The 115,343-nt window shown below is 45.6% G+C and carries 99 protein-coding genes and 20 tRNA genes (2 of these 119 cut by a window edge); 68 read left to right on the forward strand and 51 right to left on the reverse strand.

The window, feature by feature from the left end:
- The 6 genes in view from kdsA to hemA are tightly spaced (at most 51 nt apart) and all read right to left on the reverse strand, a layout consistent with a single transcriptional unit that may run on beyond the window.
- On the reverse strand, window positions 1–349 hold the start of the coding sequence (gene kdsA, locus ITG12_RS07410; protein WP_038872813.1) for a 3-deoxy-8-phosphooctulonate synthase. It extends 503 nt beyond the left edge of the window; 349 of the gene's 852 nt are visible here — the first part of the coding sequence; the start codon lies at window positions 347–349; the stop codon falls past the left edge of the window.
- A gap of 51 nt (window positions 350–400) precedes the next feature.
- Window positions 401–1,210, reverse strand: coding sequence for a SirB1 family protein (locus ITG12_RS07415; protein WP_038872810.1), 810 nt, complete (start codon window positions 1,208–1,210; stop codon window positions 401–403).
- 5 nt (window positions 1,211–1,215) lie between these two features.
- A complete protein-coding gene (locus ITG12_RS07420) occupies window positions 1,216–1,599 on the reverse strand; it encodes a SirB2 family protein (protein WP_038872806.1) in 384 nt (127 codons plus the stop codon).
- A gap of 41 nt (window positions 1,600–1,640) precedes the next feature.
- Window positions 1,641–2,498: a peptide chain release factor N(5)-glutamine methyltransferase gene (gene prmC / locus ITG12_RS07425; protein ID WP_038872804.1), complete on the reverse strand. Its 858-nt coding sequence runs from the start codon at window positions 2,496–2,498 to the stop codon at window positions 1,641–1,643.
- A 3-nt stretch (window positions 2,499–2,501) separates the two neighbouring features.
- The gene (gene prfA, locus ITG12_RS07430; protein ID WP_038872803.1) at window positions 2,502–3,590 is read right to left on the reverse strand and encodes a peptide chain release factor 1; all 1,089 of its coding nucleotides are present in this window, start codon (window positions 3,588–3,590) and stop codon (window positions 2,502–2,504) included.
- Between the two features lie 29 nt (window positions 3,591–3,619).
- A complete protein-coding gene (gene hemA / locus ITG12_RS07435) occupies window positions 3,620–4,876 on the reverse strand; it encodes a glutamyl-tRNA reductase (RefSeq protein WP_248873914.1) in 1,257 nt (418 codons plus the stop codon).
- A 134-nt stretch (window positions 4,877–5,010) separates the two neighbouring features.
- Between hemA and lolB the strand changes: the two genes are divergently transcribed.
- From lolB to ITG12_RS07560, 25 genes are all read left to right on the forward strand, one after another.
- Complete coding sequence (lolB, locus tag ITG12_RS07440; protein WP_080774326.1) at window positions 5,011–5,649, forward strand: lipoprotein insertase outer membrane protein LolB; 639 nt, start codon at window positions 5,011–5,013, stop codon at window positions 5,647–5,649.
- Window positions 5,646–6,518 carry a 4-(cytidine 5'-diphospho)-2-C-methyl-D-erythritol kinase gene (gene ispE / locus ITG12_RS07445; RefSeq protein ID WP_042601478.1) on the forward strand — a complete coding sequence of 291 codons (873 nt, stop codon included), beginning with the start codon at window positions 5,646–5,648 and terminating at the stop codon, window positions 6,516–6,518. Before lolB ends, ispE begins: the two co-directional genes overlap by 4 nt.
- A 28-nt stretch (window positions 6,519–6,546) precedes the next feature.
- On the forward strand, window positions 6,547–7,491 hold the full coding sequence (locus ITG12_RS07450; protein ID WP_010446481.1) for a ribose-phosphate pyrophosphokinase: 945 nt from the start codon (window positions 6,547–6,549) through the stop codon (window positions 7,489–7,491).
- Between the two features lie 151 nt (window positions 7,492–7,642).
- Window positions 7,643–8,233 carry an aminoacyl-tRNA hydrolase gene (gene pth, locus ITG12_RS07455; protein WP_038872796.1) on the forward strand — a complete coding sequence of 197 codons (591 nt, stop codon included), beginning with the start codon at window positions 7,643–7,645 and terminating at the stop codon, window positions 8,231–8,233.
- A 10-nt stretch (window positions 8,234–8,243) separates the two neighbouring features.
- Window positions 8,244–9,335, forward strand: coding sequence for a redox-regulated ATPase YchF (ychF, locus tag ITG12_RS07460; RefSeq protein ID WP_248873915.1), 1,092 nt, complete (start codon window positions 8,244–8,246; stop codon window positions 9,333–9,335).
- A 284-nt stretch (window positions 9,336–9,619) separates the two neighbouring features.
- Window positions 9,620–9,696: transfer RNA gene (locus ITG12_RS07465), tRNA-Met, on the forward strand.
- A 39-nt stretch (window positions 9,697–9,735) separates the two neighbouring features.
- Window positions 9,736–9,820 (forward strand) — tRNA-Leu (locus ITG12_RS07470).
- Between the two features lie 31 nt (window positions 9,821–9,851).
- Window positions 9,852–9,926, forward strand: a tRNA-Gln gene (locus ITG12_RS07475).
- Between the two features lie 80 nt (window positions 9,927–10,006).
- Window positions 10,007–10,083, forward strand: a tRNA-Met gene (locus ITG12_RS07480).
- 73 nt (window positions 10,084–10,156) lie between these two features.
- Window positions 10,157–10,241 (forward strand) — tRNA-Leu (locus ITG12_RS07485).
- 26 nt (window positions 10,242–10,267) lie between these two features.
- Window positions 10,268–10,352 (forward strand) — tRNA-Leu (locus ITG12_RS07490).
- Window positions 10,353–10,368: 16 nt separating this feature from the next.
- Window positions 10,369–10,443, forward strand: a tRNA-Gln gene (locus ITG12_RS07495).
- Window positions 10,444–10,476: 33 nt separating this feature from the next.
- Window positions 10,477–10,561, forward strand: a tRNA-Leu gene (locus ITG12_RS07500).
- A gap of 30 nt (window positions 10,562–10,591) precedes the next feature.
- Window positions 10,592–10,666, forward strand: a tRNA-Gln gene (locus ITG12_RS07505).
- A 64-nt stretch (window positions 10,667–10,730) separates the two neighbouring features.
- Window positions 10,731–10,815: transfer RNA gene (locus tag ITG12_RS07510), tRNA-Leu, on the forward strand.
- 41 nt (window positions 10,816–10,856) lie between these two features.
- Window positions 10,857–10,933, forward strand: a tRNA-Met gene (locus ITG12_RS07515).
- A 51-nt stretch (window positions 10,934–10,984) separates the two neighbouring features.
- Window positions 10,985–11,069: transfer RNA gene (locus tag ITG12_RS07520), tRNA-Leu, on the forward strand.
- Window positions 11,070–11,108: 39 nt separating this feature from the next.
- Window positions 11,109–11,183: transfer RNA gene (locus ITG12_RS07525), tRNA-Gln, on the forward strand.
- Window positions 11,184–11,248: 65 nt separating this feature from the next.
- Window positions 11,249–11,333 (forward strand) — tRNA-Leu (locus ITG12_RS07530).
- Between the two features lie 41 nt (window positions 11,334–11,374).
- Window positions 11,375–11,451: transfer RNA gene (locus ITG12_RS07535), tRNA-Met, on the forward strand.
- 53 nt (window positions 11,452–11,504) lie between these two features.
- Window positions 11,505–11,589 (forward strand) — tRNA-Leu (locus ITG12_RS07540).
- 46 nt (window positions 11,590–11,635) lie between these two features.
- Window positions 11,636–11,710, forward strand: a tRNA-Gln gene (locus tag ITG12_RS07545).
- Between the two features lie 55 nt (window positions 11,711–11,765).
- Window positions 11,766–11,850: transfer RNA gene (locus ITG12_RS07550), tRNA-Leu, on the forward strand.
- Between the two features lie 46 nt (window positions 11,851–11,896).
- A tRNA-Gln gene (locus tag ITG12_RS07555) sits at window positions 11,897–11,971 on the forward strand.
- A 54-nt stretch (window positions 11,972–12,025) separates the two neighbouring features.
- A tRNA-Leu gene (locus ITG12_RS07560) sits at window positions 12,026–12,110 on the forward strand.
- A 153-nt stretch (window positions 12,111–12,263) separates the two neighbouring features.
- On the opposite strand, the gene ITG12_RS07565 is transcribed toward ITG12_RS07560, so the two are convergent.
- The gene (locus tag ITG12_RS07565; protein ID WP_248873916.1) at window positions 12,264–13,439 is read right to left on the reverse strand and encodes a 2-octaprenyl-3-methyl-6-methoxy-1,4-benzoquinol hydroxylase; all 1,176 of its coding nucleotides are present in this window, start codon (window positions 13,437–13,439) and stop codon (window positions 12,264–12,266) included.
- A 258-nt stretch (window positions 13,440–13,697) separates the two neighbouring features.
- Between ITG12_RS07565 and miaB the strand changes: the two genes are divergently transcribed.
- The 5 genes from miaB to lnt all read left to right on the forward strand — a co-directional run bounded on the left by miaB (window position 13,698) and on the right by lnt (window position 19,320).
- Window positions 13,698–15,122, forward strand: coding sequence for a tRNA (N6-isopentenyl adenosine(37)-C2)-methylthiotransferase MiaB (gene miaB, locus ITG12_RS07570; RefSeq protein ID WP_038873822.1), 1,425 nt, complete (start codon window positions 13,698–13,700; stop codon window positions 15,120–15,122).
- A gap of 73 nt (window positions 15,123–15,195) precedes the next feature.
- Window positions 15,196–16,293, forward strand: coding sequence for a PhoH family protein (locus ITG12_RS07575; RefSeq protein WP_248873917.1), 1,098 nt, complete (start codon window positions 15,196–15,198; stop codon window positions 16,291–16,293).
- 2 nt (window positions 16,294–16,295) lie between these two features.
- A complete protein-coding gene (ybeY, locus tag ITG12_RS07580; protein ID WP_038875833.1) occupies window positions 16,296–16,760 on the forward strand; it encodes an rRNA maturation RNase YbeY in 465 nt (154 codons plus the stop codon).
- 105 nt (window positions 16,761–16,865) lie between these two features.
- On the forward strand, window positions 16,866–17,765 hold the full coding sequence (corC, locus tag ITG12_RS07585) for a CNNM family magnesium/cobalt transport protein CorC (RefSeq protein ID WP_038873816.1): 900 nt from the start codon (window positions 16,866–16,868) through the stop codon (window positions 17,763–17,765).
- A 37-nt stretch (window positions 17,766–17,802) separates the two neighbouring features.
- Complete coding sequence (gene lnt, locus ITG12_RS07590; RefSeq protein WP_038873814.1) at window positions 17,803–19,320, forward strand: apolipoprotein N-acyltransferase; 1,518 nt, start codon at window positions 17,803–17,805, stop codon at window positions 19,318–19,320.
- A gap of 68 nt (window positions 19,321–19,388) precedes the next feature.
- Here lnt and ITG12_RS07595 read toward each other — a convergent pair whose 3' ends face one another.
- On the reverse strand, window positions 19,389–19,859 hold the full coding sequence (locus ITG12_RS07595) for a zinc ribbon-containing protein (RefSeq protein WP_038873812.1): 471 nt from the start codon (window positions 19,857–19,859) through the stop codon (window positions 19,389–19,391).
- Between the two features lie 155 nt (window positions 19,860–20,014).
- Between ITG12_RS07595 and leuS the strand changes: the two genes are divergently transcribed.
- The 12 genes from leuS (at window position 20,015) to lipA (ending at window position 32,618) form a co-directional block, all read left to right on the forward strand.
- The gene (leuS, locus tag ITG12_RS07600; RefSeq protein ID WP_038875830.1) at window positions 20,015–22,588 is read left to right on the forward strand and encodes a leucine--tRNA ligase; all 2,574 of its coding nucleotides are present in this window, start codon (window positions 20,015–20,017) and stop codon (window positions 22,586–22,588) included.
- A 171-nt stretch (window positions 22,589–22,759) separates the two neighbouring features.
- The gene (gene lptE / locus ITG12_RS07605) at window positions 22,760–23,317 is read left to right on the forward strand and encodes an LPS assembly lipoprotein LptE (protein WP_038873808.1); all 558 of its coding nucleotides are present in this window, start codon (window positions 22,760–22,762) and stop codon (window positions 23,315–23,317) included.
- Window positions 23,318–23,322: 5 nt separating this feature from the next.
- Window positions 23,323–24,342, forward strand: a complete 1,020-nt coding sequence (gene holA / locus ITG12_RS07610; protein WP_038873805.1) for a DNA polymerase III subunit delta — start codon at window positions 23,323–23,325, stop codon at window positions 24,340–24,342.
- A gap of 88 nt (window positions 24,343–24,430) precedes the next feature.
- Window positions 24,431–24,748, forward strand: coding sequence for a ribosome silencing factor (gene rsfS / locus ITG12_RS07615; RefSeq protein ID WP_038875827.1), 318 nt, complete (start codon window positions 24,431–24,433; stop codon window positions 24,746–24,748).
- A 4-nt stretch (window positions 24,749–24,752) separates the two neighbouring features.
- Window positions 24,753–25,223, forward strand: coding sequence for a 23S rRNA (pseudouridine(1915)-N(3))-methyltransferase RlmH (rlmH, locus tag ITG12_RS07620; RefSeq protein ID WP_038873801.1), 471 nt, complete (start codon window positions 24,753–24,755; stop codon window positions 25,221–25,223).
- Window positions 25,224–25,252: 29 nt separating this feature from the next.
- Window positions 25,253–27,178 (forward strand): penicillin-binding protein 2, encoded by a 1,926-nt coding sequence (gene mrdA, locus ITG12_RS07625; RefSeq protein WP_102388286.1) that lies wholly within the window; start codon window positions 25,253–25,255, stop codon window positions 27,176–27,178.
- Window positions 27,178–28,299: a rod shape-determining protein RodA gene (gene rodA / locus ITG12_RS07630; RefSeq protein ID WP_038875610.1), complete on the forward strand. Its 1,122-nt coding sequence runs from the start codon at window positions 27,178–27,180 to the stop codon at window positions 28,297–28,299. The genes mrdA and rodA overlap by 1 nt, the downstream gene beginning before the upstream one ends.
- Window positions 28,300–28,302: 3 nt before the next feature.
- Complete coding sequence (locus ITG12_RS07635) at window positions 28,303–29,106, forward strand: septal ring lytic transglycosylase RlpA family protein (protein ID WP_038875609.1); 804 nt, start codon at window positions 28,303–28,305, stop codon at window positions 29,104–29,106.
- 92 nt (window positions 29,107–29,198) lie between these two features.
- Window positions 29,199–30,377, forward strand: a complete 1,179-nt coding sequence (locus ITG12_RS07640) for a serine hydrolase (protein WP_038865383.1) — start codon at window positions 29,199–29,201, stop codon at window positions 30,375–30,377.
- A 161-nt stretch (window positions 30,378–30,538) separates the two neighbouring features.
- Complete coding sequence (gene ybeD, locus ITG12_RS07645) at window positions 30,539–30,817, forward strand: DUF493 family protein YbeD (RefSeq protein ID WP_038865384.1); 279 nt, start codon at window positions 30,539–30,541, stop codon at window positions 30,815–30,817.
- A gap of 176 nt (window positions 30,818–30,993) precedes the next feature.
- Entirely contained in the window at window positions 30,994–31,656 is a 663-nt protein-coding gene (gene lipB / locus ITG12_RS07650; RefSeq protein ID WP_038865385.1) for a lipoyl(octanoyl) transferase LipB, read from the forward strand.
- A complete protein-coding gene (gene lipA, locus ITG12_RS07655) occupies window positions 31,653–32,618 on the forward strand; it encodes a lipoyl synthase (RefSeq protein WP_038875607.1) in 966 nt (321 codons plus the stop codon). The genes lipB and lipA overlap by 4 nt, the downstream gene beginning before the upstream one ends.
- A 305-nt stretch (window positions 32,619–32,923) precedes the next feature.
- On the opposite strand, the gene glyA is transcribed toward lipA, so the two are convergent.
- Window positions 32,924–34,174, reverse strand: a complete 1,251-nt coding sequence (gene glyA / locus ITG12_RS07660; protein ID WP_005440106.1) for a serine hydroxymethyltransferase — start codon at window positions 34,172–34,174, stop codon at window positions 32,924–32,926.
- A 347-nt stretch (window positions 34,175–34,521) separates the two neighbouring features.
- Between glyA and ITG12_RS07665 the strand changes: the two genes are divergently transcribed.
- From ITG12_RS07665 to ITG12_RS07675, 3 genes are all read left to right on the forward strand, one after another.
- On the forward strand, window positions 34,522–35,124 hold the full coding sequence (locus ITG12_RS07665) for a YitT family protein (protein WP_038875605.1): 603 nt from the start codon (window positions 34,522–34,524) through the stop codon (window positions 35,122–35,124).
- Between the two features lie 90 nt (window positions 35,125–35,214).
- Window positions 35,215–36,741 (forward strand): winged helix-turn-helix domain-containing protein, encoded by a 1,527-nt coding sequence (locus ITG12_RS07670; protein WP_038875603.1) that lies wholly within the window; start codon window positions 35,215–35,217, stop codon window positions 36,739–36,741.
- A gap of 131 nt (window positions 36,742–36,872) precedes the next feature.
- Window positions 36,873–37,772 carry a hypothetical protein gene (locus tag ITG12_RS07675; RefSeq protein WP_038875600.1) on the forward strand — a complete coding sequence of 300 codons (900 nt, stop codon included), beginning with the start codon at window positions 36,873–36,875 and terminating at the stop codon, window positions 37,770–37,772.
- A gap of 94 nt (window positions 37,773–37,866) precedes the next feature.
- Here the strand turns inward: ITG12_RS07675 and treC are convergent, their stop codons facing one another.
- The 4 genes from treC to gmhB all read right to left on the reverse strand — a co-directional run bounded on the left by treC (window position 37,867) and on the right by gmhB (window position 42,818).
- Window positions 37,867–39,552, reverse strand: a complete 1,686-nt coding sequence (gene treC / locus ITG12_RS07680; protein ID WP_038875598.1) for an alpha,alpha-phosphotrehalase — start codon at window positions 39,550–39,552, stop codon at window positions 37,867–37,869.
- Window positions 39,553–39,644: 92 nt separating this feature from the next.
- Window positions 39,645–41,069, reverse strand: coding sequence for a PTS trehalose transporter subunit IIBC (treB, locus tag ITG12_RS07685; RefSeq protein WP_248873918.1), 1,425 nt, complete (start codon window positions 41,067–41,069; stop codon window positions 39,645–39,647).
- Window positions 41,070–41,247: 178 nt separating this feature from the next.
- Window positions 41,248–42,192: a trehalose operon repressor TreR gene (gene treR, locus ITG12_RS07690; protein WP_045419253.1), complete on the reverse strand. Its 945-nt coding sequence runs from the start codon at window positions 42,190–42,192 to the stop codon at window positions 41,248–41,250.
- Window positions 42,193–42,266: 74 nt separating this feature from the next.
- A complete protein-coding gene (gene gmhB, locus ITG12_RS07695) occupies window positions 42,267–42,818 on the reverse strand; it encodes a D-glycero-beta-D-manno-heptose 1,7-bisphosphate 7-phosphatase (RefSeq protein ID WP_038865397.1) in 552 nt (183 codons plus the stop codon).
- Window positions 42,819–43,161: 343 nt separating this feature from the next.
- On the opposite strand from gmhB, the gene metN reads away from it, so the two are divergent.
- From metN to ITG12_RS07710, 3 genes are read left to right on the forward strand one after another with little or no spacing between them, the layout of a single operon-like run.
- Window positions 43,162–44,196: a methionine ABC transporter ATP-binding protein MetN gene (metN, locus tag ITG12_RS07700; RefSeq protein WP_104026510.1), complete on the forward strand. Its 1,035-nt coding sequence runs from the start codon at window positions 43,162–43,164 to the stop codon at window positions 44,194–44,196.
- A complete protein-coding gene (locus ITG12_RS07705) occupies window positions 44,186–44,863 on the forward strand; it encodes a methionine ABC transporter permease (RefSeq protein ID WP_038865400.1) in 678 nt (225 codons plus the stop codon). Before metN ends, ITG12_RS07705 begins: the two co-directional genes overlap by 11 nt.
- Window positions 44,864–44,895: 32 nt before the next feature.
- Window positions 44,896–45,705, forward strand: coding sequence for a MetQ/NlpA family lipoprotein (locus tag ITG12_RS07710; RefSeq protein ID WP_042603908.1), 810 nt, complete (start codon window positions 44,896–44,898; stop codon window positions 45,703–45,705).
- An 87-nt stretch (window positions 45,706–45,792) separates the two neighbouring features.
- Here the strand turns inward: ITG12_RS07710 and ITG12_RS07715 are convergent, their stop codons facing one another.
- From ITG12_RS07715 to syd, 4 genes are all read right to left on the reverse strand, one after another.
- Window positions 45,793–46,983: a YibE/F family protein gene (locus tag ITG12_RS07715; RefSeq protein ID WP_061036068.1), complete on the reverse strand. Its 1,191-nt coding sequence runs from the start codon at window positions 46,981–46,983 to the stop codon at window positions 45,793–45,795.
- Window positions 46,984–47,073: 90 nt separating this feature from the next.
- Window positions 47,074–49,269, reverse strand: a complete 2,196-nt coding sequence (locus ITG12_RS07720; protein ID WP_061036067.1) for a 5'-nucleotidase C-terminal domain-containing protein — start codon at window positions 49,267–49,269, stop codon at window positions 47,074–47,076.
- Between the two features lie 317 nt (window positions 49,270–49,586).
- The gene (locus tag ITG12_RS07725; protein WP_038865405.1) at window positions 49,587–50,363 is read right to left on the reverse strand and encodes a Zn-ribbon-containing protein; all 777 of its coding nucleotides are present in this window, start codon (window positions 50,361–50,363) and stop codon (window positions 49,587–49,589) included.
- Between the two features lie 2 nt (window positions 50,364–50,365).
- On the reverse strand, window positions 50,366–50,911 hold the full coding sequence (gene syd, locus ITG12_RS07730; RefSeq protein WP_061036066.1) for a SecY-interacting protein: 546 nt from the start codon (window positions 50,909–50,911) through the stop codon (window positions 50,366–50,368).
- A gap of 107 nt (window positions 50,912–51,018) precedes the next feature.
- Here syd and queF point away from each other — a divergent pair, with 107 nt between their 5' ends.
- From queF to xni, 5 genes are all read left to right on the forward strand, one after another.
- Window positions 51,019–51,864, forward strand: coding sequence for an NADPH-dependent 7-cyano-7-deazaguanine reductase QueF (gene queF / locus ITG12_RS07735; RefSeq protein WP_061036065.1), 846 nt, complete (start codon window positions 51,019–51,021; stop codon window positions 51,862–51,864).
- A gap of 160 nt (window positions 51,865–52,024) precedes the next feature.
- Complete coding sequence (locus ITG12_RS07740; protein WP_248873919.1) at window positions 52,025–54,307, forward strand: tetratricopeptide repeat protein; 2,283 nt, start codon at window positions 52,025–52,027, stop codon at window positions 54,305–54,307.
- A 98-nt stretch (window positions 54,308–54,405) separates the two neighbouring features.
- On the forward strand, window positions 54,406–55,971 hold the full coding sequence (locus tag ITG12_RS07745; RefSeq protein ID WP_038875579.1) for a GGDEF domain-containing protein: 1,566 nt from the start codon (window positions 54,406–54,408) through the stop codon (window positions 55,969–55,971).
- A gap of 218 nt (window positions 55,972–56,189) precedes the next feature.
- Complete coding sequence (gene ppnN / locus ITG12_RS07750; protein ID WP_038865411.1) at window positions 56,190–57,566, forward strand: nucleotide 5'-monophosphate nucleosidase PpnN; 1,377 nt, start codon at window positions 56,190–56,192, stop codon at window positions 57,564–57,566.
- Window positions 57,567–57,624: 58 nt separating this feature from the next.
- Window positions 57,625–58,407: a flap endonuclease Xni gene (gene xni, locus ITG12_RS07755; protein WP_038865412.1), complete on the forward strand. Its 783-nt coding sequence runs from the start codon at window positions 57,625–57,627 to the stop codon at window positions 58,405–58,407.
- A gap of 78 nt (window positions 58,408–58,485) precedes the next feature.
- Here xni and rlmM read toward each other — a convergent pair whose 3' ends face one another.
- The 7 genes from rlmM to pomA all read right to left on the reverse strand — a co-directional run bounded on the left by rlmM (window position 58,486) and on the right by pomA (window position 65,375).
- A complete protein-coding gene (gene rlmM / locus ITG12_RS07760; RefSeq protein WP_038865414.1) occupies window positions 58,486–59,577 on the reverse strand; it encodes a 23S rRNA (cytidine(2498)-2'-O)-methyltransferase RlmM in 1,092 nt (363 codons plus the stop codon).
- Window positions 59,574–59,972, reverse strand: coding sequence for a DUF423 domain-containing protein (locus ITG12_RS07765; RefSeq protein WP_038865415.1), 399 nt, complete (start codon window positions 59,970–59,972; stop codon window positions 59,574–59,576). The genes rlmM and ITG12_RS07765 overlap by 4 nt, the downstream gene beginning before the upstream one ends.
- On the reverse strand, window positions 59,962–60,585 hold the full coding sequence (locus ITG12_RS07770) for an alpha/beta family hydrolase (protein ID WP_038875574.1): 624 nt from the start codon (window positions 60,583–60,585) through the stop codon (window positions 59,962–59,964). Before ITG12_RS07770 ends, ITG12_RS07765 begins: the two co-directional genes overlap by 11 nt.
- Window positions 60,566–61,486, reverse strand: a complete 921-nt coding sequence (locus ITG12_RS07775; RefSeq protein ID WP_005447583.1) for a transcriptional regulator GcvA — start codon at window positions 61,484–61,486, stop codon at window positions 60,566–60,568. Before ITG12_RS07775 ends, ITG12_RS07770 begins: the two co-directional genes overlap by 20 nt.
- Window positions 61,487–62,007: 521 nt before the next feature.
- Window positions 62,008–63,456: a tRNA uracil 4-sulfurtransferase ThiI gene (gene thiI / locus ITG12_RS07780; RefSeq protein WP_038865418.1), complete on the reverse strand. Its 1,449-nt coding sequence runs from the start codon at window positions 63,454–63,456 to the stop codon at window positions 62,008–62,010.
- Between the two features lie 197 nt (window positions 63,457–63,653).
- Complete coding sequence (locus tag ITG12_RS07785) at window positions 63,654–64,598, reverse strand: flagellar motor protein MotB (RefSeq protein WP_005440148.1); 945 nt, start codon at window positions 64,596–64,598, stop codon at window positions 63,654–63,656.
- Between the two features lie 15 nt (window positions 64,599–64,613).
- Entirely contained in the window at window positions 64,614–65,375 is a 762-nt protein-coding gene (gene pomA, locus ITG12_RS07790; RefSeq protein WP_038865419.1) for a flagellar motor protein PomA, read from the reverse strand.
- Between the two features lie 265 nt (window positions 65,376–65,640).
- Here pomA and xseB point away from each other — a divergent pair, with 265 nt between their 5' ends.
- Genes xseB through dxs form a run of 3 tightly spaced genes read left to right on the forward strand, consistent with a single transcriptional unit; the run spans window position 65,641 to window position 68,676 of the window.
- A complete protein-coding gene (xseB, locus tag ITG12_RS07795; RefSeq protein WP_038865420.1) occupies window positions 65,641–65,883 on the forward strand; it encodes an exodeoxyribonuclease VII small subunit in 243 nt (80 codons plus the stop codon).
- 22 nt (window positions 65,884–65,905) lie between these two features.
- On the forward strand, window positions 65,906–66,790 hold the full coding sequence (gene ispA, locus ITG12_RS07800; RefSeq protein ID WP_248873920.1) for a (2E,6E)-farnesyl diphosphate synthase: 885 nt from the start codon (window positions 65,906–65,908) through the stop codon (window positions 66,788–66,790).
- A 20-nt stretch (window positions 66,791–66,810) separates the two neighbouring features.
- On the forward strand, window positions 66,811–68,676 hold the full coding sequence (dxs, locus tag ITG12_RS07805; RefSeq protein WP_248873921.1) for a 1-deoxy-D-xylulose-5-phosphate synthase: 1,866 nt from the start codon (window positions 66,811–66,813) through the stop codon (window positions 68,674–68,676).
- A 92-nt stretch (window positions 68,677–68,768) separates the two neighbouring features.
- On the opposite strand, the gene pgpA is transcribed toward dxs, so the two are convergent.
- The 14 genes from pgpA to ITG12_RS07875 form a co-directional block, all read right to left on the reverse strand.
- On the reverse strand, window positions 68,769–69,272 hold the full coding sequence (pgpA, locus tag ITG12_RS07810; RefSeq protein WP_045404913.1) for a phosphatidylglycerophosphatase A: 504 nt from the start codon (window positions 69,270–69,272) through the stop codon (window positions 68,769–68,771).
- 56 nt (window positions 69,273–69,328) lie between these two features.
- A complete protein-coding gene (thiL, locus tag ITG12_RS07815) occupies window positions 69,329–70,294 on the reverse strand; it encodes a thiamine-phosphate kinase (RefSeq protein ID WP_038875571.1) in 966 nt (321 codons plus the stop codon).
- 78 nt (window positions 70,295–70,372) lie between these two features.
- Window positions 70,373–70,840 (reverse strand): transcription antitermination factor NusB, encoded by a 468-nt coding sequence (gene nusB / locus ITG12_RS07820; protein ID WP_038865428.1) that lies wholly within the window; start codon window positions 70,838–70,840, stop codon window positions 70,373–70,375.
- Window positions 70,840–71,310, reverse strand: a complete 471-nt coding sequence (gene ribE / locus ITG12_RS07825) for a 6,7-dimethyl-8-ribityllumazine synthase (protein WP_005440184.1) — start codon at window positions 71,308–71,310, stop codon at window positions 70,840–70,842. The genes nusB and ribE overlap by 1 nt, the downstream gene beginning before the upstream one ends.
- 169 nt (window positions 71,311–71,479) lie before the next feature.
- Window positions 71,480–72,589 carry a bifunctional 3,4-dihydroxy-2-butanone-4-phosphate synthase/GTP cyclohydrolase II gene (ribBA, locus tag ITG12_RS07830; RefSeq protein ID WP_248873922.1) on the reverse strand — a complete coding sequence of 370 codons (1,110 nt, stop codon included), beginning with the start codon at window positions 72,587–72,589 and terminating at the stop codon, window positions 71,480–71,482.
- 159 nt (window positions 72,590–72,748) lie between these two features.
- Complete coding sequence (locus tag ITG12_RS07835; RefSeq protein WP_248873923.1) at window positions 72,749–73,402, reverse strand: riboflavin synthase; 654 nt, start codon at window positions 73,400–73,402, stop codon at window positions 72,749–72,751.
- An 11-nt stretch (window positions 73,403–73,413) separates the two neighbouring features.
- Window positions 73,414–74,538, reverse strand: a complete 1,125-nt coding sequence (gene ribD / locus ITG12_RS07840; protein ID WP_042602618.1) for a bifunctional diaminohydroxyphosphoribosylaminopyrimidine deaminase/5-amino-6-(5-phosphoribosylamino)uracil reductase RibD — start codon at window positions 74,536–74,538, stop codon at window positions 73,414–73,416.
- A 7-nt stretch (window positions 74,539–74,545) separates the two neighbouring features.
- A complete protein-coding gene (gene nrdR / locus ITG12_RS07845; protein ID WP_038865435.1) occupies window positions 74,546–74,995 on the reverse strand; it encodes a transcriptional regulator NrdR in 450 nt (149 codons plus the stop codon).
- 127 nt (window positions 74,996–75,122) lie between these two features.
- On the reverse strand, window positions 75,123–76,373 hold the full coding sequence (locus tag ITG12_RS07850; protein WP_248873924.1) for a glutamate-5-semialdehyde dehydrogenase: 1,251 nt from the start codon (window positions 76,371–76,373) through the stop codon (window positions 75,123–75,125).
- Window positions 76,374–76,390: 17 nt separating this feature from the next.
- Window positions 76,391–77,530, reverse strand: a complete 1,140-nt coding sequence (gene proB, locus ITG12_RS07855) for a glutamate 5-kinase (RefSeq protein ID WP_061036064.1) — start codon at window positions 77,528–77,530, stop codon at window positions 76,391–76,393.
- 122 nt (window positions 77,531–77,652) lie between these two features.
- Window positions 77,653–78,042, reverse strand: coding sequence for a sigma factor-binding protein Crl (crl, locus tag ITG12_RS07860; protein WP_038865441.1), 390 nt, complete (start codon window positions 78,040–78,042; stop codon window positions 77,653–77,655).
- Between the two features lie 118 nt (window positions 78,043–78,160).
- Window positions 78,161–79,408 (reverse strand): esterase FrsA, encoded by a 1,248-nt coding sequence (gene frsA / locus ITG12_RS07865; protein WP_042602617.1) that lies wholly within the window; start codon window positions 79,406–79,408, stop codon window positions 78,161–78,163.
- Between the two features lie 91 nt (window positions 79,409–79,499).
- Window positions 79,500–79,964 (reverse strand): oxytetracycline resistance phosphoribosyltransferase domain-containing protein Tet(34), encoded by a 465-nt coding sequence (gene tet(34) / locus ITG12_RS07870; protein ID WP_005440202.1) that lies wholly within the window; start codon window positions 79,962–79,964, stop codon window positions 79,500–79,502.
- Between the two features lie 304 nt (window positions 79,965–80,268).
- Entirely contained in the window at window positions 80,269–81,558 is a 1,290-nt protein-coding gene (locus tag ITG12_RS07875; protein ID WP_038865443.1) for an NCS2 family permease, read from the reverse strand.
- 1,035 nt (window positions 81,559–82,593) lie between these two features.
- On the opposite strand from ITG12_RS07875, the gene ITG12_RS07880 reads away from it, so the two are divergent.
- Window positions 82,594–84,066 carry an aminoacyl-histidine dipeptidase gene (locus tag ITG12_RS07880; protein ID WP_248873925.1) on the forward strand — a complete coding sequence of 491 codons (1,473 nt, stop codon included), beginning with the start codon at window positions 82,594–82,596 and terminating at the stop codon, window positions 84,064–84,066.
- An 85-nt stretch (window positions 84,067–84,151) separates the two neighbouring features.
- On the opposite strand, the gene ITG12_RS07885 is transcribed toward ITG12_RS07880, so the two are convergent.
- Entirely contained in the window at window positions 84,152–84,691 is a 540-nt protein-coding gene (locus ITG12_RS07885) for a DUF3332 domain-containing protein (protein WP_038865446.1), read from the reverse strand.
- A 330-nt stretch (window positions 84,692–85,021) separates the two neighbouring features.
- On the opposite strand from ITG12_RS07885, the gene ITG12_RS07890 reads away from it, so the two are divergent.
- From ITG12_RS07890 to ITG12_RS07900, 3 genes are all read left to right on the forward strand, one after another.
- Window positions 85,022–86,092, forward strand: a complete 1,071-nt coding sequence (locus tag ITG12_RS07890; RefSeq protein WP_038865448.1) for a succinylglutamate desuccinylase/aspartoacylase family protein — start codon at window positions 85,022–85,024, stop codon at window positions 86,090–86,092.
- Between the two features lie 252 nt (window positions 86,093–86,344).
- On the forward strand, window positions 86,345–88,531 hold the full coding sequence (locus tag ITG12_RS07895) for a TonB-dependent receptor (protein WP_349292934.1): 2,187 nt from the start codon (window positions 86,345–86,347) through the stop codon (window positions 88,529–88,531).
- Window positions 88,532–88,629: 98 nt separating this feature from the next.
- Window positions 88,630–89,052, forward strand: a complete 423-nt coding sequence (locus tag ITG12_RS07900) for a hypothetical protein (protein ID WP_061036062.1) — start codon at window positions 88,630–88,632, stop codon at window positions 89,050–89,052.
- Between the two features lie 88 nt (window positions 89,053–89,140).
- Here the strand turns inward: ITG12_RS07900 and ITG12_RS07905 are convergent, their stop codons facing one another.
- On the reverse strand, window positions 89,141–89,449 hold the full coding sequence (locus ITG12_RS07905; protein WP_038865460.1) for a DUF3622 domain-containing protein: 309 nt from the start codon (window positions 89,447–89,449) through the stop codon (window positions 89,141–89,143).
- Window positions 89,450–89,829: 380 nt separating this feature from the next.
- Window positions 89,830–93,741 carry a phosphoribosylformylglycinamidine synthase gene (gene purL / locus ITG12_RS07910; protein WP_248873927.1) on the reverse strand — a complete coding sequence of 1,304 codons (3,912 nt, stop codon included), beginning with the start codon at window positions 93,739–93,741 and terminating at the stop codon, window positions 89,830–89,832.
- 586 nt (window positions 93,742–94,327) lie between these two features.
- Between purL and mltF the strand changes: the two genes are divergently transcribed.
- Entirely contained in the window at window positions 94,328–95,929 is a 1,602-nt protein-coding gene (gene mltF / locus ITG12_RS07915; RefSeq protein WP_038865454.1) for a membrane-bound lytic murein transglycosylase MltF, read from the forward strand.
- A 483-nt stretch (window positions 95,930–96,412) separates the two neighbouring features.
- On the opposite strand, the gene tadA is transcribed toward mltF, so the two are convergent.
- The 6 genes from tadA to ITG12_RS07945 form a co-directional block, all read right to left on the reverse strand.
- Entirely contained in the window at window positions 96,413–96,946 is a 534-nt protein-coding gene (gene tadA / locus ITG12_RS07920) for a tRNA adenosine(34) deaminase TadA (RefSeq protein WP_038865456.1), read from the reverse strand.
- 452 nt (window positions 96,947–97,398) lie between these two features.
- Window positions 97,399–98,958, reverse strand: coding sequence for an AbgT family transporter (locus ITG12_RS07925; RefSeq protein ID WP_005440222.1), 1,560 nt, complete (start codon window positions 98,956–98,958; stop codon window positions 97,399–97,401).
- A gap of 288 nt (window positions 98,959–99,246) precedes the next feature.
- On the reverse strand, window positions 99,247–99,657 hold the full coding sequence (locus ITG12_RS07930; protein WP_248873928.1) for a prepilin-type N-terminal cleavage/methylation domain-containing protein: 411 nt from the start codon (window positions 99,655–99,657) through the stop codon (window positions 99,247–99,249).
- On the reverse strand, window positions 99,647–100,942 hold the full coding sequence (locus tag ITG12_RS07935) for a hypothetical protein (RefSeq protein WP_248873929.1): 1,296 nt from the start codon (window positions 100,940–100,942) through the stop codon (window positions 99,647–99,649). The genes ITG12_RS07930 and ITG12_RS07935 overlap by 11 nt, the downstream gene beginning before the upstream one ends.
- Entirely contained in the window at window positions 100,942–101,568 is a 627-nt protein-coding gene (locus ITG12_RS07940) for a hypothetical protein (RefSeq protein ID WP_039975391.1), read from the reverse strand. The genes ITG12_RS07935 and ITG12_RS07940 overlap by 1 nt, the downstream gene beginning before the upstream one ends.
- A gap of 11 nt (window positions 101,569–101,579) precedes the next feature.
- Window positions 101,580–102,095 (reverse strand): GspH/FimT family pseudopilin, encoded by a 516-nt coding sequence (locus ITG12_RS07945; protein ID WP_042603050.1) that lies wholly within the window; start codon window positions 102,093–102,095, stop codon window positions 101,580–101,582.
- Between the two features lie 103 nt (window positions 102,096–102,198).
- Between ITG12_RS07945 and ITG12_RS07950 the strand changes: the two genes are divergently transcribed.
- Entirely contained in the window at window positions 102,199–102,636 is a 438-nt protein-coding gene (locus ITG12_RS07950) for a type IV pilin protein (RefSeq protein ID WP_038868765.1), read from the forward strand.
- A gap of 89 nt (window positions 102,637–102,725) precedes the next feature.
- Here the strand turns inward: ITG12_RS07950 and dnaJ are convergent, their stop codons facing one another.
- The 4 genes from dnaJ to grpE form a co-directional block, all read right to left on the reverse strand.
- Entirely contained in the window at window positions 102,726–103,874 is a 1,149-nt protein-coding gene (gene dnaJ, locus ITG12_RS07955; protein ID WP_038868766.1) for a molecular chaperone DnaJ, read from the reverse strand.
- A 201-nt stretch (window positions 103,875–104,075) separates the two neighbouring features.
- Window positions 104,076–105,992: a molecular chaperone DnaK gene (gene dnaK, locus ITG12_RS07960; protein ID WP_038868767.1), complete on the reverse strand. Its 1,917-nt coding sequence runs from the start codon at window positions 105,990–105,992 to the stop codon at window positions 104,076–104,078.
- 320 nt (window positions 105,993–106,312) lie between these two features.
- Window positions 106,313–107,587, reverse strand: a complete 1,275-nt coding sequence (locus ITG12_RS07965) for a dicarboxylate/amino acid:cation symporter (protein ID WP_038868768.1) — start codon at window positions 107,585–107,587, stop codon at window positions 106,313–106,315.
- A 421-nt stretch (window positions 107,588–108,008) separates the two neighbouring features.
- Window positions 108,009–108,605: a nucleotide exchange factor GrpE gene (gene grpE, locus ITG12_RS07970; RefSeq protein WP_038868770.1), complete on the reverse strand. Its 597-nt coding sequence runs from the start codon at window positions 108,603–108,605 to the stop codon at window positions 108,009–108,011.
- A gap of 145 nt (window positions 108,606–108,750) precedes the next feature.
- On the opposite strand from grpE, the gene nadK reads away from it, so the two are divergent.
- The 6 genes from nadK to ITG12_RS08000 form a co-directional block, all read left to right on the forward strand.
- The gene (gene nadK / locus ITG12_RS07975; protein WP_038868771.1) at window positions 108,751–109,635 is read left to right on the forward strand and encodes an NAD(+) kinase; all 885 of its coding nucleotides are present in this window, start codon (window positions 108,751–108,753) and stop codon (window positions 109,633–109,635) included.
- Window positions 109,636–109,876: 241 nt separating this feature from the next.
- Entirely contained in the window at window positions 109,877–111,064 is a 1,188-nt protein-coding gene (locus ITG12_RS07980) for a DUF3103 domain-containing protein (protein ID WP_248873930.1), read from the forward strand.
- A gap of 168 nt (window positions 111,065–111,232) precedes the next feature.
- Window positions 111,233–112,897: a DNA repair protein RecN gene (gene recN / locus ITG12_RS07985; RefSeq protein WP_248873931.1), complete on the forward strand. Its 1,665-nt coding sequence runs from the start codon at window positions 111,233–111,235 to the stop codon at window positions 112,895–112,897.
- Between the two features lie 21 nt (window positions 112,898–112,918).
- Window positions 112,919–113,401, forward strand: coding sequence for a GNAT family N-acetyltransferase (locus ITG12_RS07990; protein ID WP_042603056.1), 483 nt, complete (start codon window positions 112,919–112,921; stop codon window positions 113,399–113,401).
- A 251-nt stretch (window positions 113,402–113,652) separates the two neighbouring features.
- On the forward strand, window positions 113,653–114,012 hold the full coding sequence (bamE, locus tag ITG12_RS07995) for an outer membrane protein assembly factor BamE (RefSeq protein ID WP_038868775.1): 360 nt from the start codon (window positions 113,653–113,655) through the stop codon (window positions 114,010–114,012).
- A 214-nt stretch (window positions 114,013–114,226) separates the two neighbouring features.
- Window positions 114,227–115,343, forward strand: partial view of an erythromycin esterase family protein gene (locus ITG12_RS08000; protein WP_038875533.1) — the 5' portion only. It continues 149 nt past the right edge of the window; only the first 1,117 of its 1,266 coding nucleotides appear in the window; its start codon is at window positions 114,227–114,229; its stop codon lies beyond the right edge, outside the window.

Below are 115,343 nucleotides of genomic sequence, written 5' to 3' on the forward strand. Positions count from 1 at the left end.
ATGCAGGAAGCTGAATAACGTCAACCACGTCTGCCACTGGTTGAGCTTGTGCTTCAGTATGAACATCAGTAATGATCTTTACGCCAAACGTGTCTTTCAGTTCTTGGAAGATCTTCATACCTTCTTCTAGACCAGGGCCACGGTATGAATGGACAGAGCTTCGGTTTGCTTTGTCGAACGATGCCTTAAATACGTAAGGAATGCCAAGCTTGTCGGTTACTTTTACATAGTGCTCACAGATCTGCATAGCGAGATCACGAGACTCAAGAACGTTCATACCAGCAAACAGTGTGAATGGCTTGTCGTTAGCAACCTGAATGTCGCCAATATTAACGATTTTCTGTTCCATTTTGATTCTCTTTTGTCTGTCCTCAATATGCCTTTCGGCCTATTGATAAAATTAGTGAAGCGTGACGTGCTTTTCGTTCATCGCATTAACTTGTGATTTTAGTAGCTCTGATGCCGGATCGTCTGGGCATTGGTCAATAAAGTACTCAAAATCGGAAGCGGCAACCTGAAGACACTCTAACTGCTGGAAGATAAAGCCACGGTCACGAATTTCATACGGGTCATCAGGTACAAACGTCAACGCAAGATTGGTACAACGCAGTGCCAGTGTGTAGCGCTCTTCACGCAGCATCGCACTTTTAATCAAAGCTAACCAACGGCCAATTACAGTCGGGTTATCGGCTTCTTCAAAATGTTCAGGTTTAAGCGTCGCAAGTGGACCTTCTTGACCAATCAACCATGCTTGAAGAATTTTCTCGCCAACGTATTCACCGTTAAACGGATTAATGTAATCTGGTGTTTTGTGCATCCAATCCAGCTTAATCAAGAACTGAGTTGGGAATGTCACCCCTTTCATCGGGAAACCAAGACGATTGCCAAGATAAAGCAGAATAGCACCAAGGCTAACTGGAATGCCTTTCTTACGCTCTAGCACCTTATCAATAAAGCTGTTGTCAGAGATAAAATACTCTTGCTCATCCCCTTTAAATCCCCATTCATGGAAGAATAGGCGCAAGAATGAGTCAAAGCGTTGCTCTTCATCGGTTTCATGAACAAGTGTCGCTTCTGCTTCTTTGTACAGACGCTCTAATTCTTGTTTTGCCCAATGAACATTGGTTTCTGGGTTAATGGAATGGTTCAGCTCTAAGGCGCCTTCCACCAACGGGATGTTGTCAAAATCTTCGTCAAAAAGTTCAAGCATGAAGATTACCCAAATAGGTTTGGATTTTTAGAAACGGCAATATTCGCGGCCATAACCAACCAGCCTAAAGCACCGAAGAAAGCAAAGATTCTCAGCAACTTGTTCTTCGCCATCTTCATCGCAAAGAAACCAAGAGCAATGTACGCCAACACACAAGTGATCTTGTTGGTTAACCAAGGCGCGGCATCCGTAAATGGAATAAAGCCGGTCACCATGATCAGACCGATACCAGATAGCAGTAGCGCGGTATCAACAATATGCGGGAAAATTTTCAGAAAGCGATTGTTGAGTTTCGGAGAATTCATCATCAACAACGCAAATCGGATAGACAATAGTGTTGCACTCAGCGCGATCGTCACCAAGTGAATGTGTTTTAGAGCTACGTACATTTCTCTTCTCTTTTATAAGTTTACTGCTGACTTGCTCGTTATTATTTTGGCTTAAAGCAACCAAGCGTCACTCGGTCGTTACCGCCGTAATCTTTTTCTGTCATCACTTGCTCGAAACCAAAGTTCGTCAGGATTTCGCGTACTGCATCACCTTGATCGTAACCATGCTCGAAAGCAAGCCATCCACCCTCTTGCAAATATTGACGAGCAAGATCGGAGATATATCGAATGTCCGCTAAGCCATTCTCGTCTGCAACAAGCGCAGATTTTGGCTCAAAACGCACATCACCTTGAGATAGGTGTGGGTCTTTTTCGTCGATATATGGTGGATTGGAGACAATTAAAGCAAACTTTGTTCCGCTGGCAATAGGTTCAAACCAGCTACCTTGGTCAAACGTCACATTTTTAATGTTTAGTTGCGCCGCGTTGTACTCTGCGAGCTCTTTTGCTTCTTGTTTTAAATCCACGCCCATCACTTGACGCGCTGGCATTTCAGACGCTAAAGCTAAGGCAATCGCTCCTGTGCCTGTACCAAGGTCAAGAATCGGCCCGGTCTGATCAAAGGTTTTATCTAGTGCGACTTCAACCAAACGTTCGGTATCTGGTCTTGGAATTAAGGTAGAAGGGGAGACTTTTAACGGCAAAGACCAGAACTCACGTTCACCAATGATGTAAGCCACTGGTTCACCTGCGATGCGTCTTTCTAACAACATCTCAAACTGAGCTTGTTGTTCCGCTTCTAATGCTCTTTCTGGCCAAGTGAGCAGGTAGCTTCTTGGTTTGCCTAGGACGTGACAAAGGAGGACAGCCGCATCGAGAGAAGGCGACTCTTTGCCGCCTTCTGTCAGAATTGCCGTTGCACTTTTCAGTGCTTGCTCAATCGATTGAACTTGGCTCATCGATTAGTTGTTCTCAGCTAGCGCCGCAAGTTGGTCTGCTTGGTGCTCTTGAACCACTGGTTCAATCAAGCTTTGCAGGTCACCTTCCATCACTTCGTTCAAACGGTAGATAGTTAGGTTAATGCGGTGGTCAGATACACGACCTTGCGGGTAGTTGTAAGTACGGATACGGTCACTACGATCACCAGAACCTAGTAGGTTACGACGTGTATCAGAGACTTCTGCAGCACGACGCTCTTCTTCTGCTTGAACGATACGAGCAGCAAGTACTGCCATCGCTTTCGCTTTGTTCTTATGCTGTGAACGCTCGTCTTGACACTCTACTACTGTACCTGTTGGTAAGTGGGTAATACGGATTGCAGAATCCGTGGTGTTGACGTGCTGACCACCCGCGCCAGATGCACGGAATGTATCAATCTTCAGATCGGCTGCTTTGATTTCTGGTAAGTCCGCTTCTGGGATCTCAGGCATCACTGCCACGGTACACGCTGAAGTGTGAACACGACCTTGAGATTCAGTCTCTGGTACACGTTGTACACGGTGACCACCTGATTCAAACTTAAGCACACCGTAAACGCCATCGCCGCTCACTTTCGCGATCATCTCTTTGTAGCCGCCTTGTTCTGAGTCATTGCTGCTCATCACTTCAACGCGCCATCCTTTCTTCTCAGCGAACTTAGAATACATGCGGAACAAGTTACCTGCGAAGATACCCGCTTCGTCACCACCTGCGCCCGCACGGATTTCTAAGAAACAGTTACGCTCGTCGTTTGGATCTTTTGGTAGCAATAAGATTTGAAGCTCGTCGGTAAGACGCTCAATCGCCTCTTTTGCTTCTTTGATCTCTTCTTGCGCCATTTCACGCATTTCTTCGTCGTCTTCGTTCGCCATCTCTTCAGCGGCTTCTAGATCTTCTTTTGCCTGCTGATACGCTTGGAAGCACTGAGTTACTTCTTCTAGCTGCGAGTACTCTTTTGATAGAGCACGGAATTTGTCCTGATCACCAATTACATCAGGATCACCAAGAAGATGTTGTACTTCTTCGTAACGTTCTACTAGCGTTTCTAGCTTAGTCAGAATAGAGGCTTTCATAGTGTCGTTTTCTTAATAAAAAGCGTGAGTTACAGATCATCCAAACCAAGGGTCTGGCGGATAACCGTTAATTTTGCTGGTTCGCCCTGCTCGGCCGCACTTTGCAATGCACGAGTAGGAGCGTGAATCAGTTTGTTGGTGAGTTTATTACTAAGCTCACGCAGGACCTTTTCAGGATCTGCGCCCGTTGCCAATGATTGTAGGCTCTTACTCAATAATTCTTCACGAATTTCGTTCGCCGATTTACGATAATCACGAATACTGTCGACCGCTTGCAGCGAGCGCATCCACGTCATGAATGCTGCACTTTCTTCGCTAACAATCGCTTCCGCTTGAATCGCTTCGACTTTACGTTGCTCAATGTTGTTATCGATGATCGACTGTAAGTCATCCACCGAATACAAGTAAGCATCGCTCAATTCACCGACTTGCGCTTCCACATCTCGTGGCACGGCGATATCTACAAGCAAGATTGGCTGGTGACGACGTTTTTTCAATGCCGTTTCCACCATGCCTTTACCGATGATAGGTAACGGACTCGCTGTTGAGCTAATTACGATATCCGCTCTTGGTAGATGGTCAGGAATTTCATTCAGGCTGATCACCTCAGCACCAAATTGCTCTGCCAATAACAATGCACGCTCTTTGGTTCGGTTAGCCACAATCATTTTCTTGCAGCCATTGGAGGCTAAGTGCTTCGCCACCAGTTCGATGGTTTCGCCTGCGCCCACCAACAACACCGTAGAATCAGAAAGTGATTCGAAGATGTGTTTTGCCAGTGTACAAGCAGCGTAAGCCACTGACACCGCATTACCACCAATATCAGTTTCAGTTCGAACACGTTTTGCGACAGAAAAAGTTTTTTGGAACAACTTATCAATCGACGTATCCACCGCCTGATGATCTCGGGAATCGGAAAACGCTTGTTTTACCTGACCCAAAATCTGAGGCTCACCAAGTACCAGTGAATCAAGGCCGCAAGAAACACGCATCAAGTGCTTAATCGCCGCTTGCTCTTCATGGACATAAAGGCTCGGCATCAAGTCTTCTTGATTAACTTGATGGAACTGGGCTAACCAGTCGATAAGCTTATTTCGCGCTCCTTGCTTTACGTCGCAGTACACTTCGGTACGGTTACAGGTTGAAACAATCACACAGCCATTAACGGCTTCATGGTCTCTGAGTTGCTCAAGTGCTGGGCCCAGTTTATCGGGCCCGAACGCCACTTTCTCTCGCAAGTCAACAGACGCTGTATTGTGATTGATTCCAATAGCAAGCAAGGACATCTAACGTGGTATCTCTGAGATCGGTTATAAAATAGGTTCAGAATTTTACTGTAAGCACGCATTTATTGAAAGGGTAAGCAGGATTTGTTTTCCTTCGTCTCTGTTTTCAGTGCTATAGTTGTGAGCGATTACCGATGAAACTGATTAATAAGCCATCAAACATGACCTTACGCTCCTTTCTCATCTTGCTCTTATCGAGCATAGTACTTGCAGGTTGTAGTTCTGTTCCTGAGAGTGTCACCAGTGTTGAGTGGCAAGCACATGAACAGCGACTAGAAACCATTGATAACTTTCAAGCCACGGGCAAGCTTGGCTACATTGGCCCCGACCAAAGGCAAAGTCTGAATTTTTTCTGGAAACACTCTTCCACCTTAAGCCAATTGCGCTTAACTACTCTACTTGGTCAAACCGCATTAAAACTCACGATTACACCACAAGGTGCGACTGTAGAAACCTATGACGACCAAGTACTTTCTGCGCGTAATGCCAATCAATTGATTTACCGATTAACGGGCTTAATGATGCCTGTTGATCACATGCCGGATTGGCTACTTGGCCTTCCAACGGATGCAGACTCCTTCCAACTCTCAGCGACCAATACCTTGCAAGCGCTGGACAAGCAGATTGGTATGAACGATTGGAACATTGCCTACCAACGGTATGGGGATGTGGCCTGGCACGAACAAGCGTTGCCATTACCGAACAAACTCAAGCTAAGTACTGCAGACGTAAAAATTAATTTAGTGATCACAAAATGGAACATCACCCAATGATCGAATTTTCAACCCGTTGGCCTTCACCAGCGAAATTGAATCTCTTTCTTTATATCAATGGCCGAACTGAAAACGGCTACCACGAATTACAAACCTTATTCCAATTCGTCGATCACGGCGATGAACTTAGCATCCAAGCGAATGGCTCTGGCGAGATCACAATTTCACCTGAAATTGAAGGTGTTCCTCTAAAAGACAACTTGATCTGGAAAGCCGCCACAGCATTGCAACGCTACGCTAATTGCTCATACGGTGCACATATCGATCTTCATAAGATCTTACCTATGGGCGGTGGTATTGGCGGAGGTTCATCTAATGCGGCAACGGCCTTAGTTGCGCTTAATTACCTATGGCAAACCCACTTAAGTGATGATGAATTAGCCGAAATCGGCCTTGCGCTTGGTGCTGATGTACCCGTTTTTGTGCGTGGCTTTGCAGCGTTTGCGGAAGGTGTTGGCGAGAAACTTTCGCCAGCTCATCCAGATGAGAAATGGTATTTGGTCGTTCGTCCAAATGTTTCCATTGCAACCGTCGACATATTCAGTCATCCGGATTTGACTCGAAACACGCCAAAACGCGATTTAGAAACGCTTTTAAACACGCCAAGCGTAAACGATTGCGAAAAAATTGTACGAATGCTCTACCCAGAGGTTGATAAGCAACTTTCATGGCTGCTACAATACGCGCCGTCAAGATTGACGGGGACAGGGTCTTGCGTTTTTGCTGAATTTTCAAGCAAAGCGGAAGCAAAAGCTATCCTTGCACAACTCTCTGATAATGTCTCGGCATTTGTCGCTCAAGGGCGCAATATCTCGCCACTAAAAGAGACTTTGGCTGAATACCAATCAGCCCAACACCGACCTATTTAAAACTGGACGCAAACCCGAGGTTTCCACCGTGCCTGATATGAAGCTATTTGCTGGTAACGCAACACCTGAACTAGCCCAACGTATTGCTGATCGTCTTTACATCTCTCTAGGTGATGCATCTGTTTCTCGCTTTTCTGATGGCGAAGTTGCAGTTCAAATCAACGAGAATGTTCGTGGTAGCGATGTTTTTATCATTCAATCCACTTGTGCACCGACTAACGACAACCTAATGGAATTGGTTGTTATGATTGATGCAATGCGCCGTGCTTCAGCAGGCCGTATCACTGCAGTTATTCCTTACTTCGGCTACGCTCGCCAAGATCGTCGTGTACGTTCTTCTCGTGTGCCAATTACTGCAAAAGTTGTTGCTGATTTCCTATCTAACGTTGGTGTTGACCGCGTTCTGACTATCGACCTACACGCTGAGCAAATCCAAGGCTTCTTCGATGTACCTGTTGATAACATCTTCGGTACGCCTGTACTGCTAGAAGATATGCAATCTCGTGGTCTAGAAAACCCAGTAGTGGTTTCTCCTGACCTAGGTGGCGTAGTTCGTGCTCGTGCAACAGCGAAAGCACTAGGCGACATCGACATCGCTATCGTTGACAAGCGTCGTCCACGTGCAAACGTTTCTGAAGTAATGAACCTAATCGGTGACGTTGAAGGTCGTGACTGTGTGATCGTTGATGACATGATCGATACAGGTGGCACACTATGTAAAGCAGCTGAAGCGCTAAAAGAGCGCGGTGCTAAGCGTGTATTCGCTTACGCAACTCACGCTGTTTTCTCTGGTAACGCTGCAGACAACATCAAGAACTCTGTTCTTGACCAAGTTATCGTAACTGACTCTATCTCTCTATCTAAAGAGATGGCTGCAACTGGCAAAGTGACCACACTAAGCCTATCTCGCATGCTAGCTGAAGCGATTCGTCGTATCAGCAACGAAGAGTCAATCTCTGCAATGTTCAACTAATACGAACATTTCAGTTAGACTGATTTTAAAAGCACCCCTCTTTGGGGTGTTTTTTTATTTGTATCGATAGGCAGAAAATCCCTTGGTCGCCCACTGTGAGAATTCTGTGCTATCATACTGCGCTTTTTGAGATTCCAGAGAGATCCTAACCTTGACTCAACCAATCAAACTTCTTGTTGGTCTTGCTAATCCGGGACCAGAATACGCCAAAACTCGCCACAATGCGGGCGCTTGGGTTGTAGAAGAATTAGCTCGCGTTCACAACGTTACCCTGAAGAACGAACCAAAGTTCTTTGGCCTAACCGGACGCATTATGGTCAATGGCCAGGATCTCCGTTTGCTCATCCCCACCACGTTTATGAATCTTTCTGGTAAAGCGATCGCGGCATTAGCGAAGTTTTATCAAATTAAACCAGAAGAGATCATGGTTGCTCATGACGAGCTAGACTTACCTCCAGGTGTCGCTAAGTTTAAGAAAGGTGGTGGTCACGGAGGTCACAATGGCCTACGTGATACGATTAGCAAAATGGGCAATAACAAAGATTTTTATCGTCTTCGTATCGGCATCGGCCATCCAGGACACAAAGATAAAGTGGCAGGTTTTGTACTAGGCAAAGCTCCAGCGAAAGAGCAAGAGCTACTAGACGCCGCAGCCGACGAGTCGGTTCGTTGTCTAGACATCCTAATAAAGGATGGCCTATCAAAAGCGCAAAATCGCCTCCACACGTTCAAAGCTGAATAAGGTTACTATCATGGGTTTTAAATGTGGCATCGTTGGTCTACCTAACGTTGGTAAATCAACTCTGTTTAACGCACTAACTAAAGCGGGTATTGAAGCAGCAAACTTCCCGTTCTGTACCATTGAACCAAACACTGGTGTGGTTCCTGTGCCAGATCTACGTCTAGACGCACTAGCGAAGATCGTTAACCCACAGAAAGTTCTGCCTACTACAATGGAATTCGTAGACATCGCTGGTCTCGTTGCTGGTGCATCACGCGGTGAAGGTCTAGGTAACAAATTCCTAGCGAACATCCGTGAAACTGACGCGATTGGTCACGTTGTACGTTGTTTTGAAAACGACAACATCGTTCACGTTGCTGGTAAAGTATCTCCAATCGAAGATATTGAAGTTATCAACCTTGAGCTAGCAATGGCTGACCTTGATGCTTGTGAGCGCGCGATTCAGCGTAACGCTAAAAAAGCAAAAGGCGGCGATAAAGACGCGAAATTCGAACTGACTGTGCTAGAGAAGCTACTTCCAGTTCTGACAGAAGGCGGCATGGCACGTACCGTTGAGCTTTCTAAAGAAGAGCTAGCAGCAGTAGGTTACCTAAACTTCCTGACGCTAAAACCGACTATGTACATCGCTAACGTGAACGAAGACGGTTTTGAAGATAACGCATACCTAAACGCTGTACGTGAGTACGCAGAAAAAGAAAACAACGTAGTTGTTCCAGTATGTGCGGCTATCGAATCAGAAATGGCTGAGCTAGAAGACGACGAGCGTGAAGAGTTCCTTGCAGATCTCGGTATCGAAGAACCTGGTCTAAACCGTGTAATTCGTGCGGGTTACGAACTGCTTAACCTACACACTTACTTCACCGCCGGCGTGAAAGAAGTTCGTGCTTGGACAATCCCTGTTGGTGCAAGCGCACCTAAAGCAGCTGGTAAAATCCACACTGACTTTGAAAAAGGCTTCATCCGTGCAGAAGTTGTCGGCTACGATGATTTCATCCAATTCAACGGTGAAAGCGGTGCGAAAGACGCGGGTAAATGGCGTCTAGAAGGTAAAGAATACATCGTTAAAGATGGTGATGTTGTACACTTCCGCTTCAATGTATAACTAAGTGAATGAATTTTAAACACTTCATTTACACAAAAAGCCAGCTAGCATGCTGGCTTTTTTTATACCTTTCATAAACAACACGAAATAAACTCCCTCGCTCCAAGCCAATTTATTTCCAGTTTTAGATCATAAACACGCCTCTTTGTTTAAAAAGGAAGCGAACGATGGATTTTGCGGGATTTATTGAAAAAAACTGTTGACGGATCTCACTCAACTTCGCATAATGCGCGCCGTTCCCGACAACAAGGCAACTTAGCGACGAGAACGGAAAACATGGTATTGGCTACGTAGCTCAGCTGGTTAGAGCACATCACTCATAATGATGGGGTCACAGGTTCGAATCCCGTCGTAGCCACCATTCCTAAACGTTCTTTTATTAGAATTGTTAGGAATAGATGCGGTCGTGGCGGAATTGGTAGACGCACCAGATTTAGGTTCTGGCGCCGCAAGGTGTGAGAGTTCAAGTCTCTCCGACCGCACCATGTATTAAGTGGTAGAAATACTACTGCCTGCAGGTCTATCGCCAAGCGGTAAGGCAGCGGCTTTTGATGCCGCCATTCCTTGGTTCGAATCCAGGTAGACCTGCCATTATTCCAAAGTGGGATTCCTTTAAGAAAAAGGGTTGTCACTTAGAGCGTGAAGGTTTATATTGTCTCGCTCAAAAAGATGGCTACGTAGCTCAGCTGGTTAGAGCACATCACTCATAATGATGGGGTCACAGGTTCGAATCCCGTCGTAGCCACCATTCTTTCTTAATGAAAGAAAAGTTATAACGATTAGTTTTTACCAATTAACTAATGGTTAATAGATTTCAAGATGCGGTCGTGGCGGAATTGGTAGACGCACCAGATTTAGGTTCTGGCGCCGCAAGGTGTGAGAGTTCAAGTCTCTCCGACCGCACCATCTTGAAACAACTTAAATAAATATATGCGGTCGTGGCGGAATTGGTAGACGCACCAGATTTAGGTTCTGGCGCCGCAAGGTGTGAGAGTTCAAGTCTCTCCGACCGCACCATATATTTATTGCCTGCAGGTCTATCGCCAAGCGGTAAGGCAGCGGCTTTTGATGCCGCCATTCCCTGGTTCGAATCCAGGTAGACCTGCCACTATTTTAATTATTGAGTTTACTCAGTAGTTATGCGGTCGTGGCGGAATTGGTAGACGCACCAGATTTAGGTTCTGGCGCCGCAAGGTGTGAGAGTTCAAGTCTCTCCGACCGCACCATTATTAAAGTCTCTTTTATTAGAGCACTGTAGGGCTATCGCCAAGCGGTAAGGCAGCGGCTTTTGATGCCGCCATTCCCTGGTTCGAATCCAGGTAGCCCTGCCATATTATTCCTTTAAAGGGACGTTATTGAGGTTTTACCAATTCTCTCGATAACAACAATTAAGATGCGGTCGTGGCGGAATTGGTAGACGCACCAGATTTAGGTTCTGGCGCCGCAAGGTGTGAGAGTTCAAGTCTCTCCGACCGCACCATCTTAATTAAAAGAATACATATGTTGCTAAAACATATTGTTGGCTACGTAGCTCAGCTGGTTAGAGCACATCACTCATAATGATGGGGTCACAGGTTCGAATCCCGTCGTAGCCACCATTTATTTTATTGTCTAGGTTTTACCAATTTCCTAGATGATTTAGAAAAGTCGCGGTCGTGGCGGAATTGGTAGACGCACCAGATTTAGGTTCTGGCGCCGCAAGGTGTGAGAGTTCAAGTCTCTCCGACCGCACCATACTTTTCTAATTTGATATGTCTTTTGACTATCACCCGTAGGTCTATCGCCAAGCGGTAAGGCAGCGGCTTTTGATGCCGCCATTCCCTGGTTCGAATCCAGGTAGACCTGCCATTATTCTCCCTTTAAAGGGACGTTATTGAGGTTTTACCAATTCTCTCGATAACAACAATTAAGATGCGGTCGTGGCGGAATTGGTAGACGCACCAGATTTAGGTTCTGGCGCCGCAAGGTGTGAGAGTTCAAGTCTCTCCGACCGCACCATCTTAATTAAAAGAATACATATGTTGTTAAAACATATTGTTGGCTACGTAGCTCAGCTGGTTAGAGCACATCACTCATAATGATGGGGTCACAGGTTCGAATCCCGTCGTAGCCACCATTTATTCAGATAAATAGTTTATACTTACGACTATTGATCAGAAGTATTAAAGCGCGGTCGTGGCGGAATTGGTAGACGCACCAGATTTAGGTTCTGGCGCCGCAAGGTGTGAGAGTTCAAGTCTCTCCGACCGCACCATACTTTCCTTGATTGGGAAGCACTTAGCTGAAAGACTAAGACCTGTAGGGCTATCGCCAAGCGGTAAGGCAGCGGCTTTTGATGCCGCCATTCCCTGGTTCGAATCCAGGTAGCCCTGCCATTACAAAACGTTGTTAAGGTTATACCAATTACCTTAGTAACTAAAAAAACACGATGCGGTCGTGGCGGAATTGGTAGACGCACCAGATTTAGGTTCTGGCGCCGCAAGGTGTGAGAGTTCAAGTCTCTCCGACCGCACCATACTTTCCTTAATTGGGAAGCACTTAGCTGAAAGACTAAGACCTGTAGGGCTATCGCCAAGCGGTAAGGCAGCGGCTTTTGATGCCGCCATTCCCTGGTTCGAATCCAGGTAGCCCTGCCATTACAAAACGTTGTTAAGGTTATGCCAATTACCTTAGTGACTAAAAAACACGATGCGGTCGTGGCGGAATTGGTAGACGCACCAGATTTAGGTTCTGGCGCCGCAAGGTGTGAGAGTTCAAGTCTCTCCGACCGCACCATGATTGAAAAACCCAGCATTAATTTGCTGGGTTTTTTCTTTTTTCCGATTCTGGACTCGGTAGATCTCTGATTTATCGAATTAAAAAAGCGAGCTCATGGCTCGCTTTTTTTCTATGTATTGCTTTTCTACCTGACGCATTGGGTATCCAGACTTACATACCCAATGCGTACTTCAATACTTGAGCTTTAATCGGCCCTGAGTTTTCCGCTAACTTTAATGCCGCATTACGAGCGAACTTCAGTGGCCCTAAATCATTACTAAAGCCTTTGTAGAACACATCCATGCCAGTTTGCATTAGTAAGTTATCTGGTCGACGAGCGCGCTCATACTTGGCGAGTAATGAATCATTAAGTTGCTCTTGCTGATCCGTCACTGAAAGCAGGACATCAACATCCTTGAAGCCAAGATTCACGCCTTGCCCAGCAAGTGGGTTAATTGTATGGGCAGAGTCGCCCACTAACACGCAATTCTTGCTTGAATAACTTTGAGCATGACGACGAGTCAGTGGGAATGAACCAAACTGTAAAACGTTGATATCACCCAATTCAGCTGGGAAGTGACGTAAGATCTCTTCTTTTAGCTGGGGTTTCGTCATCGCACACAATTGCTTAATACGTTTTGGTGAGTCATACCAAACCAGCGAACCCTGCCCCACTTCTTTACCATCTTCAGTTAATGAGCATAGCGGCAAGAACGAACGTGGACCTGACGGAGTAAATTGCTGCCAAGTGATGTCTTGTTGAGGAAGTTCGGTTTTCACGTTGATCAGCATGCAGTGTTGACGGTAATCCCATGCGGTTACGCCAATACCCGCCAATTGACGAACTTTTGAGTTCGCGCCATCGGCACCAATCACCCAGCTAGCTTCAAACTGCTCGCCACTTTCTAGTGTTACACGGTTAACCTCGGCAAATTCAATGTCTTTTAGTCGCTCTGGACACATTACCGTTAAGTTGTCGTATTGTGCGAAAGCTTGCCAAAGACCAAGTTGGATTAGTCGGTTTTCAACGATATAGCCTAGCTGCTCCAATGACAGTTCATCAGAGTGAAAACGAGTACGGCACTCTGGGTGTTCCCACGTTTCCAAACGACGATAAGGACACACTCGCATGCTCTCAATTGCTGACCACGCATCTAATGAATCAAGTAACTTTACTGATTGGTGTGAGATTGCTGAAACACGAATATCCAAGGCTTGAGAAGCTTCAAAAGCCTTAGGTTCAGCACCTTCCACAACCACAACACTTCTGCCCTGCTTAGCAAACCCGACAGCCATTGCTGCACCGACCATGCCGCCACCGATTACGGCGATATCATACTTGTTCATTTTTTGCTCTTCATCGTATTGATTATTTGGCGTTTTTTAATTGTACGTTCCACGGCTATTTTTACAAAATTCTTTAATACAAAACCTTGCTTCGTATGGGGTAAAAATCTAGATTTCATCAGGGTTTGCAGAGAATTCGTCAGATCACTAGTCAGGTGCTTTTTAAAGCAGTACAATACGCCGCTTACCGCCGAGATGGCGGCTATAATTTGAGCAATAGCTCTCCGATTTAAGTACAACTGAACGAGCGAAAGTGAGATGAGTAAGAAACTGCTAATTAAAACCTGGGGCTGCCAGATGAACGAATACGATTCATCAAAAATGGCCGACCTGCTTAATGCTGCAAACGGCTATGAGCTGACCGAAGAGCCAGAGGAAGCAGACGTACTTCTACTTAACACCTGTTCGATCCGTGAAAAGGCGCAAGAGAAAGTTTTCCACCAGCTTGGTCGTTGGAAAACACTAAAAGATAAAAAACCTGGCGTGGTTATCGGCGTTGGTGGTTGTGTAGCAACTCAAGAAGGCGATCACATTCGTCAACGTGCTCCATACGTTGACGTAATTTTTGGTCCACAAACCCTTCACCGTCTTCCTGAGATGATTAAGCAATCTCAATCGGATGAAGCACCAGTCATGGACATTTCATTCCCAGAGATCGAAAAATTCGACCGTCTACCAGAGCCTCGTGCTGAAGGTGCGACAGCGTTCGTTTCTATCATGGAAGGTTGTTCTAAGTACTGTACTTACTGTGTAGTACCGTACACTCGCGGTGAAGAAGTAAGCCGCCCAATGGATGACGTACTGTTCGAAATCGCACAACTAGCAGAACAAGGCGTCCGCGAAGTGAACCTACTGGGCCAAAACGTAAACGCGTACCGTGGTCCTATGCACGACGGTGAGATCTGTTCATTCGCAGAACTGCTTCGTTTGGTTGCGTCTATCGATGGTATTGATCGTATCCGCTTTACAACAAGCCATCCATTAGAGTTTACTGATGACATCATCGCAGTATACGAAGACACACCTGAGCTAGTAAGCTTCCTTCACCTACCAGTACAAAGTGGTAGTGACCGAGTGCTGACTATGATGAAACGTCCTCACACTGGCATCGAATACAAGTCGATCATCCGTAAGCTACGTAAAGCACGTCCTGATATCCAAATCAGTTCAGACTTTATCGTTGGTTTCCCTGGTGAAACAGACAAAGATTTCCAAGACACAATGAAGCTAATCAAAGACGTAGACTTTGACATGAGCTTCAGCTTTATCTTCTCTCCACGCCCAGGGACACCAGCGGCAGATTACCCTTGTGATCTATCAGAGCAAGTGAAGAAAGAGCGTCTATACGAGCTGCAACAAACCGTAAACACACAAGCAATGCGCTACTCTCGTCTAATGCTAGACACTGAGCAACGCGTTCTGGTTGAAGGTCCTTCTAAAAAGAACCTAATGGAGCTACGTGCTCGTACAGAAAACAACCGTGTAGTAAACTTTGAAGGTAGCGCAGACCTAATCGGTCAGTTCGTTGACGTGAAGATTACGGACGTATTTGCTAACTCGCTACGTGGTGAACTAGTACGTACAGAAAAAGACATGGACCTTCGTAGTGTGATTTCACCAATGCAAATGATGGCGAAAACACGTCGCGAAGATGAGCTAGGTGTAGCTACTTTTACGCCATAAGCTCGTACAAATAGCCATTGAGAGCCTGGTCGTTGTCAGGCTCTCGTTAAGTGGCATAAAATGAGAGGCAACATTGAGCAATAAAATCGTAACGCTAGAAATCAATCTAGAACCTTCAGACAACCGCCGACTTACAAGCCTGTGCGGTCCATTCGATGATAACATCAAGCATTTAGAACGTCGTTTAGGCGTTGAAATCAACCACCGTAGCGATCTTTTCACCATCGTGGGTAAACCTCATACCGCGGCAGCTGCGCTGGATATTCTCAAAACCCTATACGTAGAAACAGCACCCGTTCGTGGTGAAACACCTGACATTGAGCCAGAACAGATCCACCTGGCAATCAAAGAATCAGGTGTACTGGAACAGACGACAGAATCAACGTTCGAGCACGGCAAAGAAGTCTTCGTAAAAACCAAAAAAGGCGTGATCAAGCCGCGTACACCGAATCAAGGTCAATACTTGATGAACATGGTGACGCACGATATCACTTTCGGCATCGGTCCTGCGGGTACAGGTAAAACCTACCTCGCGGTTGCAGCAGCCGTTGACGCACTAGAGCGTCAAGAGATCCGTCGTATTCTATTAACTCGCCCTGCGGTTGAAGCAGGTGAGAAACTGGGCTTCCTACCTGGTGATTTGAGCCAGAAAGTCGACCCATACCTACGTCCTCTCTACGATGCCCTATTTGAAATGCTGGGTTTTGAGCGCGTAGAAAAGCTGATTGAACGTAACGTGATAGAGGTTGCGCCTCTTGCTTACATGCGTGGTCGTACTTTGAACGACGCTTTCATCATTCTTGATGAGAGTCAAAACACCACGGTTGAGCAAATGAAGATGTTCCTGACCCGTATCGGCTTCAACTCTCGTGCCGTTGTGACTGGTGACGTTACCCAGATTGACTTACCACGCGGTGCAAAATCAGGTCTTCGCCACGCAATTGAAGTACTGAGTGAAGTTGATGACATCAGCTTTAACTTCTTCCAAGCAGACGATGTCGTGCGCCACCCAGTGGTTGCTCGTATTGTTAATGCTTATGAGAAGTGGGAAGCGCAAGACCAAAAAGAGCGCAAAGAGTTTGAAAAACGCCGACGCGAAGAACGTGATGCTAAATTGCTAGAAGCAGCAAAAGCAGAGCTGAGTTCACAAGTCGCGGCGAGTAAGGAATAAACATGGCAATTGAACTTGATTTGCAACTGGCAGTCGAAAATGAAGAAGGTTTACCTTCTGAGCAAGATTTCCAATTGTGGCTAGATAAGACTATTCCTCTATTTCAGCCTCAAGCGGAACTGACGATTCGTATTGTCGACGAGCAAGAAAGTCACGAGCTAAACCACGAATACCGTGGTAAAGATAAGCCGACTAATGTGCTGTCTTTCCCATTCGAAGTACCACCTGGTATGGAAATGGATCTCCTAGGCGATTTGATAATCTGTCGCCAAGTAGTTGAAAAAGAGGCAATTGAGCAGAACAAGCCTCTACTAGCACATTGGGCGCATATGGTTGTACATGGCAGCTTGCATCTGCTAGGTTATGATCATATCGAGGATGATGAAGCTGAAGAGATGGAATCCCTCGAGACAGAAATCATGCAAGGCATGGGTTACGAAGACCCGTACATTGCTGAAAAAGAGTAACTTTGGTTGCTCGACAGGGAAAAGCGAACCATCTAGGTGCGACCTCGTGATCGCTTTTCTATGTGAGCTATCACACATCTGATAGCGTTACTTAATTGAGAAACAATGAACGAAGATAATTCTCCCTCTTCTAATGAAGGCAAGAAAGAAAAGGCAGAAGGTCCGAGTAGAAAGTCCTTCTTTGAACGTCTAGGTCAACTATTTCAAGGCGAACCAAAAGACCGCCAAGAGCTTGTGGATGTTATCCGCGACTCAGAAATCAACGACCTGATTGACCACGACACCCGCGACATGCTTGAAGGTGTTATGGAAATCTCTGAAATGCGCGTGCGTGACATCATGATCCCGCGTTCGCAAATGGTTACGGTTGAGCGCACAGACGATCTTGATACTTTGATCGCTCTAATTACTGATGCTCAACACTCTCGCTACCCTGTGATCAGCGAAGATAAAGACCATGTAGAAGGCATTCTATTAGCGAAGGACTTACTCAAATACTTGGGCTCAGGCAGTAACCCATTTGATATCGAAGAAGTAATTCGACAAGCAGTGGTTGTACCGGAAAGTAAACGTGTCGACCGCCTGCTAAAAGAATTCCGTGAAGAACGTTATCACATGGCGATTGTTGTCGACGAATTCGGTGGCGTTTCTGGTCTAGTAACAATCGAAGATATCCTTGAAGAAATCGTAGGGGATATTGAAGATGAGTTCGATGACGAAGAAGAAACCGATATCCGTAAGCTAAGCAAGCATACCTTTGCTGTCAGAGCTCTGACAACCATTGAAGAGTTTAATGAGACATTCGGTACCGACTTCAGCGATGAAGAAGTGGATACTGTAGGTGGTATGGTAATGACTGCCTTTGGTCACTTACCATCTCGTGGTGAGTTGGTCGAAATTGAAGGCTATAACTTCAAAGTCACCGCTGCCGATAACCGTCGTGTCATTCAACTCCAAGTGACGATTCCAGACGAAGAAACGCTGGTTGAAGCCACTCAAGAGTAACGCGATACCCTAACAACGGGAATATCAGAAAAATATAATGATGAATGTACTCTTTCATCGCCTAAAGCGGCCCTTAGTGGCCGCTTTTGTTGGCGCTTCCACTACCCTAGCATTTGCCCCTTACCAGTTATGGCCTATTGCCATACTCAGCCCTGCTATCCTTCTTATTCTTCTTGCAAACCAATCACCTAAGCGTGCACTTTGGATCGGTTATGCGTGGGGACTCGGCCAATTCTCCACCGGCGTTAGTTGGGTTTATGTCAGCATCGCTGGCTTTGGCGGGATGCCGCTCATTGCAAATCTATTTCTGATGGGTTTGCTGATTGCTTACTTATCGATTTACACCGGCCTATTCGCTTGGCTCAGCAATAAGTTCTTCCCACAACTTACTCTCACTAAAGCATTATTAGCCGCTCCTGCTCTGTGGTTAGTCACTGATTGGCTACGCGGTTGGGTGATGACCGGCTTTCCATGGTTGTGGCTGGGTTACAGCCAAATTGATGGCCCATTGGCCAGCTTCGCACCTATTGGTGGTGTTGAGCTCCTGACCTTATTCATACTAATGAGTGCTGGTTCTCTGGCTTACGCTTGGGTGCATAAGCAGTGGCTGATGGTCATTATCCCTGTGGTTTTGCTCAGCGCAGGTTTTGGCATCAGCCAATACGACTGGGTGACACCTCGTCCGGAAGACACAACCAAAGTCGCCTTAATCCAAGGTAATGTTGATCAGAACCTAAAATGGCTACCAAGCCAGCGCTGGCCAACCATCATGAAGTATGCCGACTTAACGCGTGAAAACTGGGATGCCGACATCATCGTTTGGCCTGAGGCTGCGATTCCGGCATTTGAAATCGAAGTCCCGTCGTTCTTGAGAAACATCGATGCTGCGGCGAAAATGAATAACAGCGCGATCATCACCGGCGTGGTTAACCAAGGAGAAGACGGCCAGTTCTACAACAGCATTCTCTCACTGGGTGTGAATCCATACGGCGATTACAGCTTTGATTTAGACAAACGCTATCACAAGCATCACTTACTTCCGTTTGGTGAATTTGTTCCATTTGAAGAGGTGTTACGTCCATTAGCGCCCTTCTTCAATTTACCGATGTCATCGTTCAGCCGTGGCGATTTCGTACAACCAAACATTGTGGCGAATGGTAAACATATGGACCCGGCTTTGTGTTACGAGATCATCTTTAGCGAACAAGTTCGTCAGAACGTCACAGACGATACTGACTTCATACTAACGCTATCAAATGATGCTTGGTTCGGTCACTCCATTGGTCCACTACAACATATGGAAATCGCACGCATGCGTGCATTGGAGCTTGGAAAACCGCTGATTCGTTCAACCAATAACGGTTTGACAGCTGTTACTGATCATAAAGGTAAGATCATCGAGCAAATCCCTCAGTTTGAGACAGCGGTATTGCGCGCAGAGTTGGTTCCGACAGACGGACAAACACCTTATCGCACCTTTGGTACTTGGCCATTATATATCTGGGCAGCACTGAGCCTTATATTGGCTTGGTGGTTACCAAGAAAACGCAAATAACATCAAAAAAAGAGGCTCTGGTAGCCTCTTTTTTATTGCTTTATTGCGTTGTATTTTTTGACTGCATGTTATGGCTTGAGAGATTGGCGACTAAAACCAGTATGATTACACTTGATGCATGGAATTATGACCGTTGGATGGTTGTAAGTGGTTTTATGACCACATTCATCACAGACCAATGTCCCGAGCCCGATGACTTCGCCCGCTTCATACAAGCCTTGATGCTCTAAATCATCGAACAACTCAACCCACTCAACTTTAGTTTTATCGGTAATATCCAGTAAACCTTGCCAGATTGAATCGGCAATGGTGAGATAAAAAGGCCCGCTTTTTCCTTCCTCATAGCTGTCGGAGAACTCTTTTAAATCGGCTTTTACGTAAGCTGAAATTAGTGAGAGCTCATCTTTGGTCATGTCGTTAGCGGCATCCACGACTTTGCCCGACGTTTCGAATACTTTGTTAACTTCATCCGGACTGTGCTTCAAGGTTTCCATCACATCCTCGAGCATTTCCTCATAACCTGCTTTACGTTTAGGCATAACTGACCTCCATCTTTCCACTACCAAGCGTCACTTCGAGGCGCATGGGTACTGATTGGCTATTGTTGTGATCCCTAGCTTTAGGTATTCTATGACGATCTATTTAAGTCTGTTCTAACCGAACTCACAAATTCCAAGATAACCGGATACCATCGATGCAAGAACAATACAATCCACAAGACCTTGAACAAAAAGTTCAAAAGCACTGGGATGACAACAAGACCTTTGTTGTAAGTGAAGACCCAAACAAAGAAAAATTCTACTGTCTATCCATGTTCCCATACCCAAGTGGTCGACTGCACATGGGTCACGTGCGCAACTACACCATCGGTGACGTAGTATCTCGTTTCCAACGCCTACAAGGCAAAAACGTAATGCAACCAATCGGTTGGGATGCATTTGGTCTACCTGCGGAAAACGCGGCAGTAAAAAACAACACTGCACCGGCGCCTTGGACTTACGAAAACATTGAATACATGAAGAACCAACTTAAGCTTCTTGGCTTTGGTTACGACTGGAATCGTGAATTCGCAACCTGTACGCCAGAGTACTACCGTTGGGAACAAGAGTTCTTCACTAAGCTTTACGAGAAAGGTCTGGTTTACAAGAAGACCTCTTCTGTTAACTGGTGTCCAAACGATCAAACTGTTCTTGCAAACGAACAGGTTGAAGACGGCTGTTGCTGGCGTTGTGATACTCCGGTAGAACAAAAAGAAATTCCACAGTGGTTTATTAAGATCACTGAATACGCTCAAGAGCTACTAGACGACCTAGACAAACTTGAAGGTTGGCCAGAAATGGTTAAGACCATGCAGCGTAACTGGATCGGTCGTTCTGAAGGCGTGGAACTCAAGTTTGAAGTTAACGGTCAACAAGATTTAGAAGTTTACACCACACGTCCAGACACGCTAATGGGTGTGACTTACGTTGGTATCGCAGCAGGTCACCCTCTTGCGGCTATCGCAGCTCAGAACAACCCAGAGCTAGCGTCATTCATCGAAGAATGTAAAAACACCAAAGTAGCAGAAGCTGAGCTTGCGACAATGGAGAAAAAAGGTATGGCTACTGGCCTTACTGCTATTCACCCATTGAACGGTCGTGAAGTGCCAGTTTACGTAGCAAACTTCGTACTGATGGACTACGGCACAGGCGCAGTCATGGCGGTTCCTGCACACGACCAACGTGACTACGAATTTGCAACGAAATACGGCCTAGACATCGTTCCTGTCATCAAACCGGTTGATGGCAGCGAACTAGACGTATCTGAAGCGGCATACACAGAGAAAGGTGTACTGTTCGATTCAGGTGAATTCGACGGCCTTGAATTCCAAGCGGCGTTCGATGCAATCGCAGCGAAGCTAGAAGCAGAAGGCAAAGGCACTAAGACAGTTAACTTCCGTCTACGTGACTGGGGGGTATCTCGTCAACGTTACTGGGGTGCACCAATCCCTATGGTAACCACTGAAGACGGCGAAGTTCACCCAGTACCCGCTGACCAACTACCCGTTATTCTTCCAGAAGACGTGGTAATGGACGGCGTAACAAGCCCAATCAAAGCTGACAAAGAATGGGCGAAGACAACATTCAACGGCGAACCTGCTCTACGTGAGACAGATACGTTCGATACGTTCATGGAGTCTTCTTGGTACTACGCACGTTACTGTTCACCACAAGCTGACGACATCCTAGATCCAGAAAAAGCAAACTACTGGCTACCGGTAGACCAGTACATCGGTGGTATCGAGCACGCTTGTATGCACCTACTGTACTCTCGCTTCTTCCACAAACTGCTACGTGACGCAGGCTACGTAACGTCTGACGAACCGTTCAAGCAACTGCTGTGTCAAGGCATGGTACTGGCTGACGCGTTCTACTTCGAGAACGAAAAAGGCGGTAAAGAGTGGGTTGCCCCAACAGATGTTGCTGTTGAACGTGACGGTAAAGGTCGTATCACTTCGGCGAAAGACAATGAAGGCCGTGATGTAACGCACTCAGGCATGATCAAAATGTCTAAGTCGAAAAACAACGGTATCGACCCTCAAGAAATGGTAGACAAGTACGGTGCTGACACGGTACGTCTATTCATGATGTTTGCTTCACCAGCAGACATGACCCTTGAATGGCAAGAGTCTGGCGTAGAAGGCGCTAACCGCTTCCTGAAACGTGTTTGGAAACTGGTTCACGCTCACGCTTCAAAAGGTGCAGCTGAGTCAGTTGATGCAACTGCACTTTCTGGTGACCAAAAAGCTCTGCGTCGCGATGTTCATAAGACTATCGCAAAAGTGACTGACGATATCGCTCGTCGTCAAACATTCAACACAGCAATTGCAGCGATCATGGAACTGATGAACAAGCTTGCGAAAGCGCCTCAAGAATCTGTACAAGACCGTGCAATCCTTGATGAAGCACTTAAAGCTGTGGTTGCAATGCTTTACCCAATCACTCCGCACATCTCATACGAACTATGGGCAGCGCTAGGTGAGGCAGACATCGACAACGCGGCATGGCCAACGTTTGATGAGAAAGCTCTGGTTGAAGACGAGAAAACTATCGTTGTGATGATCAACGGTAAACTACGTGCGAAGCTAACCGTTGCTGCTGACGCTTCAGAAGAGCAAGTTCGTGAGCTTGGTCTAAACGACGAGAACGCGAAGAAGTTCCTAGATGGTCTAACTATCCGTAAAGTGATTTACGTACCAGGTAAACTATTGAACATCGTTGCAAACTAGCCGCTCGTTACCAACGAAATGCAGCTTGCAAGAACTCAACGTCGAGCGAACTGATTCGTTCGGCATGAGTTTTCTAACAGGGTGAGTCCTCACCCTGTTTATTTACCTCAAACCATTCACGATGAGTGGTTTCAGGTAAATAACCCCTTAAATTTAGGATGAATACAATCAATGCGCTTTTTCTCTTTGATTAAACTACCAGTGGTATTGGTATTAGCGGGGCTTCTTTCTGCCTGTGGTTTTCACCTTCGTGGCGAGTATTCCGTTCCGGAAGAACTGCACACCATGTCATTCACTAGCTATGATGAATACAGTCCTTTGACTCGATATGTACGAGCTCAACTTGAACTGAATAAAGTGGACTTGGTACAGCCTTCTGCTAACACACCAAACCTACACCTAATTGAAGCGACCATTGACGAACGTACGCTGTCGCTGTATCAAAACAGTCGTGCTGCAGAAAAAGAGCTGACCTATGTAGTGCAATACCGCGTTACAATTCCTGAGTTCGGTTCCAAAGCCTTCACGACAACAGTAAACCGTAACTATCTTGATAACCCACTCACTGCCCTAGCTAAGTCAGTAGAGCGCGACGTTATCGAAGATGAAATGCGTCAGCAAGCCGCAAGCCAAATGATGCGTCAGCTAGGTCGAGTTCGTGCAGAGTACGAACAAGGCCATATTACCCCTGATGCGACAAACACTAACGACAACAAAACTGACTCTTAATCAAAATGCGAATTTATGCCGATAAGCTGGCCGACCATTTAGCAAAACACGTAAAGCAGGTTTATCTAATTTTCGGTAATGAACCCTTATTGATTCAAGAAAGCCGACAAGCGATTCAGCACACCGCGCGCCAGCACGGTTTTGAAGAAAGACATCGCTTTGCTGTGGATGCGAGTCTAGATTGGAACCAAGTTTACGACTGTTTCCAAGCATTGAGTTTGTTTTCAAGCCGTCAGTTAATTGAATTAGAGTTACCAGAAGCCGGCGCAAACGCAGCGATCAGTAAAGAGCTAGTCAGCCTATGCGAAATGCTGCATGACGATATCATGTTAGTCGTCATTGGCAGCAAACTTACCAAAGCACAAGAAAACGCAAAATGGTTTAAAGCCCTGAGTGCAAAGGGTGATTGGGTGAGTTGCTTAACGCCCGATTTACAACGCTTACCCATGTTTGTGCAAACTCGCTGCCGTGCCCTTGGTCTAAAGGCGGACCAACAATCACTGCAAGTATTGGCACAATGGCATGAAGGTAATTTGTTTGCGCTCTCACAAAGCTTAGAGAAACTTGCTCTAATCTACCCAGATGGTGAGTTAACTGTGGTGCGATTGGAAGCAGCCTTAAGTCGCCATAACCACTTTACGACCTTCCACTGGATCGACGCTCTGTTAGCGGGTAAAGCCAATCGTGCACAACGTATACTGCGTCAATTAGAAGCGGAAGGCGTCGAAACCATCATTCTGATCCGCAGTGTACAGAAAGAGTTTAATCAACTGCTGAACATGCACCGCGACTTAACCCAAATGGGTATGATCCAGGTATTTGAAAAGCATCGTGTGTGGCAAAACAAACGCCCATTTTACAACGCAGCTTTGACACGTCTGTCAACAAGCCGCATTTGTGCGCTTTTATCTCTTTTGGCTCACGCCGAGATAAAAGCGAAAACCCAATATGAAGAATCTGTGTGGCCAACGATTCACCAATTGAGCTTAGAAACCTGTTCACCTGATATTAAGCTGGCAATTTAGAATTCAAAGCGTGATATAGTGCGCGGCCAGTTTTGATTAATATGATTCAAAACACCCACAGATTGAAAAGAAAACCGAGGAAAACCGAGTGCTTCGCGAAGAACTTAAAGACTTTTTAGCTGATAAAGCTGACGACATGAAAGCAGAAGAGATTGTAATTCTGAATGTAGAAGACAAATCTAGCGTGACAGATTACATGATCATTTGTACTGGCACCTCTAAACGTCACGTTTCATCTATTGCTGATCACGTCGCATCTGAAGTGAAGAAAGCTGGTCTAGAACCACTAGGTATGGAAGGCGAGAAAGAAGGTGAATGGGTTGTTCTCGATATGGGCGATGCCATGCTTCATGTCATGCAAGATGAACACCGTAACCTGTACCAGCTAGAAAAGCTTTGGGGTTAATCTTTTGAAAATTCAACTGATTGCTGTAGGCACTAAAATGCCCAAATGGGTCGAAGAGGGATTCCAAGAATACCGTCGTCGCTTCCCTCATGATATGCCACTTGAGTTGGTTGAGATCCCAGCAGGGAAACGTGGAAAAAATGCCGACATCGCACGTATTCTTCAAAAAGAAGGCGAAGCTATGTTGGCAGCGGTCCCAAAAGGCAACCGCATCGTGACATTGGATATCCCGGGCAAAAAGTGGGATACCCCACAACTGGCAGAACAGCTAGAAGCTTGGAAATTAGATGCTCGCGACGTTTCTATTTTAATTGGTGGCCCAGAAGGGCTTTCTCCTGCATGTAAAGCCGCCGCTGATCAAAGTTGGTCTTTGTCTGCATTGACCTTACCGCACCCACTTGTGCGTATTGTCATGGCGGAGAGTTTATACCGAGCGTGGAGCATTACTGCTAACCACCCTTATCACCGCGAATAATCGCTGCTTAGCCGTAGAGACAAGCGTTAATGATTCGTAAACGCCGCAGTCAAATCCGAGACTACCAAGCTGAAGCGCGCCTGTTTTCCAGTCGCGCTATTTTTGCTTTTTTGGGTATCGTCATTTTGATGGGGTTGCTGGTTGCTAACATGTACAACATACAGGTTAACCAGTTCCAAGATTACCAAACTCGCTCTAACGACAACCGCATCAAAGTCGTTCCAATCGCACCAAACCGTGGTCTTATTTACGACCGCAACGGTATTCTGCTAGCTGAAAACCGCCCTGTCTTCAACTTGGAGCTTACTCCAGAAAAAATCAAAGACATTGATGGCACCATCGAAGAGCTACAAACCATTCTTGAAATCACGCCAGAGCAAATTGAACGTTTCCAGCGTGAACGTAAACGTACACGTCGCTTTAAATCCGTACCACTACTGACTCAGTTAGATGAAAACCAAGTTGCTGTTTTCTCGGTAAACCAATACCGCTTTCCGGGTGTTGAAATCAGCGCAACATTGAAGCGTTACTACCCATTTAGTGAAGTACTGACCCACGTTATTGGCTACGTATCACGCATCAACGATCGTGACATGCAACGCCTAGTTCGTGAAGAAAAAGACGCGAACTACCAAGCCACTCGTGATATCGGCAAACTAGGTATTGAAAAATACTACGAAGATTTATTGCACGGTACCGCGGGTTACCAAGAAGTCGAAGTCAATAGCCGTGGCCGAGTAATTCGTACCTTAAAGTACGTCCCGCCGATTCCGGGTCAAGACATCGTGTTAAACCTCGACATTAACTTACAACTATACGTTCACCAATTATTAGATGGGCGTCGTGGTAGTGCGGTGGTTTTGGATCCTAAAGACAATGGTGTGCTCGCGATGGTTTCAAGCCCGAGCTACGATCCAAACTCCTTTGTCCACGGTATCTCAGGCAAAGCTTACCGAGCCCTCTTGAACGACAAAAACCGTCCACTTGTAAACCGAACTACGCTAGGTATTTACCCCCCAGCTTCCACCATTAAGCCATTTATGGCCGTTGCAGCTTTGGAAGAGGGTGTGGTAACACCAAAAACCACGCGTAATGACCCTGGCTACTGGCGCATTCCAAACTCCGATACTCGCCCATTCCGTGACTGGCTGCGTTGGGGCCATGGCCGCGTAGATATCATCAAGTCGATAGAAGAATCCGTTGATACTTTCTTCTATCAAGTCGCTTATGACATGGGTATCGACCGTATCTCGAATTGGATGATGATGTTTGGTTTTGGTGACTATACCGGTATCGATATTTACGAAGAAAGCAAAGCAAACATGCCAACGCGTGAATGGAAAATGGCTCGCCATAAAACCCCTTGGTACAAAGGCGATACGATTCCTGTTGGTATCGGGCAAGGTTACTGGACAGCAACACCAATGCAAATTGCCAAAGCAACATCGGTATTGGTCAACGAAGGCGCCGTAGCCGCGCCACATTTGCTCAAAGCGACAATTGATAATGGCGGTGATTTTGAAGAGCAAAAGACCTCTGAATACGTCACCTACCCGCCAATTCAAAATGTGCCGGATAAATACTGGAACATGGCCAAAGAAGGCATGCGCTTGGTAAACCATGGTGCGAAAGGGACGGCTCGTCGCTCTTTCTACAATATGGATTACCAAACGGGTGGTAAATCAGGTACTGCTCAGGTCTTCGGTCTAGGTGAAGACGAAGAATACAACGCAGACGAAGTCGCAGAACATCTGCGCGACCACGCCCTGTTTACCGGTTTTGCGCCATTTGACGATCCTAAAGTTGTCGTTTCAATCGTGCTTGAAAACGCCGGTGGTGGTTCAAGTAATGGCGCACCAGTAGCAAGAAAGATCTTCGACCGAGTGATCGTTGGGCCAGAAAAAATCGAACCAGACGATGAGCAAGCCAAAGAGAAACAAGAGGTAACGCAGTGATGAAAATGGATCCCTCTACAGGTAAGAACCGAGCCCTGTTTGAACGCTTCCATATCGACTTGCCGCTTTTACTCGGCATCTTTGCACTAATGGCCTTTGGCTTGGTCATCATGTACAGCGCCAGTGGCCAGAGCTTGGCGATGATGGACCGCCAAGCCATGCGTATGGCCCTATCATTAGTCGTGATGATCGTCTTAGCACAGATCTCGCCCAGAACTTACGAAAGCCTCGCGCCTCTCATGTTTGTCGGTGGTGTCATACTGCTCTTTGGCGTGCTCTTCTTTGGTGAAGCTTCCAAAGGCGCACAGCGCTGGCTAAATCTTGGCTTTGTTCGATTCCAACCTTCTGAGCTTCTCAAGCTCGCCGTACCCTTGATGGTCGCGCGCTATATCGGTCGTCAACCACTTCCCCCGACGTTCAAAACCCTCATCGTTGCGTTGATCATGGTTTGCTTGCCAACCATTCTCATCGCAAAGCAACCTGACTTAGGGACCTCGATTCTGATCGCTGCATCAGGCATCTTTGTTATCTTCCTTGCGGGTATCAGTTGGAAAATCATTGCTGGTGCCTCACTGGCGCTTGGTGGTTTCATTCCCGTTTTGTGGTTCTTCTTGATGCGTGAGTATCAAAAAGTGCGCGTTCGTACTCTGTTCAACCCTGAATCAGACCCTCTCGGTGCCGGTTATCACATCATCCAAAGTAAAATTGCGATTGGTTCTGGTGGTATTTCCGGCAAAGGTTGGTTGCAAGGCACTCAATCACAGTTAGAATTTCTTCCTGAACGTCACACTGACTTTATCTTTGCAGTAATTGCTGAAGAATGGGGTATGATTGGCTTCCTTTGCCTGTTGACCATCTATCTCTTTATTATTGGACGAGGTCTCTACCTCGCAAGCCAAGCACAAACTGCGTTTGGCCGAATGATGGCAGGCAGTATTGTACTCAGCTTCTTCGTGTATATTTTTGTAAATATCGGCATGGTAAGTGGCATCCTACCCGTAGTAGGCGTACCTTTACCGTTGATCAGTTATGGTGGCACTTCCATGGTGACACTGATGGCTGGTTTTGGCATTTTGATGTCGATCCACACGCACCGAAAAGCATTCTCTAAGGCGACCTAGACCATGCAAAAACGCGCTTTATATTCCTTAGTTTTTTCTGCTGTTATTTTGGCGGGCTGTTCTTCTACCGACCAAAAAACACAAGAAGGCCGTTATGAACTTGAATCCGATGTAGCACCAGATAAACCTCTATCGGTCGAGCACATTGAGGATGCGCATCCTAAATATGAACCATACAGCTTAGGTGGTAACAGCGATTACAATCTACGAGGTTCCGACTACAAAATCGTTCGTGACGCAAAAGGTTTTACGGAAAAAGGCCGTGCCTCTTGGTACGGAAAAAAATTCCAAGGTCACCTTACGTCCAACGGTGAAATTTACGATATGTACTCAATGACAGCCGCACACAAAACGCTGCCATTACCGAGCTACGTTAAAGTCACCAATACCGACAATGGTAAATCAACCGTTGTACGTGTTAACGACCGTGGCCCATTTCATGACGGCCGTATTATTGATTTAAGCTACGCCGCCGCTCATAAGCTCGACGTCGTGAAAACTGGCACAGCGAACGTACAAATTGAAGTCATCACCATTGATAAGCCAACCGATGAAAAGTCTTTAGCTGCGCACCCAAAATACGTGATTCAAGTTGCTTCTTCAAAATATGAAGATCGAGCGCGAACTTTAGGCCAAGAGCTTGGTCAAAAGCTGGATACAGAAACTTTCTTGGAGAGCACGAAAGAAACTCACCGCTTGTTGCTAGGGCCATTTACTGACTATTCCCTGACGCAAGCAACACTGGATAAAGTAAAGTTGCTCGGCTATTCGTCCGCATTTATTAAAAAACACAAAACTGACAAATGACCTTGGTGTCATGAATTTCTATGCAGAGCCCTTCTTACATAAGCAGGGATTCTGTTAAGATGTCGACAGTTAACCAAAAAATTTGAATTACCATGAATAAAAATAAGTTTGTGAAATCTATTCTCGTTTCTTCGGTTGCGCTAACTGCAACCATCGCTCAATCTGCTTTTGCTTCACCAGTTGTTGTCCCAGACGCACCTCAAATCGCAGCGAAAGGCTACGTTTTGATGGATTACAACTCAGGTAAAGTTCTGGCTGAGAAAGAGATGAACACAAAGTTGTCTCCTGCTAGTCTGACAAAAATGATGACCAGCTACGTAATTGGCCAAGAGCTAGCGCGTGGTAATATTTCAGAAGACGATGATGTAACCATCAGTAAGAACGCATGGGCGAAAAACTTCCCTGATTCTTCAAAAATGTTCATTGAAGTTGGCACCACAGTTAAGGTGAAAGACCTAAACCGCGGTATCATCATTCAATCAGGTAACGACGCTTGTGTCGCAATGGCTGAACACATTGCAGGCTCTGAAGATGCATTCGTAGACCTAATGAACGCATGGGCAAACACAATTGGCATGAGCAACACGCATTTTGCTAACGTGCACGGCCTAGATAACCCAAATCTATACTCAACACCTTATGACATGGCACTGCTTGGTAAAGCATTGATCCGTGACGTTCCTGATGAGTACCGTATCTACTCAGATAAAAAATTCACTTACAACGGCATCACACAGTACAACCGTAACGGCCTATTGTGGGATAAGAGCATGAACGTTGATGGCATCAAGACTGGCCATACTAGCAACGCGGGCTACAGCCTAGTAAGTTCGGCAACTGAAGGTCAAATGCGCCTAGTTGCAGTGGTAATGGGTACCAAAGATGCAAACGCTCGTAAATCAGAAAGCAAAAAGCTACTGAGCTACGGCTTCCGCTTCTTCGAAACCGTTGCGCCACATAAAGCGGGTGAAACGTTTGTAGAAGAAAAAGTATGGATGGGTAACAAAGATACGGTTGCTCTGGGTCTTGACCAAGATACTTACGTAACGCTACCTCGTGGTGAAGCAAAGAATCTAAAGGCAAGCTTCGTACTTGAAAAAGAGCTAGAAGCCCCAATTAATAAAGGTGATGTAGTTGGTAAGCTATACTATCAAATTGATGGTGAAGATATTGCTGAGTACCCACTAATGGCATTAGAAACTGTAGACCAAGGCAGCCTATTTAGCCGTATGTGGGACTACATCGTATTGTTGTTTAAGAGCTTCTTCTAACAGTCGCTTCTGAACAACAAACAAGTCCGCAAAGCCGCCAACTAGGGCGGCTTTGTTATCTATACTCAAGCGACGTTAAGATGCTTGGGGATGATCTTGAGTTCACCCTAATTTGACTGTACTATTTCGCACCGCAACGAATACCAACTGGAGTTACCGATATGCTAACCATCAACTCTGATGCAAAATTGAAAGACCTGCTTGAGTTCCCTTGTTCATTTACTTACAAGGTAATGGGGCATGCAAAACCTGAACTTCCAGAACTCGTTCTTGAAGTAATCCAGCGTCATGCTCCAGGTGACTACAGCCCAGCAGTAAAACCAAGTGCTAAGGGCAACTACCACTCGGTGTCTATCAATATTACTGCTACCTCTATCGAGCAGGTTGAAACCCTTTACAAAGAACTGGGTGAAATCGACATCGTACGCATGGTTCTATAATTTTTTGATAAATTAAATTTTTTTTGAAAGCAGCTTCGGCTGCTTTCTTTTTATTTATCATGTAGATAATGAAAACCACTGACTCTTTCAGTTAAAAATCTGTTACTCAACTGTAGAGCATCAAACTCATCCGGTTTATAATCCAAAAACTTTATATATTAGTGACAGGAATCCCCATGCAACACCAACTTGTTGTAAGACGACTTGGACGCCAAGATTATGAGCCTGTATGGAAGGCGATGCATGAGTTCACTGATCAACGCACAGACGACACGCCTGATGAAGTTTGGTTGGTAGAACACAACCCAGTATTTACACAAGGTCAAGCGGGTAAAGCCGAACACCTCATTAACACTGGTAATATTCCTGTTGTACAAAGCGATCGCGGGGGTCAAGTGACCTACCATGGTCCTGGTCAGCTTGTCGCTTACTTTCTGATCAACCTGCGTCGTAAAAAATTAGGGGTGCGAGATCTCGTTACGCACATAGAGAACCTCGTGATCAACACCCTAAAGGCATACAATATCGAATCTGCTGCGCGACCAGATGCCCCAGGTGTTTATGTCGACAGTAAAAAAATATGTTCTCTCGGCCTTCGCATTCGCAAAGGATGCTCATTCCACGGCCTAGCGTTGAACGTCAATATGGACTTAGGTCCGTTTTTACGTATAAACCCTTGTGGCTATGAAGGAATGGAGATGGTTCAGGTTAGCCAAGTTGGCGGCCCTGAAGATATCGAAGTCGTGGAAAAACAACTAATACAAGAACTCGTTACTTTGCTTGATTACGAGCAAGTAGAATTCAGCACAGAAGCACCTTCTCAAGGTAACAAAGCATGAGCAAACCAATCCAGATGGAAAAAGGCGTCAAATACCGCGACGCTGACAAAATGGCATTGATTCCCGTAAAGAACATGCCTACAGAGCAGAAAGAAGTGCTACGTAAGCCTGATTGGATGAAGATCAAGCTACCAGCCGACAGCCAACGTATTCAAGACATCAAATCAGCGATGCGCAAGAACAACCTTCACTCAGTATGTGAAGAAGCCTCTTGCCCTAACCTAGCGGAATGTTTTAACCACGGTACGGCTACTTTCATGATCCTTGGCGCTATCTGTACTCGCCGTTGTCCATTCTGTGACGTTGCCCATGGCCGTCCGCTTGCAGTAGAAGCTGAAGAGCCGAAGAAACTGGCTAAAACCATCGCAGACATGAAGCTGAAATACGTCGTTATCACTTCAGTAGACCGCGATGATTTGCGTGATGGCGGTGCAGAGCACTTTGCAAACTGTAACCGTGAAATCCGCGAACTGAACCCACACATCAAGATTGAAACGCTTGTACCTGATTTCCGTGGCCGTATGGATGTAGCACTTGATCTGATGAAAGACAACCCACCAGATGTCTTCAACCACAACCTAGAAACGGCACCTCGTTTGTACCGTAAAGCTCGCCCAGGCGCGAACTACAAATGGTCACTACAATTGCTGCAAAAGTTCAAAGAGCAGCACCCAAATGTACCGACCAAATCAGGTGTTATGATGGGTCTTGGCGAAACGAAAGAAGAGATCGTCCAAGTACTAAAAGACCTACGTGCACACGGTGTAACAATGCTGACACTTGGTCAGTACCTAGCACCAAGCCGTCACCACCTGCCAGTAGAGCGTTACGTTCCACCATCAGAGTTTGACGAGCTAAAAGAGATCGCACTAGAACTTGGCTTCACGCACGCGGCGTGTGGTCCATTCGTTCGTTCTTCTTACCATGCCGATATGCAGGCTCAAGGTATCGAGATTAAATAAGCGCTCGCTTGTTTTGAAGAGAAAGGTTGGCTCAGTGCCAGCCTTTTTTGTATCTGTCGAACATAAAACACCATCATTTGGACAATAAGCTTATTTCTCAGAACCAAAAGCAGCGTCATTCCGAAGATCCTAGGCGATATCAGAAATCTGATTTCAGCGCACTCTAAGCTGATATTTCCATACGCTAGAAAAACAAAAAGGCCCTCAAATGAGGACCTTTCATCAATCAAATAATCAAACCGAATCGCAGAAATAGAACGAGTTCGCCTGAGTTATTTTCAAAGAAAGCGAATTTACACAGAGAACTATGCGTAAACTGGTAGACGCTTACAGATCTCTAGAACTTTCTGTTTCGTTGCTTCGATAACTTCCTCGTTGCCGATGTTATCTAGAACGTCACACATCCAGTTTGCTAGCTCTTTCGCGTCATCTTCAGTGAAGCCGCGACGAGTAATTGCTGGTGTACCTACACGGATACCAGACGTTACGAATGGGCTGCGTGGATCGTTTGGAACAGAGTTCTTGTTTACTGTGATGTTTGCTGCACCAAGTGCTGCATCTGCATCTTTACCAGTGATGTCTTTGTCGATTAGATCAACTAGGAATAGGTGGTTCTCAGTACCGTTAGAAACGATCTTGTAGCCACGCTCTTGGAATTGACCAACCATTGCTTTCGCGTTTTTCACAACGTTAGCTTGGTAAGCTTTGAATTCAGGCTCCATCGCTTCTTTGAACGCTACCGCTTTACCAGCGATAACGTGCATTAGAGGACCACCTTGACCGCCAGGGAATACTGCTGAGTTGAGCTTCTTGTACAGCTCTTCACCTTCGTTAGAAAGGATAAGACCGCCACGAGGACCTGCTAGCGTTTTGTGCGTAGTCGTTGTTACTACGTGAGCATGTGGAACTGGTGTTGGGTACTCGCCTGCTGCGATTAGACCAGCAACGTGTGCCATGTCTACGAATAGGTAAGCGTCAACTTTGTCCGCGATTTCACGCATGCGTTTCCAATCAACGATTTGTGAGTAAGCAGAGAAACCACCGATGATCATCTTAGGCTTGTGCTCAAGCGCTAGCTGTTCCATCTCGTCGTAGTTGATTTGACCTGCTTCGTCGATACCGTAAGGAATCACGTTGTAGTGCTTACCAGAAAAGTTTACTGGAGAACCGTGAGTTAGGTGGCCACCGTGCGCTAGGCTCATACCTAGAACTGTGTCGCCTGGGTTTAGAAGCGCCATGTAAACTGCGCTGTTTGCTTGAGAACCTGAGTGAGGCTGTACGTTCGCGTACTCACAACCGAACAGTTGGCATGCACGATCGATTGCCAGTGCTTCAGCTTTATCTACGTACTCACAACCGCCGTAGTAACGCTTGCCTGGGTAGCCTTCAGCGTATTTGTTCGTTAGCTGAGAACCTTGAGCTTCCATTACACGTGGACTTGTGTAGTTTTCAGAAGCGATTAGTTCAATGTGTTCTTCCTGGCGAAGTGTTTCTTCCTGGATAGCTGCGAACAGTTCCGCATCGTAATCTGCGATGTTCATATCACGCTTAAGCATCTGTATCTCCTGACTCAGATTGGTACTGAAAGTTGCAAAAAAACTGGATAACGACCTAACGCAAACGTTTTCGTCGACCTAATGGCGCGCATTCTACATAATTTGATCTAGGTCATAAAGAGAAATTTACAATTTTTCTCATGCAGTTTTTTCATGGTGACAAGCAAGAAATATCATGACGATGTTGCAATCGTTTAACCATGATCCGTTGACTGTCAATTTTGTGCTTTACACCCTGTAAAACGACAATTACATAGGTTTACCGCAAATTTTACCCTCTAGCTACCGAAAAGATCATCTTTTTACTACTATGCACGCCCGATTTATCACTAACGACTGCATAATAGATGGAAAAACACTCAAGAAAAGAAGACTGGATGGCAATTCTTACGGGGACCTTTTTGGTCGCTCAAGGCGTTTTCTTTCTCCAATCCGCGAGCCTCTTAACCGGAGGCACCACAGGATTAGCTCTGCTTATTAGCCAATTTACACCTTTTACGTTTGGTGTGCTGTACTTTTTAGCCAACTGTCCTTTTTACTTGCTAGCATGGAAACGCTTCGGCCGTCATTTTGCGATTAATAGTGCAATTTCTGGCGCTTTGGTTTCTATCTTTGCGGACAACCTGTATTTGCTGATTTCACTTGAATCGATTAACGAGGTTTATTGTGCGGTAGCCGGTGGCTTACTGATGGGTTTAGGTATGCTGATCTTATTCCGTCATCGTTCAAGCTTGGGTGGCTTCAACGTACTGTGCTTATTCATTCAAGACAAGTTTGGCATTTCTGTTGGCAAATCGCAGATGGCGATTGACGCTTGCATCTTATTTGCGTCTTTCTTCTTCGTCACGCCTTGGGTTATCGGCCTCTCGATTCTTGGTGCATTCGCACTGAACCTAGTGCTTGCGATGAACCACAAACCACATCGCTATTCTGTGAGCTACGGTTCATAACCTTTCTGTGATAATTGGAGCGCAATTTATAAGATTTTGCGCTCCAATGACTATATAATACTTCGCCATTTCCTAATCACTCATGATGGTATGCGCGACTTCCTACAACGAGCCAAACAAACCAACAGTCAGATTGTTATTGGCGAGCTGATCTACAACCCAGAGACTCAAACCCTTCACAAACAAGCGGTCGTTATCGATCTTGAGCCGCGTAGCATCGAGTTATTAGAACTGCTGCTCACCAGTGTTGGCCACCCGCTGTCTGCAGAAACCATCATAGAGACCATTTGGCAAAGTAAGTTCATTTCAAAGAACGTACTTACCAATCGAATCAGTACACTTCGGGCCTTGCTACAAGAGCACTTACCAGAGCATGATGCCGCCAAACTATTGGTGACCTACCCGCGTAAAGGTTACTTTTTCAACCCAGCCAACATTCAGTTAATACCACCAGCGAGAGCCGACAAACGTAAAGCGAAGGTGGCAAACCCACAAAAAACGACTTCGTCATTGAAATGGCCTATCGCCTACTGCCTTTGTGCTCTGCTAGCTGCCTCTTGCGTGATACTTTCCGTTATTGTCTGGCAACAGCAAGGAGTCTCCACTCAGCAAACTCGTAACCAACTGCTGATTCCAAAAGTGGAGCTACTGCTTAATCGTGTTGATGCCTTAGGTGCAGAGGCAAGGGAATACCGCACCATGGTGAAAGCGATATTATTGCAACAACAAGTTGAGTACCCATATACGGACATCGCTAACCAAGATGCACCGAGCTATTTCCTCGATCCAATCAACAAGACGCCTTATTTCCCTGGCGCTCGCAACATGCAAACCAGCGATTATCAACTTAATATTGAACTCAAAGATGGTCCGACCGAAGGTGTTTTAAAGGCAAAAATGAACTTGATTTACCCTGCTACGGGTAAACTGGCCTTTCGTAACCAATACATGCTTCGCACCGCACACTTACAGTCGGATTTGTTTAAGCTCCACACGGACATTGCCCAATACTTCAACTTACCAGAACCGTCCAAAAGCACTTGGCATCTGAGTGACGCCCACAAGAAAATGCTGCTTGGAAAAGCATTTTCAACGACTGATATCAAAAACATGGATGAGTTTGCCGCCATCACGATTGCTCGGCATTTAGCTTTATACGAACAAAATAAAGCCGAACTCGAAGGTTTTCTTTATCAAGTACAATCCGGGTTTGACGCCTTACCTGATGAGTTAAATTTATGGATGGGGATCCTCCACTACAAACTTGGTAATCTCGATAAGGCGAAAACTTTCTTGACGACACCGGCAGGAGATTCATTGATTCAAAATGCCCTGATTTACACTTTTGTCTCTCATATCGCCTACAAGCAGAATAAGCTTGACCAATTCCGCCTCAATTATATGGAGTCTTTGGTGGCTCTGCTGCGCGTAATGCCTTCTGAAGAATTGTTTAGTCGCTTGTCACAACCAGAATCCAAAGAAACCTGCTTACAGCCTTGGAAGAAGTTGCGTGTCAGTATTAAGGAAAAGGAAATAGTGATGCGTTGGAAGGCATTAATTGAAGAATACTGCACCAATATCGAGGCAGATATTAATCCAGATAAAACAAAGACCTAAATATAAAATTAAGCTTTCATTTAACTCTATTAGCTTTTATTTTTTGCCCTTTTTCTCACTCAAAACTTAGCATGGCGACATTCAAATAACGGCTCGATTTATCAGCCTTTACCAACTAGGAATGTAAACTCATGCTTAAAAAAATGACGCTTATCGCAGCAGCTACGATCGCACTTTACGGCTGTGGCGGCGGCTCTTCTTCCGGCTCATCAAGCGGCAATAAAGGCCCACAAAATAGCATCGATTACCCGATCCAAAACTCATCTTTTTCCCCAGTAGTAACAACAAAACTGAACTACGCCATTTCTGCAGACGGGCAACAAGTGGGCTCGGTGCTGATGAATTTTGATCCAATGAGCAGCCAAGAACTTCTTGACGCTTTAACTCTGATCCCACAATCAGCTCCAGTGCAACAAGTTATCCATGACTTAGTCAACAACGGTATCACTCAGTTTTACCTATCACAGCAAGTGGAAGAGAGCGGCGAAGAAGAGAAGTCGATTTACTTTGCCGGTACGGATGGCGCACTGCATGAAATCACGGACACCTATCTCGTTGATCATCGCTTTATCGTACCCATCATGAACAGCAGCCCAGTATTTCGCTTGGAAGGTTCGACAGTTAAGGAGAAAGATCCGAACATTGATATCAGCGTAAACACGGTCTCAGTCATTTTAGATCTAAATGGTGAACAAGTGGCAAACCTACTGAATGATTTTGATGATCACCAATGGGTAAAAACTTTGCCAAATGAGGCAAACTGTAAAGCGGGCTGGAGCCAACAAATCACCGAAACAGGCGCACGCAAAACTTTCAAAGTGTCTGGCAAATCAATTGAAGCCGCCTACCTAACCGAAACGAATACTTATAACCTAAGATGTGACGAGATGGACTCAATGGAGTTTGAAACATCCGCAGAGCGCTGGTTCAACCCTGCACTAGGGTTGATTGAACAAGTTGAACTGTTGAAAGCAGAACAGGCTCAAATCAGTGAAGAGAAAGCGACACTGAGCAAGATCGAGAAAGCATAAGCCGCTGTCTTATCTCATAGAAAAAAGGCTTTGGGGAGCACTCCAAAGCCTTTTGTTTAGGATCGAAATCCTTAGGGGTATTTTTTATTTGCCTCTAAGACTCAATCAGCAAGATGCGTGTTTCGTAAGGACGCAGAACTTGATGATTGGAAGTAATCGCGCTGGTCGCATTCTGATAGTTGGAAAGCAGATTCTTGGCTTTGCTCATATCAAAGCGCTCTGGTAACACACACTCCACTTCTTCGCCGTAGTAATTGTTAATACACAACAACGTTTGCTTGTCGTTCTGGCGAGCGTAAGCAAAAATACGTTTGTGCTCTGGCAGCAAGTCCTCGTAACGACCATCAGTGATTACTTGAACCTGTTTACGTAGTTCAATCAAGCGCTTGTAGAAGTAGAACACCGAGTTCAAATCGGCAATTGCGGCTTCCGCGTTGATCTCAGAATAGTTCTGAGCCACCTCTAGCCACGGCGTGCCTTCAGTAAAACCCGCATGTTTCGCGCTGTTCCATTGCATTGGGGTACGTGAATTATCACGCGACTTCTGCGCCAAAATCGCCATCATATCGTCGTGAGATACACCATCGCGATTAACCATGATGTCGTACATGTTCGTGCTTTCAACATCGCGATATTGGCTGATTTCGGTGTAGCCCGGGTTGGTCATGCCGATCTCTTCACCTTGATAAACATAAGGCGTGCCTTGCATCATGTGTACCGATGCCGCAAGCATTTTGGCAGATTCAACACGGTATTGTTCGTCGTTACCTAATCGGCTCACAACGCGTGGTTGGTCGTGGTTACACCAAAATAGCGCGCCCCACCCTTTGCCATTTAAGCCGGTTTGCCAGTGGTTGAAGATCTGTTTCAGTTGGATGAAATCAAACGGCGCTTTCGTCCATTTATCACCATTCGGGTAATCGACTTTCAGGTGGTGGAAATTGAACACCATCGACAACTCTTTGCCATCTTGCGCTGAATACTGCTGGCAATGCTCTAGCGTGGTGGAAGACATTTCACCTACCGTCACACTACCATATTTCTGGAATACGGCTTCACTGATCTCTTGAAGGTATTCGTGCACACGTGGACCATCCGTGTAGAAACGGCGACCATCACCAATATCGTCACTTGGGAAATCTTGCTGCTTGGAAATCAGGTTGATAACGTCAAGACGGAAACCATCGACACCTTTCTCTGCCCAGAAGCTGATGACTTCTTTCACTTCTTCACGCACTACCGGGTTTTCCCAGTTTAAGTCCGCTTGCTCTTTAGCAAAAAGGTGCAAATAGTACTGACCCGTTTTTTCATCCAGCGCCCAAGCGTTGCCACCAAACTTAGATTGCCAGTTGTTTGGCTCTGCGCCATCAACAGGATCTTTCCAGATGTAGTAATCACGGTAAGGGCTGTTTTTGTCACCCAGTGCCGATTGAAACCACTTGTGTTCTGTCGAAGTATGGTTGACCACGATATCCATGATGATTCGAATACCCAGTTGGTGAGCCTCAGCCAACAGGGTATCGAAATCTTGCATGGTGCCGAAATCTGGGTTGATCGCGTAGTAATCGGAAATGTCATAACCGTTGTCGATCATTGGTGATTGATAAACCGGCGTCAGCCAAATCGCATCCACACCAAGGTGTTTTAGATAATCCAGTTTAGAAATGATCCCTTTGATATCGCCCGTGCCTTTACTTCCACTGTCACAAAAGCTTTTTGGGTAAATTTGGTAGATGGTTGCGGTTTTCCACCAGCTCTCATCATGCTTGGTCATTGCCATTTCTAACGCTCACTCACCATTAAACGGAAACTTAAAAATCTTAAAAAATAGAGAAGATAAACGAGGCAACCAAATCGCTACCTCAGTTCGAATTACGCGCTAGCGGTTTCTAACTCGCCTTTCATTTGCGCACGCTTATACAACACAAGGGTCAGTGCCACTGGTACAACAATCGCCACCAACATCGCCAGAGCAAATACACCCCAGAATTGTGGTTGGATAGACAAGATGCCCGGCAAACCGCCCACACCGATACCGTTCGCCATCACACCTGCGCTACCACAGATAGCAGCGGCAATCGCACTACCGATCATCGCGCTCAGCATTGGGAATTTGTATTTCAAGTTGATGCCGTACATTGCAGGTTCTGTTACACCAAGATAAGCAGAGATAGCCGCAGGCACTGAGATATCGCGCTCGCCGTGTTTTTTGCTGATGATAATGATGCCGACTACCGCTGAAGCTTGAGCAATGTTTGATAGTGCAATCAATGGCCAGATTGGCGTACCGCCTAGCTCTTGCATCAGTTGAAGGTCAACCGCATTGGTAGTGTGATGAATACCCGTAATCACCAAAGGTGCGTATAGGAAGCCAAAGATGGTTGAACCAATCATCGCGAAGTCACCCGTCATGGCTGCTTTTGCTGCGAAAGCAACGCCGTCACCCAACATACGACCAAATGGACCAATAATAGAATGCGCAAGAATCACAGATACGATGATAGAGACAAACGGCACCACAACGAGGTAAAGATATGAAGGAATGATTCGCTTTAAATTAGTTTCTATGAATGCCAAGGCGACACCCGCTAACATGGCCGGAATCACTTGCGCTTGATACCCCACTTTCTCGATGGCGAATAAGCCAAAGTCCCACACTTCTGGCACTTGCTTACCAATCAGATAGGCGTTCATTAACTGTGGCGAAACCAGTGTCACACCTAATGTAATCCCCAAAATCGGAGTACCACCGAGTTTTTTGACTGTTGACCAACACACGCCAACCGGTAAGAAGAAGAAAATCGCCTCACCAATTAGCCATAAGAAAGAGTGTACCGTTGCCCAAAACTGGCTGATTTCCGTTAGCGTTTGACCATCAAACATCTTGATGTCGCCAATCACGTTACGGAAGCCAAGAATCAGACCACCAGTGATGATCGCCGGTAACAATGGCACAAAGATTTCTGCAAGGTGAGAAATACCACGCTCAACAATGTTCATGTTTTGACGAGCTGCGTTTTTTGATTCGTCTTTGCTCGCTTCACTTTTACCCGTCAGCTCGATCAGTACTTTGTAAACCTCATCAACTTCAGTACCAATCACCACTTGGAACTGACCTGCGTTAGTAAAGCAGCCTTTTACCATAGGTAATGCGTCTAATTGTTCAATATCGGCTTTGTCAGTGTCATTCAACACGAAACGCAAGCGAGTTAAACAGTGGCTTACACTGGCAATATTGTCCGATCCCCCGACCAGTTCAATAAGACGCTGTACATCTTGACGCGCAATCTTACTCATAACTTTGTCCACCCTGTATTGGATACATTCAATTCATCATTTTATTTTTATAATGGGAACATTCCCATTCGATGATTTTTATATTGCCACTCCGCATTCAAAAACAAAATGGGAACAATCCCATTAATTGAGAACGATCACAGTATAATTTTAGAGCAAACCATCGAAAGGAGGATTATTAACGAACTGGTTGCTGGGTAAAGTGCACCACAGACTCATCACCATTTAATTGATTAATCAGCATGTTAGCGGCCTTTTCACCTGCGAGAGAGTAACCGGGGTCCACACTGAAAACATTTGGAAAAAGGAAGGAAAGTAGCTCATTGCCACCCACACCAGTAACCACGACATCTTCACGCCCTCTTTCTTGCAGGCGCTTAATCACCCCAAGAGCAATGGTATCACTGGCACAAACGATGGCTTGCGTGTCGGATTGAACGACTTGATCCACCAGATGATAAGCACTTTCATGGCTAAGCTTGCCGGTTTGAAAACAAGGTTCGATGCGCTTTTTCTCACACCAAGATTGGTAAGTCTTCAGGCGAGCAAGCCCCGTCGTACGGTCTTCTGGATCAACGCCGATATAAGCAATGCGAGAAATAGATTGTTGCTCTAGGTGTGACAACGCCATCTCAATAACGCCTTGGTTATCGTAATTAATAGAAGAGACTAGCTTGGTATCCATCGCGATCACGACAATGCGATTGCCCCACTCCGCTAACGCTTGCTCATCACACCCAGTAAAACCAAACACGATAACACCATCGACATTACGGCGTTTAAGTACGTTTAAATGTTCGTTGGTCTTTTCACGATCGAACTGACTTTCCATGATCACCACGTCATACCCTGCTGAATACAAAGCATTGAGCATAGTGCCGACGGCACGGTTTTCTGAAGGGGAATCCAAACGAGATATAATCACCCCGATCACTTTCTGGCTGCCCCCACGCATCGACTGTGCAGACTTAGAAGGTACATAACCAGATTCACGAATGATTCTTTCTACCTTCTCTCGCGTTTGCGGTTTCACCTTAGGATCATTGGTTAACACACGGCTTATTGTCGATTTACCAACACCTGCCAATTTCGCGATATCAAGAATAGTGAGTTTTTTGCTCATAAGTGATCAAACTAAAAGTTGGATTTAAATAAAAGGGAAGCAGCGGCTTCCCTTATCTCAATCAGTAATGAAGATTACTTGTTTAGGTATGCAGGAACGTCTGCAATGCTGTCGAGAACAACCGTAGCAATCGCTTCGCCTTGTTCGGTAACTGGTTTACCAGTGCGAACCAAAATCTTAGTACCAACACCAGCCGCTTCAGCCGCCATCAAGTCTTCGGCTTTATCACCAATCATCACTGACTTAGCCATGTCGATTTTCAAAAAATCACGAGCAGAGATGAACATGCCTGGTTTTGGCTTACGACAATCACAATCTTGTTTGTATTCGCCGATACCGTGTTCCGGATGGTGAGGACAGTAATAGATGCCATCAAACTCAACACCGTTGTCGGAAAAGTTCCAGTCCATCCATTGAGTCAAAGAAATGAAACGATCTTCGCTGAATTTACCACGTGCAATGCCTGATTGATTGGTCACAAGCACCAACAGGTAGCCTTTATCTTTCAGCGCTTTCGTCGCTTCAAAGACACCGTCAATGTACTCAAAATCATGTTCGTCATGAACGTAGCCATGGTCAACGTTGATCACGCCGTCACGATCGATAAAAACAGCAGGTTTTGCCAAAACGTATTTCTCTATTTACTCGGTTTCATCAGATTATTACATACCTTATAAGCACTCACACTATCTAATTGGTATGAGGAAGTGACAAAACAGTTGATTTGTCACCCGAGAATCGGTAAATCTTGAATATCCCTCTTTTATATCCCGTTCCGCCGAACATCTTCTTGCTTTATTTCCTAACAAAACATCCATACTTTTAGACGTCTAGACGTAAAAATATCTATTGACTTACTACTGCTTAACCCATAGCATCAACTGAGAATTGAGATAGAGTTCAAAATTTACTCCTGTTAAAAGCCGTTTTTAACAGCGAAGTTCCCAGTATCTCTGTGCAGGTTGAAACATGATAGAAATTAAAAACGTCAATAAAGTGTTCTACCAAGGCAGTAAGGAAATTCTTGCCCTTAAGGACATTAACTTAAATATCGCGAAGGGCACCATCTTTGGTGTTATCGGCTCATCGGGCGCGGGTAAAAGTACTCTGATCCGTTGCGTGAATATGCTGGAAGCCCCAACATCAGGCTCCATCATTGTTGATGGCGTAGACCTGACTAAACTCAACAAGAAACAACTGGGAGAAACCCGCCGCAACATCGGGATGATCTTCCAACACTTTAACCTGCTATCGTCTCGCACCGTTTTTGATAATGTCGCACTCCCTCTTGAGCTAGCAGGCAAAGACAAATCGCAAATCACAACAAAAGTGACTGAGTTGCTTAAACTGGTTGGCCTTTCTGACAAGCACGAAAGCTACCCAGCAAACCTAAGTGGCGGTCAAAAGCAGCGTGTGGCGATTGCACGTGCTCTGTCTTCTGATCCAAGTGTTTTGTTGTGTGACGAAGCGACCAGCGCACTCGACCCTGCAACGACGCAGTCAATCCTAGAACTTCTAAAAGAAATCAACCGCAAGCTGGATATCACGATTCTGCTTATCACTCACGAAATGGAAGTGGTTAAGAGCATCTGTCACGAAGTGGCGATCATTGGTGATGGTGAACTTGTGGAAAAAGGCACCGTGGGTGAAATCTTCGCTCATCCGAAGACAGCACTGGCACACGAGTTCATTCGCTCTACTTTGGATCTTTCTATTCCAGAAGATTACCAAGCTCGCTTACAAACTACGCGCATAGAAAACAGCTACCCGTTGGTTCGCCTAGAATTTACTGGTGCAACCGTGGATGCCCCTCTGATGACGCAAATCGCTCGTAAGTACAACATCGACGTGAGCATCCTAAGTTCCGATCTGGACTACGCTGGCGGCGTGAAGTTCGGCATGATGGTCGCAGAACTGTTTGGTAGCGAAGAAGATGATAACGCAGCAATTGAATTCCTGCGTGAGCACAACGTGAAAGTAGAGGTACTTGGCTATGTCCTTTAATACGATTTCTGAATGGCTGAGCTTAAACAGCAACCTACTTTTGGGCGCAACGTGGGAAACCTTTTACATGGTGGCAGTTGCTGGCATCGTTGGTTTCGCGGTTGGCATCCCTCTTGGTGTGATTCTGCATACCACTAAAAAAGGTGGCTTGCTTGAAAACACCAAGCTAAATGGCGTTCTTGGTGCGATAGTCAACATTGGCCGTTCAGTGCCTTTCCTAGTATTGATGGTTGCGATTATTCCAGTAACCAAGCTGCTTGTCGGTACGTTTATTGGTACAACGGCAGCGATTGTTCCACTCACGATTGGTGCAATCCCATTTGTGGCACGTCTGATCGAGGGTGCTTTACTGGAAGTGCCGACAGGCCTAGTGGAAGCAGCTCAGTCTATGGGCGCAACCCCAACTCAAATCATCACAAAAGTTCTGCTTCCTGAAGCAATGCCGACTATTGTTAACTCAGTGACCATTACCCTAGTAACACTAGTAAGCTATTCAGCAATGGCGGGGACGGTAGGCGGCGGCGGTCTTGGTGACGTAGCCATCCGTTATGGCTTCCACCGTTATGATGTCGTTATCATGGCCGTGACAGTCGTGATGCTAATTGTGTTAGTACAAATTATTCAGTCTATCGGTGATGCAATCGTACGCCGTGTAGACCACAGATAAGAATTGAAAATACCAATTATAAGGAGATAAAGATGAAATTTAGCCTTAAGAGTCTTTTGACTGTAGCCACTGCCGCTTCTGCACTTGTTCTAGCAGGTTGTGGTGATAAAGAAGTCGACGCAAACAAAGTAAAAGTTGGCGTAATGGCGGGCGCAGAGGCTCAAGTTGCTGAAGTAGCAGCAAAAGTTGCGAAAGAGAAATACAACTTGGATGTTGAGTTGGTGACGTTCACTGATTACGTTACACCAAACGCTGCGCTAGATGATGGCTCAATCGACGCAAACGCGTTCCAACACAAGCCATACCTAGACCAGCAAGTAACTGACCGTGGCTACAAGCTAGTAACGGCTGGTAACTCTTTCGTATACCCAATTGCGGGTTACTCTAAGCAAGTTAAATCGGTTGATGAGATCGAAGATGGCGCTCGTATCGCAGTACCAAACGATCCAACAAACCTTGGTCGTTCTCTTCTACTTCTTGAACAACAAGGTCTGATAGAACTGCGTGATGGCGTTGGTCTACAAGCAACAGTACGTGACATCGTTGGTAACCCGAAAAACATCACTATCGTGGAGCTAGATGCAGCACAACTTCCACGTTCTCTTGATGACGTAGCGGTTTCTATCATCAACACGACTTACGCAAGCTCAATCGACCTAACACCTGAGCGTGATGGTATCTTCGTAGAAGACAAAGAGTCTCCATACGTAAACCTAATCGTTGCTCGTGAAGACAATGTTCAAGCCGCTAACGTACAAAACTTCGTGAAAGCATACCAAACTGATGAAGTTTACGAAGCAGCGAAAGACATCTTCAAAGGTGGCGTAGTTAAAGGTTGGTAATCCCCTCTTTCTACAACACTTGAAACTTAAAAAGGGCGCTCATCGGAGCGCCCTTTTTGCATTTGTTTTCATTGCGGTTTTATATCGTTAAAACAGCTGAATTTCGTCTTGCTCAACCTTCTTTTTCTCCTGTTCTGGCTGCGTATCCACTTGCGGATGTTTAAACACATAAGGCGCTAAAAATGCAGTAAAAGGGATAGTAAGCACAATGCCTACACTGCCCGCTAACGCATTCACCACCGCAAGTCCCACCAGCGGCATGTTCATAAACTGGCTCGCTGGCATGTTAAGCCCCCACACCATCATGATGGTCGTCAATGAGCCGCCAGCAAACGCCAAGATCAAGGTGTTAGTCATGGTTCCCATGATGTCTCGACCAATGTTCATCGATGCTCTAACCAACTGCTTTGGCTTGAGTTTCGGATCAGTTTGTTGCAGCTCCGCGTACGCCGATGCAATCGAAATCGCAACGTCCATAACAGCGCCAAGCGCAGCAACGACAATCGTCACGAACATCAACCAGCGAATGCCCATCTTCACCGACGTTAGATAAATAACGTCTTCGCCTTTGTCGAGGTAAATGCCCGACAAGTGCGCCATTTCACCAAACCACTGCGCCATTACACCTGCGGCGATCACGCCCAATAACGTGCCGCCCATGGCACATAAACTCTTACGGTTATAGCCAGAAACGAGAATAAAGCTGACCACGATGATCACCACCATCAATAAGATGCTGACCAACATCGGATTCCAACCCGCAAAAATACTCGGCACCAACACGCCAACGATCAAGGCAGCAGTGAAATAAAGAGCAACCATTGAGTTGATGCCCTCTTTCTTGCCAAAGCTCAGCAGCAGCGCGCAAAACAGCGCAAGCATCAGGTAAATCGCGTCTGATCGTTTGTGGTTATACGCCCAATAGACGGTGCCATTGGTGGTTTCACGAATCATCATGATGAAGGTATCGCCTTCACTGACATACACGTTGTGCTGGCGACTAAGAGGATTGGTGACTTCCACCTCTAAACCTTCACTCTCTCCCTCAAGGATTTTTGCCATGAAGACTTGCTTACCTGTCATCACATCCGGCACGAGCGGATCTGGCGCAACATGGTTTGAGATCGAACGCGTGACGGTCGCTTCAACAAACTCTTGTTGCTGACGAGATTTAGGACGGAAATCTTCACTCCACGAAGAAGAAAACTGGAAGATAAGCGTGGAGATAAGGGTAATCAGTAGGGTGAAACCCCATCGGTTATAGATTCTTTTGATCATGAAGCACTCTTCTACATCACTCACTAAACGGGCTTTGCCTCTAGTGAGTAAAATTAGGCGCAGTAAAGATTACCGCGCCCACATGCAGGATTAATGAGTTGGGTTACAACCTGCGACTTTCTCATCAAGGGTCGCCGCGTCTTTGTTAGGATTATCAAAGTAGCTCGACGAATCATTGATGTTCACAGACTTAACAATCGCTGGGTACTTTGGGTTTTCCAAGTCAATCGAGACACAGATTTCCATGTTCTTCAATTGATCCCACAGCGCTTTGCCTTCGCCCCCACGCAGTGTCGTGATATCACCACTTGGTAGATATTGAGTGAATGACCAGTTACCCACGCTGCCACTGAAATCTGCCACGTTGATACCTTTGTTCTCTTCAACATACTCCGTCAGCATGTCGCGAATTGCGTACACTTGTTCATTCACTGAGTCATAGAACACATCGTCTTTGCTCGCCCAACCAAACTTCTGGATTTGCGAACCAAAGCGGTAGCTGTTCATCGCCACTTTGTAAGTCGCATTTGGATCGAACTGCTCGCCACCAATGCTGGTGATATTCACGCGGCTACCTTCATTCGTTACGGCGTTGTTTTCATCCAACTCTAACGACGGTTTGCTTAGATCCACAGTGAACTCGATGTCACCATCAAATTGGTCGTATAGGTAAGCTGGCGCGCCTTTCTTAAACGACACCGTGATGTCACCCGGTTGATACTGGTTGAAGTAAGAGTATGACCACTCAATGAAGCGTTTTAGGTTCGCACCTGTCATCTCAACGCCAAGTAAGGTGTTGTCGTACTTGTACAAGTTGGTCGATTTACCTTTGGTGTACACTTCACCATCGATCAGGTTAGATTGATCAGAGAACAACGACGCAGCAGACACAACCGCACCATTACCTTCACCGACAGCATCTTCGATTTTCTGCATTTGGATTTGGTTAATCACGTCCATCAACGGTGTATCAACGACTTTCGCAAGGTGAATCGTCGAGTACAGACGCTCCGCGGTGTAGTTGTAATCCGTCGCTGTCGCTTCATCTGGGAAGCCAGTTGCGCTTGGTGTGAAGTCACCCGTTACACGACCAAGCTCACGAGTTGCGTCTTCAACCGAGATATCATGCACGTATTGGAATTTCGCTTGCAGCGCTTGCTCTTGTTCCACTTTCTTCGTACCGATGTTGGTCAATGTGGTGTCTTCCATTGTCCACTTATCATCAACTTTCTTCAGTTGAATCTCAGCTTTCGCAAGGTAAGCCCCCCACTTGCCCGGCTCAATGATTTTGACGCTTTGCACGCGGTTGTCTTGGTTGTATTCACCAGACTTGGTTTTGTCTTCAATCAACGTATTTTCACCGCCGATTTCTGATGTTGATTTGCTGATTGGGGTAACCGTGCCATCAGCATTCACTTGCTCGATGTAGTTCGCGTGTTCGTGACCCGCTAAGATGACATCGAATTTATCCGCCATTGCTGACGCGATTTCGTAAACACCCACACCACCATCTTCTTGGCGACCAAGGTGAAGTGCACCAACAATCACGTCTGGATTGTATTTAGACACCAGTTGGTCAACCGCTTCTTTAGTGGCATCCAATTCGTTCTCAAACTTCAAACCCTTGAAGTGATCCGGCGCAGACGCTTCCCAGTTCGGGACGTTCGATGGCGTTAGACCAACGATCGCCACTTTCACGCCTTCCACTTCAAACATTTGGAACGCACGAATGTAGTTCACATCGTTGCTTTCCCATTTGATGTTTGAAGACAGTACCGCACCATTAAAATGATCGAGGTTGCGATCGACAAACGAACGCTCAAAGTTGAATTCATGGTTGCCAGGTACCCAAACATCAAAACCAAGAGAGTTCATACTCTCGACTACTGGATGAGTTGGATCATCGTTGAATAGCTGCGCGGAGTTGCCCTGAACCGTATCACCGATATCAATCAGGATCATATTTGGGTGCGCCGCTTTTTGGTCAGCAAGCAGAGTCGCAATTCGCGTAATACCAGCGTCGTCATCTTCCGCATTCAATGCATAGTCAAAACCGAATAAACGACCATGTAGGTCAGATGTCGCCGCAATAGCGATGGTGACTTCATCCGCTTGTGTCGCTTCACCTTTCACAACCACATCAGGCGTGTTAGTCAGTGTTTTGCCTTCTGCGACTACAGGGCTGTAGTCCGATGGAACTTCTACGTATTTCGTATCGTCGTCATTACAGCCAGCCATCAGGCCGACAACAGCAATACAGACGAGGCTTCGTTTAAATAATGTCATCACAATTCCTTCCAGATTATTTTTTTATATATATTTTCGGAAGGGGCCCTCTTCCCAAAACCTTAAAAAGGATATGGATGTTATTTTAATTTTTTGAGAAGCAAACGTTTCAATGCTTATAAAGCATGCAACTAAGTTACATTTTTCTTTGAATATGAACAAAGATCACAATCAAGGGGGTGAGAGGAATGGTCAGTGAAAATGCTTTTTGAATCAATATATTGATAAAATCAATAATAGATAATTTTACTGATCAGGTTTGATTCATTTATATCGATAGAAAAAAGCTGGCATAGACGCCAGCTTTAAAGAATAGACTACTTGATGTGGTCCCAAGAGATGTTGGAGACAATTCGGCAATCGTCACACTTAAAGTAGAAAATGTCGTGCAGCGGTTCGTCGAGTAACCAGTCACCACCACATTTTGGACACTTGCGCGCTTTTTCCGCTTCAAGTGACTCACCACCGACGCGGTATTGGTAGTAGTACGTTGGAATCTTGGTGATGTATTCAATACGGCCACGCAAATCCCAACCACGGCGGAACAACACACTGTCTGAGTCGCAAATTTCATGCAGCGCAGCGTGTTCAGCGCGGCAACCACCCGCCATTTGGATTTCATCACACGCTTGCCATTCGGTTTGCCATTTCACCACCGCTTTATGGTCACCATTCAGTGTTGCCCCATTACGGTAAAGTGGAATTGGCAACAGCGTCTCACCACTGCGCAGTGGAGAGCAGGTATGCACGTAAGTGGTGTAAAGTACTTGCCAACTTGGAGTCTCTTCTTCAGCCGCTTCTTCTGAATTCAAATCACGACCCAACATGCGCATTTTCGGCGCAAGCAACGACGCTTCCGACAAACGATTCATGCACACTTTGACGAAATCAGAATGGTAGCGAGGATGCAAACTGTCTTGCTCTGGGCAAACGACGCGAACATAAAACTCGCCATCACCCATTACGATAGGAAATTCACGACCCAGAACTTGTCCGTTGTAACGCAGTGCGTCCATCAGACCATTAATCGCTTTATCTACGGCGCTTACGGTAGTGTTATCAAAACACTCAAACTGCAACTCAACAACGTACATGCTTACACCGCTGCCTCAAGTTTGCTTAGAAACTCGGTCAGTGTTTCAGCCAATACGTCACGTTTATCAGAACCCAAGCGCTCAAGAATCACATTACCCGTTAAGTTACAGATTGAAATCACATCCAGCTCGGCATCAGTCGCTGCAATAAATACCGTCGGCTTTAGTTTTAAACGACGCTGAGTCACCAGGTGACCAAGAATGTTCTCTTGCAGACGAGTAAAGTCATCGTCACTCCAAACTTGCAGCAGTGTCAGTTCATTGCCTTGCCAAGTCGCGTCCATATCAGCACTGTATTGCGAACCATAGAAAAGCTTAATGTCTTCATGCAACGTCAATTCAATTGCATTCTCAACGTTGGTGAAGTCTGCCATCTCATCACGTGGAACCGATTTCCACAAAACGACCTCATCGCGTTTCTCTTCTACACATGGAGAAACAAGATCAGCAAGCTCTTCACTGCGTGGCAGTTCGTTGTGTTTGTCTTGCCAAGCTTGTTGGTAGCGCAGGCTAAAATCCTGTAGAGCCTGAGGAACGGTTTGGGTCATGAAGGTCTCCTGGTTTGTTTTTATCAGGTTGCGGTATCTGCCGGATGGCAATTAATCAGCGGATTCAGTAAAATTCTCGCCATTCTAATCGAAAACGACCACAAAGTATGAGCAAATATTCTGACGCTAAAGAGCTTGCTGGCCTGACTCTGGGTAAAAAGACCGAGTACGCAAACCAATACGACGCGAGCTTGCTGCAACCTGTTCCTCGCAGCTTAAACCGTGACGACCTTGAACTTGGCGACAGCCTCCCGTTTATGGGCCACGACATTTGGACGCTGTACGAGCTATCTTGGCTAAACAGCAAAGGCTTGCCTCAAGTTGCGGTTGGCGAAGTGTACATTCCAGCAACCAGCGCAAACTTGATTGAGTCAAAGTCGTTCAAACTATACTTAAACAGCTACAACCAAACGCGTTTCGCTACTTGGGAAGAAGTGACTGAGCGTTTGACGCAAGACCTATCGGCATGCGCAGGTGAGCAAGTACTTGTGGAAGTAAACCCAGTAACTTATTACACCAACCAACCTATCGTGACGATGGAAGGCGAGTGTATTGACGCTCAAGACATCGAAATCACCAGCTACGATTTTGATGCTGCACTGCTTGAAGGAGCTGCTGGTGATGAGCAAGTAGAAGAAATTCTTCACAGCCATCTACTAAAATCGAACTGTTTGATCACCAACCAACCAGACTGGGGCAGCGTAGAAATTCGCTACCAAGGCGCCAAGCTTGATCGTGAGAAGTTGCTTCGTTACCTCGTTTCATTCCGTGAGCACAACGAGTTCCACGAGCAATGTGTTGAGCGCATTTTCACTGACTTGATGAAGTACTGCCAGCCAACAAAACTGACGGTATTTGCACGTTACACACGTCGTGGTGGTTTGGATATCAACCCTTACCGTTCAACGGAACAAGACAAGCCCGCGCACAATAACCGCATGGCGCGTCAGTAATCTGAGTAGAGAATCAAAAGTGCTTGAGTTCCACACTCAAAAACTAATTGTTTAAATACTCAAAAACGCTCAGCTATCTGTTGGATTGCTGGGCGTTTTTCTCTACTATTGTTTATTCAAAAATACGTAATTTACGACACAGTTCGAGGGAACGAAAAGGATGTTTTGGGACAGTTCGCGTCTATTTAGGCTGATTGGCTTTCTTTGCTTATTACTAGCACAGCCACTTCACGCGACCATTTTATCTTCCGCTTTACTTAATGAAGCTCAACAACTTGCTGAGATTGAGCCTTCACAAGCCAAACAAGCGGCCAAAAACTACCTATTGCAACGCGAGCTGACAGAGCGTCAAGAGAACGGAAGCCCGTCTGCTATGTCTCGTGAAGAGACCGATCGCAGTATCCGCACGCCAAGCAGTACCATCGAAGCACACAAGATCATCGCCCAAGCCGATTACACCATGGGGAACATTCGTTCTGCGATCAATAACCTTGATGAAGCCGAACGTCTTGCCAAAGAATACCAATTGCCATACATGAATCTGGACGTGCAGCTCATGCGCAACCAAATGATTTGGATGTATGACAAAAACTACGCAGCCGCAGAAGAAAAACTCGATCAAATCGAAAAACAGATTGAAGACGCCAACCCTGTATTGCAACGCACCGACAGCGTGCATTATCGCTTGGTGATGCAGCGTGCGCTACTGGCAGCAAACAGTGGTGATAGCGTTAACGCCGACCGTTTATACGCACAAGCTAAAACCATGCTGAAAGATAACCGCTCGGACCTGATTTTAATTGATTACCACACCGCCGTAGGCGAATTTTATCTCAATGATAAAAAGTACAACCTCGCCCTTTCTGAACTGCTGTACGGCTATTGGCAGTCAATCGAGAGCGACAGCGGTGCACGCTTAGCAAAAGTAAATCGTTTATTGGCGCGCCTGTTTCAAGAACGCCGCGTGTATGACAAAGCGATCGAGTACCTCTCTCAGGCCGCAGACTTTTACGATAGCTACCCAAGCTCACCGATTTTGGCCGACGTGCTAGAGCAAATGGGTGACATCTATTTCTACCAAGGCAAATTTAATCTAGCTTTAGTGCACTACTTCAACGTACTGGATCATGACAGCACAAGTAAGAATATCAACCGCATTATCAAGATCCGTTTGAGCTTAGCGGCAACCTATCTCCAGCTTTATAACTACGCATTAGCAGAGCAGTACCTTGACCGCTCTATGGATTTGCTTGCATACGCAGACCTACCACAACTAGAAGCGAAAGCGGCATTACTGCAATCGGGATTGGCTTACCACCAAAATGAAAGTAAAAATGTCATAAATAATGCGAAAAAAGCACTCGACCTGATCGAGAAGGCACCGGACGATACAGGCTTTATCAAACAGCAGTCTTACCGCCTACTGGGCTTGGGGTATGAGCAAGCAGGCGAATACCAACTGTCGTTACAAACCTACAAAAAGTACACCAGTCTTGTGCGATTAGAGCAAAAGCAACTTAACCAAATCAGTGAGGATGCCTTTCGCCAGCAAAAAGAGTTTGCCGAACAAAGCATTCATTATGTCGGCCAAGCGGACAAGCTTGCACAAGTTGAGATGGAACATCGCAAGTTCCAAAAGATTTCATTCGCCCTGTTCATTACTGTCCTGGTGATGTTCTTATTCATCATGCGTCGTGGTGTGATCATGCAGCGTCAAACATCACAAATCGACAAGCTACGTAATGATCTCTTCACCCACTCGCGTTCGCGTCTACGTAACTTACGTATGTTGAACGTGAAACTGTCGCGTTCGTTGAAGAAATCGAGCGATACGTTTGAACAATGGCAAATGGGCGAACTGATCCACGAACCCCTCAACGACCGCCTACGCTTTGTGATGATCGACTTACCATTCTTACGAAGTATGTACGTACAACACGGCTACAAAGCTGGTTTGGAACTAGAGCGGGCTTTTGGTGAGTTCTTGGCAGAACGTATCCAGAAACCAACACGTTTGTACCACTTCTCAGATGCAAACTTACTGTACATCGAACCCAATGCTGATCGCGATGCTTCTGCGGAAGCCACATTCAACAAATTCCAAAGTTGGGTGGATGAGTTTGCGGCCAAACACCATGTGAATCGCACGATTCGTATGGGTATCAGTGATTACCCATTCTTGCCACGTGCCTACACCGCCATTAATGATGAAGAACTGCTCGACTTATTATTGCTCGCTACGCACATTGCCCGTGAGGTCAGCTTAAAAGATAAACACAGCCATTGGGTGTTCTTGAAGGCGATTGATAACGCGCCCGCCGCAAGCTTTGCAACCGGTAACATAAGAACCGCTTGCCAACATGCCATCAACCAAGGGCTAATAAAGATTCATTCTTCGTACAAGAATGAGGACGACATCAAAAAAATATTAAAAAACGGATAATTAACCAACGGTTGAGCATAATCAGTGATGACGCTATAAAGTTTTTTGTTATTATCAAATAATCGTCAGTAGTACATGGACTTAACCGTAGTCACTTCATGGGAATCTTGGAATCCGATATTCAGTCGCAGCTTCATCAGCTGAGTTGTCAACTTGACCAACTCAGGCTGACTCATCGTGATACTTCGCTCAAATTTAAACGTGAGCAGCAAGTTCTGAAGCGAGTTGTGGCATCATTGTCTTCTGCTTGTCAGGGTTCAAACTCTCAAGTAACCAACTACCTGCTCGAAATTCAGCAAGAACTCGAACATCAAAAAGATGTCAGCGCGCTGATCCCTCGTTTAGCAGTGCTAGAAAGAATGCTCAAACAGCAGTCTAAGGCGATGGAAAAACAAAACGGCTATCTCGACGAACAAATCAAACACAGTGGTGAGACGCTTCAGCGCATCACAGGTTTGCCTGCGCAGCTAAAACGCGAACTGCGAAATCTCATGAGCTTTTCTGAAGTTCATGCGGGTAAAAAAGTTGACCAAGCAACCAAGCTACTGAGCATTTATGAGCGTGCGCTCAAGATCATCACATCCAACTCACGCCTTAACCTTGGCGAGCTAGAAAACGGGCCAGATAAATCACAACTGGAATGTTTAGCCAGCGACCTCCAGCACACGATTACCGAGCTCGACTTTGAAGGCGAATCGGGTGATCAATTGTTGGATATCCGTGCCAAACTGCTTTTGGGTGTGAACGCTGAGTCACTGATTGAGCTGACGTTAAATACGCTTAAACTGGTCGTCGAAGCCACTAAGTACGAGCGTAAATCATCAGAACAGTTCCTAGAGCAACTCAATACTTCGCTTTCAAGCAATCTGAAAACCGTTCATCAGAACGTCGATCAGCATCAAACCTACTTCGAACATCGCCAAGAATTGAATTCAGAGATGACTACCTTGGTGGAACGCAGCCAAGAATCTCTGGAACATGCACAAGATCTCGAAGAGTTGAAAGGTGAAGTATCACCATTGCTGGCCAAGATGGCCTCTTTGACTGAGCGCTTAAGAATGACCGAAGAGCGCGAACAAGCCCTTCAAGAACGCTTAAGCTACAGCAAAAACCAGCTTGAAGCCGTCTTTGAATCAACGCAAGATTATCGTCGTCGCTTGGAAGATCAAGCACAGCGCATGCTGCTAGACCCATTGACCAAGGTATATAACCGCGCGGCTTTTAATGATCGTTTAGAGTTAGAATATCGTCGTTGGATTCGCTCACAACAAAACCTTCGTGTTGTACTGTTTGATGTCGATAACTTCAAAGCCGTTAACGACAGCTATGGCTACACTGCTGGCGACAAAGCATTGAAGATTATTGCTCGCACCATGAGCAAGCGCATCGCCGATACCGAAACCGTCGCTCGATTTGGCGGTGAAGAGTTCATCATGCTTATCCCTGAGCAATCGGAAGAATACACGCTTGAATTGATGAAGCACATTCAGCGTGATATCAGTAAGTTGCCATTCAAGTTCCGCGAACAAAACATCATGATTACGCTGACGGCGGTTTCCACTTCCTTCAAAGAAGCAGACAACCCTGAGTACGTCTTAGATCGTCTTGGTAACATGCTAAGAGATGCCAAGCAGCGTGGTAACAGTCAGGTGAACTGGAACTAAAAAGCGTTCAAAAAACAACCAAACAAACGCTTTTTACGTGCTGTTTTGTCATATTGCCTCAAATTTTCAACGAGTTATCACGTTTCTCCCTGATCAGTCTGCTAAGCTGTTTAAACGCTATAAAACAAAGTCTGCCAACCACTGAGTAAAACGATACGTATAAACTGACAGGTGAGTTGGTTTCTTCCCTCAAAAGAATGCATTAGCAAGGAGGCCTTATGATTACCCATATAAGCCCCGCAGGTAGCATGGATTTGCTATCCCAACTGGAAGTTGAACGTCTTAAGAAAACCGCATCGAGTGAGTTATACCAACTCTATCGTAACTGCACGCTCGCGGTCCTCAACTCCGGCAGCCACACCGATAACTCAAAAGAGCTATTAGACAAATACCTTTCATTCGATGTGAACGTGGTTAGACGTGAGCGCGGCATCAAGCTTGAATTGGCAAATCCGCCTGAGCATGCATTTGTCGATGGCGAAATCATTAAAGGTATTCAAGAGCATCTATTCTCTGTTCTACGTGACATCGTGTACGTGAACATGCACTTGGCGGACAACCAACGCCTTAATCTCACCAATGCTACGCACATTACCAACCTTGTATTTGGCATTCTGCGCAATGCGGGCGCCCTAACTCCGGGCATCGAGCCAAATCTTGTCGTGTGTTGGGGTGGCCACTCAATCAATGCAACCGAATACCAATACACTCGCGAAGTAGGTAACGAGCTTGGACTTCGTGAGCTGAACATCTGTACAGGCTGTGGCCCTGGTGCAATGGAAGGACCAATGAAAGGGGCAGCGATTGGTCACGCCAAACAGCGTTACACTGAGCAGCGCTACCTTGGTTTGACAGAGCCTTCAATCATTGCTGCAGAGCCACCAAACCCTATCGTGAATGAACTGGTGATCATGCCAGACATCGAGAAGCGTCTCGAAGCCTTTGTACGTATGGCGCACGGCATAGTGATCTTCCCTGGTGGTCCGGGTACGGCAGAAGAGTTGCTGTACATCTTGGGCATCATGATGCACCCAGATAACGCCGACCAACCAATGCCAATCGTGCTAACGGGTCCAAAAGAAAGCGAAGCTTACTTCCGCTCAATCGATGCTTTCATTGCAGATACGCTGGGTGAAGAAGGCCAGAAACACTATCAAATCGTTATTGATGATCCGGCCGAAGTCGCTCGTATCATGAAGCGTTCGATGGAAGATGTTCGTCAACACCGCAAAGAAAAAGGCGATGCCTACAGCTTTAACTGGTCAATGAAGATCGAACCAGAATTCCAATTGCCTTTTGAGCCAACTCACGATGCGATGGCAAGCCTAGATTTGCACTTGAACCAACAACCACAGGTACTGGCTGCGAGCTTACGTCAGGCTTTCTCTGGCATTGTTGCGGGTAACGTAAAAGCAGAAGGCATTCAAGAAATCGAACGTCATGGTCCATTTACCATCAACGGCGATCCCGTGCTAATGAAGAAGCTGGATAAGTTACTGAAAGACTTTGTTGAACAACACCGCATGAAACTACCAGGCGGAACGGCCTATGAGCCATGTTACCGAATTGCCCATCAGGAAAATGGTGGTCGATAGATAACTCAGCTTTGGTTACACTAGGGGCATTACGCCCCTTTTTTATTGCTAAGTCATTATGTCTATTCATCTTGTTATTATTGATGCCCTAAACCTGATTCGTCGCGTGCACTCTGCACAACCCGATCCGACCGACATAGCAAGAACTATCACGACGACAGGACGAACGCTAACTCGCATCCTTTCTGAAGCTCAACCTACGCACATCATCGCGGTGTTTGATCATCATGAACAAGATAGAGGCTGGCGCGCTGAAATTCTTCCGAACTACAAGCAAAATCGTAAGCCTATGCCAGAGCCGCTAATGCAGGGATTGGATGCCATCCAACAAGCTTGGTGGGAAGAAGGCATTGATTCACTATTGTCTGAAGGCGATGAGGCCGATGATTTAGTCGCAACACTGGCAACTAAAGTGGCGAGCCACGGCGAAAAGGTCACGATTGTCTCGACCGATAAAGGCTACTGCCAACTGCTCTCCCCGACTCTTCAGATCCGAGATTACTTCCAACACCGTTGGCTAGATGAACCGTTTATCGAAAAAGAGTTTGGCGTAAAACCATCTCAGCTCGCGGATTATTGGGGTTTGACAGGAATCAGCTCAAGCCAAGTTCCGGGTATTCCGGGTGTTGGCCCTAAAGCAGCCAAAGAGATCTTAACTCAATTCGAAGACATTGAAGCCGCTTACGCTAGCGAAGAACTGGTACCGAAATATCGTAAGAAGTTTGATGAACATATTGAGTCGGCACGCTTATGTAAACGCGTAGCAGCACTTAAATGCGATATTGAACTAGGTTTCAACCTACAAGACATTCGCTTTACCGGACCAAACAAAGCGGAATAGCAATCGACTTCAAACACTAAAAAAGCGCCTATTGCCGGCGCTTTTTTGCTTCTACTCTATCGTATATCAACGCGTAGATTAATGCGGAGAAATGTTCGATAGGCACTGAATGTGAATCGTGATTTCTTCACGGTCGTGGTACAGGTGCTTAGCTTGCAGCTTGAACTTCACCTTGTTCTCAATCAGGAACATTTTTAGGTTTTCCAAATCTTGCAGTACTTCGTCGTAGCGACCTTTCATTGGCAGTTTCAGGTTGAAGATAGCTTCTTTTGCCCAACCTTTCAGTAACCACTGTCCCATCAAGTGAGCAACGCGTGCTGGCTTCTCAATCATGTCACATACAATCCAAGTCACGTTCTTGCGGTCTGGTTCAAACTTAAAGCCATCCACCATGTGGTGCTTAATTTGTCCCGTTTCCATTAGACTGTCTGCCATCATGCCGTTATCGACACAGTGAACGAACATCGAACGCTTCACCAATTGGTAAGTCCAACCGCCTGGACACGCACCGAGATCTACGCCCCACATGCCTGGTGCTAAACGCTCATCCCACTCTTCGCGAGGAATAAACACGTGGAACGCTTCTTCTAGCTTCAAAGTAGAACGACTTGGTGCATCTGCAGGGAACTTCAAACGAGGAATGCCCATGAAGAACTGAGAGTTGTTACCTGGGTATGAGTAACCTACGTAACAATGACCAGGAGCCACAAAGCAAATATGCAACACAGGCTTCTTCGCATTGTCTTTGTTCCACATCAGACCTTTACCACGCATCGCTTGACGCATTGGTACCGTGAACTTACGGCAGAACTTCAATAGCTCTTTCGCTTCGTTGGTGTCTGGGGTTTCAATACGTAGATCACCACAACGTGGGAATTCTTCCATTTCAGACAGTTCAGCAAGAATTGGACTGATACGGTCTTCGCTTGGCAGAGCTTCAAATTCAGCAGCAACGGCAAACATTTGGCGAGCAAAAATCAATGCGCTGAAATCTAGACCTTTCGCTAGCTTATCTGCGTCTCCATCTTGGTAACACTCGAAGACAACATAACCTGAATTTTTCTTCACACGAGGGAAGCCATACACTTCAAGTTTTGTTGCTTTGTCCTGAATTTCACCAGCACACTCTTTCTCAAAGCCAGAACGGCAATAGAGCATTAGTTGTTTCACTTGGAGACCTCTTTGATATTAAACGCAGCAAAAAAGAACAAACACCAACCGATCATGAACAAGAATCCTCCCATAGGGGTGATTGGTCCAAACCACTTGATACCTGTCAGCGCCAGCGCGTAAAGACTGCCGCTAAAACAAAAGATGCCGATGATAAAGCAAATCGCCGCGATGAAAAAATACTTTTGTGCTTTTTGTCCCAAATTTAGTACGAGCAAAATGGCACAAAGCGCGATAGCCAAAGTATGGATGAATTGGTACAAAACACCGGTCTCAAACACACCGAGTAAATAAGGCGAGAGCGTTGCTTTTAAACCATGAGCAGCAAACGCTCCTAGCGCAACAGAAGTTAAACCAGAAAGTCCTGTAAAAGAAAGTAACCACTTACTTTTCATTGGATACCTCTTTAATAAATGTCGCTAATTGCTCTACCGTCAAGGCAATATTGCCTTCTTCCGTAAAGCCGGAACGTTTACGAGGCTTGAAGCCATGGTCGCCATCGGGCAAGAAACTCACCGTTACTTGGTCAGAAAGAGCAAAGCCATCGAATTCTTCTCGCTTGCCAAAGGTATCTCGCTCCCCTTGTAAAATAAGCGTCGGCTTATTGATCGTCGCGAGATGCTCACCTTTGTACTTTTCAGGTTTGCCTGGCGGATGGAACGGAAAGCCCAGACACGCAACGCCTGCTACTAGGTTATTGTCTGCAAGCAGGCTCGACATACGGCCACCCATCGATTTACCACCAATGACAATAGGCTGTGAAGTAAAGTGAGTGATCACTTCTTCATATGCTTCCAGTAACTTTGGCGCACGATCTGGCGGACGTTTTTTACCATCTTCTGCTCGCTTAACCATATAAGGGAAATTAAAACGCACCACACGAATACCTTGCTCAACTAATCCTTTGGCTACAGCAATCATGAAGTCATGCTCCATACCGGCACCTGCACCGTGAGCAAAAATAAAAAGTGGTCCGTTCTCAGGCCCTTCAGCTATCCAATGGCTCATCTAGTACTTCCTCTTGTTCTTTTCGTGCGGTCGCCAACATCCAATCCCTGAACGTCGCGATACGTCCCATATCCGCTTGTTGTTCGTGACACACCACGTAGAAGGCATTCTTAGAAACCAGCACCTCATCAAATGGTGCAATCAAGCGTCCTGCTTCCATTTCAGGTTTAGCGAGTACGTTGTTTCCTAGTGCAACACCTTGCCCATGCGCCGCCGCCTGCAACACCATGGTTGAGTGGCTGAAGATTGGACCATGGTTTACGTTGATACCTTCGATATTTTGTTGGCGAGCAAACTGCTTCCAATCTTTACGAGAAGTATCGTGTAACAAGGTGTGTAATTTAAGGTCACTTAGAGATTCTAATGGTTTGTTACCTAAAAGTAACGATGGTGAACAAAGTGGGATCAAAAACTCTTGGTAGAGTTTATCGGCACGCAAACCAGGCCAATTTCCACGACCATAATAGATAGCTACATCAACATCATCAGTCAGTGAACCTTCATCCATATCCACCGCTTTAATGCGCACATCAATGTCTGGTTCTTGCGCGTTAAAATCGGCTAAACGAGGCACTAGCCATTGGATGGCAAAACTCGGTGGCAAACTGATGGTTAACGCACCTTTTTCACTACGTTCCAATACCTTATCGGTCGCTTCAGCAATGGAAGTGAAGATATCTTTAATGTCTAAAAAGTAACTTTGCCCTTCTTCCGTCAGTAATAACGAACGATTACGACGACGGAAAAGTTTCAGCGATAAGAACTCTTCTAACGCTTTAATTTGATGACTCACTGCGGCTTGAGTAACAAACAACTCTTCAGCAGCACGGGTAAAACTAAGATGGCGAGCAGCCGCTTCAAAAACGCGAAGCGAATTTAACGGAGGCAATCTGCGAGACATTATGGGACCTCAAGTAGGATTAGTTTTTTTAATCTGAAACATTATAAAATGTCCGTTGCCGAACAGCCAGATAAATTCTATATTTCATCCCGCAACACGAGCCTGAACGGCTTGATTCCATTTGTGAATCAATTGGCTTCGTTGTTGCGATGTTGTGTTTGCAAACTCGTATTTCGAGTTCGGTAGAATTCTACCATGATGTTTTGTCCACACTCCCTGTGACAAAACATATACTTCCTGTATTTATTTTGACCTGTCTGTCAAATTTCTTGCACCGCCTAATTAGGCGGTGTTTTTTTATCTAAACCATCCACATTTCTTCTTTTATAAAAAATTGGCATCAACGTCACTTTTCATCCTCATTTCGGATTATCTATCGTTATATCAATACAAATTTCGAAACGTGTGATTTAACGCAATACTACCACTTTAATACACTCCATTTTGCGCGCGCTAAAACGAAAAAAGCGCAAACTGATTTCTCAATTTGCGCTTTTGTGATCTTCTGTTTTACAACGATTCTATGGGCGGTAAACCTTCACGTTGTTGAAACCTTGCTCCTGCAAGTACAATGCCTGTAGACGGCTCATCACACCGCGGTCACAGTACAGAAGGTAAGTCTTAGATTGGTCTAAGTCTCCGAACTGAGTACCCAGCTTATAGAATGGAATGTGCTTAACGTCCACACCATCGATTTCTAGTGGGTTATCGTCTTCCTCTTCAGGGCTACGAATATCCAAAACGATAGCGTGCTCTTCTACAGCTTGAACCTGCTCTACTTCTGGTGCTGCTTGCTCAGACTCTTTTGCGATATCGCGAATGTCCATCACGCGAGCTTCTTGCACAACTTGCTCAAGAATCGCAAAGTCAAACTTCTCTTCTTCCGCGTTCAGTCTGCCTTTTACCGCTTTCACTGTTGGCTTCTTAGAGATAACACCACAGTACTCAGGCATCGTCTTAGCGAAGTCTTCAGTACCGATGTCACGCGCTAGGTTGATGATGTCTTCTTTATCCCAGTTGATAAGCGGACGAAGAATCAGGGTGTCAGTCACATTATCGATATGACGCAAGTTAGTCAGTGTTTGGCTTGATACTTGGCCTAGAGCTTCACCCGTAACCAATGCTTCGATCTTAAACTTCTCTGCCACCATACCAGCGGCACGCATGAACATGCGCTTCAAGATCACGCCCATTTGGCCGTCGTCGACTTTTTCTAGGATTTCAGCAACTACTGGTTCGAAATCAACAGAGATGAAGCGAACTTTTGCAGAAGAACCGTATTTGTTCCATAGGTAATGAGAAACCTGCTTAACGCCGATCTCGTGTGCTGGGCCACCTAGGTTAAAGAAACAGTAGTGAACTTTTGAACCACGCTTGATGTGCAGGTAACTTGAAACGCCAGAGTCGAAACCACCAGAGATCAGACTTAGTACGTCTTCTTGTGTACCTAGAGGGAAGCCGCCTAGGCCTTTGTGACGAGCCAACACTTGGTTTAGCTTGTCATTGGTTACTTCAACGTTAATCGTTACGTCTGGCTTGCTTAGCTTAACACGAGCACTTTCTACCGCTTGGTTAAGACCACCACCTACGTAACGCTCTAGTTCAATAGAAGTAAAATCATGTTTACCACGGCGTTTAGCACGCACGACGAAAGTCTTACCTTCGATCAGTGAACCGCTTAACTCCAACACTTGCTCGTAAATATCGTGCAAGTCTTTGAACTCAGTTTGCTTCACCTCAAGAACGTGGTGGATACCAGGGGTATGAGTCAGGACTTCTAAAACTTCAGCGTGAAACTCGTCACTCTCAGAGGTCACTTCAATGTGATCACGACGGTTGAATACCGCGACAGATTCCGTACGGCTCTTAACGATGTTACGAATGTTGCACTCTAAAATCTTTGTGAAGCGCTTACGCACAGATTCACTTTTTACAAAAATTTCTGGATGGGGCTTTACAATAAATTTCATAGTCTAGTTCGCAGGTTAGTTTCGCAATCAACAATGAGTGATACTCCGCACTAGGTGTTCATACGTAAAAATATCACGCATGTCACACTCAAACTTTTGAGCTCACTTTTAAAGGCGCAAGATTATACACCCAAGCGAAATGGAATGACAAAAAAAGCGAGCTTGACGCTCGCTTTAGTATAAGAATAAATACTCGGTTATTGAATTACCGGCACTTCTTCGCTGTAGAGTGGTTCACCTTGCATGATGCTGATTTCGACGCGGCGATTAAGCGCTCGGTTCGCATCCGAATCATTTGGTGCCAATGGCTCAGTGTCCGCCATACCACGCACGCGTAAGCGTTGATGCGAGAAGCCTCGTACTTTCTCCATTTCTTGAGCAACCGATACCGCTCGTTGCGACGACAGGTCCCAATTGGAGCGATACAGCTCAGAATCCAACGGTTGGTTATCCGTATGGCCAGAAACTCGTACGATGCCCGGTACATCTTTCACCAATTCCGCAATCTGACGCACCAGCGGTCTAAACTTCGGCTGGAGGAACGCAGAGCCTTCAGGGAATGCCCCTTTCTCTCGCATTCGAATCACGATCTGTTGCCCAAGGTTTTCGACCTCTATTGCCCCTTGCTCAATCTCACGCTCCAACGCTTTCTTGATACTTTCCATCAAGGTATCCATCTCTTGCGAGGTTTGCTCAGACTGCTGTTGTTGCATGTCTGATTCCGCTGATTGGTTGTTTTGCGTTGACGTTTCTGGTGATTGACCACCGGTTAACTTCCCTTGGTCACGCTTAGTGCCACCAGCTCGGTCAGATTCCCCTTCATGAAACTCCAACGTCTGCTGAGTGATGTCCATGGTCTGCTGCATGATGACATCAATCGGTGTTGGCTCTGGGCGACCTGGTCTGAACTCTTGCGCAATAATGCTGGTGCCTTTAGGTATGTCCTTAACCTCAAGTTGGTTCTGAACACCAAAAGCAAATTTCATAGAGCCAGCGATCTGTTTGAACTTCAGTACGTCCATTTCCGAGAACGAAAGTAACAATACGAAGAAACACATCAACAAGGACATCAAGTCAGCGAACGTCCCCATCCATTGGGGGAGGCCAGGTGGCGGACAATCACATTTGTTATCTTCATCCATTAGATGACCTCCAGATTACTCGTCAATCTCAAGGACGCGTTTGCCCTCGTTGAGGTAGTTCTTCAGATAGCTATCGATAACACGTGGGTTCTGACCATCTTGAATTGCGAGTACACCGTCCATAATCAAACGACGGTTGAGTGTTTCTTGATCACGGCGTAGTGAAAGCTTGTCCGCAATTGGGAAAAACACCATGTTAGAAAGAATTGCACCGTAAAGAGTGGTTAAAAGTGCAACGGCCATCGCAGGACCGATCGCTTTTGGATCATCCATATTTGAAAGCATGGCAACCAAACCAACCAAGGTACCGATCATACCCATTGCCGGAGCGACATCACCGAATGCTCGAAAAACACCCGTGCCTTGCGAGTGGCGCTCATCGGTCAGTGCAATGTCTTTTTGCAAAGCAGCACGCACCACATCCGCATCATGCCCATCCACCAGTAAGTCGATGCCCTTTTGCATGAAGCTATTATTAATCTCCATCTCTTCCAATGCTAGGAAGCCACCTTTACGCGCTGCGTCTGCCATTTCTACGATCTTAGCAATCAGATCTTCTGGCTCGTCCGATTTGAACATGAACGCTTTGCCCGCAATTTTGGTCGCGCCGAAGAATTGCCCCATGGTGAACTTCATCAATACTACAAACGTTGAACCACCAACGACGATTAGGATTGAGGTGACGTCTACGAACATGCCAATGCTGCCACCAAGCACCATCGCCATAATGACGAATGCAAAACCACCAATCAAACCTATTAGGGTTGCTAAATCCACAAAGCACTCCTCACGCTATACTCAAACATTGCCCAGTCAGGCGAATTATTACTTGTATCGACAACTAGAGCAGAATTTTTAGAAAAATCTTGGTTAATACATCACAAAAAGATCGTTAATACCTTAACTTATTAATGGTCTTCGTCTCATCAGACCCGTTGAACGCTAAATTTGTGACAATTATATAAGGTTAAATTTGACCAAGTTACTAGGCTAAGGTAACTTGCGTGCATTCTATTAGAGGCTTGATTAAGGCAGATAAAAGATGGCGGTTAAGAAACCAGAAAACATGACCTTTGAAGCAACCATCGATGAGCTAGACAGCTTGGTTGATCAACTAGAGAACGGTGACCTTGCTCTAGATGATGCTCTACGTAAATTTGAACGTGGCATTGCACTCGCTCGTGCTGGTCAAACGAAACTGAGCGACGCCGAACATCGCGTTAGCATTCTTCTAAGCGAAGATGATGAAGCACCACTGAGTGACTTCAACCCTGAGTCAGAATAATAAATCAGTAGTGAGCAATGTGATGCAAGAGACATTGACGTCTTATCAACAAAGAAATAACCAACAGTTAAATCAATGGCTTGAGCAATTACCTCATCAAGAACAGCCGTTGATTCAAGCCATGAAATACGGCCTACTCCTCGGCGGTAAACGTGTTCGTCCCTTCCTTGTTTACATCACTGGTCAAATGCTAGGTTGTGAACCTGAAGACCTAGATACGCCGGCTTCTGCGATTGAGTGTATCCATGCCTACTCTCTTATCCATGATGATCTACCTGCTATGGATGACGACGACCTGCGCCGTGGACAGCCGACTTGCCACATCAAATTTGATGAAGCGACAGCCATTCTGACCGGTGACGCACTGCAAACCCTCGCATTTACGATCCTTGCAGAAGGCGAACTGAATCCGAACGCAGAAAGCCACCGTATAAAGATGGTGCAAGCCCTTGCACAAAGTTCTGGTGCGAATGGCATGTGCGTTGGTCAAGCATTGGACTTAGGTGCAGAAAATCGTCGAGTGTCTCTCGCAGAATTGGAAGAAATTCATCGCAATAAGACTGGTGCACTGATTAACTGTGCCGTAAAACTAGGCGCACTTGCCGCTGGCGATAAGGGCCTAGACGTTATGCCTCACCTTGAGCGCTACTCTAGAGCGATCGGTCTGGCGTTTCAGGTTCAAGACGATATTCTTGATATAATTAGTGATACAGAAACATTGGGTAAGCCTCAAGGTTCAGACCAAGAGCTAAACAAGAGCACTTACCCATCTTTACTGGGGTTAGAGGGAGCAATGGAGAAAGCTCACACTCTGTTGAAAGAAGCACTTCAAGCATTGGAGGCAATCCCATACAATACTCAGTTACTCGAAGAGTTCGCCCGATATGTCATCGAGCGCAAGAACTAACACTATAAGCGCGCATTTATATGACTCTTGATATTTCAAAGTACCCAACACTGGCGTTAGCAAATACACCGGAAGAGTTGCGTCTTCTTCCGAAAGAAACATTGCCAACTTTGTGCGATGAATTACGCACGTATCTGCTAAATTCAGTGAGTCAGTCTAGCGGACATTTAGCGTCTGGCTTAGGCACAGTAGAGCTAACCGTTGCTCTGCATTATGTTTACAACACCCCAGTGGATCAATTGATCTGGGACGTGGGTCATCAGGCTTATCCACACAAAATTCTTACTGGCCGTCGTGACCAAATGCCAACCATCCGCCAAAAAGGCGGCCTTCACCCATTCCCATGGCGTGAAGAGAGCGAATACGACACGCTATCTGTTGGCCACTCATCGACTTCTATCAGTGCAGCGCTCGGTATGGCAATCAGTGCACAAAAAGAAGATGAAGGTCGAAAGGTGGTAAGTGTTATTGGTGATGGTGCAATCACAGCAGGTATGGCATTCGAGGCCATGAACCATGCTGGTGACGTTCATCCTGATATGCTAGTGATTCTAAACGACAACGAGATGTCGATTTCAGAAAACGTTGGCGCATTGAACAACCACCTTGCTAAAGTCCTTTCTGGTAGCTTATACACCTCTATCCGTGAAGGCGGGAAGAAAGTGCTGTCTGGCGTTCCTCCAATTAAAGAGTTGGTTCGTCGTACAGAAGAGCACCTTAAAGGCATGGTTGTTCCTGGCACATTATTCGAAGAGCTTGGTTTTAACTACATCGGTCCTATCGACGGTCACGATGTTAACGAGTTAGTCAAAACGCTGAAAAACATGCGTGAGCTGAAAGGCCCTCAATTCCTGCACATCATGACCAAGAAAGGCAAAGGTTATGAACCAGCAGAAAAAGATCCTATCGGCTACCATGGAGTTCCAAAGTTCGACCCATCACATAACAGTTTGCCGAAGAGCAGTGGCGGTAAACCGACCTTCTCTAAGATCTTTGGTGACTTCCTATGTGATATGGCCGCGCAAGATCCTAAGCTAATGGCTATTACGCCAGCGATGCGTGAAGGCTCTGGCATGGTTCGTTTCTCGAAAGAGTACCCAGAACAGTACTTTGATGTTGCAATTGCAGAGCAGCATGCTGTGACGCTAGCAACAGGCATGGCGATTGCCGGCGATCACCCGATCGTCGCTATCTACTCAACCTTCTTGCAGCGTGGCTACGATCAGTTAATCCACGACGTGGCGATCATGGATTTACCTGTCATGTTCGCTATCGACCGTGCAGGTCTGGTTGGCGCAGATGGTCAAACTCACCAAGGCGCGTTCGACCTTAGCTTCATGCGTTGTATCCCAAACATGTTGATCATGGCACCAAGTGATGAAAACGAATGTCGTCAAATGCTGTACACCGGTCATAAACACACTGGACCAAGTGCAGTTCGCTACCCTCGCGGCAGCGGCATGGGCACAGAAATCGAGCCAGAATTTACTGCACTTGAGATTGGTAAAGGCCGTGTTCTTCGTAAAGGCGAAAAAGTCGCGATTCTAAACTTCGGCACCTTCTTAGGTAACGCGCTAGAAGCGGCTGAAAATCTGGATGCAACCGTCGCAGACATGCGCTTCGTGAAACCACTTGATGAAGAATTGATTCGCCAGCTAGCGTCTGAGCACGATGTATTAGTCACGCTAGAAGAAAACGCAATTGCTGGCGGTGCGGGTGCGGGTGTGATTGAGTTTATGATGCAAGATAAGATCATCAAGCCTGTGCTAAATCTTGGCTTGCCTGATCGCTTTATTCCTCAAGGCACACAAGACGAACTTCATGAAGAACTTGGCTTAGACGCGAAGGGCATTGAGAAGTCGATCAACGAATATCTCGCGAAGTAAGTTAACGCAAACAAGCGCTAAAAGTAAACACCAAAAAGGGATGCCATGATGGCATCCCTTTTGTTTATCTGTCGATTGTTAAAGCGGTATGACTACATCCAACCTGCGTATTTCGCCACTAAGAACAGTGCGATACCCGCCATGATACCGGCCACGATATCATCAATCATGATACCCAAACCACCGTGAACACGTTTATCCAACCAGCCAATTGGCCATGGTTTTACCATGTCAAAGAAGCGGAACAAAATAAAACCAGTCAGCAACCACTTCCATTCCGTGACTGGGATATTTAGTGCTGGTACTAAGCTCATGGTGATCCAAAAGCCTGCAAACTCATCCCACACGATTGAGCCATGGTCATGAACCCCCATGTCATCTGATGTCACTTGGCAGATCTTAATACCAATAACACAAGAGATGAGTACTAATAAGACATACAGTGGGAAGGGTAACTGCGCCAGTAACAAGAATAACGGCACAGCTGCCAACGTCCCCATAGTTCCTGGAACCACTGGTGATAAGCCGCTACCAAAACCCGTTGCCAAAAGATGCCACGGGTTCTTTAATGAAATCAGAGAGAGGGGATTGGTCATTTCCTTAAACCTATACTGCTAGTTGGTTTCAATCTTAGGCTAGAGCCTAGCTCAGATTATCTAAAGTGGTCAAAGCCACTGAGTTCCCAATCAAGAGGTTGATTGTTGTCGTGCAGCTCAAACGTACCTTTTGGTCGAATTTGGCCAATGCACGTAAACTTACACCCAGCGTGCGACAACGCACTTTGCAATGAACCGTTGTTCTGCTCAGGCACAGTAAAGCACAATTCGTACTCTTCACCACTGGATAAAGCATACTGCTGTGCGCTTACCTTATCATCTAAAAATTGAACCAACTCTGAAGATATAGGCAGTTGGGACACATCTAAACTGACTCCAACATCAGAACGCTTAAGAATATGTTTGATATCAGAAATCAAGCCATCAGAAATATCAATTGCTGATGACGCTAACCCGACTAATGCTTGCCCAGCCAACACGCGTGGCGTACTGAGATAATGTGCTTTCTCTAACTCTGGGGCAGCTATTCGAGTGCGTAATGTGTTATCAAGAACGACATCCAGACCAGCTTTGGCATCACCAAGGTTACCTGTCACATACACCCAATCACCGACTTTTGCTCCAGAGCGAGTCAAAGCTTTGCCCTCTGGTACAAAGCCTTGCACCGTAAGCGTCAGGCTTAGTGGACCTTTGGTCGTATCGCCCCCAATAAGTTGAATACCAAAGTAATCAGCTAACTCAAAAAACGCATCACAAAAAGGGGCAAGCCATGCTTCATCTGGCTCTGGCATAGTTAACGCAAAGCTTACCCAAGCAGGTGTTGCACCCATTGCAGCTAAATCACTGATGTTTGACGCTAATGCTTTGTGCGCCACCCACGCAGGGTTAGCATCAGAAAGAAAGTGCGTGCCTGCCACCAGCGTATCGGTACTAATAGCAATTTGTACATTCGCAGGTGCTTTCACTAACGCACAATCGTCCCCCGCTGCTAGATGGACGTCTTTGCGCTGGCTTTGGCGTCCAACAAAGTATTTGTCGATAAGATTAAATTCACCAGACATAATTCACTTTCTTTTTGATGTAAAAGATTTTGATACAAAAAAGGTCAGCATGTGCTGACCTTTTTAATAAAGAAATCGTTATTTCTTACGTACGTGTGGCGCCGCTTTATCTAGCACACCATTCACAAATTTGTGGCTGTCTTCTGCCGCGAATACTTTTGCAAGTTCAATCGCTTCATTGATTACCACTTTGTAAGGAACATCTTCGCGACGAGTCATCTCGTACATAGCAAGGCGAAGAAGAGCAAGTTCCATCATGTCTAGATCCTGCATTGGACGAGACACGTATGGACGGATTTTGCAATCTAGCTCTGAGTGGCTAAGTACAACACCGCTTAGTAGTTCACGGAAGTAAGCTACGTCAGTTTCTGGAGCAGCAAGTGCTGGCTCAGATGCATGAAGTTCTTCTTCATCGTATTTGTCACCAGACAAAAACTGTTCTTCAATCGTGGCAACATTGTCTTTAGTAATTTGCCATGAGTAGATCGCCTGTAGAGCGAATTGACGTGCGTTACGACGTGCGGCTGGTTTCACACTGGCCCCCATTAGGAATCAATTTCAGATAATACGTTAATCATTTCAAGTGCGCTTAGTGCAGCCTCTGCACCTTTATTACCAGCCTTGGTTCCTGCGCGTTCAATCGCTTGATCGATAGTATCAACAGTCAGTACGCCAAACGCTACTGGAAGGCTGTATTCCAGAGAAACTTGTGCAAGACCCTTGTTACATTCACTACAAACATAGTCAAAGTGTGGTGTACCACCACGAATTACTGTACCTAGAGATACGATAGCATCGTACTTACCAGTTTTAGCAACTCGTTGAGCAACTAAAGGCAGTTCTACAGCACCAGGACAACGAACAACAGTGATGTTGTCTTCGCTTACTTGTCCGTGACGCTTTAGTGTATCGATCGCACCAGAAAGTAGGCTTTCGTTAATAAAACTGTTAAAACGAGAAATAACGATAGCAATTTTTGCATTTGGCGCTGGGAAGCCACCCTCGATCACTTTCATAAGCCTTCCTTTAACTCTATTTTTAAGTGAAAATTGTTCATCAAGTGAGAATCGCCGGATTCTATCACAAATTTGTGAGCAATATCTAATGGAAATTAGAGACGAGTCACCAAGCCCTAGCCGTTAGCAGAATAAGCCGAAACTTGGCTAGGGGGGAATCGTTCAGTTGTTATTCGCAGATGTATTCAACAACATTCAAGCCAAAGCCACCCAATGCATGGTACTTTTTGTTGGTTGAAGAAAGCAGACGCATATCGTGCACGCCAAGATCCGCCAAAATCTGAGAACCAACACCTACACGACGTGATGTCCCCTGCTTCTTAGCAAGAGTAGGTGCCTCGCCTTTGTCTTGCGATTCAAACATTTTTACACGATGAATAAGCAGATCGGTCGAGTCTTCATGACCAAGTACAACCAGAACACCCCCTTCTTCACCGATTCGCTTCATCGCTTTATCCAGCGTCCAACTGCGTTCTGCGTTACGATCACTGCGAAGCACATCGGTAAATACGTCTTGTAAGTGAACGCGAACTAACGGTGCATTCGCAGTTAAGTCACCTTTACACATCGCGTAATGTACTTGGTTATCAATCGTGTCTTTGTAAGTCACCAAAGTGAACTCACCAAATTCCGTTGGCAGTGCACACTCAGCAACGCGTTCAATCGTTGTTTCCGTGTTGTTGCGGTATTCGATAAGGTCTGCAATGGTACCTAGCTGTAAATCGTGTTTTTCAGCAAACACTTCAAGGTCCGGGCGACGCGCCATCGTGCCATCGTCGTTTAGGATCTCAACAATAACCGATGCTGGCTCTAGACCTGCAAGACGAGCCAAATCACAGCCGGCTTCTGTATGACCAGCGCGAGTTAGAACACCACCGTCTTGTGCTGCTAGAGGGAAGATATGGCCCGGTTGCACTAAGTCCGCCGCTTTTGCACTTGGCGCAACTGCCGCTTGTACAGTGCGAGCACGGTCAGCTGCAGAAATACCAGTGGTAACACCTTCAGCGGCTTCAATAGAAACCGTAAAGTTAGTGGTGTATTGCGCGTTGTTGTCTTGCACCATTGGTGGCAAGCCAAGGCTCTCACAACGAGTTTTTGTCATGGTTAGACAGATTAAGCCACGGCCATGCGTAGCCATAAAGTTGATAGCTTCCGGCGTAATGTGCTCGGCAGCCATGATCAAATCACCTTCATTCTCGCGGTCTTCATCATCCATTAGGATGACCATTTTGCCTGCGCGAATATCATCAATAATCTCTTGAGGCGTGCTGATAGGCATATTCTGTTTCCCGTTATTCAAAAATTTATTATTGCAGCAGCAATGCGTTTAACGTTTCGTTGAGTTACGTCTACTCGCTTTAGTCAGCAAAGCAGTTTGAAGCTAACCTTTATTAAGTCAATTAACCTGATAACGTTCTGTGATTGTGGTCGGTTTCGCTTACGCAAAACCATTTTGCTGCAAGAAGTCCATTGTAATACGTGATTCTTGCGGCTCTTCTTTTTGGCCTTGTAGCAAGCGCTCCATATAGCGAGCTAACACGTCTACTTCTAGGTTCACTTTACGGCCAACTTGGAACTGATCGATGGTTGTCTCTTCACTGGTGTGAGGAACAATCGTTAATTTAAATCCATTCTTACGTAGTTCGTTGACGGTCAGACTAATGCCATCCACTGTGATAGAGCCTTTTTCTGCCACGTACTTACAGATTTCCGCTGGCATCTCAACCCAGAACTCAATCGCACGGCCAACTTGATTACGCTCAACAATCACACCGACGCCATCAACGTGACCTGAAACGATATGACCGCCAAAACGAGTGGTCGGCAACATGGCTTTTTCTAGGTTCACTTTGTCGCCCACTTGATAAGCAGCAAAACCAGTTTTGTTCAGCGTTTCCAGTGACAAATCAGCACTGTAATAGTTACTACCGAAATCGACGACCGTTAAACATACGCCGTTAGTCGCAATGCTGTCGCCTAACTTAACGTCAGCCATATCCAATTTGCCTACTTCCACCGTCACGGTGATGTCTTCGCCTTTTGGCGTGATTGCAGTTAGTTTGCCAACTGCTTCTACAATTCCTGTAAACATAATGCTTCTTTCTAGCGTTGAATGCGTTTGACGGTTGCGGTGATGCGAATATCCACCCCCACCATTCGAACGTCGGTAATAGTTAAATCGATAACTTGTGCCATCTCGGTTAAACCAAGCGCGCCGATCAAGCCTCGTCCATCGCTCCCCATCAACTTAGGCGCGAGATAAACGATCAGTTCATCTACAAGGTTAGCTTCGATTAATGAACTCGCGAGTGTCGCTCCCGCTTCGACCCACAAGTGATTGATGTGACATTCGCTTGCCACGGCTTTCAATGTCGCAGCTAAGTCAACTTGATCGTTTTCAGTCAGTTTAGGGGCGATATCACCATCTTGACTGACAATAATACGCTCACCTTCTGTCTTGAATAGCTTTAAATCATTACGAAGCTGAGATTGGCGATCAAGTATGACTCGTGGAGGCTGACGAACATCAACCTGAGGGTATTGCGATTGTAGGCTTTTTGGCAAATCATCCCAGCGAACGTTCAATGAGGCATTGTCGTCAATCACTGTTTTGCTGGTAGAGAGAATACCACCGCTCATCGCACGATAGTGTTGAACATCTTGGCGAGCTTTTGGGGAGGTAATCCATTGGCTCTGTCCGTTACTCAACGCACTTTGCCCATCGAGGCTAGCTGCCATTTTCAACTGAACATAAGGCATGCCAGTTTGCATGAATTTGATAAAACCTTTGTTCAGCTCGATCGCATCGCTTTCCAACAAGCCAACGTGAACTTCTACCCCTGCATCACGCAGCATTTGAAAACCACGCCCTGCAACTTTCGGGTTTGGGTCTTCCATTGCGCAGACCACACGTGCAACCTTGGCTTTGATAAGTCCCTCAGCACACGGCGGTGTTCGCCCGTAGTGAGAGCAAGGCTCCAACGTCACATAAGCGGTCGCCCCTTCGGTTTTATCCCCAGCCATGCGCATTGCATGAACTTCGGCATGAGCTTCACCCGCGCGATGATGATGGCCTTCGCCAACAATCTCACCGTCACGGACAATAACGCAACCAACGTTGGGGTTAGGCGCTGTGGTATACATGCCGCGCTTCGCCAATTTCAGCGCACGCGACATCATTTCGAAATCTTGAGAGGTAAATACTGAAGAAGTGTTCTGTTGTTCCATGACTCAATCAGTCTTCTAGACGAGCAATTTCTTCGCCAAATTCACGGATATCTTCAAAGCTGCGGTAAACCGATGCAAAACGGATATAAGCAACTTTATCCAGCTCTTTCAATTGGCCCATAACTAGGTTACCAATCATCTCACTTGGCACTTCACGTTCACCTGTTGCACGCAGCTGCGATTTAATCATGCTGATTGCCAATTCGATAGAATCTGCACTCACTGGGCGTTTTTCTAGTGCGCGTTGAATGCCACCGACCATTTTGTCTTCATCAAACGGTTCACGGTTGCCGTTAGACTTAATCACTTTAGGCATCACCAACTCAGCCGTTTCAAACGTGGTAAAACGTTCGCTACAAGCTAAGCACTGGCGACGACGACGCACTTGATGGCCGTCAGCAACTAAGCGGGAATCAATTACTTTTGTATCGTTCTCAGAACAAAAAGGACAATGCATATCACCTCCAAATAGCGTGCGATTGGGTTCGTCCCAAAAGCAAGACTAGTGTAGCGGAATTGCTATGTTAGAGAAAACAAAAAGGGGCACTACTGCCCCTTTTTCAATCAATATCAAACGGTTTCTGTTAACTGCGTGCTAGGTAGTTTGCTTTACCAACCCATTTGTAGCTGGTGAGTTCTTCCAAACCCATTGGGCCACGTGCATGCAGTTTCTGAGTAGATACCGCCACTTCTGCCCCAAGACCAAACTGAGCACCGTCAGTAAAACGAGTTGAGGCATTCACGTAAACCGCAGCAGAACCAACAGAATTAATGAATAATTCCGAGTTAACCAAACTGTTGGTCATGATCGCATCTGAGTGGCTCGCGTTATGAACACGCATGTGGTCAATCGCCTCTTTTACGTCGGCAACCACTTTTACACCCAGCGTGTAACTTAGCCATTCAGTATCAAAGTCACCTTCCACTGCATCACGAATTTGTGTTGCTTGAGCCATCAGTACTTTTGCCTTTGGTTCTGTCACGAAGGTCACTTTATCGCTCATGCGCTCTACGATCATTGATAGGAATTGCGCCGCAACATCTTCATGTACGAGCAAAGTATCTAGCGAGTTACATGCTGAAGGGCGTTGAACTTTTGAATTCTCAACAACGTTCAACGATTTTTCTAGATCCGCTGACTCATCAACAAAAATATGGCTGATACCAAAACCACCGATGATCACTGGAATGGTGCTGTTCTCTTTACACATCTTGTGTAAGCCAGCGCCGCCACGTGGAATGATCATATCAACGTAATCGTCTAGCTTAAGGAGTTGAGAAACCAACTCACGATCTGGCTTTTCAATATATTGAACGGAAGCCGCCGGCAAGTTCGCTTTCGCTAGAGCCGATTGGATAACCTTTACCAATTCCATATTGGAAAAGAGCGTCTCTTTACCACCACGTAGGATGCTTGCATTACCTGTTTTTAGACATAGAGCAGCAATATCGATAGTTACGTTTGGACGCGCTTCGTAAATCACACCAACCACACCCAGTGGTACACGACGACGGGACAGAGACATGCCATTTTCTAGCACTTTGCTGTCGATTTCACTGCCTACAGGATCGTTTAGGCTGATCACGTTACGAACGTCATTAGCGATACCAGTAAGGCGCTCTTCATTTAATAGAAGACGGTCTAGTAGTGCATCTGTTAGACCCGCTTCGCGACCTAATTCGATGTCTTTTGCGTTTGCAGCCAAAATAGTTGCCGCATTCGCTTCTAGCTCATCAGCGATGATCGCTAGTGCTTGGTTTTTTTGTGCGGTTGACGCTGTCGCCAATTCGAAAGCTGCATCTTTGGCAGCTTTACCCATATTCGTTAAATCCACTTTGCTTCCCTCAATATCTATTCTTGGATGACGACAAGATCATCACGGTGAATCACTTCTGAGCCGTAATCATGACCCAAAATAGAGATGATATCTTTACTGTGTTTACCGGCAATGTTTGCTAGGTCTTCGCTTGAGTAGGCGCTGATACCACGTGCCACCAGCTTGCCTTGTGCGTTGGTCACGCGAGCCACTTCACCACGAGCAAAATCACCACTTACCTTAATCACGCCTTTTGCAAGTAGACTACTGCCCTTACCGACAACCGCGCTAACTGCACCATCATCAATAATGATATCACCGGATGCAGCAGGGCCCGCTAGGATCCAGCGCTTGCGGTTTTCTAGCGCTTCTTCACAAGGAAGGAAACGCGTCCCTTGTGGCTCTGAGCTCAATGAGTCAAAAATAACATTTGGTGCGCTGCCCGCAGCGATGATCACCTCAATGCCTGCACGGCGAGCGATGTCTGCCGCCTGAAGCTTGGTTGCCATGCCGCCAGTACCTAGCGTTGTGCCGCTACCACCCGCAATTTTGCGCAAAGTATCATCAATGGTTTTCACTTCTTTGATCAATTCGGCATTTGGATCTTTACGAGGGTCTGCGGTAAACAAACCTTTTTGGTCTGTTAGCAGCAGTAATTTGTCTGCACCACACAAAATCCCCACCAAAGCAGACAAATTGTCGTTATCGCCCACTTTGATCTCGTTCGTTGCTACCGCGTCATTTTCGTTCACGATAGGAATAATGTCGTTTGCAACCAGAGCATTGATGGTGTCACGCGCGTTAAGAAAACGCTCGCGATCATCCAAATCAGCACGAGTTAGCAACATCTGACCAATTTTGATGCCATAAATGCCAAACAGAGACTCCCATGTTTGAATCAGACGGCTTTGGCCCACTGCAGCAAGCAATTGTTTGCTCGCCATTTCGTTGGGCAATGCGGGGTATCCAAGATGCTCACGGCCTGCTGCAATTGCACCAGACGAAACCATTACGACTGAATGGCCTTGTTTTTTTAGTTCAGCACATTGACGAGCCAGCTCTACCATGTGAGCACGGTTTAACGCCAAAGTGCCGCCTGTCAGCACACTTGTACCCAGTTTCACAACGACGGTTTGTGATTGTGAAATAACTGCATTCTGTTGATTCGTTGTCATGATGTCTTCTGAAATGAAAAACAAATAAAGAGTGGATGTTTTAGCAATCAAATGGGGATTTAACAAGCAGAAAAGGTGCGAAAACGCACCTTTTTGTCTTATAGAGGAAGAAAACAGCCAAATTAGGCGAAATCAAACGATTCTGTGTGATATTCCACTTCCAGTTTGAAATGCTCAGCCAGCGTATCTACTAGCTTCTGATGAAAGGTACTCTGGGTGAGGTAAACCTCTTCAGTCACCTTATTCGGTAATGGCTCTGAGGTCCAATCCCCTTCTTTGTTGTATTTACCAATATGGTATTTTGCAGTAAAGCCACCTTCGATGGACTCCAAGTCCATCCACCATCCCCAAAATTCACGTTTTTCTGGCGACTTTTTGTCGTCTACACAAACAGATAGACAGTCAAAATAGTAGTGGCCTTCTTGTGATTGTGGTTCGCGCAGGTAAGGACCTATCGCCTTTAACTTAGACATCAAGCGAAAGTGAGTCGGCCCTTGAGTCGTCTCTGACATAAGAATCTCCGTTTCCATAGTAAGGATATTTAGCTATCCAAGAATGATTATTATTTTTTATTATCATGAGCTTATTTTTTGCTCACATATATCACTCTTAACTAAATTAGGAGATTTGTCATCTTAATAATTCCTCCTCCAACCACTTTATGGCCAAATCGAGGGATTGCTCATAACCTTTTGTAATTGTTTTGGAACTGATTTTCTTTGCTTGACCATAGTGACTAAACAGCGCTACCAACTGGTTGTCACTGTGTGGGGAAACAGGATCCCCCTCCAAACTCAAAGCCAAAATAGGTACCTTGGTTTTACGACTGCTTAAGAACCCTTGTACTTTCAACGACCACGCCATCATCTGCCCAGCCATGCTATTGATGTCCACGGCGTTCTTACCTAAACGAGACGCCAGTAGATCTAGGTACATCTTCGGCATCTGCTGCAGCTTCTTCGGTGAGGTAAACAAATCATGTACAGGTGCACCGAGCGCCACACACGCTTTGATCTTCTCTTGTTCAACGAATGAAAGACGGATCATAGCATTGCCACCAAAGCGGAAACCAATCAATCCCACTTTGTAATGATCGACCCAAGGCAGTTTGTACAGCTCATTCAATACCGCTTGATGCAAACAACTAGAATCTTCCGTTAATGGCCAATGGGAGCTATGACCCACTGACGGCATGTCGATGGTCAACATTGCGATGTCTTTAGGCGCTAAATGATTGCGGAACAAACGCCACATGTCTGTTTGCAAGCTGTCCAAACCCGCACTCACCATCACAACGGGCAATTGCTTGTCCGTACGTGGTAAGTGTAAGTTCGCGATGATCTTGCGCTTTTGATAAGGCACTTCGATCTGTTTGATCGTGTATTGCGTTTTCTCAGAGCCTTCGTTGTAAGCTTTATTGGCCAACACTTGAGCTTGAGTCGCAAGGTTATCGTTCTTCAAATGTGGGTAGCCAGCAATACTGAAACACAGCGAAGCGGAAAACAACTCATCCGCCGCATCTTCACCTTTCAATTCGGTTGAACGGCGTTGGTGTTCCATCCCAAGCTTTATCCACTCAAACGTCCAGTTACCGCCGTGATAACCCATCACTGTATCTAACCACTTATCTTCCGTACGCGAATGTTTCGACGACGCAATTTTAGACAGTGTACTTTCCATCTCGATTGGAGATAAACCCTGCCAAGTCCACTGCAAACGTCTTAAGTGTCGATACCACGCACGATCATCTTGCCCTTCTCGCTCATCAAGAATTGTTTGGCTGGTAGGCATGTATTGAGTAAGTGCAGAGGTTTCTTTCGCCTGCTTGTGCTTAACAAACAAGGTTTCTGAGAGGTTTTTACTGACGTCTTCTGACATAGGAAGAACTCTAAGCTATTGGCAATTGCTGTAATAATAATAAAAAAAATGCCCCTATAAAGGGGCATTTCTCAATATTCTTGGTGCAAACTTATTTTTGCTTACGATTTACTGGCTCAGCAAACTGGATAGACATATCCCAAGGTTGCTCGATCCAAGTGTCTTGAGCGATGTCTACTACGTAATCGTCTAGTAGCTCAACACCTGCAGGCTTAGCACATACTGCGATAAGCTTCGCTTTCGGGTACATTTCACGTAACTTGCGTGCTGTGTCACCGCTATCTACTAGGTCTTCAACGATTAGGAAACCTTCGCCGTCACCTTCTGGTGCTTTAACTACTGTCATATCACGCTGGTGATCGTGGTCGTAGCTAGAGATACAAATAGTATCAACGTGACGAATACCCAGTTCACGCGCTAGGATTGCACCAGGAACTAGGCCACCACGGCTTACCGCCCAAATACCTTTCCATTGCTCAGCTGGCATTTGTTTCTCAGCCAGTTCACGGCAGTAAGACTGCATCGCATCCCAAGTGATAATGAATTTTTTACTCATTGTAATAACCTAATAATTTCAAAATATGCATCCCCTCTGTCTAGCTGATGGCGCTGAAATGGACTCATCTCGCTAAACTTTCCACACCAGAGGAAATGGGGGTTTCAAGCTACGCAAACGATTATTCTACCGAAACACATCGTTAATACCAACGCTGATATCAAAATTCTCTGCCTATTACGCAGAAAAATCGTATTCGGTGAACAATACAAAATGGAGAAGTGGATGAATTACTTTAAAAATTATCCACAAACAAAAAGCCAGTGTGAATCGAGTTCGCACTGGCTTTTTTCAATCGTTGGAATTAACCGACCATGTATTTCACAATGAAGATAGCAGACATCACCCACACACTCATCGATACTTCACGGCCTTTACCACTGAACAGTTTAATAGCAGCGTAAGCGATGAAACCTAGCGTGATACCTTCTGCAATCGAGAAAGTAAGAGGCATTACCAAACAAGTAACCACAACTGGCGCAGCTTCTGTGAGGTCACGCCAGTCGATGCCAACAAGACCAGAAAGCATTAGGATCGCTACATAGAATAGCGCACCAGATGTTGCGTAAGCTGGAATCATACCTGCTAGTGGCGAGAACAACAGAGCCAGAAGGAACAATACGCCAACAACCACAGCCGTTAGACCAGTACGACCGCCTGCTGCTACACCAGAAACACTCTCAATGTATGACGTCGTGTTAGATGTACCTAGTAGAGCACCTACTGATGTTGCTGTTGAGTCAGCAAGTAGCGCTTTGTTTAGACGTGGAATGTTGCCGTTTTCGTCAGTTAGACCTGCTTTCTGTGAAACGCCAACTAGCGTGCCCGCAGTGTCGAACAAGTCAACGAATAGGAAAGCAAATACGACCGAGATCATGCCAACTTCGAACAGACCAGAGAAGTCTAGCTGCATGAAGGTTGGTGCGATGCTTGGTGGTGTCGACATGATGCCGCCCCATTGAACGTCACCAAAGATAAGACCAAGAATTGTCACACCCAAAATGGCGATCATAACCGCACCTTTCACACCACGGTGAACCAGCGCGATAGTCATAAAGAAGCCGATAGCCGCAAGTACAGATGGTAGCGAAGTGATGTTACCCATTGAAACTAGCGTTGCTGGGTTATCTACTACGATGCCGGCATTTTTCAGTGCGATGAACGCAAGGAACAGACCGATACCTGCAGAGATACCTGTACGAAGAGAAAGCGGAATTGAGTTAATGATCCACTCACGGATCTTGAACACACTCAACACAATAAATAGTAGACCCGACACAAATACTGCTGCTAGCGCGACTTGCCACGTATAACCCATACCCAACACAACAGAGTAGGTAAAGAACGCGTTTAGGCCCATACCTGGAGCCTGAGCGATTGGGTAGTTTGCTACTAAGCCCATGATGAAACAGCCAATAGCCGCAGCAAGACACGTCGCAACGAACACAGCACCACGATCCATACCAGTATCTGCAAGGATTGCTGGGTTTACGAAGATAATGTAAGCCATGGTTAAGAAGGTAGTAACACCTGCGATGATCTCAGTGCGCACATTGGTGCCATTTTCACTAAGTTTGAATAGCCTTTCGAGCATGATCGAATCCTGTAAAGGGTAAAAAGTAAACGGTTGCGTAATCGATTGGCTCGAATTATAAAGTTATCAAATAACAAATTCCAGATAGAATTTTCACTCTAATGCGATTTTTTTCTTTGGATATGAAACCGATTCGCTAGCGTTTCAAACGCGATTAAAATTTAAAGCTTAATAAACAATAACTAACAATTAAGGCATTCAAGTAAGACAACGAGTGCAAACTGAACAATGTATTAAACTTTCAAACAGAAACATGGAGTTTTGAGCGTAAAACACTCACGAATTTGGTTAGCAAATGAAATAAGTTGGAGAAGCAAACCTAGAATAGGTGCTTAGCGGTGAGAAATCAGTCAACGTTCAGGATCGAGAGATAAAAAAACGCCACTCAATTTGAGTGGCGGTGAATCATGTCAGCACTATGCACTGAAAAAAAATTCCAATTTATAGGGGTGAACAAATTTGTTCGAGTCACATGCGTTGGCTTCAATTAGTAACCAAAGCTTGTTGGGTATACAAAGTTACCGGTGTAAACAGATTTGCTGTTCCAGAACATTGCACTTGGTAAACCTTTCATAAATATCACCTTCTAAATCAATTAATACTGTTAATTTGGTTGATTTCTCGGTTCCTTGGAGGCGACAAACGGACTCATCCTTTGAGCATTTCATTCTTCTCTCAGAAGCTGGTTACAAATATACCACCAAGAAATTTAATTACAAGCATTTTAGTGACAGAAATCACAAAACATTGATAAATTGATCTTCATCAAGAATTAACTGTAATTAAATTACACTTTAGTAAATTGAAAAATAACCAATCTTATAATTGATACTAATTGAGTTGCATTCGTGTATTTCTGTGTGTCCATAAACTGTGACAGTTCAAGGGCAAATCCTTTTATCCACATCTACTAGTAGCGCCCTTCTGGTGGTATGCTGAAAACAATTCAAAGCCGAAACCGGATTAGCATTTACTGCTAAACACTTATTAAATTCACGGTTTATATTTGGCAAAGCACATCAAAAGGAGTCCTCCGTGTCTGAATTCCATTCTGAAATCAGTACCTTATCACCTGCTCCACTTTGGCAGTTTTTCGATAAGATTTGTTCAATCCCTCACCCTTCTAAACATGAAGAGGCACTAGCTCAGTACATTGTGACTTGGGCAACAGAGCAGGGATTTGACGTACGCCGCGATCCAACTGGCAACGTATTTATCAAAAAGCCAGCAACACCGGGTATGGAAAACAAGAAAGGCGTGGTTCTTCAAGCGCACATCGACATGGTGCCGCAAAAGAACGAAGATACTGATCACGACTTCACTAAAGATCCTATCCAACCATACATCGATGGTGAGTGGGTAACAGCGAAAGGAACAACACTAGGTGCTGACAACGGCATTGGTATGGCTTCTTGTCTTGCAGTTCTCGCTTCTACTGAAATCAAACACGGCCCAATTGAAGTTCTGCTAACGATTGATGAAGAAGCTGGCATGACTGGCGCATTCGGTCTTGAAGCGGGTTGGTTAGAAGGTGACATTCTTCTAAACACAGACTCAGAACAAGAAGGCGAAGTCTACATGGGCTGTGCTGGCGGTATCGACGGCGCAATGACATTCGATATCACGCGTGATGCAATCCCTGCAGGCTTTGTAACTCGTCAGCTTACACTGAAAGGTCTGAAAGGTGGTCACTCTGGTTGTGACATCCACACTGGTCGTGGTAACGCAAACAAACTTGTAGGTCGTTTCCTAGCGGGTCACGCACAAGAATTAGATCTTCGTCTTGTAGAGTTCCGTGGTGGTAGCCTACGTAACGCTATCCCTCGTGAAGCCTTCGTTACGGTTGCTCTACCAGCAGAAAATCAAGATAAACTAGCAGACCTGTTCAACTTCTACTCTGAGTTACTAAAAACTGAGCTTGGCAAGATTGAAACAGATATCGTCACTTTTAACGAAGAAGTTGTAACAGATGCACAAGTGTTTGCCGTTGCAGACCAACAACGTTTCATCGCTGCATTGAATGCTTGTCCAAACGGCGTAATGCGCATGAGTGACGAAGTTGAAGGTGTGGTTGAAACGTCACTTAACGTTGGTGTTATCACAACAGAAGAGAACAAAGTAACCGTACTTTGCCTAATTCGCTCACTGATCGACTCAGGTCGTAGCCAAGTTGAAGGCATGCTTCAATCAGTAGCAGAGCTAGCTGGCGCGCAAATCGCGTTCTCTGGCGCTTACCCAGGTTGGAAACCAGATGCAGACTCAGAAATCATGGCAATTTTCCGTGATATGTACGAAGGCATCTACGGTCACAAGCCGAACATCATGGTTATCCACGCAGGTCTTGAGTGTGGTCTATTTAAAGAACCTTACCCGACTATGGACATGGTTTCTTTCGGCCCAACCATCAAATTCCCTCACTCTCCAGATGAGAAAGTGAAGATTGATACCGTTCAATTGTTCTGGGATCAAATGGTTGCACTTCTAGAAGCTATTCCAGAAAAAGCGTAATCTTAACCAGATACGACAAATACGAAAAAGGGTGCCGAGGCACCCTTTTTTTATTGCGAGTTTGCTATTAAAAGCACTTCGCAAATTATGCACGAGTTTGCGCGTATGCCGCTAGCTCATCCATAGAAGTCTTAGCAACCACTTCACCATCGATGTAGTAAGTCACAAAGTCACCTTCACGAACACCCATTAGCGTCGCTTTCTCACCGTTGTTGTAAGTGATATCCATTTGAACTGTGTTCTCGTCAAGCTGTTGCATTTGACCTTGTTCGATAACACGGTTGTTCGTTAGAGGACCAACAGGTGCAGTGGTTAGAGATTTATCTAACTGGTGGTTTACGTCGATGTAAGTATCCATCTTCTTGTCAAAGATGTGTGGCTTACCGTTTAGCGGGTTTTTACCAGTCCAAAACTCTAGTGAGTTGAACACGATGTAGTCAGCTGCAATAGCAACACCGTAAACTGGCGCCATTAGCATGTTTAGACCACCACGAGCGTAACGGTTATCAACAGCTTTCAAGTTGAAGCCCATAACGTAACCCGTTACAGCGTTGCTGCCTACACAGCCAGAAAGAGAAACTGCTACAGCAGTTAGTGCGCCAATTTTAGCGATCGCCTTTTTCATCAAAACCTCTAGTTAGATAGTATTAGGTCAAAAATTCGGCGGGGATAGTAGCGGATAAAAACCTTAGGTAAAAGACAGTTTTTCTCGAAAAAAATATTAGTATTAAATTTAACACAGTCTTATTTTTGTGATGAATATAACAATTTAAAACACAGCGCACAGCTACTCAATTAACACAAGAATTTCCCAAATGTACTTACACAAGCCATACACTTGGTGAATTTTTAATCTTTTCAATAAAAATTATTGTTCGTGACATTAAGAAGAATGATTAGTGTGATTTTGAACCAGTTGTTACATTGTTGCTAACGTATTCGATAGAGATGGTTTATGGCCAGAAGTAAAAAAAGCAAGGTGTTTGAGCTACTAGGACACCAAGTTCAACCAGGACAACGATTAGAAACCGAATTTGAAGCGGCGCAGCTTTACACACACTCTCCTCTTTCTATCCCTGTGGAAATTATCCACGGTAAACAAGAAGGTCCGGTGTTAATGGTAAACGCAGCAATCCATGGTGACGAGCTGAATGGCGTAGAAATCGTTCGTCAGATGATCAACCAACTGGACCCTGCAAAACTAAAAGGTACTGTGATTGCCGTGCCTATCGTTAACGTGTTTGGCTTCATCCATAAATCTCGCTACCTGCCAGACCGTCGCGATCTAAACCGTTGCTTCCCAGGCAGTGAAAAAGGCGCGTTGGCTTCTCGTATGGCACATGGGTTCTTCAACAACATTGCTAAGCGTTGTGACTATATTCTGGATCTTCACACGGGTGCGATTCACCGAACGAACCTACCTCAGATCCGCGCTAACTTGAGCAACCCAGAAACACTGCGCATCGCAAAAGCATTTGCAACCCCAGTGATCGTAGACTCTGCTCTACGTGATGGCTCTCTACGTAGTGAAGCAGAGAAGTGCGACATTCCTGTACTGACTTATGAAGCAGGTGAAGCGCTGCGCTTTGACCCACTATCGATCAGTGCTGGTGTACTAGGTGTGCAACGTGTGATGCAGGCTATCGGCATGCTACGTGCGAGCCGCAAAAAGCTACCAGAGCCTATTATCGCAAAATCCACCAGCTGGGTTCGCGCATCGGGCAACGGTATCCTACGTACGGTTGTGAACTTAGGTGATAAAGTAGAAGAAGGCGAGACTCTCGCTTACATCAGCTCGCCTTTAGGTCATGACGAGCTAGAGCTGTTGGCACCAAAAGGCGGTATCGTAATTGGCCAGCAAACACTGCCACTGGTTAATGAAGGTGATGCTATTTTCCATATTGCCTACTTCAAGCAAGACGATGATGTGGTTGAGCAAACAGTAGAAAGCTACATTGAAGAGCTGACTGAGTTTGATGTCGACCAAGTAACAACGGGGCAAATCCCGCTAGAAACGCAACAATAATTGCGAACTAGTATAGAAAGCCAACTTCCAAGCCCAGACTCCTTGTCTGGGCTTTCTTTTGTCGTTCAAATAGACACACTCACTAACTAACAGACCAAAAACCAAACAATAATCCAATTTACCGTCTAATCGTGGGTATAAAAGTTTACAGGAAAACCAAAAACCATTATTGATAATTAATCTCATTATCATTTATTAATCTTTTCAGCATTCATATAATCCCCGCCTCTCAAATTACGATAACAAATGAATATGAAACGATTATCGACCCATCGCTTAAAAGTAAGCCTTGTCTCGCTCGCAATGCTCAACTCAATTTCTCTCCATGCAACAGAAAACGTCGACGAAGAACTCGAAGTCATTGGTGTCCGCTATGCCAAACCGATTACCGTCGCAGAACCCGCTGAAACCATCATTGATTGGACCCAAATCGAAGAACAACAATACTCTAACTTCGCTGAAATGATTGATGCTGTGCCGGGGGCAACGCTCGACGGCGGGGCGCGTTCTGGTGGGGAACGCATTAATATTCGCGGTTTCGATAACCCTAGCGACATCGCCGTGTTTGTTGATGGGGCTCCAATTGGTTTCCAGCAATACCGCTACGGCACCTTCTTCTTTGACCCATTCTTAATTGGTGAAGCGGAGATCATCAAAGGCGCACATGACTACCGCGCTCTAAACGGTAACTTTGGTGGGTCTATCCGAATCAAAACCAAAAGCGTTGACGACCTGCTTGGAGGGGATCGCAACTTCGGCGTTCGTGCGTCAACGGGTTATAACAACAATGGCGAAGAGAACTCATACACCCTCTCCCTTTATGGCAAAAATGATGCTGGCTTTTACTTCCTCGCAAATGGTTCAGTAAAAGACTCCGACGACATTAAAGTGGGTGGCGGTAAAACACTAGATTACTCAGGTTACGAACAAGAAAACATGCTCGTCAAAGTTGGGTACGAAAATGATGACCATGAATTTGAAATCAGTCACACACGATACAAAGATGAAGGCCGTAAACCATGGGCTAACCGTCGTGGTCAAATGCCAACCATTTCGGATTACAACATCAAAAAATATGGCTCGTTAGAAAAAGCGCAATACGCTTACACGGTCTACAACGAATACAAAGACAATACGACGACAATCTCCTACCATTACATGCCGACTAGCCCGTACATTGATTTCAACATAAAAATGGCGCGTTCTGAAAACGACCGTCATTGGGTTCGTCCAGATATTGCCTTTGAAAAAATGTTCGTTTCCGTTGGCAGTTATGGTCATGAATCTTGGCTAAGCTACGAACGTGATTACATTGATGTATTCAACCAAGCGCAAATTGGTGACCATGCACTGGTTACGGGTCTTCAGTATCAAAAAACGGATCGTGATTCGTTAGTTTTCAATGCTTCTTACGATAATAAAGAGTCGAAAAACTACGGTTGGTATACCCCGTACTATGAACCATCGGGCACTCAGTCTATATACGCGGCCTACATTGCTGACCACTATCAAGCAACCGACCGCCTGACGATTACTCCTTCTCTGCGTTATGAGTACATCACCAGCGAAGGGAAAGGTAATGCGGCGCCAGATTACAATAACCCAGCAGCCGGCCATGACTACAGTGAAACAAGCCACAAAGGCTTTAGTCCACGTTTGGATATCGATTTTGACGCGACCAACAATACTCGTTTGAACTTCTCTTATGCCTACGCCTTAAAAGCTCCAACCGTCGATAACATTTACTCTGTGCAATATGCTCGAGCAACAGCCACCGCTACGGCACGCGATCTCGATGTTTCTCGTATTCATGCTTATCAAGCCAGTGTGATTAATTTGGCCAAAGGATTAGTTAGCGAGCGCGACAACCTCGCAACAGAACTGACATTGTTCTATAACGATGTGAGTGACACTGTTGATATCCGAACCGGTGAAAACTTAGATAAAGACAGCGGTGATATTCAAAGTTGGAGCACAAACCTAGATGGCTTCAAGAACTATGGCTTCGAGTTGATTTCACAATACCGTATTAACGATTTCTATAGTGATTTCTCAGCGAGTTACATTCGCGGGAAAAATAAAGGTAGCTTATCGGATTCAACCGGCTCGGATGATGACTACCCGGGCGTCCCGCCCTTGAATATTAATCTCGGTTTGGGCTACGAATGGCTTCCGGGACTGCGCTCTGGTTGGGAAGTTCGTTGGTACGATGCTCAAACCAAAACAGACGCGGCTGGTGATAACTTAAAAGTGAAATCACCAAGTGAGCAATACACGTTGCAAAATGCTTATGTCACTTGGGAAGTTCAGCAGGTGAAAGGGTTAAGTGTTGGAGCGGTCGTGAATAACTTAACAGACCGTTATTACGAAGCTTACCTATCTAATGGCGTGCCTTCTCCGGGCCGAGAAGTGAAGGTCCAACTAACTTATCAATACTAATCAGGCTTTGTCTGATTACGAACCGAACCAAATTCGGAGCATACGTACTTGCTCCGAATTTTTCTTTTTATTCACCGACACTTTTCACAGTATATCTAATGAAGAAGATTCAAATTACTTTTTTACTAACAAGAACGTTAACCACAATTGGCCTCGCCTTCCTCACTGCTCCAAGCTACTCACAAGAGAATATCTCGCAGTATTTAATGGCTCAGAATAAGACACTACCAGTAGAGGATCATTACGCTGCCAACATTTCAGATAACTTAAATCTAGACGCTCAGCCTGAAGCTTTGACTTGGGGAGAAAATGGGAAGTCAGGTCACTGTAACTACGCAAAAGGTGAGATTACCGAGGCAAGAGACTATGACTACGGTGAAGCTACCGATTTGTCAGATGGATTACGCCACATTGATTTGCAGCCAGTTCACACACCTAAAAAACTGCGCAAAGACCATACGTACAATACCGCTTCATCAGGAAGTTCAATGACATTCTCTGTTTCCTCTGACTGCTTATAACGACACAAATAAAAATGCCCCGAGATTAATTCGGGGCATTTTCAAATTCATTGTCGATGGTAGTCAATCACCATCAAACACACTGCGATTACTCTTCGTCAGTGTCTACGTCTGCTTCACGAGCTTGACGAGCTTCTTCTTTGCGAACTTTTGCCGCTAGTTGCTCTGCTTCACGCTCTTGACGTTGTACTGCTTTGCGCTCGTTACGAACTACTTGGTTTTGTACAAAACCTGCAAGTTCCTGCTCAGCCCAAGCTTGTGCTTTCTCTTCGCTGTCAAAACCAGTTTCACGTTTTGATACCACTACTTTACGAGAAGTCACCTGACGAGTGATCTCTGCGCTCCAACCGTTACGTTTTTCAGTTACGCGGATAGCAAATTTTGGATTTTTAGCCATTTCTTTCATTTCCTAAGGGATTAATCAGGGATTCGGTCAACTTGATAACTCCATCTAAGCTGAGCTGTTTAACACCATCCCTTGGTAAGCGCGGTATTAGAGCATAAAAGTTACCGAAACGCTGCAAGTTTTTTAAGGGAGACGGGAGACGATTTCATTTGGAATACTTAGGAACAAATACTGTCAACACCTATTGAGTCCATGTATTGACCTCTAGTATTCCAGTACACACATCTCAATTCCTACAGCGAAGCCTTCCCGACTCTCGAAGCGCAGCGTCCTGTAGGACGAAGTCTGTTCTCGATTCTTAAATAAAGAAAGCGCCGGTCTCTCAACCAGCGCTTATCGATTTTCGTTAACGTTGACGAACGACGTCGTGATTAACCGATGTTCTTGCGTGCGTTTTGGAACATACGCATCCAAGCACCGTTCTCACCCCAACCTTCTGGAGACCATGAGTTCGCAACTGTACGGAATACACGCTCTGGGTGCGGCATCATGATAGTTACGCGGCCATCTTGAGTCGTTAGACCCGTGATTGCATTTGGCGAACCATTCGGGTTGTTCGGGTATTGCTGAGTCGCATTACCGTGGTTATCCACGTAACGAACTGCAACCGTGCCTGACGCTTCAATCGCGGCTAGGTGGTCAGCATCACGCACTTCTACGCGGCCTTCACCATGAGAAACTGCGATTGGCATGCGAGAGCCTGCCATGCCATCGAAGAATACAGAATCAGATTTCTGTACTTCCACTAGGCTAAAGCGAGCCTCAAAACGCTCAGATTCGTTACGAACGAAGCGTGGCCATAGGTCTGCACCTGGGATTAGCTCTTTCAGGTTTGATAGCATCTGACAGCCGTTACATACACCTAGAGAGAAGGTATCTTCACGCTGGAAGAAGCCTTCAAACTGGTTGCGCGCTTGCTCGTTGAACAGGATTGATTTAGCCCAACCTTCACCCGCACCAAGTACGTCACCGTAAGAGAAGCCACCACAAGCGACTAGACCCTGGTACTCTTCTAGAACCGCTTGACCGGTTAGGATGTCGCTCATGTGAATATCGGTTGCTTCAAAGCCTGCACGGTCAAAGGCTGCTGCCATCTCAACGTGAGAGTTAACGCCCTGCTCACGTAGGATTGCCATCTTAGGCTTAGCGCCCTTATTTATCATAGAACCGGCAATGTAAGGTGCTGCAATGTCTTCATTTACATCGAAGCTTAGCTTAACGTTTAGGCCAGGATCTGAGTTGTCTTTCTTCGCTTCATGCTCTTGGTCAGCACATGCTGGGTTATCACGTAGACCTTGCATCTTATGCGTAGTCTCCGCCCAGATAGTACGTAGTTCAGTACGATTACGCTCTAGAACTACCGTGTCACCAGAAGTAATCACTAGCTCATCAGATGCTTCTACTGAGCCGATTACATGAGAACATGCCTCAAGACCGTTTGCTGATAGCGTTGAAAGTACCGCGTCTAAATCTTCGTTCTTAACCTGAAGTACTGCACCTAGCTCTTCGTTAAATAGTGCTGCTAGTACGTCTTCACCTAGGTCAGCAATATCTGCTTTCACACCACAGTGACCTGCGAATGCCATTTCAGCAAGAGTCACGAATAGACCGCCATCACCTTTATCGTGGTAAGCCACTACTTGGTCATTCGCGACTAGGTCTTGAACGCCTTCGTAGAAGCCTTTCAGTTGTACTGCGTTGTCTACATCTGCTGGCTTATCACCAAGCTGCTTATAAACCTGTGCAAGCGCTGTTGCGCCTAGACGGTTTTGACCATTACCTAGGTCGATAAGTACAAGGCTAGAAACACCTTTGTCAGTACGAAGCTGAGGAGTAATCGTCTTACGAACATCTTCAACACGTGCAAACGCAGTAATAACAAGAGATAACGGAGACGTTACTTCTTTCTGCTCGCCGCTCTCTTCCCACTTGGTCTTCATCGACATTGAGTCTTTACCAACTGGGATAGTTAGACCAAGCGCTGGACATAGCTCTTCACCAACTGCTTTCACTGCTTCGTAAAGACCTGCGTCTTCACCCGGGTGACCTGCTGGAGACATCCAGTTTGCAGACAGTTTAATGTGTTTGATATCACCGATGTTTGTCGCTGCGATGTTTGTGATTGCTTCACCAACCGCTAGACGAGCCGACGCACCAAAGTCTAGTAGAGCAACTGGTGTACGCTCACCCATCGACATCGCTTCACCGTGGTAAGTGTCGTAACTTGCTGCTGTTACTGCGCAGTTTGCTACTGGAACCTGCCAAGGGCCAACCATTTGGTCACGCGCAACAAGACCAGTCACCGTGCGGTCACCGATAGTGATTAGGAATGTTTTTTCTGCAACCGTAGGTAGACGTAGAACGCGATCCACGGCTTCATTTAGCTCGATACCGTCACGGTTAACCGCTGGGTTATTCGCTTTAAGCGTTTTCGCATCACGGTGCATCTTAGGCGTCTTACCAAGAAGTACATCCATTGGCATGTCGATTGGCGTGTTGTCGAAATGCGAATCTTCAAGTTTCAGTTCACGCTCTTCCGTTGCTACACCTACTACGGCGTATGGTGCGCGCTCACGCTTACAGATTGCGTCGAATACTTCCATATTCTCTGGCGCAACTGCCATTACGTAACGCTCTTGAGATTCGTTACACCAGATCTCAAGTGGGCTCATGCCCGGCTCGTCGTTTGGTACGTCACGCAGTTGGAATATACCACCGCGTTCGCCATCGTCTACAAGCTCTGGAAGTGCGTTAGAGATACCGCCCGCGCCCACATCGTGGATAAATGCGATTGGGTTAGCATCACCAAGCTGCCAACAACGGTCGATCACTTCCTGACAGCGACGCTCCATTTCTGGGTTTTCACGCTGTACCGATGCAAAATCTAGGTCTTCTGCTGATTGACCAGATGCCATAGAAGAAGCAGCTCCACCGCCAAGACCGATGTTCATTGCTGGACCACCAAGTACGATTAGGCTTGCACCGACTGGGATCTCTTTCTTCTGAACGTGCTCGTCACGGATGTTACCCATACCACCAGCAATCATGATTGGCTTGTGGTAACCACGAACCTCTTCACCTGCGTGCGAGTTCACTTTTTCTTCGTAAGTACGGAAGTAACCAAGTAGGTTTGGACGACCAAATTCGTTGTTAAACGCCGCGCCACCCAATGGACCTTCTAGCATGATGTCTAGAGCGTTAACGATACGACCTGGTTTACCGAAATCTGTTTCCCATGGCTGTTCAAAACCAGGAATACGTAGGTTAGATGTTGTGAAACCAACTAGACCTGCTTTTGGCTTACCACCGATACCAGTCGCGCCTTCATCACGGATTTCACCACCAGAACCAGTAGAAGCACCCGGCCAAGGAGAGATAGCAGTTGGGTGGTTGTGCGTTTCCACCTTCATTAGGATGTGCGCTTTCTCTTGGCTGTAACCGTACTGGCGAGTTTCCGGGTTCGGGAAGAAGCGACCTACATCTGAACCCACCATAACTGCTGCGTTATCTTTGTATGCAGACAGAACGTTTTCTGGTGTGGTTTCAAACGTGTTTTTGATCATCTTGAACAGAGACTTCTCTTGCTTAACGCCATCGATAGTCCAGTCTGCGTTGAAGATCTTGTGACGACAGTGCTCTGAGTTCGCTTGTGCAAACATCATTAGCTCAATGTCAGTCGGGTTGCGTTCTAGCTTCTTTACGAACGCATCGTAAAGGTATTCGATTTCATCATCTGCAAGTGCAAGACCTAGGGTAACGTTTGCGTTTTCAAGCGCAGCACGACCGCCTTTTAATAGGTCAACGTCTGCTACAGGAGCAGGTTCTGCCGCTTGGAATAACGCATTTGCTGCATCGAAATCAGTAAATGTCACTTCCATCATGCGATCATGGATGAGTGCTTTTACATCAGCAATTTGAGCATCGTTAAAAGGAGTCGATGTCTCTACGTAGTATGCAGTGCCGCGCTCAAGACGTTTTACTTTGTCTAGACCACAGTTGATAGCGATATCAGTAGATTTAGAAGACCAAGGCGAAATAGTGCCCGGACGAGGCGTAACAAGAAGTAGAAGACCTTCTGGCTCATGCTCTTCGATCGTAGGACCGTAAGTCAGCAATTTTTCCAGTTTTTCCAACTCTTGAGCATCAAGGTCAGACTTTAGATCCGCAAAGTGCATGAACTCTGCGTAAATGCCAGTGACAGGCAAATCTTGTTCACGACAAAGTTCCAGTAGTTTATTAACACGAAACTCAGAAAGAGCTGGGGAGCCACGCAAAATTCTCATGTGCTTAGGTCTCTTATTGCAAGTGATTAAGGTGATATTGGAATAAATTCAGTGGGTTATACTGTTTTCTTCGAAGCTATTCCCGAAGGTTTTTCAAACCTATGCCGATGCCACCTCTTCGTTGCGAGCGCATTATATAGCAATTGTTTTTGTGATGTAACACCAAAAGCAACCGTTTGCGTCATTTTTTTTCGTCAAATTTGATTTATACCCAAGTGACTTCAAGATTCAGGGTTCAGAGCAGTGTCACTGATTCAAGTTCAAGGAAAGCAACGCCGTGTAATAGCAAGCTCTTTCCAAGTTGTTTAACGATGAAATTGTTTCAGTGACACGCTCCCAAAGGGCGAGTTGCCTTGGCTCGAATGCATCGTTACCAATTATCAATTTAGAATCACTAGATTTTCAAATTGTTGCTTCGCTTTCAAACCAAGTCATTCTCGCTGAACCAAGTATCTCGAGGTTACTTGGGTATCCTTAAATGTCGATAAATCACACAATGTCGCACTCTATCTGCCTGATTCACTTTGCCCAACCAGCTCGCTTTGATATAAAGGCAACTAGAAATTTATCGAGACGTACCGAATTAATGCAAATAAGTCAGTTCAACCGACTCAAGCGCAGCGCCCTACTTTTCGCGTCTGTGCTTTTACTTTCTGCTTGCCAGATTGAATCGGAGCCAAAAAGTGAATTCGAGCAAATCCAAGAGCGTGGTGTCCTACGTGTTGGCACGCTAAACAACCAACTCTCCTACTACATCGGACCTGATGGCCCGGCAGGTTTGGATTACGAACTGGCACGAAAATTTGCTGAGCAATTAGGTGTGAAGCTGGAGATTCGACCGGCGTTTCGCCAAGCAGATCTCTTCCCTGCATTAAAGAAAGGCGACATCGATATTATTGCGACAGGTTTAAACCAAACTTCTGAAGCTGTACAACGTTTTCGTCCTGGACCCGCTTACTATTACGTCAGCCAACAAGTGGTTTATAAAAAAGGTCAGCTTCGTCCTCGCGACATTAATCAGCTGATCAATTATCAAGCTAAAAAAGACAGTAATGCGGAAGAAGGTTCAAATGCTGGGGCAGAAACTCTTCAGATAGTTGAACAATCTCAGTTTGTTCCAACCTTAACGGCGCTACAGAAACAATACCCAGACTTCCAATTTGAGATTGTTGGTGATGCGGATACGCGAGATCTACTCAAGCATGTCTCTACAGGTGAGTTACGTTTTACGGTAACCGATTCAGTAGAACTGTCTTTGGCACAGCGCCTGTACCCGGATCTTGCTTTAGCCTTTGAATTGACAGAAGACCAACCCGTCTCTTGGTTTACTCGTCGCTCTGAAGATGAAAGCTTCTACGCAATGTTGATCGAGTTCTTCGGCAACATTAAACAATCTGGCGAACTGGCGACTTTAGAAGAGAAGTACATTGGACATATCGAAGCCTTCGATTATGTCGATACTCGTGCTTTTATACGCGCACTGGACAATACCTTGCCTAAATGGGCACCGCTGTTCCAAAAATACAGTGAAGAGTTTGATTGGCGCTTGATTGCTGCATTGGCTTATCAAGAGTCTCATTGGAAACCAAAAGCGAAGTCGCCGACTGGCGTTCGTGGCATGATGATGCTCACGCTCCCTACCGCAAAAAGTGTTGGTGTAACAGATCGTCTTGATCCGGAACAATCCGTACGCGGTGGTGTGGAATACCTACGTCGTATAGTCGCACGTGTTCCAGATTCAATTAATGAACATGAAAAGATTTGGTTTGCCTTAGCATCATACAACGTGGGTTATGGTCATATGATGGACGCACGACGCCTGACTAAAGCACAAGGCGGCGATCCAAACGCGTGGGCAGATGTTAAAGAGCGTCTACCCTTGCTGCGCCAGAAGCGCTTCTACAGCCAAACACGTTATGGTTATGCTCGTGGTGATGAAGCACGCAACTATGTTGAGAACATTCGTCGCTACTATCAATCCATCATTGGGCATGTCAGCCAAAAGCCTGCGATTGACGAAGACACAGAAGATCTGCAAGTCATTCCACCACTATCCCCAGATCTGTTAACGTCTGGAGCGGTGGAAACCTTAGCTGAGCAAGTTTCGGGAGCGGTCGAGACAACACCAAGTACAGAGGCCAGCCCAAATCAAAATGCAGAGCAAACGCCGAATCCAAAAGAAGAATAAACCTTTCGAAAATAGCGAGCTAACAGCTCGCTATTTTTTTATTGAGTCGACAACAGAAACTCACTAGAATCCCGTCTTTCGAGCTCATTTATCTAGCCAGTTTTTTCGTGAAATACCGAGTAACGGAAGAGAAACAGTGAGCTCAATTGGTCACCCTCTCCTTGATATGATGTCACCATCATCCATGAGTATGCATCATAAGAATGACATCTATTGATCATGAATCGGATACTTTGCTATGCGAGTGTCGGAGAGTGTGTTCGTTGTCTGCAAGAGGTTCTGATAATGAGAAAACGCAGAGTGCAGTCAAAACGTTTGAATAAAACAGTGGCTGCTAACCGCCGTAAGCGCACGCTTACAACCATGAAAAGAAAAGTCAGTGCACGTAATCGTGTTTTCGTTCACTTAGTGAATCACTGAAAACTTGAAGCAAACATCTACTGCACGGTAGGTGTTTGCTAAAAACAACCATCAAACTCCCTGTTATTCGTCTTTTGTTCCCTGTTCATTGTCCAACGCTTTTTGCGCCTGCTTCTTCGCTTTAATTTCTTTACGACGACGTTTAAAGAACGCCTGTAACTGACCTCTGCATTCCTCTTCCAGCAAACCGCTTTCTACTGTCGCATAATGATACGCGGCTTGGCTCTCAAACAAATTCAGAACGGTCCCTGCAGCGCCAGCTTTAAGATCTGGAGCTCCATATACCACGCGCTTTACTCGACTGTGTAGTAACGCACCTGCGCACATAGGACACGGTTCTAAGGTCACATAGAGCGTAGTATCAAGTAAACGGTAGTTCTCGAACACCTCACCCGCTTTACGCAAGGTTTGGATCTCAGCATGAGCGGTCGCATCGTGCGAACAAATAGAGCGGTTCCAACCTTCAGCAACCACTTCACCATCTTTCACAAGCACTGCCCCAACAGGCACTTCCCCTTCCGCTTCAGCTTGCTCTGCAAGCTCTATCGCACGGCGCATAAATAGTTCGTCTTGAGGGGAGAATTGTGAGTCTGACAAAAGAGGCTCCAGTTTTGGGATCGGTCATTATGGAAAGTGGATTTTAACCTTCAAAGAGAGGAAGTGGAAGCGGGATGCGGGATGCGGGATGCGGGATGCGGGATGCGGGATGCGGGATGCGGGATGCGGGATGCGGGATGCGGGATGCGGCTTATTTTGTTTTTCTAGGAGCAAATTTTGTCAACGCTGTTTAAACTGAGTCTCTCTCATCAACCTTCCGGTACACCTCTTGATTTAAAAAGCGAAGCTTTCTATAGGACAAAGTCCGTTCTTCGATTCCCGAAAACCAAAAAGCGCCAGTCTCTCGACCAGCGCTTTCGAATTACCAATACCTAAATAGTTGGTGTTGTAGCTAGGCAACAAGCAAGTTCAGCCCTATGAGCATAGAGGCTCTATGTGATTAGGGTGAACTTGCGCAGTTAACAACGCTACAGCGCCAAATATGACGGTATTTACATTGTGTATGTGTATGGCGCTTGGATACCTAGAGGAATACCTAGCATCCAGTAAGCAACTAGGAAGATAGACCAGCCGATTAGCATCGCAATCGAGAATGGCATCATTAGAGAAGCTAGCGTACCGATACCTGTCGACTTCACGTAACGTTGACAGTAAACCACTACTAGAGGGAAGAATACCATCAGAGGTGAAATGATGTTCGATACAGAGTCACCTACACGGTAAGCCGCTTGAGATAGCTCAGGCGAGATACCCACAGCCATTAGCATAGGCACTAGGATAGGACCGATAAGAGCCCATTTCGCTGATGCAGAACCGATTAGAAGGTTTACAGAAGCCGTTAAAAGAATCATACCGATGATAGTTGCTTCACCTGGTAGGTTCATCGCTTTCAGGCCTTCCGCACCGTATAGCGCTAGCATCGTACCGATGTTTGATTGCGCGAATGCAGATAGGAACTGCGCACAGAAGAACGACATTACAATGTATGCGCCCATCGTAGACATAGTATCCGCCATCGCTTTGATGATGTCGTTACTTGTCTTGAACGTGCCAGAAACGCGACCGTAAACGTAACCCGGAATGATAAACAGGATGAAGATCAACGGAACGATAGACTTCATGATTGGCGCAGAGAACGCTGTGATTTCACCTTCAGGTGAACGCAGTGCAGAGTTTTCTGGGATAAGTGCCACAACAAGAAGTGCGATACCTGCCATCATAGCCCAACCAGCGTAACGGAAAGCTTTTGATTCAGTTTCAGTGAAAGAACCAAGATCTGGTGCTTTTTCTGCATCTTCATCAACAGGCGTGTTCGCTAGGCGAGGTTCGATGATTTTCTCAGTTACGTACCAACCAATAGCAACGATGATTACTGAAGATAGACCAGTAAAGAAGATGTTCGCTAGCGGGTTAACCACGTACTCAGGGTCAAGAACCTGTGCCGCTGTTTGGGTAAAGCCAGCTAGTAGAGGATCGATACCTGAAGGGATGAAGTTTGCAGAGAAACCACCTGATACACCAGCAAACGCAGCTGCGATACCCGCTAGAGGGTGACGACCTGCTGCGTGGAAGATGATACCACCAAGAGGAATAACTAGAACGTAGCCCGCATCCGCCGCAGTGTGCGATACGATTGCCACAAGAATTAGCATTGGAGTAAGAAGTTTTGCTGGCGTGAAGTTCAGCATCTTCTTAAGACCAGTGGTGATGAAGCCAGACGAATCGGCAACACCCACACCTAGCATCGCAACAAGTACGATACCCAGTGGAGCAAAGCCAGTGAACGTTGTCACCATGTTAGCAAGGAAACTTGCTAGTGCTTCACCCGTAAGAAGGTTAGTAATAGTAAGAGCTTCGCCAGTTCGAGGGTTTAGAAGGTCGAAAGAAACATTCGACAAAAGTGCAGACGCAGCCCAAGTAATGATTAGTGCCCAGAAGAACAGAATCGCTGGATCAGGAATTTTATTACCCGCTCTTTCGATAAAGTTCAGAAAGCGATCCATCCCGCTCGGCTTCGGTGACGGTGCTTTATTTACAGCTTGGTTACTCATGGTAACTCCATATGAATGATGTTGGTGCCATGGCCTATTTGAGTAATTATAACGGCCTATTTTCAACCGAGCATTCTATTAAATAGTGATTAAGAAAGCACAAGGTTCTATGTTTTTTTCCATATTTGGAGACATATTTTGCAAAAACGACATATCAATTAAACATAAAAAAAACAGTAGCACACCATTCGCATTAACAGTTATAAAACTACCTATTAACTACCAAAAACAGCAATAAAAAGCACAAATGTTAACGACAAAGGTAATGACGAGAAAAATACAAAATCGTTAGTTTTCGAATTCACTGTACTGCGAAATCATTGTTTTCAACTCAAGGGATAGCGTCTCCCCCATGCGGTCTTGCCAGCTGGAGGTCACAATGATGGTCTTCAATGATCCAGAGACTGTCGCCGCCGGAACTTCCCATTCCACGGTATAGACTCCCGTAGCAGAAGATCCTGTTGCAATCGAAGCAAAGGAAGCGGTAGAGATGGTAGAAAGCGCATCAGAAGCCCCGCGAGTCCTAAACCATTCGAGCTGATTTTCAGCTAAACGCAGCGCTTCAATACTGTGGATAGCATATTCTGATTTACGCTCCATGTAGATTTGCAACTTTGTTAGACCAAGCGCTCCGATTCCCAATAGCAGAAAAGAAATCAGCACTTCGATTAAGCTAAAACCTTGTTGTTTAGAGATCATTCCAAGAGCCTTTTTTCCAACGGAAGTTAATAATCGGATCAACTACCTCATCTATGTTATCTCGGTTGTATGCAAAATTTAGAGAGTTAACAAAATAAGCACTATAACCAGGGCTATCTAACACTTGTCCACCCGAAAAACTAAAGGAACCGCGTTGGAGGTAAACGACTTTATCTAAAGCAAGCGTGGGAAAGTTAGCCGCATCTCCAAAGTGATCTTTGGCCTCGAATAAATCCCAATGTGTATCTAACCCTGTAAGTGAGTTGGTTGTGAGTTGATAAAGCATACCGGGGAAAGTCATAGAGCCATGTACAGCGAAGATACCATCTTGAACCAAGAGTAATATTGGAGCTTCTCCTGTTGCATCAAAGGCTTCGTTGAGATAATCAATGCCACCTTTGATTGGTACCCCATCAGAATCATTCTCATAACCTCCAGAGCTATTCTTTTTCGAGGAAGTAAACTCACAGGACCCAGTCACCCAAATATGAGTTTTACCTGCTGAAATTTGCTCCCCAACTTTCTTTCCACAATCGGTAACAATTTGATTGGTTGAATCATCGTAATCAATCGCAGTAAAACCCCAGTCAGATTTCACAGAATCCCAATTACTACGCTGCTCTCTAAAAATGTCGAAAAATGGCTCTAGATCTGCATCTTGAATAAAGTCCTCACCATAGCCAGAGTCAGAAGCAGTGACACTTTTATGCTCAGATTTACAATCTATGTTGTTGTGAACAAAATCTGCATAAGGCGCTGAGCCATGGATAACCCCTTGATTAGTCGCCCCAGCTCGAGAATGGAAAGCATTTTTATAGCGAATAGCCACACATTCCCACCCACTACCGACTAACTCTCCAGGATCTGGTGTCGAAAAAGCAGAGCTGCCATTCACATATAAATCAGTGCTACTTTTTAGTGCTCCAGAAGCTCTTCCACGAGATAGAACTAGTTGCTTTTCAATGGTTCGACTAGAACTCGCAAGGGGCTGACTTAGCACCTTATTGTCGGGTTCTAAAGTTAGTTGATGCAGGTCTAACGGTGTTTCACATCGGTTTGAAATTAGTGACGTTGCAGAAGAAACATCACCTGTACTTTGAACTAAAGAATAGAAACACTCTAATCCTCCCTCAGCTAACCAATGTTCTTGTCGAGCTTCAATTTGGTTGTTTGCTCGCTTAATTTGATAAAAAAGGGATTTATAGCTTCCTAGTGACATCATCAGCGCTGCAACAAGCAACACACTGACGACCAATAACGCGGCGGCACCTTGCTGTTTTCTCATTACTGCCAATTCCTTTGCTTCACTGTAAACGACTGCTCTGTTCGAATATCAGTCGCATCTTTTAACTCTGTCCCTAACGTAACCGTTACCATTGCAGTCTCGGCGTCGGTATTTTTTACCGTAGCCGCGGCCAACGTAAATTGATTCACATGAATCGCTTTCTTATCAAAAAGCGTGTTACATGATCCCGTTCCAGATAGAGCGATGACATCAGCTACACTCCAGATCGTTGTTTGTTTTTTTTCACATACAAACAGAGATTCTGGTGTATCGACGCGTTGTTCATATACAACGTTTTTATACAAAGCCGTCGCTCCGGAAACCCCGATATTGTAGGCGTAAGCAATAAGCCCCATACCCGGAGCATCAAGGGTGTAGATAGTATTACTGGCTCCTGAAATCTTCACGGAGTTACCATCAATACCATCGAACCCAGCGCGTTGAATGTCGTTCCTCAACATCTGTAAAACGCTGGCTGTATTTTGCAATAGCATCAGTTCCTTAGAGCGCTCCATTGCAGCCTTTTGACCGCTGATATACAGCGAACCAACAATAGCGAGAGAAATGAGCCCCAAAGAGGACGCAATCATAAACTCAACGAGGCTCGCCCCTTTTTGCTTTAACATATCAACCCTTACTAAGAGCAAGTAGAATAGCCAAAGTATTCAGTTGAGTTGTTATCACTGCATACTCGAACACGGGCGGAAAGTGTGTGGGAAATAAGCTTGAGCGCTTTTGCAGATTCTCCAATCGGATAGAATTGGATATTGCCCGAAGAAGGGCGACCATGAACATCATCAAAACTTATTTGACCAGACGAATAACTAGGAGTGACGACTATCCCGTCATAGGGAACGCCAGAAAAAGAAAACAATACGGTCCCAGCACCTTCAGTTCCATTGTCAGTTAATTCAATGCGCCAATCACCATCGCTCGATGAGTTTCCAGACATGATGATATGCGCCCAAAGTCGCTCACGGCGCAATACTGCTTCAGATTTCCCCTGAATAACAAAACCATGCAGCTCATCTGCTAATCGCTGCATTTTGTTGGTTTCAAACACATTTTGAAAAGATGGTGCCGCAGCAGCTAACAATATGCTCATTACAGCAATGGTGATTAAGAGCTCCAGCAACGTAAACCCGCGAGGCATTTCCCAAATTCCTATGCAAACGGCGAGAGGGCCGTAATTCATCTTGCACAGATGCTATCACCTGAGAAAAATAGTCGGAAAAGTGAAAAGGGAACTACTCGTCATGATTCGAATTTCTAGTTGTAACGGATACAACAGACGATTAAGAGGGATGACATTGATCGAATTACTGATTGCAGTCGTGATTGTTGGGATCATTGCAGCTATTGCTTATCCATCTTACTCAGGTCATACGATCACATCGCATAGAACGGTCGCGTTGAGTGATATTAGCCGCATTCAGTTGGAGCTCGAAACATCTTACAACGGTGGCTATGACTGGAGCGGGATTATATCTGGAGGTAGTTGTACGATCTGCGATTCGGACACAGACCGTTTCTCCTTTGCTGTCGCAAGTTCAGCAACAGTGGCATACACAATTACGGCAACCGCGAAATCTGATCGTGGGCAAGATGGGGACAGTTGCTTTCCTAGCGACCAAGATAAAAAAATAACACTCACTTCAACCAATATTGAATCGCCAAGCGAGTGCTGGAACTGATCAAGCCGCCCTCTCTGGCAACAAGAAAACAGATACGAAAAAGCCCGCATTGATGCGGGCTTCTTATTAAATTTTAACTTAGTCAGCAATTAGCTAGTTAAGTCATCAAAGAACTTCTTCACTCCATTGAAGAAACCTTCTGATTTTGGTTTGTGCTTAGTCGCAGCATCACCACCACAAGACTCATCAAACTCTTTAAGCAGTTCTTTTTGGCGAGAGCTTAGGTTAACAGGTGTCTCAACCACTAGCTTAACGATTAGGTCACCAACACCGCCGCCACGAACGCCTTTCACACCTTTACCACGCATACGGAACATACGGCCAGTTTGCGTTTCTGTCGGTACTTTAAGGTTCACACGACCATCTAGCGTAGGAACTTCAACTTCACCACCAAGTGCTGCCATTGCAAAGCTTACTGGTACTTCACAGTACAGGTTGTTACCTTCACGTTCGAAGATATGGTGCTCTCTTACATGAACTTGAACATATAGGTCACCCGCTGGTGCGCCCATTTCTCCTGCTTCGCCTTCGCCAGATAGACGAATACGGTCGCCAGTATCAACACCTGCTGGGATCTTAACGTTAAGCGTTTTCGTTTTCTGTTTGCGACCTTGACCATGACATTCGTTACATGGGTCTTTGATGATCTTGCCTTTACCATGACAGGTAGGACAGGTTTGTTGAACTGCAAAGAAGCCTTGACGCATCTGTACTTGACCATGGCCATGACAGGTGCCACAAGTTTCAGCCGTTGAGCCTTTCTTCGCGCCACTGCCATCACAGGTATCACAGTGGACTAGCGTAGGCACTTCGATCTCTTTAGAAACACCGCGAACGGCTTCTTCTAACGATAGTTCCATGTTGTAACGCAGGTCCGCACCACGTTGTGCTCGCTGCTGACCACCGCCACGACGGCCGCCGCCAAAGATATCACCAAATACATCACCGAAGATGTCGCCGAAATCAGCGCCACCGCCACCAAAACCGCCGCCGCCGAAGCCGCCACCGCCTTGTTCAAAAGCCGCATGACCATACTGGTCGTAAGCCGCTTTCTTTTGAGGCTCAGTTAGAATTTCGTACGCTTCTTTTACTTCTTTAAACTTGTCCGCAGCAGACTCATCACCCTGGTTACGGTCTGGGTGGTATTTCATCGCTAGACGCTTGTACGCCTTTTTAATATCGCGCTCAGAGGCATCACGGCTTACGCCTAATACTTCGTAAAAATCACGTTTTGACATGTTCTTCGTCACCAATTATTTACTGCAAACGGCATCGATTCACCGCTTGGTGTTTGTATCATTCTAGCTAAGTGCACTTATTGCAAAATACTTAGCTAGAAGGACAACGTTGACAAACAGACGGGCGTAAGAGTTACCCCAAACGCCCGTACACAAAGTCTTATCGACTCTAGGCGACCGTAGTCGCCTAGTTAAGAAAGCTTATTTCTTGTCGTCTTTAACTTCTTCGAACTCAGCATCAACTACGTCGTCTTCTTTAGACTGTTGAGCATCAGCGTCAGCACCTTGTGCTTGTTGAGCTTGAGCTTGTTGTTGAGCGATTTCCATTAGCTTTTGAGCTGCAGTCATAAGCGCTTGAACTTTCGCATCGATTGCTTCTTTGTCATCACCCTTACGAGCAGTTTCAAGCTCAGCGATAGCTGCTTCAATCTTCTCTTTCTCATCTGCAGGTAGTGCTTCACCAGCTTCTTCTACTTGCTTACGAGTACCGTGAATCATTTGGTCAGCTTGGTTACGTGCAGCCGCTAGCTCTTCGAACTTTTTGTCCGCTTCTTTGTTAGCTTCTGCTTCTTGAACCATTTTCTCGATGTCTTCGTCGCTTAGGCCGCCAGAAGCTTGGATAGTGATCTTCTGTTCTTTACCTGTTGACTTATCTTTCGCAGATACGTGAAGGATACCGTCAGCATCTAGGTCGAAAGTTACTTCGATTTGTGGCATACCACGAGGCGCAGCTTGAATGCCTTCTAGGTTGAATTGACCTAGAGACTTGTTGTATGACGCTTGCTTACGCTCACCTTGAAGAACATGGATTGTTACCGCGTTCTGGTTGTCTTCTGCTGTAGAGAAAACTTGGTTCGCTTTAGTTGGGATAGTTGTGTTTTTCTCAACTAGCTTAGTCATTACACCGCCCATTGTCTCAATACCTAGAGACAGTGGTGTTACGTCTAGTAGAAGTACGTCTTTTACTTCACCCGCAAGTACACCGCCTTGAACTGCAGCACCCATTGCTACTGCTTCATCAGGGTTTACGTCGCGGCGAGCTTCTTTACCGAAGAACTCAGCAACCTTCGCTTGAACCATAGGCATACGAGTCTGACCACCGACTAGGATTACGTCAGTGATGTCGTTTACAGATAGGTCAGCGTCAGCTAGAGCAACTTTTAGTGGCTCAAGAGAACGTTGTACTAGGTCTTCAACTAGAGATTCTAGTTTCGCACGAGTCACTTTCACGTTCATGTGCTTAGGACCAGTCGCGTCTGCAGTCACGTAAGGTAGGTTTACGTCAGTTTGAGAAGTAGAAGAAAGCTCAATTTTCGCTTTTTCTGCTGCTTCTTTAACACGTTGCATCGCTAGTGGATCGTTCTTAAGGTTGATACCTTGCTCTTTGTTGAACTCGTCAACTAGGTAGTTGATTAGACGTGTATCAAAGTCTTCACCACCAAGGTGAGTGTCACCGTTAGTTGCTAGAACTTCGAAAGTTTTCTCGCCTTCAACTTCATCGATTTCGATGATAGAGATATCGAATGTACCACCACCAAGGTCGTATACCGCAATAGTGCGGTCGCCGCCTGACTTGTCTAGGCCGTATGCTAGAGCAGCCGCTGTTGGTTCGTTGATGATACGTTTAACTTCTAGACCTGCGATACGGCCAGCGTCTTTTGTTGCTTGACGTTGAGCATCGTTAAAGTAAGCAGGAACTGTGATAACTGCGCCAGTTACTTCCTCACCTAGGAAGTCTTCAGCAGTTTTCTTCATTTTTTTCAAGATTTCAGCAGAAACTTGAGGAGCAGCCATTTTTTGGCCTTGCGCTTCTACCCAAGCGTCACCGTTGTCAGCCTTAACGATTTTGTAAGGCATGATTTCGATATCACGCTGAACTTCTTCATCTTCAAAGCGACGACCAATTAGACGCTTAATTGCAAATAGCGTGTTAGTTGGGTTTGTAACCGCTTGACGTTTTGCAGGTTGACCTACTAGCGTTTCACCATCGGTATATGCAACAACCGATGCCGTTGTGCGTTCGCCTTCAGCGTTTTCAATTACACGAGGTTTGTCGCCGTCTAGTACAGCAACACATGAGTTAGTAGTACCTAAGTCAATACCAATGATTTTACCCATCAGGCTATCTCCGAATAAATTCTATTTTCGTTTTGCTATATCCCCTATGTGGGGACGTAGAATCGGGTTTCAACCCTTGCTCACAAACAAAAATAATTATGTTTGCTTCTCTTATGCCCAATAGATAAGGGCTGCAAATGGCTTTTCAAGGGAAAGAGCAAAAAAAAATTGAAAAAAGTTGTGCAAAAAGCGGGATGTTGGAATCTCGAAGCGCAGCGTTCCATAGGACGAAGTCCGTTTCCGAAGCGAAGCGTCTATTAAAAAGAAAAAGCGAGGCCCTAAGACCTCGCTGTGAATTCGATTAAGTGAGCGATTAAGAATTACGCACTCGCTTGTGCTGGTTCAGCATCCACGATTTCTTCTTTACCAATCTCGCCTTCAGACTTAGCAACAATCGTGTTTACTGCTGTATCGCCGACTACGTTAGATGATGTACAGAACATATCGTTAATACGATCAACCGCTGCAACGATTGCTAGACCTTCTGGTGGTAGACCCAATTGGTGAAGGATAACACCAACCATCACTACACCACCGCCAGGAACACCGCCAGCACCGATAGACAGTAGCAGAACCGTGAAGCCTAGAGTCACTAGGTCAGATACCGCAATAGGCTGACCAAACGCGTTTGCACAGAATACCGCTGCGATTGCGATGTAGATTGAAGCACCTGCCATGTTCATAGTTGCACCTAGTGGTACACCAAAACCAGCTACCGACTTAGACACACCAATCTTGTCAGTAAGAGTACGCATCGTTACTGGGATCGTCGCATTTGAACTTGCTGTAGATAGAGAGAACAACACTTGTTCACGCGTCTTACGAGAGAACTCGCGCGCAGAAATACCCGTGAACATTTGAACCGCCAGAGGGTAAACCACGAAGATCCAAAGCACTAGCATTGAAACCACAAGAGCAACGTAACCGGCTACTGATGCAAGCGTACCCGCATCCAAGGTTGCACCAAGTTGAATCATCAGAGCAAATACACCGTATGGCGCTAAGCTCATTACGAGACCAATCAGTTTCATCATGATTTCGTTCGCCATCTTAAAAGTACGAACCGCAGGGCCGCCTTTTGAATCAAGCGCTTGAATTGCAAGACCTGTCAGAATTGCCATAAAGATGATTTGTAGCATGTCGCCATTTGCAAACGCTTGTACAGGGTTGCTTGGAACAATGTTCACAACCATAGAGAAGATGTCTGGTGTTTCTGTTGACTTAAGCGCCACAGAATCAGAAATCGTACCCGCAAGGTTTGCACCTGCACCAGGCTGAACAATCATAGCAACAGTAAGAGCAGCAATGATCGCGACGACGGTATTTAAAATGTAAAGAGTAAAAGTTTTACCACCCAAGCGACCAAAAGAACGAATGTCTTTAAGTTCCACAATGCCACATACAATTGATACATAAACCAGAGGAACAACCAGAAGTTTAATCAGCGAAACGAACATGCCGCCCGCACCTTCTGCTGCACCTAGAATATAGGTATCAAAAATCGCAATACCGCTAAATAAGTACTGAATAGCTGTACCCAGCACGAGGCCGGCGAACAAGCCGATAAAAATCTTACTAGAAAGCGATTTATCCATCATAAATCTCCGAAATGTTGTGTTTGCTATTTATATTTTTATAGTTACATCTGCTAATTTTTACGGCAGACCTCGCGAATAATACACATCGGAGTTACAAAATAAAGGCTTTCTTTACAAGAATGTTAATAACTAACATTAAAAGTAAATCACCAGTTCTAGATTGATATTCAGAATTTTATTTTGAAGACAAGTCATAACAGATACTTATAGACACAGCATCCCATAAGTAAGCAAGATAAAGAGAGGATATCTCCTATAGGAAAATTATTTGCCAATAGGAAAAAGTTTGAAGAGGATCAAATTTCGAAATTTAGCTCATATTCAGAGGAGTGAATATGAGAATGACAATGTTTGAAACAAAAATGCCCACTGAGAACCAGTAGGCATTTAAATAAATATATATCAGTAGGTTACTGAATTATTTTGCAACCATAACCATTGCAGGACGTACCACGCGACCGTTTAGCTCGTAACCTTTTTGCATTACGAACATAACGGTATTTGACTCATGGTCAGGGCTTTCTTGGATAGACATCGCTTGATGGAATTCAGGGTTGAAAGCTTCACCTTCTGGATTGATCTCTTTCAAACCAAATTTCGATACTGCGTCTACAAACGTCTTATGCGTTAGCTCAACGCCTTCAAGAATTGGCTTAACCACTTCATGCTCAGCATCAGCAGCTTGGATAGCACGCTCTAGGTTGTCGATAACAGGAAGAAGCTCTTCAGCAAACTTGTTCAAAGCGTATTTACGCGCTTTATCAATTTCTTGCTCTGTACGACGACGCATGTTTTCTACTTCTGCTTTAGAACGTAGAACGGCATCTTGCTGATCTTTTACTTTCGTTTCACTTGATAGAAGTGCTGCTTCTAGTTGAGCAATCTTAGCGTCTTTTTCATCACCAATGTCTTCAAGTTCCGCTTCTGCTTCTTGAGCGGCTGCCTCTACTTTCTCAGCCTCTTCGATGATCTGATCAAGCTCGGCTTCAGTAACTTTGTTTTCTTCGTTGCTCATGATATCTCCAGAATCAACATAATGTCCTCAAAGCTTACGCACGTTTTGCGGGCTCTAACCACATTAAAATTCGCATATTTAGGTAACTTGCCATTATTATGGGGATGAAGATTCCTGATTCAAGCCTCTTTAATGCGGAAATGCTATGAAAAACCCATGTAACGTGATCGCGATTATCGGAAAACCTCGAGATCAGCAGGCTATTCAAACTCATAGAGAGCTTTACCAATGGTTAACCTCTGAAGGTTACCAAGTGTTTATCGATGACCGCCTTGCTGCAATTTTAGACGATATTCCACAAAATCAATTTGCCAGCCTAGTGGAACTTGGTAAAAACGCCGATCTCGCTATTGTCGTTGGAGGCGATGGCAACATGTTAGGCGCAGCTCGCATTTTATCTCGCTTTGATGTCGCAGTGATCGGTGTGAACCGAGGTAACCTTGGTTTCCTAACGGACCTTAACCCCGATGATTTCAAAACGGCATTGAAAGCCGTTCTGAATGGCGAATATATTGAAGAAGAGCGATTTTTACTTGAGGCCGAAGTGCATCGTCATGGCCAAATTAAAAGCCACAATGCCGCCCTAAACGAAGCAGTACTTCACCCTGGTCAAGTCGCACATATGATCGAGTTTGAAGTTTACATTGATGATAGCTTTGCGTTTTCGCTGCGCGCCGACGGTTTAATCGTTTCAACTCCAACAGGTTCAACCGCTTATTCCCTTTCCGGTGGTGGTCCTATCTTGTCGCCAAGCTTGAATGCAATCTCTTTGGTTCCGATGTTTCCTCACACTCTTTCAAGCCGTCCTTTAGTGGTTGATGGAAAACGACGCATTAAATTGATCGTGTCACCAGAAAACCGCGGTACGCAAGAAGTCAGTTGTGATGGACAAGTTTCACTACCGGTTTCTCCAGGCGATGAAGTTCATATTTATCAAAGCCCGAATGTACTTAAACTGATCCACCCGAAAGACTACAGCTACTACCACGTGCTAAGAAACAAGCTCGGTTGGTCAAGCAAATTGTTTTAACAAGAAAGGTTGATGTGAAGGCATCAACCTTTTTTCTATGCTCTCATTAACTCCAATTTCATCGCCCACCCAAGGCGACACAGATTAATTCCTTGTTAAATTTAATTTTATAAAACCTGATCTTGTGGGTAAATTTTATACAAAATTCTGAGCTCAAATTGAAAGGTGTCCGACTGATGATATTCTCAGTATGAATAGAATATAAACTCTAATTCATACTTATTATCTCAAAGGGCACATTATGAAAAAAACAATGATATTGTCCGTTCTCAGTACGTTAGCGCTTGCTGGCTGTCAATCTGAGGAGGCAAAGGTTACCGATATATCAAACGCAAAAGCCGAGGACATCTCGAATACCAAGCGGACACTAGCTCTGCAACTTAGCGAAAGTTATGCCAACATAGAACCCATGCTGCGCAAAGACATCACTGCCGAACACATTAATGTCCCCCTTTCCTCATTCGCCGAACAGAAACCTTTATCAGCATTTAGCCAACAACTCACACAAGCCGATACACAAATTCGAGCGTGGAAAGGCATCTCTGAATACTCCGATCAATTGCTTGAAGTTCGACTTGCAAATGAAGAAATGCTCGGCGTGTGGCAAGAAGGGACCGTCGACCCACTCTTTGCTTTCGAACCAACAGGGGATGATGAGCAGTGGCAATACATCGAAGCTTACGATGTTTATGGCCAAGTCCACCAACTCGATGTCTATCAACTTCCAGACGTGCCTGTATTGGTTGTCGACAGCAACAGCTCTGCAGAGCTAAAAGCTGGGCTACAGGCTATGCAGGCAGAAATGAGCAAGCTTGGGCAAGCAACCATGGTCCAACCCTATATGACTGACATCGCAAAGGCTCAAAAATCTCTTTTCTCCCACACAGAAAGTACACCTCAACCAATTCAAACTACGGTTTTGAAGAAGATTCGTCTTGCCAATGACCAAGAGCCTTGGATTTCAGGAAAAGCTGAAATCTACGCCATTGTCACAGGTGTAAACCCTACGCGTGATGAACCCACTTTGGATCTCGTCGAGCTACCTTATTTGGATTACGACAACACCACCTACTTACCCAACCAAATCATCATTCACTGGTCTCGTTACCGTTGGGGGGCGGCGGATATCGTCTTAATGGAGCAAGATGACGGCACCGATTACAAACAGTTAGCCAAACTGCTTGTTCAGGTTGCAGAAGAAGTCCTGAAGGCAATTCCAGATCCCGAAGTTCAGGCCTATGCCATTATTCCTCAGATCACCAACAAAATTATCGATGCGATTCCGGATGGCGCACTCACTAACGATGACGATTTTATCGATGTGTATTACACCCTGATGCAAGACACTTCCTATGTCGACCATCCTGGAGCAGGGGTTAATGCTGTGGCAACGTTTGAGCCGCTCACAATTAACCCAACTCGACCGTAACTTGTTCAATTTTAATAGGTCGTTGCATTTGCTCGGCCTATTTTTCTCTTCACTATCACAAAAAATACCTTCTTCCTACAAAAAATCCAGCAGCCACCTTTACTGTATAAAGAAACAGTATATACTGTTTTCTTATACAGTATTGTTCGGTTATACAGGTAAATAAAAATGCTGGCTCATCTAAGTGTTAATAATTTTGCGATTGTTAAGTCTTTACAGCTCGAGCTTTCAAAGGGCATGACCACCATCACTGGTGAAACAGGTGCAGGTAAATCTATTGCAATTGACGCATTAGGTCTTTGTTTAGGCGGACGTGCCGATGCAGGCATGGTACGACAAGGCGAAGAGAAAACAGAAGTCAGCGCCGCCTTTTTACTGGACAACAATCTACACGCAACGCGTTGGCTAGAAGATAACGACCTGCTGGATGGCAGCGAATGTATCTTGCGTCGCATCATCACGAAAGAAGGCCGTTCTAGAGCCTTTATCAATGGCAGCCCAGTCCCTCTTTCACAACTCAAATCTCTTGGGCAGTTATTGATCAACATCCATGGACAGCACGCGCATCATCAGTTGATGAAGAGCGAGCATCAAATGGCCATGCTGGACCAATATGCTGGACATTTAAACCTACTAAAAAGCACACGCAGTGCTTACCAGCATTGGCGTCAAGCAGACAACAACCTTAAGCAACTAAAAGAGAACAGCCAGCAAAATCAGGCCCAAAAACAGTTGCTTGAATACCAAATTAAAGAACTGAATGAGTTATCGCTAGGTGAAGAAGAATTCGCAGAGCTCGAGCAAGAGCACAAACGACTGTCCAATAGTGGTGAACTCGCCACTACCTGTCAGCAAGCCCTCGAACTTATTTACGAAGGTGAAGAAGTCAATGCGCTTGGTATTTTGCAATCGGCCAATCACTCCCTAATCCAGTTAGCCGAATTGGATGAGAAGTTAGCTGAATTGCCAAACATGCTGGCAGAGGCAATGATCCAGCTAGAAGAAACCAAAAACGAACTTCGCAGCTACCTAGATGGCATTGATGTCGATCCCGGTCGCATGGCTTATGTCGAAGAACGTTTTTCTAAAGTGATGTCGATGGCTCGCAAACACCATGTTATGCCCGATGAGCTATACCAACATCACCAAGATCTTCTTGCACAAATCGAAGCATTAGATTGCTCTGACGAGCGTCTGGATGAACTCGCTCAAGAAGTAGAACAGAAATACCAAAGCTTCTTAACTCAAGCAGAGAAGCTGCACAAGTCACGTAGCCGTTACGCAAAAGAGCTGAACAAACTTATCACGCAAAGCATGCACGAATTGAGCATGGAGAAAGCGGTATTCAGCATCGAGGTAAACAACGAAAACCTCCACCCATCTCCATTGGGTATGGACAGTGTGTGTTTCTTGGTCTCAACCAACCCAGGTCAGCCATTACAACCTATCGCTAAAGTCGCATCAGGTGGTGAGCTATCACGTATCTCGCTAGCAATACAAGTTATCACCGCACAAAAAGTGGATACGCCAAGCTTGATCTTCGATGAAGTGGATGTCGGTATCAGCGGCCCAACGGCTGCGGTTGTCGGTAAGATGCTGCGCAAGTTAGGCGAATCGACTCAAGTGATGTGTGTAACCCACTTACCGCAAGTTGCTGGCTGTGGTCATCAACAAATGTTTGTTGCTAAACACACCAAGAGTGGGCAAACCGAAACAAAAATGCATGCCCTAGATCAACAACAACGTGTGGCAGAACTCGCTCGTTTATTGGGCGGAAGCCAAATTACCGACTCAACATTAGCCAACGCAAAAGAATTACTCATCGCGGCTTAACCATTCAACAAGGGATGAGAAATGGATATCAAAGCCATCAGCAAAGAAAACTGTTTAGAGCTCGTCCCTCTTTTTATTGAGTTAGAATGCTACTACTTCAAAGAGGACGCCGCATCAGAGAATGAATTGACGCACTATCTAAAGCACCAAGTCTTCTCTGAGCATTCTAGTATCAAAATCATCGCAGCTTATGAGCACGACTCTATTATTGGTTTTGCGTCTTACACAGTGATGTACCCTGCCCCTAAACTTTCCGGCCAAATGTACATGAAAGATCTCTTCGTTTCTTCAATCGCGAGAGGAAAAGGCGTTGGTATTCAACTAATGAAACATTTAGCGACCCTAGCAGTTACCTCGGGTTGCCAAAGACTTGATTGGACAGCAGAAAACACCAATCCTATCGCAGGTCAATTTTACCGCTCCATAGGTGCAGCACACCTTGTTGAAAAAGAATATTATCGGTTTGAAGGTGAAACGCTCAAAGCATTTTCCCTCCCGCAATAATGCAACGCACGACCAACAGTAGTCGCCCTCACGAAATATTGCAGGCGATCTCTTAAATCCCATATCATAAAAAGCACACAACATGCTTGATGAGTCACGTTCCGCCAGTTATCGTCTAATATCAGCGAATAAATGCAACTCAACTCAAAATTCGTTGTCAGATTTTCTACCATACGACGCATAGCTTTTTACATCTGCGTCGAGCTTGTTTATTATCAGCGCAGTATTTTAAAGGTTACTAAGAAATTATTATGCAATTAAAGAAGTGGTTAGTTGCCGTACCATTAGCAATGACTTTGCTGACAGGATGTTCGGTATTGGAAAAACTGGTTTATCGTATTGATATCAACCAAGGCAACTATGTAGAACAAAGTGCGGTTGATAAATTAAAGTTTGGGATGACTAAAGCACAAGTTCGCTACGTTCTTGGTTCGCCTATGTTGGTTGAAAATGGCTACCCAAATACTTGGTACTACATTTACCATCACACTCCTGGGCACGGTGAACCTGTGCAAAAAGATCTGGTTGTTCAATTCAATGACCAAGGTACGTTAGCCGATCTGACTGGCGACTACCCGAAAAGTGATGCCTTTTACGAGAAGATTCAGTAGCCCATCTTTATTTTCACAGAATTCTCAAAGCCTCCTCGCCGGAGGCTTTTTTATTGCTTCATTACCCCATAAACCGAATCACAAACTATCTCGTTATTTGTTCTCTTACTCATTGGAATATTTGAATAAACTCGCAGATCATTTTCACGTTAGTTTTCTATGCAACTAAGCACATCTATTCTGAGTGTAGAATTTTTCATGTAGGAACACGAAAATGAAAGCACTATCATGCGGTTTGCTTGCCTTATCTTCTCTAGCTCTGCTTGGATGTGGTGAGGACGATAACCAAGAACAAATCCACATAACATCTCACATAAAAAGCTTGGAGTTTAACCACACGGATAACTCCGACTTGGAAGCCGTAAAACAAGCTGTCGCTGGAAAATCATTCATTGGTTTAGGAGAAGCAACGCATGGTGGTGCACAAGGCTTTAAAGCCAAGTCGCGAATAACCAAATACCTGCATCAAGAAGGTGAAATAGATGTACTCGCCATGGAAAGTGGACTGTATGACGGCCTTCGCCTTTGGCAGAGATTAATGGATGGAGAAGTGACCGATGTTCGAGATGCCATGCTGTACTCCTTCATGTTCTTGTACGCTGAAACCCCTGAGATTTACCCACTCTATGAATACGTAGAACAGCAAGCGTTTACCGATACACCACTGTATTTGGTTGCTTTTGATGGTAGACACAGTAGCGATCCAGCTTGTAGCCTCATGCTGCCGGAGATGCAAACCTTCGTCGAAAAATATCAACTCATCAACCTTGATTGGCAAAGTTTTATCGCCAATGGCGAAGCCATGATGTGCCCTTGGTATTTCGATAAGCCAGATAACAGCGCACAACAAGCCTTTATCAACCAACTGGCTTCACTCAACTCCGTAATGTCTCAAATGAAAGCCGAACAATACCTTCCTCCACTCACAGAGCGCCAAGATTTTCGTGAGTATGCGACTTTTTGGTTACAGATAGTCAAAAGCATGCAAGCCCACGTTCAAAGCCGTTGGTTTGACACCTACAATCCAGATGAGATCATGCAAGCGGACAACTTGCGCTGGTTACAAAAAGAATGGTTACCACAAAAAAGTATTTTGGCGTGGGGACATAACGTCCACATCAGCAGTTATGTTGGTGCTTGGCCAGACAGCACAGGTGCATTTTGGCACTTAAAACAGCAAGTAAACCCTAATGAGGTATATAGCTTAATCCATGCTTTTGAAGACGGTTACATTACACCAATGGAATCAGACCCTGAGTTACGTGCTATCCCTCATTTCGCAACAAATAAGCTGGGAAGTGTCGAGAAACTCTTAGCAAAAAATGGCGTCG

It is taken from the genome of Vibrio sp. ED002, assembly GCF_023277445.1.
Lineage (GTDB): Bacteria > Pseudomonadota > Gammaproteobacteria > Enterobacterales > Vibrionaceae > Vibrio > Vibrio jasicida.

What these genes read in the sequence shown, in the direction of transcription:
- treC (WP_038875598.1), bottom strand. Translation starts at nt 39,552, where the DNA reads ATGGCAATGACCAAGCATGATGAGAGCTGGTGGAAAACCGCAACCATC.
- ribE (WP_005440184.1), bottom strand. Translation starts at nt 71,310, where the DNA reads ATGAAAGTGATCGAGGGTGGCTTCCCAGCGCCAAATGCAAAAATTGCT.
- ITG12_RS07740 (WP_248873919.1), top strand. Translation starts at nt 52,025, where the DNA reads ATGTTTTGGGACAGTTCGCGTCTATTTAGGCTGATTGGCTTTCTTTGC.
- ITG12_RS07415 (WP_038872810.1), bottom strand. Translation starts at nt 1,210, where the DNA reads ATGCTTGAACTTTTTGACGAAGATTTTGACAACATCCCGTTGGTGGAA.
- ITG12_RS07705 (WP_038865400.1), top strand. Translation starts at nt 44,186, where the DNA reads ATGTCCTTTAATACGATTTCTGAATGGCTGAGCTTAAACAGCAACCTA.
- grpE (WP_038868770.1), bottom strand. Translation starts at nt 108,605, where the DNA reads ATGAGCAACGAAGAAAACAAAGTTACTGAAGCCGAGCTTGATCAGATC.
- corC (WP_038873816.1), top strand. Translation starts at nt 16,866, where the DNA reads ATGAACGAAGATAATTCTCCCTCTTCTAATGAAGGCAAGAAAGAAAAG.
- proB (WP_061036064.1), bottom strand. Translation starts at nt 77,530, where the DNA reads ATGACAACGAATCAACAGAATGCAGTTATTTCACAATCACAAACCGTC.
- thiI (WP_038865418.1), bottom strand. Translation starts at nt 63,456, where the DNA reads ATGAAATTTATTGTAAAGCCCCATCCAGAAATTTTTGTAAAAAGTGAA.
- ITG12_RS07670 (WP_038875603.1), top strand. Translation starts at nt 35,215, where the DNA reads ATGCGCGACTTCCTACAACGAGCCAAACAAACCAACAGTCAGATTGTT.
- ITG12_RS07940 (WP_039975391.1), bottom strand. Translation starts at nt 101,568, where the DNA reads ATGTTAAAGCAAAAAGGGGCGAGCCTCGTTGAGTTTATGATTGCGTCC.
- ITG12_RS07945 (WP_042603050.1), bottom strand. Translation starts at nt 102,095, where the DNA reads ATGCCTCGCGGGTTTACGTTGCTGGAGCTCTTAATCACCATTGCTGTA.
- ITG12_RS07935 (WP_248873929.1), bottom strand. Translation starts at nt 100,942, where the DNA reads ATGAGAAAACAGCAAGGTGCCGCCGCGTTATTGGTCGTCAGTGTGTTG.
- ITG12_RS07635 (WP_038875609.1), top strand. Translation starts at nt 28,303, where the DNA reads ATGCAAAAACGCGCTTTATATTCCTTAGTTTTTTCTGCTGTTATTTTG.
- ITG12_RS07715 (WP_061036068.1), bottom strand. Translation starts at nt 46,983, where the DNA reads ATGATCAAAAGAATCTATAACCGATGGGGTTTCACCCTACTGATTACC.
- glyA (WP_005440106.1), bottom strand. Translation starts at nt 34,174, where the DNA reads ATGCTTAAGCGTGATATGAACATCGCAGATTACGATGCGGAACTGTTC.
- mltF (WP_038865454.1), top strand. Translation starts at nt 94,328, where the DNA reads ATGCAAATAAGTCAGTTCAACCGACTCAAGCGCAGCGCCCTACTTTTC.
- ITG12_RS07710 (WP_042603908.1), top strand. Translation starts at nt 44,896, where the DNA reads ATGAAATTTAGCCTTAAGAGTCTTTTGACTGTAGCCACTGCCGCTTCT.
- lolB (WP_080774326.1), top strand. Translation starts at nt 5,011, where the DNA reads ATGAAACTGATTAATAAGCCATCAAACATGACCTTACGCTCCTTTCTC.
- lipB (WP_038865385.1), top strand. Translation starts at nt 30,994, where the DNA reads ATGCAACACCAACTTGTTGTAAGACGACTTGGACGCCAAGATTATGAG.
- mrdA (WP_102388286.1), top strand. Translation starts at nt 25,253, where the DNA reads ATGATTCGTAAACGCCGCAGTCAAATCCGAGACTACCAAGCTGAAGCG.
- prmC (WP_038872804.1), bottom strand. Translation starts at nt 2,498, where the DNA reads ATGAGCCAAGTTCAATCGATTGAGCAAGCACTGAAAAGTGCAACGGCA.
- pgpA (WP_045404913.1), bottom strand. Translation starts at nt 69,272, where the DNA reads ATGACCAATCCCCTCTCTCTGATTTCATTAAAGAACCCGTGGCATCTT.
- ITG12_RS07990 (WP_042603056.1), top strand. Translation starts at nt 112,919, where the DNA reads ATGGATATCAAAGCCATCAGCAAAGAAAACTGTTTAGAGCTCGTCCCT.
- ITG12_RS07885 (WP_038865446.1), bottom strand. Translation starts at nt 84,691, where the DNA reads ATGAAAAAGGCGATCGCTAAAATTGGCGCACTAACTGCTGTAGCAGTT.
- prfA (WP_038872803.1), bottom strand. Translation starts at nt 3,590, where the DNA reads ATGAAAGCCTCTATTCTGACTAAGCTAGAAACGCTAGTAGAACGTTAC.
- ybeD (WP_038865384.1), top strand. Translation starts at nt 30,539, where the DNA reads ATGCTAACCATCAACTCTGATGCAAAATTGAAAGACCTGCTTGAGTTC.
- crl (WP_038865441.1), bottom strand. Translation starts at nt 78,042, where the DNA reads ATGTCAGAGACGACTCAAGGGCCGACTCACTTTCGCTTGATGTCTAAG.
- lnt (WP_038873814.1), top strand. Translation starts at nt 17,803, where the DNA reads ATGATGAATGTACTCTTTCATCGCCTAAAGCGGCCCTTAGTGGCCGCT.
- ITG12_RS07640 (WP_038865383.1), top strand. Translation starts at nt 29,199, where the DNA reads ATGAATAAAAATAAGTTTGTGAAATCTATTCTCGTTTCTTCGGTTGCG.
- ppnN (WP_038865411.1), top strand. Translation starts at nt 56,190, where the DNA reads ATGATTACCCATATAAGCCCCGCAGGTAGCATGGATTTGCTATCCCAA.
- xseB (WP_038865420.1), top strand. Translation starts at nt 65,641, where the DNA reads ATGGCGGTTAAGAAACCAGAAAACATGACCTTTGAAGCAACCATCGAT.
- ITG12_RS07770 (WP_038875574.1), bottom strand. Translation starts at nt 60,585, where the DNA reads ATGAGCCATTGGATAGCTGAAGGGCCTGAGAACGGACCACTTTTTATT.
- nrdR (WP_038865435.1), bottom strand. Translation starts at nt 74,995, where the DNA reads ATGCATTGTCCTTTTTGTTCTGAGAACGATACAAAAGTAATTGATTCC.
- ITG12_RS07875 (WP_038865443.1), bottom strand. Translation starts at nt 81,558, where the DNA reads ATGCTCGAAAGGCTATTCAAACTTAGTGAAAATGGCACCAATGTGCGC.
- nadK (WP_038868771.1), top strand. Translation starts at nt 108,751, where the DNA reads ATGAAAAACCCATGTAACGTGATCGCGATTATCGGAAAACCTCGAGAT.
- treB (WP_248873918.1), bottom strand. Translation starts at nt 41,069, where the DNA reads ATGAGTAAGATTGCGCGTCAAGATGTACAGCGTCTTATTGAACTGGTC.
- ychF (WP_248873915.1), top strand. Translation starts at nt 8,244, where the DNA reads ATGGGTTTTAAATGTGGCATCGTTGGTCTACCTAACGTTGGTAAATCA.
- ITG12_RS07765 (WP_038865415.1), bottom strand. Translation starts at nt 59,972, where the DNA reads ATGAAAAGTAAGTGGTTACTTTCTTTTACAGGACTTTCTGGTTTAACT.
- ITG12_RS07890 (WP_038865448.1), top strand. Translation starts at nt 85,022, where the DNA reads ATGGCCAGAAGTAAAAAAAGCAAGGTGTTTGAGCTACTAGGACACCAA.
- ITG12_RS07835 (WP_248873923.1), bottom strand. Translation starts at nt 73,402, where the DNA reads ATGTTTACAGGAATTGTAGAAGCAGTTGGCAAACTAACTGCAATCACG.
- frsA (WP_042602617.1), bottom strand. Translation starts at nt 79,408, where the DNA reads ATGTCAGAAGACGTCAGTAAAAACCTCTCAGAAACCTTGTTTGTTAAG.
- ITG12_RS07895 (WP_349292934.1), top strand. Translation starts at nt 86,345, where the DNA reads ATGAAACGATTATCGACCCATCGCTTAAAAGTAAGCCTTGTCTCGCTC.
- purL (WP_248873927.1), bottom strand. Translation starts at nt 93,741, where the DNA reads ATGAGAATTTTGCGTGGCTCCCCAGCTCTTTCTGAGTTTCGTGTTAAT.
- ITG12_RS07905 (WP_038865460.1), bottom strand. Translation starts at nt 89,449, where the DNA reads ATGGCTAAAAATCCAAAATTTGCTATCCGCGTAACTGAAAAACGTAAC.
- ITG12_RS07725 (WP_038865405.1), bottom strand. Translation starts at nt 50,363, where the DNA reads ATGTACGTTGTTGAGTTGCAGTTTGAGTGTTTTGATAACACTACCGTA.
- holA (WP_038873805.1), top strand. Translation starts at nt 23,323, where the DNA reads ATGCGAATTTATGCCGATAAGCTGGCCGACCATTTAGCAAAACACGTA.
- treR (WP_045419253.1), bottom strand. Translation starts at nt 42,192, where the DNA reads ATGAGCAAAAAACTCACTATTCTTGATATCGCGAAATTGGCAGGTGTT.
- rodA (WP_038875610.1), top strand. Translation starts at nt 27,178, where the DNA reads ATGAAAATGGATCCCTCTACAGGTAAGAACCGAGCCCTGTTTGAACGC.
- xni (WP_038865412.1), top strand. Translation starts at nt 57,625, where the DNA reads ATGTCTATTCATCTTGTTATTATTGATGCCCTAAACCTGATTCGTCGC.
- leuS (WP_038875830.1), top strand. Translation starts at nt 20,015, where the DNA reads ATGCAAGAACAATACAATCCACAAGACCTTGAACAAAAAGTTCAAAAG.
- ispA (WP_248873920.1), top strand. Translation starts at nt 65,906, where the DNA reads ATGCAAGAGACATTGACGTCTTATCAACAAAGAAATAACCAACAGTTA.
- recN (WP_248873931.1), top strand. Translation starts at nt 111,233, where the DNA reads ATGCTGGCTCATCTAAGTGTTAATAATTTTGCGATTGTTAAGTCTTTA.
- ITG12_RS07675 (WP_038875600.1), top strand. Translation starts at nt 36,873, where the DNA reads ATGCTTAAAAAAATGACGCTTATCGCAGCAGCTACGATCGCACTTTAC.
- dxs (WP_248873921.1), top strand. Translation starts at nt 66,811, where the DNA reads ATGACTCTTGATATTTCAAAGTACCCAACACTGGCGTTAGCAAATACA.
- lptE (WP_038873808.1), top strand. Translation starts at nt 22,760, where the DNA reads ATGCGCTTTTTCTCTTTGATTAAACTACCAGTGGTATTGGTATTAGCG.
- lipA (WP_038875607.1), top strand. Translation starts at nt 31,653, where the DNA reads ATGAGCAAACCAATCCAGATGGAAAAAGGCGTCAAATACCGCGACGCT.
- ITG12_RS07565 (WP_248873916.1), bottom strand. Translation starts at nt 13,439, where the DNA reads ATGAACAAGTATGATATCGCCGTAATCGGTGGCGGCATGGTCGGTGCA.
- ITG12_RS07950 (WP_038868765.1), top strand. Translation starts at nt 102,199, where the DNA reads ATGATTCGAATTTCTAGTTGTAACGGATACAACAGACGATTAAGAGGG.
- ybeY (WP_038875833.1), top strand. Translation starts at nt 16,296, where the DNA reads ATGGCAATTGAACTTGATTTGCAACTGGCAGTCGAAAATGAAGAAGGT.
- ITG12_RS07745 (WP_038875579.1), top strand. Translation starts at nt 54,406, where the DNA reads ATGGGAATCTTGGAATCCGATATTCAGTCGCAGCTTCATCAGCTGAGT.
- ITG12_RS07775 (WP_005447583.1), bottom strand. Translation starts at nt 61,486, where the DNA reads ATGTCTCGCAGATTGCCTCCGTTAAATTCGCTTCGCGTTTTTGAAGCG.
- ITG12_RS07595 (WP_038873812.1), bottom strand. Translation starts at nt 19,859, where the DNA reads ATGCCTAAACGTAAAGCAGGTTATGAGGAAATGCTCGAGGATGTGATG.
- ITG12_RS07420 (WP_038872806.1), bottom strand. Translation starts at nt 1,599, where the DNA reads ATGTACGTAGCTCTAAAACACATTCACTTGGTGACGATCGCGCTGAGT.
- ITG12_RS07900 (WP_061036062.1), top strand. Translation starts at nt 88,630, where the DNA reads ATGAAGAAGATTCAAATTACTTTTTTACTAACAAGAACGTTAACCACA.
- ITG12_RS07785 (WP_005440148.1), bottom strand. Translation starts at nt 64,598, where the DNA reads ATGGATGAAGATAACAAATGTGATTGTCCGCCACCTGGCCTCCCCCAA.
- nusB (WP_038865428.1), bottom strand. Translation starts at nt 70,840, where the DNA reads ATGGGGGCCAGTGTGAAACCAGCCGCACGTCGTAACGCACGTCAATTC.
- dnaJ (WP_038868766.1), bottom strand. Translation starts at nt 103,874, where the DNA reads ATGTCAAAACGTGATTTTTACGAAGTATTAGGCGTAAGCCGTGATGCC.
- ispE (WP_042601478.1), top strand. Translation starts at nt 5,646, where the DNA reads ATGATCGAATTTTCAACCCGTTGGCCTTCACCAGCGAAATTGAATCTC.
- dnaK (WP_038868767.1), bottom strand. Translation starts at nt 105,992, where the DNA reads ATGGGTAAAATCATTGGTATTGACTTAGGTACTACTAACTCATGTGTT.
- miaB (WP_038873822.1), top strand. Translation starts at nt 13,698, where the DNA reads ATGAGTAAGAAACTGCTAATTAAAACCTGGGGCTGCCAGATGAACGAA.
- ITG12_RS07965 (WP_038868768.1), bottom strand. Translation starts at nt 107,587, where the DNA reads ATGGATAAATCGCTTTCTAGTAAGATTTTTATCGGCTTGTTCGCCGGC.
- ITG12_RS07925 (WP_005440222.1), bottom strand. Translation starts at nt 98,958, where the DNA reads ATGAGTAACCAAGCTGTAAATAAAGCACCGTCACCGAAGCCGAGCGGG.
- ITG12_RS07665 (WP_038875605.1), top strand. Translation starts at nt 34,522, where the DNA reads ATGGAAAAACACTCAAGAAAAGAAGACTGGATGGCAATTCTTACGGGG.
- metN (WP_104026510.1), top strand. Translation starts at nt 43,162, where the DNA reads ATGATAGAAATTAAAAACGTCAATAAAGTGTTCTACCAAGGCAGTAAG.
- queF (WP_061036065.1), top strand. Translation starts at nt 51,019, where the DNA reads ATGAGCAAATATTCTGACGCTAAAGAGCTTGCTGGCCTGACTCTGGGT.
- ITG12_RS07930 (WP_248873928.1), bottom strand. Translation starts at nt 99,657, where the DNA reads ATGATCTCTAAACAACAAGGTTTTAGCTTAATCGAAGTGCTGATTTCT.
- ITG12_RS07980 (WP_248873930.1), top strand. Translation starts at nt 109,877, where the DNA reads ATGAAAAAAACAATGATATTGTCCGTTCTCAGTACGTTAGCGCTTGCT.
- thiL (WP_038875571.1), bottom strand. Translation starts at nt 70,294, where the DNA reads ATGTCTGGTGAATTTAATCTTATCGACAAATACTTTGTTGGACGCCAA.
- ribD (WP_042602618.1), bottom strand. Translation starts at nt 74,538, where the DNA reads ATGGAACAACAGAACACTTCTTCAGTATTTACCTCTCAAGATTTCGAA.
- ribBA (WP_248873922.1), bottom strand. Translation starts at nt 72,589, where the DNA reads ATGCCTATCAGCACGCCTCAAGAGATTATTGATGATATTCGCGCAGGC.
- hemA (WP_248873914.1), bottom strand. Translation starts at nt 4,876, where the DNA reads ATGTCCTTGCTTGCTATTGGAATCAATCACAATACAGCGTCTGTTGAC.
- syd (WP_061036066.1), bottom strand. Translation starts at nt 50,911, where the DNA reads ATGACCCAAACCGTTCCTCAGGCTCTACAGGATTTTAGCCTGCGCTAC.
- bamE (WP_038868775.1), top strand. Translation starts at nt 113,653, where the DNA reads ATGCAATTAAAGAAGTGGTTAGTTGCCGTACCATTAGCAATGACTTTG.
- ITG12_RS07720 (WP_061036067.1), bottom strand. Translation starts at nt 49,269, where the DNA reads ATGACATTATTTAAACGAAGCCTCGTCTGTATTGCTGTTGTCGGCCTG.